The organism is Pedobacter psychrodurus, from assembly GCF_032678585.1.
Lineage (GTDB): Bacteria > Bacteroidota > Bacteroidia > Sphingobacteriales > Sphingobacteriaceae > Pedobacter > Pedobacter psychrodurus_A.
This window is the reverse complement of record NZ_JAVTSN010000032.1, coordinates 1-92,948: the sequence shown is the minus strand read 5'-3', so window position 1 is coordinate 92,948 and position 92,948 is coordinate 1. Positions and strand designations below refer to the sequence as shown.

The following is a 92,948-nucleotide window of genomic DNA, read 5'->3' as shown; positions in this document are numbered from 1 at the left end:
GATGAGCCACCAACCAAGGAATCAAAAAAACATAGCTTAATGCGTGGTGAGGCGCCAACTAAGTAACCAGATCGGGCATAGGAATGTTCTAATGCTTGGTGAGCCACCAACCATGGAATCGAGAAAAGCTGATACTTTTATTCAAATACGTTTATTTGTGGCAATTACAACATCGCTCCAGGTAATTTTCCTAGTTCATGAATACATCCGAAAGAATGAAATCTTCTTTTATGGATTTTATTAAAATGGTTTGAAGATTCGAATGAAAAAGGATTGAAAATAAATTTATAAATGTGTTTTCTCTCCTCATTTAATTTTTCTTCCAGTTTAGCGTTTTCCAGATTCTGAGTGTTGCGGTTCTTTTCCATGACGATATAGATTATTGAAAACTTGGCTAGTTTTCAGGGTTAACAATTTTAATAATAATAAAAAGCTATTTTAAAATTTGCTTAGCCTTATACCACGGGAATTTGATAAGGTTTCGTTTAGGAATTACATTAAAATGGCGCGGATTGCCTTTGTATTAACTAAATATAAGTTTAATTTCTGAACTTTGCAAGGATTTTCTTTTTTAATAGCTGATGGCAATCTACACATACTATAAAAGCCATTAATTATTTTGGAAATCAGGTTCAGTGACATTTAGGGAGATATCCTCCCGCTCTTCGTTACTTCCCGATGTAAAGTCGGGACCACTACGATCAGGTTTAGGTGGTACAGCCAGCATAACTATTCGGGGTTGCAGGGCGCAAAGCAAATTCTACGCATCTGATTTATCTGCTAATAGCAGCACCAGTTACTGTTTATAAACCTGATTGGAGTGTAAAGCCCACAGCGCAGCGAGGACTTGAAACGGAAAGCAGGACGAACCATAAAATGAAATGCGGCCCCTGCTTTCCAAAAAATCAGCTATTTTTTGTCCACAAAAAAGTCCCAATTTTCATTGAGACTCTCCTATTTGGTTAATGATATTTTATGCTAAAGCATTCTGCTTTACAACCATTTTAACTTTTTCGATTACATAATCCAGCTCTTCTTTAGTGGTATACTTACTAAATGAAAAACGTACCGATGGACGGTTTGGATCGGCATTAATACCAGTTAACACATGCGAACCAATGTTAGAACCCGAAGAACAAGCGCTACCACCAGAAGCACAGATACCGTTGATATCCAGATTGAACAGCAACATATCCGCCATCTCCATTTCCGGGAAAGACACGTTCAATACGGTATATAAACTTTTATCAGCATCGGTTTCGCCATTAAAGGCAATACCAGGAATTTCAGCAATCAGCTGTGCTTTTAAATAATCTTTTAAACCCTGGATATGTGCCTGGTGCTGATCCATCTCTGCATAAGCAATTTCTAAAGCCTTGGCCAATCCAACGATACCATATACATTTTCGGTACCGCCACGCATGTTGCGTTCTTGCGCGCCACCATAAATCATCGGTGGGATTTTAATATTGCTGTTTACATATAAAAAGCCAACACCTTTAGGTCCGTGAAGTTTGTGTGCTGCGCATACGATAAAATGTGCTTTAAGCTCACGCACATTATGCGGATAATGGCCCATGGTTTGAACTGTATCGGCATGGTAAATGGCATTGTATTTTTCGCAGATATCGCCAACTTTAACCATATCGGTTAAGGTACCCAATTCGTTATTGGCATGCATTAACGAAACAAAAGTACGTTCGTTATTTTGGAGCAGTACTTCCAAATGGTTGTAATCAACATTTCCTTTTCCGTCGATATTAACGAAACTTAATTTATCGATTTCACCATTTTTTAGCATGGTATTTAACGTATGCTCAACTGCATGATGTTCTATTTTTGAAGTAATGGCATGTTTGATGCCATAAGCTGCAATACCGCAACGGATAGCCGTGTTATCGGCTTCAGTACCGCCTGAGGTAAAAAACACTTCAGATGGTGATGCATTTAGTAAACCAGAAACGGTTTTACGGGCTTTCTCTACAAGCGTTCTTACCTCGCGACCAAGCGCATGAATGGCAGATGGGTTACCAAAATAGTTTTCCATCACGTTTGTCATTTCCGCGATTACTGCCGCATCCAAAGGTGTTGTGGCTGCATTATCTAAATAGACCCTTTTCATTTCTACGAATATTTATAAGTTAGTGTGTTGCAAATGTGCCTTGCTAAGGGTCATTTACTTTTAAAAGGTCGGGGCTTAATCGTTTTATTAAACCCTGACCGGTATGCTTAAGCCTAAAATCTTTTTGGACTAAAGGTGTAATATTTCTTTAATGTCAGAAATAATCTTGTTTGCTAAACTCTCAGCAATGGTTTCATTTTCTGCTTCACTGTAAATCCGGATGATGGGTTCAGTGTTGGAACGACGCAAATGTACCCAAGTTTTATCAAATTCTATCTTCAAACCATCAATTGTGCTATATGGCTGATTTTTATATTTCTCTTCTACCTGTTTCAACAGGTTATCAATATCCATTTCTGGCGTAAGGGTAATCTTGTTTTTAGAAATGTGGTATTGTGGATAACTGGCTCTTAGTACGGAGATCGATTTGCCAAATTTAGCCAAATGTGTTAAGAATAAAGCAATACCCACTAAAGCATCTCTACCATAGTGCGATTCAGGGTAAATAATTCCTCCGTTTCCTTCGCCACCAATAATGGCATTTGTAGCCTTCATTTTGTTTACCACATTCACCTCTCCTACTGCTGATGCATTGTATTCTGAACCAGCTTTTTCGGTCACATCGCGCAAAGCCCTTGTTGATGAAAGGTTTGAAACGGTATTTCCCGGAGTGTTTTTCAACACATAATCTGCAACAGCAACTAAAGTATATTCTTCTCCAAACATGCTGCCATCTTCATTTACGAAACATAAACGGTCAACATCCGGATCAACTACAATACCTAAATCGGCATTTTGTTTTTGCACTTCTTTAGATATTTCAGTTAAATTTTCTGGTAACGGTTCAGGGTTGTGCGGAAAATGACCATCCGGAGTACAATACAATTCTACCACCTTATTTACACCCAAAGCTTTTAACAAAGCAGGGATAAAAATACCACCTGTTGAATTTACACAGTCAATTACAACTTTAAAATCGGCTTTTTTAATCGCTTCAACATCCACCAAAGGCAATGCCAGAACTTTATCAATATGCTTTTGAAGATAAGTATCGTTTTTGATTACTTTACCTAGTTTATCTACGTCAGCGAAATCAAAATCAGCACTTTCTGCTAAATCTAAAACTTCTTTTCCCTCCGCATCGCTAATAAATTCGCCGTTTGCATTCAGTAATTTCAAGGCATTCCATTGTTTAGGGTTATGGCTTGCTGTTAAAATGATACCACCGCCTGCTTTTTCATCAGGTACCGCAACTTCTACAGTTGGCGTAGTAGATAAACCTAAATCGATTACCTCAATACCCAAACCCTGTAAAGTTCCAATAACCAAATTGTTTACCATTTCTCCCGAAATACGGGCATCACGACCTAAAACAATTCTTTTATTGCCTGTTTTCTGTATTACCCAGCTCCCATAAGCAGCTGTAAATTTCACAATATCAAATGGGGTCAAGCCGTCGCCAGCTCTTCCGCCAATGGTTCCTCGTATTCCTGAAATCGATTTTATTAAAGTCACTGTATCTAATTTATTTGAGTCTCAAAAATAAGAAAAAAAACAAGACAGCCGCTATTTTAGCGGGCTTATGCAAGTTAATTTACATTGTTTTTATATCTATCTGCAGGTTCAATTTTATAGAAATGGGCAAAGCATAAAAAACAAACGTGTGTTTAATTGGGATGGGTATTCATAATATTCCTGCAACTTTATTGCATAAAAGTATATTCTAACTTTACTAGCGATAGTAAAAGCTTATATTTGCATCTTTTTAAGATACAAACGGCTTTTATATGCAGCGCAAGTGGTTTCAATATTGGTTTAATTCGCCATATTATCATATTCTATATCAACAACGAAATGATGCTGAAGCCGAGTTTTTCATCGATAAACTTACGCATTTCCTTCACCCAAAGGCAGAGGCTAAAATGCTGGATATTGCCTGTGGAAAAGGCCGCCATTCCATTTATCTCAACAAAAAAGGTTTTGATGTTACCGGAATAGATTTATCTGAGCAAAGCATTAAATACGCCAAACAGTTCGAGAACAGCAAACTGCATTTCCTCGTGCACGATATGCGCAGGCTTTTTTACATCAACTACTTTGATGTTGCCTTAAACCTATTTACCAGCTTTGGCTATTTCGATACCGAGAAAGACCACGTAAACGCACTTAAAACTTTCAGAAAGTGTTTAACCGCGGAAGGCATTTTGGTGCTCGATTACTTTAACACCGAAAAGATTATCCGTAACTTAAATTCTTGCGAAACAAAATCGCTCGATGGCATTACTTTCAATATCACCAAAAATGTGATTGATGGAAAGATCATCAAAAAGATCAATTTCGAAGACCAGCAAAAGGTTTATAATTTCGAAGAACGCGTTCAGGCTTTCAGTTTTGAAGACTTTCAGCGCATGCTTACCAAAGCTGGAATGGTGATCGAAAAAACATTTGGCAGTTATGCTTTGGATGATTTTGATGAATGCAGTTCGGACCGCTTAATTCTAATCTGTAAAAAAGCATGATAGAAAGCATACAGCAATTTGATGTAGAATTGTTTTTGAAAATCCACCGCGGACTTTCAAATAGCTTTTTTGACTGGCTGATGCCATTAATGCGCAACCGTTTTTTTTGGTCGCCGCTTTATCTTTTTATTATCGTTTTCTGCATCAAGCAATATAAAAAACAGGGGTATTACATTATCGGCATGGTACTTTTCACTTTTGCCATGGGCGATTTAATCGCTTCGAGAGTGGTAAAACCCTGGGTATCGCGCGTAAGGCCCTGCAACGATCTAAACCTTTCCAACTACATTATCCACCGTGTACCTTGTGGAAGCGGTTTAAGTTTTCCTTCGGCCCACGCCACCAATCATTTTGCGATAGCCGTTTTTTTGATCTGTATTTTTTACAGCAGATGGAAACCTATTTTGCCTATCGGCATATTCTGGGCATTGATCATCAGTTTTGCACAGGTATATGTGGGTGTTCATTACCCTGTCGATGTAACTATGGGTGCTTTGTTGGGTATAACCATAGGCATGATCTGTTCGAGAATATTTAAAAAATTACAACCTGATTTTTAACTATGGAAATCTGGAAACTCTGCGTACTCTTTTTCTGTGCCTTCTTAGGCGGAACAGCCATTTTTTTGGTAAAAAGCGATAAGTCTAAACTACTGAAACTGATTTTGTCGTTCAGTGGCGCTTATCTATTTGCCATTACGGTTTTACATTTAATTCCCGATGCTTACAGCGGACCCGACAAATCAGAGATTGGTATTTTTATACTGATTGGTTTCCTGTTACAAATTTTTCTTGAACAATTCTCTGAGGGTGTGGAGCACGGTCATATCCATAAACATCACGATGGGCATGTTTTCCCAATTGGGATTATGATCAGTTTGTGTTTACATGCCTTTTTAGAAGGCATGCCCCTGGCAAAGGAACAGCACAACGAATTAATTTTCGGAATTTCTTTACACCATATCCCGGCAGCCTTTGCCCTGGCCAGCATATTATTGCAAAACCATTTCAAAAAAAGCAGTATTATATTCTATCTTCTTGTTTTTGCTATTATGGCGCCACTAGGCTTTTATGTAAGCGTTGGCTTAAGCAATGGAACTATTGGCGGTTTAGACGCGTATTTTAATAAGATTATGGGTATTGTAATCGGTATTTTCTTGCACATCTCTACCACCATCCTATTTGAATCGAGTGCCGACCATAAAATCAATACCCGAAAAATGATTGCCGTTTTATTGGGTATTGGTGTAGCATTGATTGGTTTCTTTGCCGGACACTAGTTCAGTTGGCAGTTTTCAGCTGGCAGTTCTCAATTACCAGTTTCCAATTTTTAGTCGGCAGTTTACGGTTAACCGATTTAAACAGTTAACCGATTAACCATTTCACAGTACTTAGTTGGCAATTTACAGTTAACCGATTTGAACAATTAACCGATTAACCATTTCCCAGTACTTAGTTTGCAGTTAACCGATTAACCAGTTTAAACAATTAACCAACCGATATCCGTTTTAAATACTTAATCGTTTATAATATTTATCCTTAGGTAAAACATTGGTAAATTCGTACATGGATGAGATTGTAAATGAACCAGCTGTAGCTTATCAAAAAAGACATTATACTATTGAGGAATACCTGGAGATGGAAAAGGTATCAACAGTGAAACATGAATATTCTCAAGGGGAAATATTTGCGATGTCGGGGGCAGCCTTTAACCATAATCTTATATTTTCAGATGTTTTCGGGCTTCTTTTTTCTAAACTAAAAGGTTCAAAATGCATTCCTTTCGGAAGTGACATGAGAATGAATATCCCCAAGAATACGTTATTTACTTATCCGGATATTTCTATCTATTGCAATGGATTAACGCATAGCGAATTTGATGAGGATACCGCGATTTTACCTACTGTGATTATTGAAATCCTGTCACCTTCAACCAAAAATTATGACAGGGGGAAAAAGTTCAACTTGTATAAAGATATTCCATCATTAAAGGAATACATCATGATCGATTCGGAATCTGTATCTGTAGAGGCTTATTATTTTAATGATGAACAAAATTGGATACTTCATCAACACCAGGGTATTTCTGATACATTAACTTTTATTTCGATGGGATTCGGTGTAACCTTAGCCGATATTTATAAGCATGTTTCCTTTAGCGCCACAATATGATGTTCGGAACTTCAATTATCCACTTAAACCATTAACCTTTAGGACAAATTCAATAAATTGAGAGATATGGATGAGATTGTAAATGAACCAGCCGTAGCATACCATAAAAGGCATTATACTGTTGAGGAGTATTTGGAGCTGGAAAAACCATCAACAATAAAGCACGAGTATTTCCAGGGGGAGATATTTGCCATGTCGGGTGCGGGTGATAATCATAACGAGATTTTCAGCAATGTTTTCGGAGAGATAGTTCACAAACTTAAGGGCAAGCCTTGCAGGGCTTATGGAAGCGATAAACGAATGAATATTCCTGAGAATACGTTATTTACCTATCCAGATATATCGATCTACTGTAATGAATTAATACACAGCGAGATTGACGGAGACACCTCAATTTTACCAACGGTGATTATTGAAATTCTGTCACCTTCTACCAAAAATTACGATAGAGGAAAAAAGTTTAACCTGTATAAAGATATTCCATCATTAAAAGAATACATCATGATCGATTCGGAATCTATGTCGGTAGAGGCTTATTATATTAATGATGAACAAAAGTGGGCACTTCATCAACACCAGGATATTTCTGATACATTAACTTTTGTTTCGATGGGATTCGATGTAACCTTAGCCGATATTTATAGCCATGTTTCCTTTAACGCCACAATATGATGTTCGGAACTTCAATTAACCACATAAACCATTAGCCTTTAAGACAAATTCAATAAATTGAGAGATATGGATGAGATTGTAAATGAACCAGCTGTAGCATACCATAAAAGGCATTATACTGTTGAGGAGTATCTGGAGCTGGAAAAGCCATCAACAATAAAACATGAGTATTTCCAGGGTGAGATATTCGCCATGTCAGGTGCTGGTAACAATCATAATGATATTTTCAGCAACGTTTTTATTGAAATTGGAAATAAGCTTAAGGGCAAGCCTTGCAGACCTTATGGAAGCGATAAACGAATGACAATTCCAGAGAATACGTTATTTACTTATCCAGATATATCGATCTACTGCAACGGATTAATACACAGCGACGTTGATGAAGAAACCTCAATTTTACCAACGGTGATTATTGAAATCCTGTCACCCTCTACCAAAAATTACGATAGAGGAAAAAAGTTTAACCTGTATAAAGATATTCCATCATTAAAAGAATACATCATGATCGATTCGGAATCAGTATCGGTAGAAGCTTATTATGTTAATAATGAACAAAATTGGGTACTTCATAAACACCAAGAGATTTCTGACGTGCTAAGTTTTGTTTCGATGGGATTTGATATCGCTTTAACCGATATTTATGAGCATGTCCGCTTCGGTACAAATTAATTACTGCTATAATTGAAAAAGAAGTCAAGTTTAAATAGGCAAACTGCCAAAAAAAACTTGACTTCTTTGGATTCGCAGTTAGAATATTAGCGTAATTACAAACTGAAAATTGCCAATTGTTAACTGCCAACCAAATCATTTTTTATCTTTCTTTTTTCCATACCCCCACGGACAGTGCTTGCACTTATTTTTACAGCAATAACCACGCTTGAGGTGATAGGCAGCTGTAAACACCATCAATCCATCTTCATTAAAATAAAAATCTTCACCTTCTTTTAACATAATTATTGAATGATTGAGTCTTGAATGATAGCATGTTCAATGGTAGAATTTGCATAATTGAATGTTCAAAGTTGTATTATCTTCATTCAATCATTCTCTAAATCTATCAGTCAATCATTTTATTACTCTCCGTCAATCCATTTAACCGTTCAGTATTTTAACCTCTAATTTACCTTTAAAATAATTTTTAAGCTGTTTTCCGTCACCATGCAAAGTCCATACCTGTGTTGGTTTAACTTTTTCAATGGTTTCTAAAATCGCATCCCAATCGGCATGATCCGAAATATAAAGTGAGATGCCATTCTGTTGCTGTAGGTTTTTCCATCCTGAAGCAAAGGCACGCACTACATTGATCGCCTTGTGGTAACTGTGAAAAACCATTGGTGGAACAATGTAAACCTGATGTTCCTGATTATTCTTCATCACCTTCCTATCGTACATTTTGTAATTGCCCACTTTCATGCCGTAATCTTCATAGATTTTAACAAAAGGCATAATGCTATGGTGAACCATGATGTTTTTTGTTGGACAATATTCAGTCAACAACTGGATAATCCGTTGGCTTTTACCCAATGCATAAGAGCCTAACATAATATTCGCATTGGTTCCGTTCAGCTTTTTGATCTCATCAATTGGCGAGGGGTGTTTCGTCTCCGGATTGGCAAAAGTACTCTCGGTAATCAATACATCCGCTTCTACAAATTCGAATGGCTCACAGGTATTGTCTGGCTCAATCTTATAATCTCCAGTATAAAGATATTTCACTCCTTTATATTCCATTAAAACCTGCGCAGAACCCAGAATATGTCCGGCAGAATAAAAAGTAATGCTTACATCCTTTATTTTGAAAGTTTCGTGATAAGTTTTCGTGAAAAAATCAACCGCTGCAAATTTGCGGTAACGGTGTTTCATAAAAGTTGCAGTAGCGGCAGTGCAATACACATTCTGGCTTCCCCCGATGGCATGGTCGCCATGCGCGTGCGAAACCACAGCCTCTTTAACAGGTTGCTGTGGATCGAGGTAGAAATCGCCGTAAACACTATATAAACCCGTTGGGGTAATCGTAATAAAATCTTCTAAAATCATGATCAGGATGAATGGATTTAAGGATGGCAGGATTAAAGTAAATTAAGCATTTTTTAATTCTTTTGCCAATTTCAGAAACCCCTGGTGTAAAGATAAAACCTGTTCGATGATGGATTGTTGCTCATCGTTAACTATAAAGTGATCGGCTAATTTTGCCTTTTCTTCGTCGCTAAGCTGTTTATCCATGCGTGCCTTCACTTGTTCTTCTGTAACACCATCGCGTTGCATTAAACGTTTTATTTTAATCTCATAAGGAGCTGTAACCAAAATAGTTGTATCACAAAGTTTATAAGATCCGCTTTCAAACAATATCGCGGCCTCTTTCAGGGTATAAGGAACAGTTGAGGGAATAGTAGCTTCCCATGCATCAAATGCCCTGAAAACTGCGGGATGAACCAATGCGTTGAGTTGGGCAAGCGCTTCTTCGTTATTAAAAACGATGCCTGCAATATGTTTGTTATTTAATTTTCCATCTTCAGAATAACTTGCTGCCCCAAAAGCAGATTTAACCCCATCTACCAACACGGCATCTTTACACATGATCTCCTTTGCAACGGTATCAGCATAAAACACAGGGATCCCCAATACTTCAAAAACCCTACAAGCAGTTGTTTTTCCGCTTCCTATACCACCTGTTATACCTACTTTATACATTATTTTTCTACAATGAAATCTATTTTAGAAGGAACTACATTCACCAGTTTACAATAATCAGGAAACTCGGTTATTTTCACCGTAAACTGACGATGTTTTAAATTTTGCCACTCATCTACATCAATGGTTGCCGTGATAAAACTTTCATCAACCTGATCGTAATTGCTTAGCGCCACCAGAAATGAAACCTTTACCTTTTTAGGATAAAGTTTAATGCTGTTATAGTTCCTGTTATTTACAACTTTTATAGGCACTTCAATGGTTTTCTCCGTAAACTCATCAACAGGAAGTTTAACTTCAACCGACGATGGATATATACTTACATTTTTATGGATACTGTGCTGTAGGCCAATCCTCGTGGTGCTGCTGCCCTGCAATTTATCCAGTTTCAACGTGTCTGTTGGCCAAAATTTTATTTTAGCCAACTCCTCTGTCGGACCAGCTACCTTAACATATTTTGGGTTAAGGATAATTTCGCTTGAAATGCCATATTGTTTTTCAAAGCTCAGCTTATCGATCAGTTTTACAGGAACTTTTTTAACTACCCGCTTCGTAAAATCGAAGTACAGGGTATCTGGCTTAACAGAAATTACTTTTTGGGTACTTTCCAATTGCCTGTTGATGTTGAATAACTGATCGGAAAAAACAATAAAATCTTTGGTATTGAGCTGGCTTAGATTAACCGAAACCGATGGTGGACTGATCCGTAAGCGGGCAAATAATAATTGCCAACCGGTCCCTTCAACCTGTAAATCAATGGTATCAGATTGTAACGGGTAAAATGCCCTTTTAGTTGGTGTATTTTTAAAAACTAAAACTGTTTTTGCGGTGTAAATGTACTTGTTGTTTAATGCCATAAAAAGCCATGCAGCTATAGCGAGCAGTAAGCAGGCCAGTAAGCTAAATACACGTCTTTTTTCAATCTTCGTTAATCTAATAAAGGGCATATCTAATTTTCTTCAATTACAACAATAGCGTCAAATGTAGCAAAACTAAATAGTCACTCAAAAACTTATGTGTTTAATGATAAATTAATGTAACGAATGAGCAAGATTATGTACAGATAACTATATTCGTAGTAGATAATAAAAATCAGGTATGAAAAAATTTATTTTAACCCTCATTACATTAACACTCTTAATTAATTGCTTTGCCCAAAAAAGAACAACTGTTTCTTATTTTAAAAAAGATATGTTAACTCAAAACAAAAACGATTACGATTATCGTCGGGTTATCCAGGAAACCGATACGCCATCTATATACAGGCTATTTGAATTCTACTCCAACAACCAGGAAAAAACAATTGCTACTGTTTCGAAATTCGAACCCAATATTGTTTATGAAGGGATTAGAGAAAGTTTTAATAAACAGGGATTGCTCACATCAAAAGTCAATTTCAAAAATGGAGATTTAATTGGAGAATGCACTTATTATTACGACAATGGTAAGCTTGAAAGCATATTCCAATATGATGAGCGGGATGAAAAGAATAAAAATTCAGGAAAACCATCAAGAAAGTGGGTAACTGGTATAGATTCTTTAGGCAATCAATTTATCAAAGATGGCAATGGACTATTTAAGAAAACCGACAAAAAAGATGAGATAGAAGAGGGAAATTATCGGAATGGTTACAAGGACGGTATTTGGAAAGGAACCAGCAACAAAGGAAATTATGAAGAAGTTTATGAAAACGGGATATTTAAATCTGGTACGGCTACATTGACGGATGGAAAACAGATTTCCTACGATAAAATGGAAGTACAGCCTGAGTTTAAAGGTGGAATGGGAGATTTTTATAAGTATTTGGGCAGGAGTTACAAATTCCCTGCAGAAGCATTAAAGAACCGCGTTAGCGGGAAATTATATGTTACGTTTGTTGTAGAAAGAGATGGGTCATTGACAGATTTTTCATTTAAAAACAACCTGGGTTATGGCACTCAGGAAGAAGCGATACGTGTTTTAAATGAATGCCCCAAATGGATCCCGGGTAAACAACATGGTATGCCTGTGCGGGTAAAATATAATATCAATATAAATCTTGCACAACGCTAAACAAAAATGCCACCTCTTGGTGGCATTTTTTTATATTTTCTTTTTAAGTACTAAGCTTTCGGCGCTACAACTGCTTTGGTTGCGTCTAAAGAAACTGCTGATTTATCGAAACGGATTTTAACACCACCTTCAACTTCAATTAAAAAAGTTGTGTCATTCATATCGGCAATACGGCCATGAATACCTGCAGTAGTTACAATTTTATCTCCTTTTTTCAATTCTTCAACCAATTTTTTATGGTCTTTAGCTTTTTTAACCTGCGGACGGATCATGAAAAAGTAGAAAACTACCATAATCAAAACCATTGGTACAATTGTGGTTAACATGTTGCTACCGCCTGCTGCTGCCTGTAAAATTACTGTTAATGTCATTTCTTATTTATTTGTTTTTTGTGAATAGTTGATGGTCTATGTACAATTGCCATAAACAATCAAACCAATTTATTTTTTAGCCAACACCTCTCCTACCAAATGTACAGTAGTTACTGTTGGATTTGCGTTTGAAGTAATGGTTACTACCTTATCCTGCATGCCCATTTTGCCTTCGCTGTTAAAAACTACGCTGATAATACCTTCTTTACCAGGTAAAATTGGTTCGCCTGGCACCTGAGGTACAGTACAACCACAAGTTGCTGTTGCGTTTGAAACAATTAGCGGACTCTTACCTGTATTTTTAAGTTTAAAGGCATGCTGAACTTTTTCGCCCTGTTCTATTTTACCGAAATCGAAAATGTCGCGTTCGAAAACAATAACCGGCGCATCTGCTGGTGCAACTTTAGCTATTTTTGAGGTATCGTTTCCTACAGAAACAGCTGATTGTGCTTCTGATGTTTGGTTATTTGCATTGCGGCATGCTGCGAATGAAAGCGCAACTAGAGCCAGGATAAATGTTCTCTTCATTTTTAATCTTCGATTAATCCGCGGCCAATCTTCTTGATGGTATTGTTTTTCTTAAGATCGCCCAAAATTTTGTCTAAAATACCGTTAATAAATGAATTACTCTTCGGAGTACTGTAATCTTTTGATAACTCTAAGTATTCGTTAATGGTTACTTTCACCGGAATGGAAGGAAAGTTTAACAACTCGCAGATGGCCATTTTCATCAAAATGGTATCCATAAGCGCAATACGCTCAGATTCCCAGTTTTTGGTTCTATCGGCAATCATTTCCTGATATTTGGCATCGTTTTGTAGAGTATGTACAAATAAATCCTGTACAAATTTGCTATCTTCTACCCAATCCGCACTGATTTCAGTCAACTTGTTTTTAAAAGGATCTTCAAAAGTAAAGTTTTTCAAAGTTTTGGCCACCATACCTTTCATTACTTCGTGATCGACCTGCCAGTTGATAAATTTTTCTTCAAAAACCTGCAAAATAGCCTGGTTTTTTAAGATAATTTTTCTGAAAATGTATTTGATGATATCTTTTGATGATTCTAAACTTTCGTTAGGATCGGCAAGATAATCGGCATATTCTTTTGATGCTTTTAATGAATTGTAAACTGTTTTACGGATTTCCGGATCAAAACCCCAGTCTACCTTGTATTTTTTAACTGCAGAAACATATTCCGGGTTCTGTTGCATCAAAACGCTAAACTTATTGTGTAGCAATTTCATGTTAGGATTGATGTCTTCTGCTGTTTTGATAAACTTATTTGCGCGCTCTGCGGCGTCGTTAGCAGTAAATTCGGTAACTTCTACCATTAAAGACAACATCCAGATGTACATTTCGTACACGCTATCGATGCTTTGCATTAAGGTTTTTAAATCCCCTTTAATGTCTTTTTTGTCTGCCATGTGCCAAGCAAAAATATTTTGCAAAGCTTTGATTCTTAAGTGCCTTCTGTTTAACATGAATGTAAGAACGAGTGCGGTTTTTTTAAAACCTGTTTTAATAATTATGATTTAATATGACGATTTAATTTTTTTAACATCTGCAATCCGTTTTTCGGCAATCCGGTTTGCAGCAATATTTGTTGAAATGTTTTCAGCTTTACTTAATTTAATTACACTACGGGTAGCATCATAAATATTCTCGGTAAGCTGCACTGTACGTTTTTTACCAAAACCTGTGAGTTCTGAATAGCAGGAAATCAACCCACCGGCATTGATTAAATAATCGGGTGCAAATAAAATTCCTTTTTTCAAAAGCAACTCACTATCTAAAACCTCATCTTTTAACTGATTGTTTGCTGAACCTGCAATAATAGCAAATTTCATTTTTTCGATGGTTTTGTTGTTCACCGTAGCACCCATTGCACATGGGGCATACACATCGGCATCAGTAGTAAAAATTTTATCGGCCTCAATCGGTTTCGCTTTATATTTCCGGGCCACATAAGTTAACTGTTCCTGGTTAATATCGCTGATCAGCACTTCGGCATTTTCTTTTCTCAATAAAGCAACCAAATGTTCGCCAACGTTTCCAATACCTTGTACAACTATAGTTCTACCCGCAAGCATATCCGTTCCGAAAACTTCTTTAACACTTGCTTTGATGCCTAAATAAACACCTTGAGCGGTAAAAGGGGCAGGATTACCAGCACCACCAATTGATTCGGGAACACCAGTCACAAAATTGGTTTCCATACGGATATATTCCATATCGCGTGTATTGGTACCCATTTCTTCTGCCGTAATGAATTCGCCATTCAGGTTTTTAATAAACCTGCCATAGCTGCGCATTAAAGTTTCGGTTTTGTCTTTTCTCGAATCGCCGATGATGACGCCTTTTCCACCACCAAGGTTTAATCCTGTAATGGCAGCCTTGTAGGTCATTCCGCGCGATAAACGCAGGGCATCTTCTAAGGCTTCGCCTTCGGTGGCGTAACTCCACATGCGTGTTCCACCTAAAGCAGGACCTAAAGTGGTATCGTGTATGGCAATAATTGCTTTTAAACCTGTATCCGGATCATTGCAAAAAACCAATTTTTTATGCCCATAGACACTTAATTGATCTAAAATTGATGAATCTGACGAAGAATTTGCTGGCATATTGAACGTTCGGCTAACCTGCTGCAAAATTAAAATAAAAAACCATTATTACACGTATTTAACTAAACTATAACAAAATTAATTCTGTTATGGCAGCAAATTCGCCCATATTGTCATCCTTAGGTACGAAGGATCTGCAACCGATGAGGAAGATCCTTCGTGCCTCAGGATGACAAACAGAATTGATTCGTTACATTTTTCATCCTCAAATGTCATTAGTTTTTAAAGCTTAAGTTCGAATAGATAATTATGCATCATCAAATAACAAAATTATCTAAGTTTGTACAACATGAAACATCTGAGCCGATTAAACAAATACTTTCTTAAATATAAATGGTGGATTATCCCTGGAAGTATTTTCGTGGTGATTTCTAATATTTTTGGCGTGGTACCTGCACAGGTGATTGGCTATGCGGTTGATTTGATTACCGAAAATATCCAGATTTTTAACCTATTTTATGGTTTCGACCGTCAGGCCATTATCTACGATATTTTTAGCAGCAACCTTTTATATTTTGGCTTGCTGGTTATCGCGCTTTATTTATTGAGGGGACTTTTTCTGTTCTTTATGCGCCAGACGATTATTTTAATGTCGCGGCACATTGAGTTCGACATGAAAAACGATATCTATCAACATTATCAGGAACTGAATCTTGGTTTTTACCGCAGGAACAATACCGGCGATTTAATGAACCGCGCCACAGAAGATGTTAACCGGGTAAGAATGTATGTTGGTCCGGCGATTATGTACACCATTAATACCTTTGTTTTATCGGTGCTAATTATCTGGTCGATGTTTGATGTAAATTCAAAACTGGCCATTTATTGTTTATTACCTCTTCCCTTCCTTGTTATTATTATCTATTATGTAAATACGCTCATCTTCAAAAAAAGCGGAAAGATACAGGAACGCTTATCGGATCTCTCGAGTTTTGTGCAAGAGCGTTTTTCGGGCATCAGGATCATTAAATCTTATGTACGCGAAGATTATACGCGCAACATGTTCGAAATCCAGAGCAACGATTACAAAAAAGACTCCATGAGTTTGGTTAAGGTATCGGCACTGTTTTATCCTACCATGCTTTTATTGATTGGGTTGAGCACCATTTTAACCATATACATAGGGGGCATACAGGTAATGAATGGTAGTATCACTGCAGGGAACATTGCCGAATTTATCATCTACATTAACCAGTTAACCTTTCCGGTGACGATGCTGGGCTGGGTTACTTCGTTAATCCAAAGGGCAGCGGCATCGCAAAAAAGGATTAATGAATTTTTGGATATTCCATCCGATATTCAATCGAAAGAACCTGAAGAACGCACTTTGAAAGGCAATATCAAGTTTGATCATGTAAGTTTCACCTATCCAGATACCGGTATTGAAGCTTTAAAAGATGTAAGTTTTGAAATTAATAGTGGCGAATTTGTAGCCATTATCGGAAAAACAGGATCCGGAAAATCGACATTGGCCAATTTGATTATGCGGATGTATGACGTAGAAAATGGTGCGATTGATATTGATGGAAAAAACATTAAGGCATTAAATCTTAAAGATTACCGTAGCCAGATCGGTTTTGTACCACAAGAGGTTTTCTTATTCTCTGATACGATAAAAAACAATATTGCTTTTGGTTTAGACAGCGTTACGGATGAAGAAGTATACGATGCAGCAAAAAATGCTTCGGTTTACACTAACATTATCGATTTTGAAGAAAAGTTCGAAACCATGCTTGGTGAACGCGGAATTACGCTTTCCGGCGGCCAAAAGCAACGGGTATCGATCGCCAGGGCACTGATCAAATCGCCCAAGATTTTAATATTTGATGATTGTCTTTCTGCTGTCGACACTAAAACGGAAGAGGAAATTTTACAGAATCTGGGTAAAATCATGGCCGGAAAAACAAGTATTTTAATTGCGCACCGAATTTCTACCATTAAAAATGCGGATAAGATTTTAGTGTTGGATAATGGCAAAATCATCGAACAAGGCACACACAATGAATTACTTAGTAAAAACGGGAGTTATACAGAGCTTTATAACAACCAACTTTTGGAGGAGGAAACCCGGACTATTTAAATTGTATTAAAATTGTATTTTGAACTTTAAATATTTGCTTTATATTTACCGAAACCAAAAACCAACATCAATACCAACCATGGGAGAATTCGACAACAAGGAAAGAGAAGAAGTTTTTTCAAAGAAAGTAAGAGCAGGTAAGAGAACTTATTTCTTCGACGTGAAGGCTACTAGATCGGGTGATTATTATTTAACAGTTACCGAGAGTAAGAAAAGATTAGAAGACGGTGTATTCGTAAAACATAAAATTTTCTTGTACAAAGAAGATTTCGAGAAATTTGCAGAAGGATTAAATGAAACTGTTGATTACATCAAAACTCACCAGGATGTGGTTGAAAAACGTTATGAATATTCTGAAAATGGAGAACATAGCGCTAAAGCAAGCGACGATTTTACTTTTTAAGTAGTATAATTTCAAATAAAAAAGCCTCCCGATTTTTAAAAATCAGGAGGCTTTTTCGTATACCAGACATTTTATTTTATACCTCCACTGGTGACTACTGCCAATAGCAAAAGAAAATAACCTGCTATCAGAACGATGGTAATTACACCCCAAAATTTAAAGAGCGATTTGATGTGGGAAATGGAATCGTTCAAACTCTCCTGATCGCCGAACAAAATTCCCTGTTTGCCTTTTGCAGAAAACCGGAAAAGCAATAAACTTGGATAAAAAAAGAACAAAGCCAGCAAAAGGTAAAAAATAGTGGCACCTGTTGCACCAATGGGTGCCAAAGGCCCAAGCTGATTGAGCATAGCTGGGTTAGCTCTTATTGCTGCCCCTATTCCAAATGAACCTAATATTAAAAAAGCCGAGATCACAAAACCCACAACCGATAAAAATCTGGCCCACTTACTCATATCGTAAAAGTAACTCCGCATTTCTTCGGTAACGACTAATTTTACTTCCTGAGGTACTTCCTGTTCTAAATCTTCCATTTATTTCTATCTATTTTGGGCTAAACTTAGATAAAATATAGATTTGATACAAGAGCAAGGGTTTAAATAAAGGTTTTAAAAGCTTATCTTTGCGCGGTTTTAGCGGATATGTAAGATGGAAAATGTAAGATGGATAATGGGAGACATAAGATAACTACCGACTAAAGACTGTGGACTAAAGACTTAAAGACTAATAAATAATGGCATTACAATGTGGTATAGTTGGTTTACCAAACGTTGGGAAATCGACTCTTTTTAACTGTTTATCAAATGCAAAAGCGCAAGCAGCAAACTTTCCCTTTTGTACTATTGAGCCCAATGTTGGCGTAATTACTGTACCCGATGACCGATTGACCAAACTGGCTGAGTTGGTTAAACCGAACAAGGTTCAGCCGAATACAATCGAGATCGTAGATATTGCCGGATTGGTAAAAGGTGCATCGAAAGGTGAAGGCCTGGGAAATCAGTTTTTAGGAAATATCCGTGCTACAAACGCGATTATTCACGTGTTACGTTGTTTTGATGACGGAAATGTGATCCACGTGGATGGTTCTGTTGATCCGATCCGTGATAGAGAGATTATCGATACCGAACTACAGCTTAAAGATTTGGATACGGTTGATAAACGTATTCAAAAAGTAGAGAAAATGGCTAAAACCGGTGGCGATAAGGATGCTAAACGTACTTATGAAATTTTAACGGTAGTTAAAGCGCATCTGGAAGCTGGCAAATCGATCCGTACGGCGGTCTTGCCTCAGGATGATTTTGATTTTATCGAAGATTTAGGCTTACTTACCCAAAAACCGGTAATGTATGTGTGTAATGTTGATGAGGCATCGGTAATAAACGGCAACAAATATGTTGATTTAGTGAAAGCAAATGTTGCTGATGAAAATGCTGAGGTTTTGGTGATCTCTGCTAAAATTGAATCGGAAATTGCTGAATTAGATAGTTATGAAGAGCGTCAGGAGTTTTTAGCTGATTTAGGTTTAACTGAATCTGGCGTAAACAAATTGATCCGTGCAGCTTATAAATTATTAAATCTTTATACATATTTCACTGCGGGTGTACAGGAAGTTCGCGCATGGACAATTACAAAAGGTTTTACTGCTCCGCAGGCAGCTGGTGTAATCCATACCGATTTCGAAAAAGGATTTATCCGTGCGGAGGTAATTAAATACAACGATTTCGTAACCTTAGGTTCGGAAAATGCTTGTAAAGATGCTGGAAAACTGGGTGTTGAAGGAAAAACCTATGTAGTGGAAGATGGAGACATCATGCACTTCAGATTTAATGTTTAAACCCCACCCCAAACCCCTAAGGGGAATTGAATAATATAAAGCCGCTTGAAAGAGTGGCTTTTTTGTTGGCTATTTTTGCCACGGAAACACGGAATCTAATTGATTAGAGTTGACAACTTTTATAACACAGTTGCACAGAAAGTTGTCAACTCTACAAGTAAAGCAAATAATTTTTGCCACGGAAACACGAAATGTTTATTCAGAGTTGACAACTTTTATAACACAGCTGCACAGAAAGCTGTCAACTCTACAAGTACAGCAAATAATTTTTGCCACAGATACAAAGAATATTTATTCAGAGTTGACAACTTTTTTAGCACAGTTGCACAGAAAGTTGGCAACTCTACAAGTACAGCAAATAATTTTTGCCACGGAAACACGGAATGTTTATTCGGAGTTGACAACTTTTATAACACAGCTGCACAGAAAGTTGGCAACTCTACAATTACAGCAAATATTTTTTGCCGCGGAAACACGGAATGTTTATTCAGAGTTGACAACTTTTATAACAAAGTTGCACAGAAAGTTGGCAACTCTACAAGTACAGCAAATAATTTTTGCCACAGATACAAGGAATGTTTATTCAGAGTTGACAACTTTTATAACAAAGTTGCACAGAAAGTTGTCAACTCTACAAGTAAAGCAAATAATTTTTGCCACAGATGACACAGATTAACACAGATAACTATTTATTTGAACACTTTTAAATTTTCTACCACACTGGCCTCGCTATTCAGTCAGGCCTGCCCAGCTGTTCAGGCGGGGAGACGGGAAAGCACTGGATTTTACCATTACGTCGCATCCAACCATTTAATAGTAGCAGCCACATTGCCACTTAAACCCGATTGAAATGGAAAGCCCGCATCCCGATTTTTCATCGGGGAGGACTTGTAATGAAAAGCGGGAGGAAATTTTAAAAAAATCTACTGCCATTGCTTTCCAAAAAAAAATATTTTTTTATCCAGAGTTGACAACTTACAAGCAAGACCGCCAATAAAGTTGTCAACTCAAAACACTGGCTAAACCTCCAATCCGTATGCGGCCAGCTGTACTTTGGTGTCTTCGTAATCGGTATGATGGATGCCTCTCAAACCCAAACCTTCGGCAACCTGTACAAAAAGCATCCTGTCGTCGATGTATAAACTTGTTTCTACATCACTTTGTGAAATATCGATCGCTACTTTAAAAATATCAGCATCTGGTTTACGGAAATGCACAAAACTCGAAGAGACAAAGAAATCGACAAACTCGTTCAGTTTGAAGGTATTGATGCGGTACTGGTTCAGTTCCCTGCCTTCGTTGCTGATTACGGCTACTTTGAGGTTATATTTCTTTTTTAAACTACAGATCAGTTCAATCATTTCCGGATAAGGAAGCGATTTCTTGAACATGAATTCTTTAAAATCATCATAGCTAAAGCTGCGCTCTTCGAAGAAAACAATCCTTTCCAGGTATTCGTCGAGGGTTAATTTGCCCACTTCGTAAGTATCGAAGGTAAGGTGGTGACGTTCTTCCAAATCAACCGAATCGAGATTAAAAAGTACCGAAGCTTCGCCCCTTGCATGCCTGTCCCAGCCATTGGTTAATAAAACGCCACCGATATCGGTAAAAAGTGTGGTAATTTTCTTTTGCATGGTTTAAGTTTAAAGTAAAACGCCTTTTAAAAAAAGAACGGCAAAGCTGAAATAAATAATTAGTCCGGTTACATCAACAAGGGTTGCTACAAATGGCGCAGATGAAGTTGCCGGATCGGCCCCCAGTTTTTTAAGTAAAATGGGCAGCATAGAACCGCTCAAAGAGCCCCAAAGCACCACAAAAACCAATGAAACGCTAATGGTCGCAGCAATTAAGATCCAGTGTTCGCCGTAAACATTTGGTACGGCCACGTGCCAGACAAAAATCCGCAAAAAACCAATCAGGCCTAAACACACCCCTAAAAGAAAGCCTGAAGTAATTTCTCTGTTCATTACACGCCACCAATCTTTAATGGTTACTTCACCCAGCGCCATGGCCTGTATGATTAATGTAGAGGCCTGAGAACCGCTATTACCGCCACAGGAGATAATCAGCGGAATAAATAAGGCTAGTACAGTAGCTTTATGGATCTGGCCTTCAAAAAAGCCCATTGCGGTGGCGGTAAGCATTTCGCCAACCATTAGAATAGCCAGCCAGCCTACGCGTTTTCTAACCAGATTGAAAATAGAAGTATCGAGATAAGGCTCATCTAAAGCCGCAGTACCCCCGATTTTATGCATATCTTCGGTATACTCTTCGTTCGCGATCCACAAAATATCATCAACGGTGACAATACCCAAAAGGATGTTATTTTCATCCACTACCGGTAAGGCCACACGGTTGTTCATCCTGAATATACTGATTGCATCTTCCTGAGGATCGTTCGCTTTCAGGGCAATGAAACGTTTATCGGTGAGTTCGCCGATAATGGCTTCGGGATCGGCCAATAAAACCTCACGTATCCTGATATCATCTAGCATTACGCCTTCTTTATCAATCACATACACCACATCAATGGTTTCGGAGTTTTTTCCGTAACGCCTGATGTGTGCCAAAACCCTGGTAATAGACCATTCGGGTTTAACCGCGATATAATCGGGCGTCATTAAACGGCCAATACTATCTTCTTTGTAACCTAAAAGGGCAAGCGATTCTTTACGTTCCTCGGGCGGTAAAAGGGTGATCATTTTTTTCACCACATCACCTTTTAATTCGCTAAAAAGTGCAGTACGATCATCAGGGGGCAAATCTTTGATAATCTGGTTTAACTTATTTCCCGAAAGTTTTTTAATGATACGTTCCTGCGTAGGGAAATCAAGGATACGAAAAACGTTTACTGCCCTATTGAGTGATAGGGTTTCGATAAATTTAGCCGCATATTGTGGAAGTTCATCAATCAGTTCTTCAACATCCGAAATATTCAGTTGATCGAGATATTGCTTTAAAGCCTTATCATTTTCTTTTTCAAGCAGTTCCTGAATCTCTTCCACAACCAATTCTTCCATAAACAACTAACTAATTTATTACATGCCTAAACCTCTATTAACGGTTCGCAAAGGTGCATTTTTATTTCCTAAAAAGCCAGAAGTGACCATTTTAAAATTCGCCAGAATGCCCTTTGTATTAAAAATAGACTATAGTAAATGCTGTCTGGCCTGGGTTTGTCTGATGATTTAATCGTTTTTTAATATAAAAGATACCTCAATAGTTGAAAGTTTATTTTAATATGGATTTATCGGCTAAAAATAGCATTGATTTTTTAATGAAATGATTTTGATTTTTCTATATTTGCAGCCTTGCTCCCGTAGTTCAATGGATAGAATTATGGTTTCCGGTACCATCGATATGAGTTCGAATCTCGTCGGGAGCACCTCACGAGACAAATCAGTTTTTACGCTGTTTGTCTCGTTTTTTATTTTAGCTTTCAACCACATTTTTCAAGTGACCTGAATCCTTGGTGTAATTATATCCCATAAAATCCTCATCAGCCATTCCAATCCGGTTATTCTGACAGGTCTGGGATGTACCACCCGAAGAAGGAAAATAATCCCAGTACTTTTCTTCTCTGCCAAACTCCCCTATCCAAATAAATATTTATCCATGTTTAAAAACTTAATTAACAAAGACTTTTCACCATCGAGATTAAAGGTTTTCATTGAGTTTCTTTAATCAAAATTCTTACCAAACCCAGTCTTACCTCTATTTTTTATACGTTACAACAGGAAAAACTTATTTATTATATAGATTTCTATGTCCTACTGCCTTTTGGCGATCTGATCCTGAACTTCCTTCAGCACAGCACCATTATAATATCCCGACCATTTGGATACAATTTTTCCCTTGGGATCAATCAGTACGAATGTTGGATAGCCCGTAATGCCATACTTGATGATCGTTTTCCCATAAAATCCATTTCCGTCCCAAAGACTTAACCATTGCGGCTGGTCTCTGTTTATCCCCTTTAACCATGTTTCTTTACCGGCGTCCCCTGAAAATGAGACTATAGCCAGCTCCTGCGGATACGCCTGTGAGATTTTCTTTAATTCGGAGACTGATTCCACACAAGGGCCGCAGAAAGTTGTTGAAAAATCCAATAATACATATTTGCCTTTTATCTCCGATAAAGAGTGGCTCTTTCCATCCCTGTCAAAGCCATCGAAATCAGAATAAACATCCCCTATCTTAATAATATCACCCACGGTCAAAAAAGTTTTGATTCGCTTTGCATAAGTGGTGTTTTTGAACTTTGAATTAAGGGAGCTGTAAAATTTACTGATAGTGTCTTTTGGAAAATCGCTTTTAAGATAAAACAGGGCATCGAGTGCTTCATAACTATTTAGGTTCTGCCTCACAAAATCCATTCTTGTAAGCAAATCCACACTGTCCAGCCTAGCAATCACCTTCCATATTGCCTTACCTTTTAATTTCGCACTATCACCCGTCAGGGCCTGATATTGTTCCACCAAAATGTTGCGCTTTTTATAACCTTCCTTAGTCAGGGCAATCATTTTGTTGTGCATGTCCTGAGTTTCTGAACCGATTATTTTCAGATCAAAAGGAAAATCCCTGACATCCCCTTTCACATTGATCTTTTCATTTCCCATCAATAATGTGAAGTAATAAAACTTCTGTCTAAAATTTGCGGTAACCCATAAAGATTGCGGTTCTGACCTGAGTTTGCCTTTAAAACTTAAAAAATTGTTCTCAATTACCGCGCTATCAATGTTAGTATCAAGGGTGATGTCGTTTAAATAAAATTTTGTACCATTCTCAAAACCGGTAATTTGAGCGGTGATCACATATTGTTGCGCAAGGGATCTGGCATTAATCAATATCCCGAGAAGCAAGAGTAGAAGAGCATTTTTCATATATCCCAAAGTAAGATTTTTTGACCAAATACAATTGGTAAATAGATAAATTTCTTCAACAGCATATTCCTTATTTAATTAGACTACAAGACAACTTTAAGCTACTTCCATTTTAATTTCTTGCTCGTTTAGAAATTTCCCGCCCTTTTGTGGTCTTTTGTTCCGGCATCTTTATTCAGGTCAAAAAGCAGTTCTGTAGCCCTAAACACTGCTACTTTAATTGCCTTCATTATGTTAATATTAACTTAATATAAGAAACATCTTTTCTCCATACCTTCGGGGCGCATTGAAAAATGATCTATGTTAACGCAAACAACTAGACATTAAAAACAAAGCATGAAATTAAAAACCATCCCTATCTATTCAGGATTCATCGGCATCCTGATCCTATCCGCCTGTTCAAAAAAAACAAACATCGGAGATGAAACGCCAACTATCCCACCAAAAGCACCAACGGCCTATGCCATAACTGAAACTTTCGAATCCGGAAGTAAAGGCGCTTATGCATTAGACAGTGTTCAGCTGTTAACCGGCAAATGGACACTGAGTGATGCCCTGCTAGGCAATCTTGCAGCTGATGCCAAGAACGGCGCAAAGTCTGTCCGGTTAAAAGCAGGTTATTTATCCATGAACTTTGATATCGCGGGGGCTAAAATGATTTATGTTTCCCATGCCAAGTATGGAACGGACGCCAATTCAACCTGGCAGCTTCTTGCTTCTACCGATGGCGGAAAGACCTTCACTCAGCTAGGAACGGATATATCGGAAACCGGCACTACACTGGTGACCGATTCCTTCAAGGTAGCTACAACAGGCAAAATACGTTTTCAGATCAAAAAAACCGGCACCACCAGGATCAACATCGATGATATTATCTTTAAAGGTACCGGCGATCCCGGCATTATCGTAGGTGCTCCGGATACGGATCCTGAGGATAATGGTGGCTCCACACCAACACCCGGAAGAGGGACCCCTGACGCAGGCCCGGATGCACCACCAGCAGGCGGCGACAATTCCAACTTACTTTTTGGCAACCCATCAGGCGCAACGGCCAACCTGGTTTCAGCAGAAAATTACCTGATCGATCAAAAATATTACACCGAAAGTTACAGCATGACCCGCGGTGTACCGAACTGGGTAAGCTGGCATTTGGATCCGAACAACTTTACTGGCGCGGCAAGTAGAAAAGACGATTTCGCTTCATTTACAGGACTTCCGGCGAATTGGTACCAGGTACAAAGCAACAGCTATTCAGGTTCCGGTTTTGACAGGGGCCATAACTGTCCAAGTGGTGACCGTACAAGCTCGAGCAATGCCAACTCAGCTACTTTCCTGATGACCAACATGATCCCACAGGCACCCAACAACAACCAGAAGACCTGGGAATCCTTTGAAAGTTATCTCCGCGCCCAGGCATTGAACGGGTATGAGGTTTATGTGATCATGGGCAGTTATGGTACAGGCGGCATCGGTTCGGCAAGCGCATCGGTAGTGAATACCATCAACAATGGAAAAGTGACCGTTCCGGCAAACGTTTGGAAAGTGGCAGTATTGTTAAAAACGGGAGATAACGATGTTAGCCGCGTGACGAGCTCAACAAGGGTTATTGCCATCAATACACCCAACATTAACAGCACAAATCCAAGCTGGAAAAACTACATTGTGTCAGTCCGCGATATAGAAAGTGCAACAGGTTATAATTTACTTTCAAATTTACCGCAGAACATACAGGACGTGGTGGAGAAAGTGAAAGACCCTGGCAACTAAAACCACCCCTTAACCTAAGGATCAGGCTCTTGATTCTGTATTGGCAAAGGGGTGTATCCAAAGAAACAGGCTGCATCAAAGAAAACTGATGCGGCTTGTTCTTTCTAAATTTGCATTTATTACTTCAAAACCAATCAATAAGGAGCATCAGATCATCGTTTTGCAAAATTTTACTCTTTAAGGGAATAGTCATCGTGATTAAAATATATTGTTGACGAAAGTCAAAGTTTCCCATTACCGTATTATTAAAGCTACGTTTTTAATTATATTTGCACATGAAAACGCTCTATTTGTCTAATGATGCCCAGCTTTTAAATAAAGCTATATTAAAACGGTTCAAAACTGCTTTGTCTGATCTTGAAATTGAAAATGATTTCATCGAAATTTCCACAAAATTTAAGGGGTTACAGATACAGGTCAGAATATTCGGTCAAGCCGATCTGACTGGAAACCTACACTGGCATGTGGTAAGAATTATTAATCAAAGTATTATACCCACGGATCCCTTTACGATAACCAGGATTAATTAATTTAATAACCAGGAGTTTTGGTCTGGCAGAACATCATCAAACTGTTTGAATCCGCCTACATGAATATCAGGGACATTGTAAAAATCACCCATAATACCGACTGGAAAACAGTGTATGGGCATGATGAGTTGTACGACTATCCGCATAAGTGTCAGTGATCAGGGAATAGGGATATCCCCAGCGGATCAGAAGTGTATGTTCCAAAATTCCATAGGGTTGAGAGCGAACACACCAGGCCGATCCCCGGTTTTGGGATAGGTTTATATCTGGTTTCACCGATCATTAAACTCCATGGTTCTCCCATTACCCTTTAGAGCGAACAGGGCATTGGATTCACTTTTGATCTAGAAAATGCCTGACCGAGTATCAGATCACATTATTTATGAACATCATCTGATTTTAAAACCGGTTCGGATTTTCCGTTGTGGCAGGTTGTGCATGATATTTCGGTCTGGCCTTTTCCATCTTTCATTTCGTGCTGAAAATATTTCTTATTAATTTTTGCAGTCATTCTCATCATATCCCTGGCAATATCCTTTTTTGCATTATCATCACTTGCAAAATCCATTTTTTTCGGATTATCCTTCATTGAGGCGTGACAGTAGTTACATCTTACCCCTAAGGATACCTTAAATCCATCCATTACCTTATCCAGATCTTCTTTGCTGATGTTTTTCGGTAAAACTTTTAGGTTCTTCGCCTTAAATGTGTCCTGTTGCTTTGGCATAAAAGCACTAAGCAGTACGACTATGCCGGCGAGCACGGCCATTGTTGCAGTTTTTTTATTGATCATATCTGTTTTTGTTGGTAACCGAATTTATAAAACAATTTACATATCCTATCATGAAGAATTTATGAATATTGCTTTCATTCATACACCCAGACTTATTGCGTTCGATCTTTTTTAGTAAGGCAAAATCAGAACAGCTTTTCATTAGCTGCTCCGCTTCGGGCTTATGATGTCGGCAAAACCCTTAATAAGGATTTCCCGGAGCGGGAACGTTATCCGGCGCATACTCCTTGTTCAGTGAACTGGTGGATTCTGTAAAAGGCTTTGCTATTTTCTTGTAAAAAGAGTTATCTACATTCTGAAATAAAAAAAATGCAGGATGTTTAAACAACCTGCATTGTAGTCCAAAATCTTGGAAAGAATTACACCAACTTAACGTTAACGGCGTTTGGTCCTTTTTTTCCATCCTGAACATCGAACGTCACTTCGTCATTTTCCCTCACATCATCTTTGAGACCGGAGACATGCACAAAAAACTCTTTGCCAGTACCCTCTTCCACAACAAATCCGAATCCTTTTGATTCATTAAAAAATTTTACTTTACCTGATGCCATAATAACTGTTTTTCTTTAAGATGTTTATTATGCAAGTTATTAAAATAAGTTGTAAAGTCCATATAGCTCTATTGACAGGGCGTGCACCTGACAGGGATTTACCTTGGTTCCAGCCAGCGTTCAGGTTATAAAGTTACTTTTCGGCACCTCCATTTCACAGGCGGCCTTTAATTTTTTATTATCTTTAACTAAACTTACCGTAATTAAAACCTATCAGACGAAATAAAAATGACAACACATCCATACTGGGGAAAGGTTGAGCAGGACTGGGCAGGTTTTTCTGCTGAAATTACCTTCTCTCACCCATTTTTTAATAATAGCGGCGTGGAAATTTTCCTTGGCGAGGAATACGATGAAGATGGTGAAGAAATAGACGAAGCACCAACCGAAAATATGTTATCAGCTTTTGCCGATACCTACAGGGACTTTTTGGATAATATAGAGAACGGGCTTAATGCCATCCAGCATGGTGCATTTGAGCGCTATCAAAAGTTATATGCCAAATATTATGAAGATCCACTTCAATCAGGACAGCCTGCCATGAACATAAACAATGTGGAACAGCATAACCCCCATATCAGAGAAATTATGTACATCCGCATTCTGGATGAAGATACGCTCAAAGTGTCTATACGTTATGCCCTCGACACCGAACATGGCCTTGAATTTAAGTTTACTGGCGGAAAGGTTGCTGCTCTGGGAGGCATTGCAGAAACTTAATCCCCGGGAATAAAATCCTGAGTATCGATACTGAAATATCTGAACTGGTGAAAAGTGAAGTAATGATTATTTAAGGTAAAGGCATGGGACTATTGAAGGCTACCCCCCTTATTTATCCTTGATTTTTACCAATCATATGACAAACTTAGTATCAGGTATAAACCTAAATTAAATGAGAACAAAAATAAAATCAGTGGCATTAACCACTATTGTAATAGCCATTCTGGTGGGCTGCAACCCAGATAGTAAAAGCAAACATACTATCCCGAAGAAGGATACTGTAGCCGCATCAACAAAAGCAACTCCATATTCGCCCCAAGACAGTATTGCCTTATTGCAACTTACCAAAAACCTGTACCAATGGACCCAGACAGATGATAACGACGATTATTTTAGTCCCTTACTAAAAGAAAAAACCGATACCATATATGTTGGGCTTGATATGAAGTTACACCAAAAAAAGCTGCAGAAAATAAGGGGCTCTGGATTATTCTCTGAAACCTTTATAAGCAGTTACAACAAAATTGCAATGACCATTGATGCGAAAATGAAGGATGGTACCCTACTATGGAAAGTTGGCGAGCTGCCGCCCTTTGGCAATGGTGCAAATCTTTGGTGCAATTGCCAGGATGTGCCGGATGATTTTTTAAGTAAACTATATATTATGCACATGCAGAGCGAAAAGGATGGTATATTTTATAACCGGGCCTGGGGAGACGGCATTGTGTACAATCTTAAAGCCGTAAAAGAAAACAACCAATGGATAATATCGGAAATGGAAGGTTTTGATTACAACAGTCTCCTGAGCACTTTTCAGAAGCAAAATGACTATACCGGTAAGTGGGCAAACGAAATGGTTACGCTGAATATCGGGGAAAGCTCGCTGGCTTTTGAATACCACGGCCAATGCGTGTATTTCTATCCCGTAAAAAAGATAAGCAGCACCGAATTCGAGATGATCTGGGCAAGGGATATGGACTGCAAATTCGACAACGGGACCAAAGAGACTTTTGGCTTAAAAGAGATACCCGAAGTGGGAAAGCCTTTTGCAAAATTCACCCTTAAAAATGGCACCTTGTATGCGGAATATTATTATGCCGAATGGGTAAAAAGATATACTGAGCAGGTACAGAACGATGTATTCACTCCAGAATATTCCAGAAAAAATAAAAATAATTAAACCCGTTCTCATCCGCTTTTTAATTATTGCAATGCCGTTATTAATTTTATATTTCTATGCACAAATGGCATTCAAAGCAAACAAGGGAACGAGAACATCAACAGATGCCTGATATACTTCAAGTCCTATGGATAAGAAATTCACAACTTTATCCTACAGATTGCATAGTTCAATGAAACTGGTACTCCCTCACTTTTGGTAGTGAAATTAATTTAAATATAATTCTCTCAAAAAAAAGTTACCTATAAAGCACTGTGAACATACCAAGGATTATTCATTTTTGGCACAGCGTCTGGCCTACCAACTCAAAGAAGCTCCGACATGTTCAACACAGATAATTAACTGCAGTCAGAATTTACCTCTGACCCGCCCCTCAATTTTGATCTCGACCGGATCCTGACTATCGCCGAATAGACCCTTGCCTGCTATTCTTACTAATATCCTGTAAGTTTTCTGATCTGGTAAAAAAAACGTTCGATCAACCTTAAATCCTGAGTCACGATTTCAGCATTCCCTTTAAGCTCTTTATCAAAAGGAAGTACTTTATGATAAGAAGTTTTTAGCCCTCTTGGAAGCATTACATCCACATAATAATTACCCTTTTCATCAGGTGTAAACGATATGTTCTGAACCCTGCCCTCTATAATACCGTATTCCTGATAGCGGTAATTGTCTAGTTTGATCAGAACTTTTTCTCCTTTCGCAATTTTCCCTGAATTAACCACCGCAACAGACAACCGCCCAATTAGTGCCTTTTTATGGGTTGGCAAAATAGACAAAATCGGGTCCCCACGTTTAACAAACTGGTTTTCGCCATAGAATTGCTGGAAACTGGCTACACCATCTGTAGAAGAAACAACCAAATAGTTTTGTTCCCAGCCCCTTAACGAGTGTCTAAGCTGCTCCAACAGCTGCAAAGTCTGTGAGGCAAAATTGATTTTGTCTTTCTCCGCATTTATTGTTGAGCCACTTTTTGTTTTATTGAGATTGAAAATCGCTTCTTCAGTCTGGGATAGTGAAATATCTATATTCTCCAGGCTTTGCTGTGCCTGCAAAAATTTAATTTTTTCATTTTCAAATTCAAAAGATGAGATTACCTTTTTATCAAGGAGCAGCTGTGCGCGCTGGTAATTTTTCTTTACCAGGTCATATTTGGAAAGTTCAAATGCCTTTTGGCGTTTGAGCGCAACTATCCTGTTTTTATTTGCCAATATATTCTGAACAGTGGCTACATTTTCTGGTGCATAAGGCTTAAGCCTGGCAAACAACCTTTCATCCTGAAACGCCTTTGCGAAATTATTGTAATCGCTCTGCAATTCTCCCAGCTTAAATCCCGACACCTTATCTACAGGAAATGAAACCAATTGATCAGCCGGAATAGAATCCAGAATATTCTTCAGCCTCAGAATGTCTTTATAATCTGCCGTAGACTGTAAAACCATTAATATCTCATCTTTTTTTACCTTTTGATAGTCGGCGATGAATATTTTTTCGATCCTGGAATCAGTCCTGACCTGTAGTTTTTCCGGCGGATTCTGCGAGGTGACGATGATGCTTGCGGGTACAAATTCCGGATATTTAATAAAATAACTCATTAACAGGATCATTAAAAGTATAGCGAGGATAACAGCGTTCCCCCAGCGGAACATCCAATGGGGCACTTCTGCCAAAACATCCTGTACCGCCTCCGAACGGAGCGTTACCTCATCCAATGTATCTTTTTTAGTTTCCAAGTTCGAGCTGATTTTTGATTAACCGGTAATATTCTCCTTTTTTTGCCACCAATTCGCCGTGGTTGCCTTCTTCAATAACCCTTCCTTTATCCAGCACAATAATTTTATCGGCATGTTTAACGGTCGACAGTCTATGGGCGATTACTATTGCGGTTTTGCCTTTAAAAAACTGCTCCAGGTTTTCGATAATTATCTTTTCATTATGGGCATCCAATGCACTTGTAGCCTCATCGAAAAAAATATATTCAGGCGATTTGTAAACTGCCCTGGCAATAAACAATCTTTGCTTCTGCCCTCCACTTACTCCTACGCCCTCATTCCCGATCTTAGTATTATAGTTTAGGGGTAAGCTTTCTATAAAATCCTGTATATTGGCAATCTCTACAGCTTTCCTCAGTTTCTGCTTATCGATAACATCTTCGCCAATAGCGATATTATTGGCAATGGTATCATTAAAGACATAACTCTCCTGCATCACCACTCCGCAGTGGTCGCGCCAAAACCGTGGAGAAATATTTTTCATATCGGTACCGCCGATTTTTATTTCACCTTTATCAGGCTCGTAAAATTTGGTCAACAACTTTAATAAAGTAGTTTTTCCACTACCGCTTGCCCCAACTATGGCCGTGGTTTTCTGAAAGGGTATAACAAGATTTAAATCCTGAAAAACAAATGAGTCAGTGCCAGTATATCTGAATGAAATATTGGTTAACCCGATATCTTTTTGCGCAATCTCAGTGGCGTATTGTTCCCCGCTACCTTCCTCGTCTTGTTTATCGTGTATTTCCCCCAACCTTTCCAGCGAAATTCTGGCATCCTGTGTTTGTTTAATAAAATCGATCAACTGCATCAAGGGGCTATTGAGCTGACCGATAATGTATTGTACTGAAAGCATCATTCCAAGGGTAAGGTTTCCACTCAAAACCAGTTTTGCGGCAAGGAAACTAACCAGGATATCTTTAATCTGATTAATGAAACCGCCCCCTACAGATTGCCATTGTTCTAAGGAAAGCGCCTTCATCTTGATCTTATATAACTTTACCTGTAAAAATTCCCAGCCCCAGCGCTTCTGTTTTTCAGCATTATGCATTTTTATTTCCTGCATGCCATTAATCAATTCTATCACCGTGCTCTGCTCTTGCGCAACCTGAGCAAACATTTTATAATCGAGCTCTTTTCTTCTTTTAAGGAAAAAAACAATCCACCCGACATACAAAAGCGCACCCACCAGATACACAATAAATAACCGGTAATCATAAATAAGGAGTATAATGCTAAAAATAAGCAGGTTTACCATCGAGAAGAGGGTATTGAGCGAGGAGCTGGTCAGCAGTTGTTCTATCCGGTGGTGATCGTTTATCCGTTGCATGATATCACCTGTCATCCGTGTATCAAAGAAACTGATCGGAAGTTTCATCAGCTTGATAAAAAAGTCGGATATGATTGAGATGTTGATCCGGGTAGATAGGTGTAGCAAGATCCAGCTCCTAATTATTTCGATGCCCATTTTACCCATAAAAAGCATCACCTGAGCAAGCAAAACCAGATAAATAAAGTTAATGTCCTGGTTTTGTATGCCTACATCAACAATACTTTGGGTAAGGAAGGGAAAAATAAGCGATAATAAACTTCCTGCCAGTAAGCCAATGGCCAGCTGCATAACGAGCGATTTATATTTTAGTAAATACCTGGAAAGGAAAGAGAAGCTTGTTTTCTTTTCTGTGTCTTCGAAATCACTGGTGTAAAATGCAGGGCTTGTTTCTAAAATAAGGGCAATACCTTCTTCTGTATTTTCGTGAGCATTTTCGCCAATCCAGTATTTTATGAATTCGGCTTTGCTATAGGTAATCAGGCCATAAGCTGGATCCGAAACATAGACCTTGCCGGCCTTGTCAATATTATAAACCACAACATAGTGGTTTTTATTCCAGTGTACAATGCAGGGCAATGGCGCTTCGGCAAGCAGGGTATTAAAATTTATTTTAACACCTAGTGTTCTAAAGCCTAAAGCCTCTGCTGCATTACTAAGGCCAAGCAAGCCACTCCCTTCTCTGGTGGTTTCGGCAAGGGTTCTGATCTGGGGTAAGGGGATGCTTTTGTTATAGTGCTTGGCTATAATGCGCAGGCAGGTAGGACCACAATCTTTACCATCGGGCTGTTTATAAAAAGGAAATTTTTTAAGCTTCATGTGCCTTTACCAGTTGTTGCATGCCGTAATGTTGTATTGCTTTTTGTTTAAGTGGGTTTGCGCTCCATTCTTCCCATTGATTTGTAGTGGGATTGTAGCCACATTTTAACGGTTTGGATATATCTAAACCTGCGTGGTTTGTATGTGTTCGTTCTGTAAATGCCCTGCAGTCTGTACATACATTTCTAAACTCACAATCCTTGCAAACCATAATATCATTTTTGGTGATGTTCCAGTAAGCCTTGAATTCTTTAACGTTTAGTGCATCTTCTAAAGAAATGTAGTTTATGTTCCCGAAAATCTGAGGCATTGCCGGACAGTTTTTGATATTGCCATTGATATCAATACCTATTTTTTTATTAAGACAAGAATTATGGTTAACGGCTTCTAAAACCTTCATTAGGTTTGTATCAAAATATTTTAGATCTACTTTCCCACAGGAATTGATTTTTAAATATTCACTGGTAAAAACCAGGTTAAATTGGAAAATATCCACGACCTCAAAAGGAGCTTTTTCGCATTTATGAAATATCAGACTGTAAATTCTTGTACATTTTTCATTTAGGGCTTTTATAAAATCCTCATCAACTCCCGAATGATAAAGAGAGAAAATTTCTATGCTTTCTAAACATGAGCCCTTCAATGTATCCTCTAAGGCCAAAAAAGATGTTAACGAAAGTTCACTTTCACAATAGACCACCAAATGTCTTATTCCTAAGTTTTTTATAGATTTCACCAGCTGTGGCAATAGCAATAAATCAGCAGTTTCAATAAATATATTAGAAATTGTGCTGGCGTCAGTAAATGCCAGGGATAGTGGTGGAAAATTTTCATCCCAATTATTTTCAGTAATAAAACCGTACTCTTTTTCCAATAAAAAGTTTAGATATTCCTGTACTATTTCTTTTGATTCTTCATCATAAAAAGCAAATACTTCCTCAATTGAATTCGATTTCAACTCTTCAACGATGCTATTCAGTTCTAAAGACTGTAACTCAGAACTGTTTCGCTGTAAATCAGAAATCAGGATTCTGTTAACACCTTTTGTGATCAAAATATCGCTAAATAAATTAAAGTACTTCATAACAATCTGCTAATTGGCTTATATGGTTTTACGAGCATAAGAAAGTTTGTTTTATAGTCCTCGCATGTGCCATAAAGCACATCATTGCTGTTTTGATTGATTTTTTTACCTCTGTATTCATCCACAAATTTGAATGTTAGTGGCAACTTATTTTTTTCTTCGATCTGGTATCTCATAAATATTCGGCTATAGCTTTCTGCGCAGCATAATTACACATGGATGTAACCCCTAAAAATTGGCCAACGGTATTTACCTCTAAAAAATAAAATTTATCCCCGCTCTTCATAAAATCTATTGAGCCACAGTTTACATCCAGCAACAGCATTAATTGATGTGTTTTCTCTTCAATTTCAACAGGGAGATTGTATCTCACATTCCGGTTTGGCTTTTCCAGATTATACTTTCTGAAATCGGTTTTGGTCCGCTCATCACTTTGAGACATTATTGCTGTAGAAAAGAACTTCCCGTTCAGATAAAAGCTCCTGATTTCGAAATCCTTCTCAATTTTTTCCTGAAAAAATGTGATAAAAAAACGATCTTCTTCTTTATGGTCTATTACGTTGGTGTACATAATACTTTCCGCATAATCTTTGTAAGTATTTATGGTTATGTTTCCGGTTAACGGCTTTATAATTGTTTTATCCAAAACCACCTCAGACGTATTTTCAGCCAAATAATACTCAGGAACATCCAGTCCTACTTTTTTTGCCTGCTCTAACACCAATAGCTTATTTACAGCACTATTGCTTTGCTTATTTATATGCTTTTTAGATTCAATTTTTTTGATTACATAATCCTGTAACCAATGTTGGTGCTCCCGCATATGGATATCTACAGAGGGATTTTCATATTGGAAACTTTTAAATTTTAATCCGCCTCTTCTGTACCAAACACTGTTTATTTCATCGATGTAAAAACAGTTTCTGTGACTTTCAATGTAGATACGTTTTTCTTTAGTTTTTATCTCAAACACTTCATCCTCATGTACCCGAATGAATTTCTTATCCATTGCCAAAAGCCATTTGATAACTTCATTAGTGGTAGTCTCTTGCTTCTTGGATATAATTAAAATCATCTTTATTTTCTTACGCGGTGAATGTTTTTGATATGGGTGCCCCTTATTAAAGAGGACAACCCATACTTTTTTTCAATGATCTTGATTAAATGGAATTTTACCGGAATTGATCGGCGAAATTACATTTACGCAGATTCTAGTAATTCATAATGGGTTCTCCAGGTGCAAGACGGCGGATCTCCCTGTAAAGATATCCACCCGTACCATTTTCGCCAGAATAATGGTCATATTCTATACAGCCCTCTCCTACGAAGACATTAGATTGAATTGAGGTATAGCCACCTAACATCCTACCTCCGTTAATCGACGATAAATCGGTAAGCTTTTGATTTTCAAGCGAAGAGAAATCCTTTTTTATTCCTTTTAAATTTTTCATTTTATTGGTTTTAATTGTAAGTAAAATCCCAAACCTTTTTGTTTGGGTTTGATGTATTTTTTTGGGATTGAAACCCTTAGGCTATGCTAATTGGTTCCGCTAGGCATTTCCTATATCAGATCCTGAGGCAGCCTGTTGGCATGTTCTTCCAATATATTTGCCTCCATTGCTTTCGTATGAGTCATATTCGACAGCTTCACTCGGGTACTGGCTTGGACAGGCAAAATTTGATCTGATAAGATATAAGCCGCCTTGTACAGCGCTTAAGTCCTGGAGTTTTTTGTTTTCTAATGAAGAAAGGCTCTTCTTCATTCCTTTTAAATTTTTCATTTTAAAGTTTTAATTGATTAGGTAAACTCGCCAACATACCCTGGCGTTTGGGCTTTGTTGATTTAAAATTCGGTACAAACCCAAGGGATTACAAGCGGCAGTTGATATGTGAGCGGTTTAAGCACCTTTTCGTTAATTCTGCATGCATATTCGTAAAACGGCTAGGCAACAACGGAGATTTACTTCTACCTTTTATAAAGAAAAAATCTTAAAAAACACAGCTGATAAGCCACATATCCGTATCCGGGCCATTGTTGGTATTATTGTTTTAATTTTCAGATAAACATTAAAGCGGTACAGATATAGAATGAAACCCGACAGATATTTGCTCACTGTTTTTTTTGGCCTTTACTATTTATACTTTTAGGGAATAATTAAAAGCAGTTCAGTTAATGAGGAATCCCAGTGCAAAAACCCTGTTTGCCCTTTACGTCATTTGGAGTTTTTTTACCGTTTCATCGTGTAAGAATAAAGAAAACAGCCATAAAAACCAGGAGCAACCTACCATAAAGCCATTTGTACAAAAAGACTATTTGTCGCTTATTATATCTTTCGATACTTTAACCTCTGCTATAGTAAGAAAAAAGGTCTCTTTAGAAGACAGCTTATTAAGTCTCACAGCTAATAAAGCCTCAAATCCTTATTATTATTACTTTAAGGCCAGGAACTTAGGTTTTAAAAAGAAAAGAGACAGTGCCCTAGCTACCTATCAAAAGATAAAAGGGCTTAGGCCGAATGATGAAATTGAACTTTTAAAAGCTGATGCGATCTTAACACAGAAAATGGCAAATGGACCGGTTGTTGAATCTGCGTTGATGAGCCAGATTTTCGCAGCTCTGGAAACAGCCGAGCAGGCACATAGCCGGTTGACCTATCGTTTTTATGATCTGCTGGCACAGGCTTATTTCCAAAACCATAACGAAAAAAAATCGATCGAATATGCTGCCATCTATTTTAAGCACCATCCCTTTAAAGATCATCCGGCAGTTAAACAGCGTTATTTCGATATTTCATTCCTCCTGGCATCCAGGCTAGAAGATTTCAAGAAGATGGCTCATTTTAATGCCCAGGCCCGGCGTCTGGCGATACAGATTGGTGATAGCCTGGCCATAGCCCGAACCTATGATAACGAAGCACAGATTTACAGTCAGCAGCAGCAGTCGGCCAAAGCATTGGCCAGTAGTAAAATCTATTTCAACTACCTTAAAAAGATCGATAACCTGAACGATATTGCATACAATAACCTGGCAACAGCATTTTTCCGGAACCATCAGCCCGATTCTGCCATTTTGTATTTTAAAGAAGGAATTGCCCTGGAAAAAAGTGCTACGCCGGGCAGGCAAAAACAGATGTACTATAATGGTTTAAGAAATGCCTATAAAATGAAAGGAGATTTTACACATGCCCTTGAAGCGGCAGATTCTGCTTATTCTATTGAACTGCGAAACTATCAGGGGATAGAAGCAGTTAAAGTGGCCGAAATACATGAGCAGTATCAAGCAGAAAAAAAGGATCAGAATATAGCGGAGCTAAATGGCCGCAACGCACTCAACGAAACCATTATTAAACAGCAACGCTGGACACTTTTTTTAGCCCTGATCATCTTTCTTAGTGTAGTTTCTTTCTTTTATATTTTCTACCGTCAGCAGCGTTTACGGGAAAAGAACAACTTATTAAAGTCAGAAAACCAGCGTTTTAGTATAGAACAAAGAATGTTACAGGCGCAATTAAACCCACATTTTATCTTCAATGCCATAGCCAATTTACAAAGTCTGGTAGCTTCCGGGAACGTAGAAAAATCTGTATGCTACCTCAGATCTTTTTCGGAGTTATTGCGCAGCACACTGGAGCAGAACAGAAAAGATTTTATCGAAATTGATGAAGAGATAGCTTCGCTAAACAATTATCTCCGATTACAGCAGATGCGTTATGCCGATGCCTTCGATTACAGAATTGCCATTGAAGATCAATTGGACAAGAACGAAACATTCATTCCTCCCATGCTGATCCAGCCCTTTGTTGAAAATGCCATTGAGCATGGTTTCAGAAATATCGCTTACAAAGGCAAACTGCTTATTTCTTTTAAGGTTAAAAACGATCTGCTTGCCATTGAGATCGACGATAACGGAAGCGGACTAAGCAAAAAGCCAGCTCGGAATCCAAAGAAACAATCGCTTGCCCAGGTGATCTTACAGGAAAGGATCGATCTCCTCTTTACCGCCAAGGGACAACAGGCCCGATTTACCGTAAAAGATAAAGGAGCGGGTGTGACTACAGGTGTAACTGTTGAAATACTGATCCCTATAATTAATGTTTAATTCCGATATTATGAAACTTTATATTTTAGAAGACGAAAACCTGATTTTACAGCATATCTTACAGATTGTTAAAAAGATAGATTATCTGGAGGTTGTGGGCACTGCCGGAGAAACTGCCACCGCAAAGAAAGAGATCCCGGTATTAAAGCCCGATATGATTCTCGCAGATATCCGACTAAAAGATGGCGATAGTTTCCAATTGTTTGATGAGATAGGCACTAGCGACTTTCAGGTTATTTTTTTAACGGCTTACGATCAATACGCTATTCAGGCACTTAACTTAGGTGCTTTTGGTTACCTGCTCAAACCCATTGATGCGATCTCCTTAACCACGCATCTAAATAAATGTTATCATCATCGCGAACAGGAGATTTTGGGGCAGCAACAGCTTGCCATTGCCAAAGAACATTACCTCGCCCAGGGCTTGACAGCCGCAAAACGCATTGCTTTAAAAAGCCTGGAATATATAGAAGTTGTTGCCATTGAGGATATCCTCTACTGTAAAAGTGATAAAGGTTACACAACCTTTTATTTAAATAATGGAAGCGAGATCCTGGTTTCGAAAGGATTAAAGGAATATGAAGCACTGCTTACACCATTTGGCTTCTTAAGGTGCCATCAGTCGTATCTGGTTAATTTCAAATACGTTAAAAAATACTACCGGGAAGGTTATTTACAGATGGAAAACAGAGAAAATATACTTGTTTCCAGCAGGAAAAAGGAAGAAGTGTTGAGATATCTGGAAAATATTGCCTAGCTGGAAAATCATCAGCAACAAACATAAATATAAACCCATCTTTTGAGATGTGGACCTAATATCTCAAAACATTAAAAACTGGACACCATTAATTGAGGTTTAATGCGCTGGCACATGAAATGCTGTCGCCAACAAATAATATCCCCCCCTCTCATCGATAGCCACGGCATCCTTCCAGAATAAAAGGTTTAGTCAGTGACCTACCTAAAGGAATCAGCCAGTTCACACAAAATAAACCTTACTGAACTTAAATGCTATCACCCCTCCACCGTATAATTCAACTCCGTTACCCCACTGGAAAACTGCCTGATGGATAATAGACTTAGGTCAATCTTCTCTTTTATATCCACAAACAATGGAATGCCCTGCCTAAGAATAACCGGATTTACAAACAGCCAATAACCATCAATCAAGCCTTGACGAATAAGAGAGTGCGTTGCCCCTGGACTGCCAAAAACTAATATCTCCGCACCATTCTCTTGTTTTATTTCATTTATCCTCACCGAAAAATCATCACCTATAACCACAGTATCAGGCAGATCCGTATCCTTCAAAGTTTTTGATAAAACAATCTTATGTGCCTTTTTATACCAGGCCGAATGTTCAAGGTCATGCTGACTTGCATCCGGCCCATCCCCCCGCAGTAGGCCAATAACCTTCCATCATTTCATATGTCACCTGCCCATAAATTGCCGTATCGGTACCACGGATGCGTCTGCCAATATGCTCAAAAAGTTCTTCGTCAACATTAATCCAGTTCATTTCTATGATGATTTTGGGATATTCGAATTCTTCTTCGGGTTTAATGCATTTCGGCCTATTGAAGGTATCCTAATTCGTGGAAGACAAAGACATATTAAGTTTATGATCAGGGGCTTTACCAAAGTGGCTGGTGTACCATTCAATCAGTTTAGGAGATTTAAACTGGTCATTTCCATTTACTCCTCTAATAAAACGTTTGGCAGATTTAGTTCCGTTTTCCCCTCCCATTGCCTGATAAAGAACATAATCTACAATAATTTTATCATCTGGCTTGGGTCCTTTGTAAGCCAGTATCGCTCCATCTTTCCCAATGATAAACGGTGCCGGATCGCCAATCTTCAAAATCTTACGGAATTTGGCCGACGAAGCATCGTCACCTAATTTATTGGTTGATGAGGTATCCGAACCTACATATAAATCCGCAAAAATCACATCAGGATATTTAGCAAAGCGTTCCTTTAGCAAGCGGTATGATTTTTCCTGCTGAGCTGAGCGTTTTTTATTTCCCCAAATATATAGATAGACCGTTTTCCCCTTGTACAAGCTGCCAAATGAATGATTATTCCCATTAGTATCTGCAATTTGTATATCGGAAATATAGGTATCGGTATAATCATTATAGTCTTTAACCAAAAGTTTGGCGATTCCTTTTACCATCATTGTGCAGGAACTACTGAAAACACAAAGGGCAAGAATAAACAGGTAAGTGGATTTCTTCATCTTTTTAAAGCTTTTTTGATACTGCTAATATGTATTTGAATTAGTTTATGCAGCAGAGACGACAGGAATTGACCGAAGGTTGCACCAACATTCTAAAATATTGTTATCAATGGAAATTGGAACCAGTAACCGATATCCATCAAACCTCTATATTAGTTTATAAATATTAAAATGGTGTTCATTCAGCAATTGCCGATTAATCCTTCAGTATCGGCTGTTTAAATACAAAATCTAATAATAGCAGAGTTAAAGAAATAGATAAATATCACAAACATGTGATATATTTGTATGCTACCTGGCTCTAAGAACATATTAATCCAGCTTCGATAGCCAGCATCATTCCAATAGATCGCAGCCCCATATTCAAAAAATTATGCTCTGGAGGAAGGCCTCTTCCTATCTATGCTAGAAACAGTAACCTCGCACACAACCATCCCAAACTGGGCATCCGAAAAGACAAAAGTTTTGAAACATTGTTCTTGCAGACAGCATTCCACAAAAAAAACATCGATTTTAACTTAAGTGAAAATTGCCTTAATGGAATACGCTGACCTTTGGAGAATAAGTTAAATTATCAATTTTCAAAAAATCGTTATGAAAGCAATCTTCAAAAAAGAACTATTGATCGGCCTGATCGCCGCAAGCTCTTGCGTTGGCCTAGGCAACACCGCAACGGCACAAGATACCCCAACAGAAATGACCACATTGAAACAGGGTGAAAAAGTACCTGACTTTAATCTGATGGACCAGAATGGAAAGCTTTTCAAACTAAGCAAATACAAAGGCAAAAAGAAGCTGGTTATCTTTTTCTACCCTAAAGATGAAAGCCCGGTATGTACAAAAGAAGCTTGTGCCTTCCGCGATGCTTATGCTAAATACAGTGATGCAAATGCATTGGTGATCGGGATCAATAACGGCACCGTGGCCAGCCATAAAGCCTTTGCCGATAAAGAACACCTTCCATTTACCCTGCTGAGCGATCCAGACAATAAAGTGCTGAACGCTTTCAAAATTAAAGACCAGGATTTCGGCAACAACATGAAAGTGAGCGGCCGAGAAACCTTTATCGTTGGCCTGAATGGAACTGTGGTTTACAGTTTCAGGGATTTCATGAAAGGTGATGAGCACTCTAAACAGGTGCTGGCCTATCTGAATAAATAGATCCAATTTCTTTAATAGCTAAAGTTGCTCACAGATATGTAGCAGCTATTTTATTGCCATTTTCTCACTGGATTTTAACTTAAGTTAAAATCCAGTGAGAAAATTAGGTTCACCTTTGAAAAAAACATTAAAAGATTAACTCATGACAACAACAAATCAATCCAATTTGAGCATTTCCAGCCAGGCTGTAGCAACTGCAATATCATTAAGAAAATTATACTTCACCCGTGCCGGCTTTTCCATTCTATGGGTGATCCTGGTATCGGTTTTAGCTAAAACAAATACTTCCATTGCGATGGTCCTGTTCATTATCTACCCGGCATGGGACATTATTGCAACTTATTTTGATATCCAGGCAAATCCTGCAAATTCAAATAAAATACCCCAATATGTGAATATAGGCATCAGTACCCTTACTACTATTGCTGTTGTGTTTGCACTTCAGCAGGGAATTCCACAGGCGCTTATCATATTTGGAGCCTGGGCGATACTAACCGGTCTGATCCAGCTGATCCTGGGGCTGAAAAGACGTAAGGCGCTCGGTGGACAATGGCCAATGATCATCAGTGGAGCGCAATCAATGCTTGCAGGCGGAGCCTTTATCGCGATGGCACACAAGCCCAACCAAGGCATCACAACATTGGCTGGTTACGCAGCTTTTGGCGCATTTTATTTCCTGCTTGCGGCATTTAGACTTTCGAAGACCGTTAAATCAGGAGCTGTTGTAGCATAAGGCCAGGTTAAAACCCTTTCACTTTTCATTATAAAATCATTCACCAAAATTTATGAGAATCAATAGCCTGCTGTTCGTTTTACTCATCTGGAGCGCGGGCCACTTATATGCCCAGAGCATGTCCGGTTTGCATCCTGCAGACATGCTCTCCAGCGAATCTCATGAACAGGCGATCCGCTATCCATCACTCCGCCAGGTTTTGGTAGCCCTAGCCCGTTCGGCACAGGTGGATTAAAGAGCAAAATGTATAATCTACTGCTTCACAAGATAACCCAGCGTAAGTGAATAAATAGGAAACCTGGAAATGAATTGTAGACCGTTTGGAAAAAGCATCAGGTAGCCGCAAGCAAAGAAAGATGTTGCTAAATGAAGAAAATTACCTTAGTTAAATGCCGTGATTGACTACTTCCTCACGTTAATAACCCAAGGAAAAATCAAATAAAACCAGGGAAAATAATGCTGGTAGCGATTACTGCTGGCTATCCTTTAATCTTTTCCTTATCCTACTCAACGATGGATTGGTAATACCTAAAAAGGAAGATATGTGATAGGCAGGAATCCGCTCTATAATATTGGGGTGTTCTTCCATTAATCTCTGAAATCTTTTCTCATGGGAGAAGAACATAAACTCTTCTGTGCGCGACTGCGCATAGGCGAAAAATGTTTCTGCCAGTAACCTGCCGAATTTTCCCCAGTTTGGATTGCTTTCATACAATCCGTTTAGATCCTGATAGGAAATAAAAATGACCTCCGAATCTTCCATTGCTTCGATGAAATACCAACATGGGTTTTGAGAGATAAAACTTCTAAAGGAAACAACGAACTGGTTTTCTGAAAAAAAGAAGAGGTTTTTTTCCTCATCGGAATTAGGGTCGCGGTAATAGATGCGAAAAATTCCTTTTACCACCAGGCCAAGGTCGTTACAAACCATGCTTTGCATATTAAAGAAATCCCCTTTAGAAATCTTGCGCGGCTTCCAGAGGGTCAGACTTTCAGCGATATCCTGGTCTGTTAATTCAGCGAAATTTCGTAAGTACTGGGTCAGGATTTCATTCTTTTCGATCATGGCGGATATTTTCATAGTCAATTGATGCATACCATTATAACCTTATAACAGTAAATCAAAACAAAGATCGTTATGGAGTGGCGGCAGAATTTTAACTTAAGTTAAAATTAGAAAAATATTTCTAAAATATCTTTGCACAACCAGCCTTATAGCCAATTCACGACAAAGAGGTTATTCAGCTGACAAGCATCTTTCTGACACGGGCAAATAAAAAAGTAGTGGGTTAACTTAAGTTAAAAATCTTGAAAATAGAAGATCCGAACTTTGCGACATCAATAAACCAACTATTAACCAAGCAGGCAGGCCAAGGCATTCCAGCTACAACAAAGATCATATGCCCTTATTTGAAAACCAACCTGCCCCCGACTTTCAGGCCACGGATATCTCGGGTAACACCGTCCGCATCAGTGCGCTAAAAGGGAAAAAGATCCTACTTACGTTTTACAGGCATGTAGGTTGCCCTTTCACCAACCTTCGTTTTCTTGAACTCCAGGAACTTGACAGTTACTTTAGCGAGATGGGCCTTGTGGTATTGGCCGTGTATGAAAGCAGCTTTGAGAATCTTCAGCGTTATGCCCGTAACGAATCATTTTATGGCCGGATGATCCCAAATCCTGAATATGACCTCTATACGCTTTACGATATTGAACTGAACAGTGTAAAAATACTCTTTTCAATGTACAAAGGAGCATTTTCCAGGGCAAAAGAAGGACAGCATAGATTTAAGGAAAAATTTTGTCCTGAAGGACGTGCCAATGTATTGGGCGGCGATTTCCTTATCGACGAAGATGGATGTATTAAATATGCTTATTATAATCAATATTTGGGCGACCGCCTGCCGGTAAAGGACATCATTTGCTTTTTAAACAACGAAAAAATGGAAATCAACAAAATCCGGTGTTAAGAGTTGCCCCAATATATTTTAAATCAAGAAGTGTTACGATAAGGTCTCAAGCAATCTTAAATAGTACTATATTGGATTATTTGCCGCTATACATCATCCGGGAGCTGAAAGTGCACATTTATCAAACCGGTCTGTTCCTTAATTTCACTTAAGTGAAAAAATGATGATTAAAAACGCACAAACTATTTTCCGGTTTAATCCACAGAACGCTTAAAAACACTTTAATTTATAAGAATATCATCAAATAAACGAGAATGAGTCCCTTAAAACGATTTCAAGAGCGCCCTAAGCTGATTTGATTATTCATGGCAATCATTTAATTTTTAACCCATTCCGACTTTTAAGCACATCATTCCGCCATTCGCGTACATATCGAAACTTTTGAATATCGAATTTTGCCTTATCAAACTAAAGATGATATGAACGCAACGTTAATTACAGGGGCCTCAGACGGAATTGGTAAGGCAATAGCCTTTCAGTTTGCTGCAAAAAAGCATAACCTATTGCTTGTGGCAAGAAACGAAGAAAAATTAGCTGCCCTTTGTGCAGCGCTTCAATTGAAATATAAAATTACAGCTCAATATATAGTGGCAGATCTGTATAAACCTGAAGCACCATTATTTATTTATGAGGAAACGATAAAGCGTGGGATATCCATAAATGTGCTCATCAATAATGCAGGAAAAGGATCAAGCGGAGAATTTTATCAAAACGACTTGGCTGGTGAGCTGGAAATTATCCAGTTAAATGATTCTTGCCTGGTTGCGCTTTCTCATTATTTTTTAAAGGATATGATTGCTAAAAAGTCTGGCACGATGATTAATATAGCGTCGATGATAGCCTTTATAGCAAGCCCTTATATGGCAGTATATGCGGGTTCCAAGCATTTTGTAAAAACATTTACTTATGCTTTGGCGGAAGAATGCCGTCCATATCATGTAAAAGTAATGTTATTCAGTCCCGGGCTCACCACCTCCAATTTCATGAATACAAAAGAAAATAATAATGAATGGGGTAAGGCCGTTACCAGCGATAGCAACACGCAAACACCGGAGCAAGTGGCTGTGGAATTAATGACCGCTTTTGAAAAAAAGAAAGCATTTTGGGTATCTGGAAGTAAAAATAGATTCTTTCAAAAAATATCTGCGTTATTGCCTCAAAGATTTATAGCTAAAACTATGGGCAAACAAAAACGTAAACAGATGGGATTAAATTAATTATCTTTAAAAATATTATTTAAGATGGAAACTGTTCACATTAAATCAATAACCCAATGCCATCAAAGTCTGCATATAGAAAAACCGAAACATCCATTATTCAGCATTTTCAAATTTGAAGATATACCTCAGGTACACATAGCAGAAAGGACAAAACTGATCTTTGATTATTACCAGATCGTATTTAAGAAAAACTGTCCCAATAAGATACAATATGGTCAAACAGCATATGATTTTGATGAAGGTGTAATGTCTTATTTTTCTCCCCGGCAGGTCAGCATTGCCGAGCCCGGTATTTTATTGCCTGTATCGGGATGGACAATAAACATTAGTCCAGATTTTTTGAGTGGATATGGACTTAATCAAAAAATTGACAGTTATGGTTTTTTTGAATATGAAGTGAGTGAGGCCTTAATCCTTTCAGAAGATGAAGAGAAGGTGATGGAGAATATTCTTCACCAGATATGGAGCGAATACCGTTTGCCCATCGATAAGTTCAGTCAGGATTTGGTTATAGCTAACCTGGAACTCTTGCTTACCTATAGCAACAGGTATTACAACCGCCAATTTGTGGTGAGAAAGCCCGCGAACGACACCGTACTTTCCAAATTTAAAAAACTCCTAAATGCTTATTTTGAGCATGAAATTGCAATAAACGGCTTACCATCTGTTCATTATTTTGCAAGTGCGCTAAACTTTTCCAATAAATATTTTTCAGATCTGTTAAAACAGCATTCAGGGCTAACCGCGCAGCAGCACATTCACGAAAAGCTTATTGAAAAAGCCAAAGAAAAACTTTCAGTTACCGCTTTATCCGTTAGTGAAATAGCTTATGCGCTAGGTTTTGAATACCCGCAATCATTCAGCAATTTATTCAAGTCCAAAACCAAGCAAACGCCATTGGAATTCAGGGCAGGTTTCAACTGATTAGACTGAAGATTTATTGCTATGCATATTAATCTTTCTCACAGTGCTGTCTCAATTGTTTAGGCCCTTGTGGCCAAATGAAGGCTGTGGTTTGTTTTTTCCACCCCATGCTCTTATAAAAATTATCCGCACCTGGGGCTGCGCTAAGATTAACAAAGTGGTAATCTATGAGCCCGTTATTTAGACTGCTCACAAGATATTTACCCAAACCCTGGCCCTGATATTCCGGATCGACAATGATATCGGCCAACATCGCATAATAACGTCCATCGCCAATTACCCTGCCAAAAGCAATGATCACATCAAAGTGATAGATAAATAGCGTTGTGGTACTCAACCTAAAAGCATTTTCGATCTCATCAGTAAGTCTGTGCTTCCAGTTAATCTTCTGGAATAGCTCATGAACCCGATGCCAGTTGATGTCGGATAAGTTGGGATCAGTAAAATATTGATAGGCAGGATTCTTTTCAATCGTGGTCATTTTTCAATTCAATAAAATAGTGCACAAAAATAATGGATATAATAAAATACTAAAACCTTTAACAACAGAAGTCAATAATTTTCAAATGCCTGAAGTAAACGGCAAACCATACATAGCGGTTATCTACTAACAGCACAAGGCCACAATGGGATACTTTACCTCCCTGGCATTGATGTCTTCGCTACGCTCCGGAGCAACAAAAAAGCCCGTGATGAAACTGGCCAGAATCAGGCAGATTAAAAGCCATTCAAAGGAATCAAATCTTCTCATATTGGCTATAACTGTATTAATGGCAGAATAGTTTTGAGATAGCGGAGAACTTTAATTTTGCATTGTGTTACGTAACAAACGAGGATACATACAACAGTACAGGATGGTTATTCATCTTAAAATAGATAACTTGATTTTTTTAACCAAATTTAACCTGATGGCAAATAACAGATACCCAAAATGTTTGTTTCTAGCAACCCTATTATTCGCTTTTTTTGCTTTGCCCGCAGCGGCTCAACTGGCAAAGGTACCCATTACACCTAGTCAACAGGAACTGCAACGCCCTTTTGATAAAACCGACGAAGTTTCTTTTCAAAACCCGTCTAAAATTTATCATCCCGAAACCTGGTTCCATTTTATTGGTGGCAATGTTTCAAAAGACGGGATTACGCGTGATTTGGAAGCCATTGCCAAAGCTGGTTTTTCAGGGATACAACTGTTTCATGGTCAGTTTGGTGGGCAATGGCCTGGAGTACAGCCGCAGATTACAAGTTTAAGTGCGAACTGGGATGATGCCGTTAAACATACTGCACTGGAGGCACGCCGCCTGGGCTTGAGATTTTCGATGAACAACTGTCCGGGTTGGGCAACCTCCGGTGGACCATGGATTACCCCTTCAAACGCCATGCGGAACCTGATCTGGAACCGGACCGATGTAAAAGGTGGAAAAGTCATCACACAGGTTTTGCCTGTACCCGATCCCAACACAGAAGAGTGGAGAGATTATAAAGATGTAACCGTACTTGCTTTCCCCACACCTCTTGGAGATACCGGAAAGCCCCTGGTGCCAAAATCCATAAAAAGCGATACCGATTTTAGCTGGGCGCCGTATTTTCAGGGACAGGGAAAAGATCCTATCCAGTTATCTCCTTCCAGAACCAGCGAGCCACATTGGCTTGAGGTTGAGTTCGACAATCCGACAGCTGTGCGCAGTATTGAATTTTCAAGTGTGCAACGCTTCAACCATGGCCAGTCTTACGAACCAGGTGTAAACATCCTCATCCAGGGCATCTTGCCAAATGGAACGGTTAAAGATATTCTCCGCGCAGATATGCCACAATCTAACTGGCAGGATGATCAGCCCATTACTTTGGCCTGTTCCGAGCTTGCAGGCGTAAAAAAGTACCGCATATCGATTGCTAACAAATACAACATGTCACTCAGCTCGATCCGTTTGTTTTCTGCAGCAAGAAAAAACAACTGGGAATCTGAGGCCGCATGGACTTTAAGAAGCATCCAGCGTAGCGGTGAACATCCTAAACAATCGCCCCGAACTTTCATCGAACCTGAACAGATTATCGATATTTCAGCAAAGATGGATAAGCATGGTAAACTGAACTGGCTCGCACCTAAAGGAAACTGGACAATTCTCCGTTTGGGGCATGTTAATGCCGGCAAACAGAATGGCCCTGCACCTGCTGAAGGAACCGGATGGGAAGCAGATAAACTTTCCAAATCAGGCGCAAATGCACATTTTGCCGGCTACATCGGTCGGCTGTCAGGAACAAACGGCCCCTTGGCACAAGGACTTTTAAATGGAATGCTCATCGACAGCTGGGAATGTCATACGCAAAGTTGGACGCCCGAAATGGAACGAGAGTTTAAACGGATTTCCAGTTATTCACTCCGTAAATGGCTTCCTGCCCTATTTGGTTACGTGATAAAAGACCATGAAACAACTTCCAGGTTTTTGACGGACTGGCGGAAAACACTAAATGACCTGATGACCAACAACTACTATGGCCAAATGGCGGCACTTGCAAAAGCCAACGGACTTTCGGTAGCTTACGAGACCGCTGCAGGAGATGTAGTTACGGGAGATATACTCGAATACTTTAAAAATGCAGATGTACCCATGTGCGAATTCTGGCAACCCTTAAGCGCTGGATTTGTAGGTTCTTTGAACTTCAAACCGATAAAACCCACAGCATCTGCCGCAAGGATGTATGGTAAACCGCGTGTTGCCGCAGAAGCATTTACCTCCATGTCGCTTACCTGGGATGAACATTTGGAAATACTTAAAGAAGTGGCCAATATCAATAGTGTACAGGGCGTAAGCCACTATGTATTTCATACCTATACCCACAATCCCCAGACTCCTTTTCTAGCCCCAGGAACCTCCTTTGGAGCCGGAATTGGTACTCCTTTTTTAAGGGGACAAACCTGGTGGACATATATGCCCGATTTTACAACCTATCTGGCGCGTTGCACCTATCTGCTCGAACGCGGGAAACCCGTTTCTGATGTGCTTTGGTATCTTGGTGATGAGATTGATCATAAACCAGATCAAAATGCGCCTTTCCCTTCGGGATATAAATACGACTACTGTAATCCAGATGCATTGCTCAACAGGATAAAAGTAGACCATGGAATGTTAGTTACCCCAGAAGGCATCCGATATCGCGTATTATGGTTGCCCGATGCACGGTATATGCGCCCCGAAACTTTAGAAAAAATACGGACACTCGTGCATAATGGCGCAACCATTATCGGTTCGGCGCCTGTTGGTTTAGCAACACTTTCTGGTGGTAATCTTGCAAAGCAACGCTTCAATACTGTAGTGAAAGACATCTGGGGCGGAGCACCAAAAGGCTTGAGGAAGACTGGCATGGGTTATGTAGTTTCAGGCTTAGCTATAAGTGAGGCACTTACTGCTTTAAAAATCAAACCTGATGTTATAGGCACGGAAGCATTATGGGCACACCGCCAGGTTGAAGGCGCCGATTGGTACTTCGTCACCGCGCCAGAAGGTAGCGGATATCAGGGCGAAATGAGTTTCCATGCCAGTGGTAAAGCAGAGATCTGGGATCCGGTTACCGGAACATCGCAGCCTGTTGAAAGCATGCAAAAAGCCGGATATTCGACTGTTAAACTCGATCTTGCAAAAGCAGGTTCCTGCTTTGTTGTATTCCGTAAGGAAGAAAGCAATCCCTTAACAGCCAAACAGCATATTCCTGATTCAAACATGATTGTCCCAATTGATGGAACCTGGAAGTTATCCTTCCCTGAAGGCTGGGGCGCACCTGCCTCGATACAATTAACCGAATTGAGGCCATGGAAAGACTTAGATATTTCACCTGAAGGAAAAGCATTTTCAGGCACGGCTACTTATACCAACACATTTAACATCGATAACCTTGCTCCAGAAATAGCTTATACAATCGACCTCGGTAAAGTAGACATGGCGGCCACCGTTATTTTAAATGGAAAAGAAATCGCCAGGTTATGGGCGCCTCCATATGCGGTTAATCTTAAAGATGGGCTAAAAAAAGGACAAAACGAACTGATCGTTAAAGTTACAAGCACCTGGCACAACCGCTTGGTTTTTGATGCGGGACAACCAAAAGAAAAGCGTAAAACCTGGACCATATCAGGCCCCGACAAGAATGCCCCTTTAAGGGAATCGGGATTATTGGGGCCGGTGAAGATTACTAAACATTAATCAAATTTGATATTCCAAAAAGATAGATAAATTTAACCCGCAAAAGCCTCGCTGATCAAATCCAGATAAGCCATTTTATTGGAGCGTTTAAAGACAATGTTGTGGCACTGGTTAAATGCTACAAAATCTTTTAAGGTTTGTATGAACTTTTTGATAACCGCTGGATTGATATCGATCTCTTCGAAATGGATGTTATGCACAACCATAAGCTTTTGCTTGCGGTCTGCCTTGGAATCCATTCTGGCAATAAAGATATCGCCAGCCAATACTGGCAAGGAGAAATAACCATACTGGCGTTTCGGAGCGGGCACAAAACACTCGATCTGGTAATCAAACCCGAAGAAATCTTTTAACCGGTGGCGGAAAACATTGAGGATATCAAAAGGTGAAAGAATAAAAACCTGATCTGATATTTCAACTTCAATAACCTGACTGGATAACATATGCAGCGGTCCTTTTATCCCATCTACGCCAATCAACCTCACCAAGCCTTCCTGTACCATTTTTTCGAGTTCGCTTTTAATCAGGTTACCTTTTACCCTTCTTCCACGCCATGCCATTTCCTTCACCGAGCAAATGCCCAGCGCACCAAGAGTCCTTTGGATGATAAATCGGGCAAATTCTTCGGCCGAGGGCATCGTCTGATCGGTTTCCTGCGGCACCAAATTCAATGGTATATCGTATGACTTATGAAATTTTTTATCGCGGCTGATCATTAACTTCCCTTCCAGATAAAGCCTTTCCAGCGCAACCTTTGCAGGCCGCCAATCCCACCAACCGTTACTGGCCTCTACCCTGTCGTTCTCGAAATCGCCCACCATTACAGCCCCCTCCCGTTCTACCTGGTCCATAATCTGTTGCATTAGATTTTGCTCTGGCCTGCTCATCTCTTTGCCTTGTAATCTGAAGGCCTCTTTTATGGGAAGCGAAAAACGAAAATCATGCATCGGAAGATAACCTGCATCAGAGGTAAAATATTCAAAGATCCGGCCATCCTCGCAAAGCTCAGCAAGCCAGGAAGTTTCGTAGTCGGGTACTCTGGCAAACATCACATGGTGATGCGCCCGCTCTACTACATAGTTGGTATCGAGCTGTACAAAGCCAAGGTGATTGATGAGCTGATAAACAGCTTCAATTCCTAAACCAAAGGGTGCGTAAGAGGCGAGTCCGGCAGCCTCAAGGATGATTTTTCTAGCCTGGGCCTTGGTAAGGAGAATAGGTTCCATTAAACGAATTTAAATAATAGTCACAGATAAACATAATTTAACCACAACCTGTCCCGATTTCGAGAGATAAAAAGGATAGGCACACCTCTTTGGTTAAAAACCATTAACTTAATGACATTGCCAAATGAGGCGCCATTAGTCCGCCACTCGATTTAAATAAAAAATGGAAAGGTTGATGTCTACAAGTTACAGACATCAACCTTTCCATTATAGGCGTTAATCATAGAAGATTTATTTGATCGATCAGCTACCTAGAAGCGCCGAAAGTTTTTCATCGATCAATTTTTCGTCGTCACTATACACCACGATTTTTCCTTCTTTATCTAAGAGTACATAAAATGGAATAAAATGTACCTGATACAAGCTTCCAACCCGTGCAGGCATCATCTTTTTAGGAAATTCGTCTATCACCTGAAACCAGGGCATTTGTTCTATATCCATAGCTTTAATCCAGTCGTTCCACTTGCTATCATCGGATACACTCAATATTTCAAAACCTTTATCATGGTATTTCTCATATACCTCTTTCCAATGTGGAATGGCTTCTCTGCAAGGCTTGCACCAACTCGCCCAAAAGTCGATCATCACATATTTTCCACGCAAATCCGAAAGTGATATTTTGGTACTATCTCGCTTCATCAAAGTGAAATCAGGGGCCATATTACCTGGTAAAAGTGCTTCCCTATCCTTCAGTTGTTTCGCAAGCGCTGTATAATAGTTACTGCTTTTGGCATCTCCCTTAAACTGGCTCAGAACCGCTTTTAAAGTAGCTACAGGCATGGTTGTATTAAACCTATAATAATTACCAAACGAATATACCGCTGATACAGCAGTTGGATGCTGATCAATAAATTGTTGGATTTGCTTCAACTGAGCAGCATTAATCTGTTCACTCAGTTTGCCAATATCAGCCTTGATCAATTCTTTTTTATCGGCGCTTTTTTCAGCGGTAAATTGTTTACCCAAGACCTCTCTTTTTGACTTGATTGCTGTAAGCGCAGGATTGTTCTCCAAGGCATCAAACTGGTCCTGGCTTTTAGATCCCTTCACAATTACCTTTCTTAAACGGGCACCTTTTCCCTGCCCGTATTTGGTATAATCATAATGGTCAGCTCCTGTGGTATCGATACTGATGTTAATGGCAGCATTTTCCAAAAAAAGATTAGCCGACCAGTTACCAGGTTTGATCAGCAGGCCCAACATTTCCGCACCCGCCAGTTTCCCTTTAAAAGCGAAAGTTCCATTCGCAACATCCGAACTATCGATATTGGTGGTGCTTCTATCTTCTTCGTTATATCTGGTAAGATAAATTTTTCCATTCTTAATGCCGTGGGCAGTTCCTTTTAAGGTATATTCACTTTGTGCCGATACCAATAGTGCGGAAGCACTACACAATAGTAATAAGCTTATTTTTTTTAACATGATATTCATTTTATATATGATTAATTAAAAATACTAGCCAACTTTTTATCCATTTCTTCATCACTATCCCCACCGCCGCCATAGCGTCCGATAATCATCCCATTTTTATCAATCAAAATTTTGGTTGGAAGCGAGTGGATGCCAAAACCCTCGCTGGTATCTTCAGACCGATCGTAGCCTGTTGAAGTACGTTTTAAACCGCGAAGTACATGTTTCCAAACACCGATTTTGTCTTGTTCAACGGCTCTCTTCCAGGCTTGTTGTGCACTGTCATCATCAGCAACACCGATAATTTCTAAACCTTTATCCTTGTATTTGCTGTATAAAGAAAGTAAATGCGGATTGCCTTTCCGGCAAGGCACACACCAGCTTGCCCAAAAATCGAGCAGCACATATTTCTTTCCTTTATAATCGGCCAGGCTTAAATCCTGTCCATTAATATCTTTTTTAGCAAAACCCACCGCTGTACTACCTGGCGAACCTGATTGCAGACTTTGCACCTCTTTTAACATCTTTTTACCATAACTACTCGCTTTAACTAAAGGCGTAAAGGCGTCGTAATATTTTTTGGCATCTGCCAGTTTTAAACCCGATATTTTAAAACTAAGCAGATAGGCAGCATAATAAGAATTAGGGTTATGGCTAATAAAATCAAGATCAATCTTATCGCGTTTTAAATTAGCCGGTTCGAGCTGGTCTCTGATTTCGGCTGCCTTTTCCCTTAAAACATCTTGTTGGGCATCAGGGCGGTTTTCTTTTTTGGCCTGTACATAGGCTTCACTTGCTTTTTGAAGCAGCGCCAAAATAGGTTTGGTTTCTTCTGCTATCGGTGCTTTCTTTTGCTCCAGCAGCACGTATTCATCGTGGGGTTTAGATCCGGTTAACTGAAGCGATTTAAATTGTCCTTCGGTAAGCACTAATTTTAATGCTCCAGGTGCTAAAAATAAGGTGCCAAAATTTGGTTCATCCATACTTAACCTCTTTACATCGCCCATAATATAAGCCATTACAGGTTCTGTTAGCGTACCTTTAAATTCAAACCTCCCTGCTGTTATGGCTGTGCTATCCTGCACCGGTTTACCATCTGGCTGGTTATATCTTAACTTTAATATTCCGGTTTCTTTGCCCTTTATCTCCCCCTTAAGGATAAATGTTTGTTGCGCTTTCAAGCTAAATACGGCAAACACTGCTGCCATAAATAAAATATATTTTTTCATGTTAATGCGTTTATTGTTGGTTTTGAATGATGTTTGGGTTTTCTGTTAACACAAGCTGAGAAATTCTCATGACGACTTTAGGATCAGTTGGATTAATGGTTAATGGCGCTGAATTAAATGAGCTATAATTCCTCACCATCGGGAGGCCATTTCTAAAGTAATCGTAGCTATTATGCCCTTCAAAGGCGAGTTCCAATCTTCGTTCCAACAAAATAGCATTAGATAAAGCCTGTCCTGACAAGCCAGCCAGCGCGGTTAAGCCTGCACGGGTATGGATCACATTTAAATCAGCAAGCGCAGCGCTGGCATCTCCTGCTTTTAACCGGGCTTCTGCCCTGTTGAGGTAAACTTCTGCCAACCTTAAATGGTTAAAGGCGGCATAAGAATAGTATACGCCGTTAACCCCATTAAAGAAACGATAACTGTATTTACTGGTGCTTAATACATCTGTGGTGTTGCCCGGATAAAGATCTGTGAAATAAAAGCTTTTCCGCAGGTCGTTGGGAGCCAGTTTGCTCAATAAATCTGGCGAAGGTTTAATCTGCCCGGTAGTATAGAGATTAACATAAGTTCCCTGTGGCTGCATCAATAAAATAGGTAGATTTGAGGTACTGGCTTCGTGATTAATGGCCCAAATGGTTTCTGTATTTAACTGATTGCTTGCCGCATAATAATTGGAATAAGCAACGCCCTGCAATAAACGGTAGCCCCCATTTACAATTACCGAGTCGGCAGCCTGCGCCGATAGCCTGGCATAATTGGCATTCGGCTGATCGAAAGTTCCGCTCATATAAAGGTATACTCTGGATAACAGTGCAAATGCTCCGTATTTAGAGGCAAAACTATTTACGCCTTTCGTTTTGAAAGTAGCGATAGACTGGTTTAAATCTGCAACCACCTGATCATAAGAAGCCTGTACTGTTGCACGTGCGGGTGGTGTTGCGGTCAGGTCGAGCGGTGAAGTAATGATCGGAATACCCAGATTGGTTGCCGGACTCTGATAATATGGCCTACCATACACCCTGAGCAGATTAAAATTGATAAAGGCCCTTAAAAAAAGGTTCTCTGCCTTTGCCTGTAAAATCACATTATTGGTTTCGGCAGCGGGTACATTTTTGAGCACCACATTTACACCCAATAACGCTTTATAGGAGGCAAACCAAAAGGCATCAGATAAGCCAAAATCTTTCGATTCGGAGTTATTGTATTTAAAGGCATCTGTGTTCTGCAGATCGATCGAACTGCTGGTAGATGTTACATCGATCACCTTTACATTGTTTCCGCGGTATTCGCTGATATTGAACCAAGGGGTTTCGTAAGTGCTGTATAAGGTGGTATAATTGCCGATGGTGGCTTTCGTATAGCCATTGGGTGAGGCAAACTGCTGGTCTTCAAAGTTTACATTATGCGGAGCGAGGCTATCCAACTGCTTTTTGCAGGCAGATGAAGCAATCATGATCAATAACGCGCCTATATATCCGATATTAAATATTGTTCTTTTCATTGTATTGTGTTTAAGTTAATATGGAATCAAGAATTAAAATCCGGCGTTTAAACCCACTACAAAACGCCTGGGCATCCCGCTGGCCACACCTGTACCGCTGTACGCATTGGATGTCCCGCCAATGGTTGCACCTTCAGGATCTGAAGCAAACAAATCTTTGGATTTGATGACGAATACATTGTCCATACTGGCGTAAATGTTTAGGGAGCCCAGATGAATTTTCTTTAAAACCGATGTCGGGATATCGTATCCCAAGCGAACGTTACGCAAACGGGCATAACTCGCATCAACATATAAGAGCGACGAATTGATATTGATGCCACCCCGCTGATCAAAAGCTAAATCATAGAAATTTGGATAATTGGCATCGGTATCGCCAGGGCCTTGCCAAAAGCGGATCGCACTATTCGGCTGTGGAATGTTAAAACCTGCCTGCCAGGCTGTTGGACTAACAAAACTCCGTACAGCATTGTTCATGATCTTATTTCCATAAGAAAAATTGAACAATAAGCTCAGATTGAAATTCTTATAACGGAAATTATTCGTCCAGCCCCCAAAAAACTTAGGCGTAGCCGAACCGATGTCCTGAAAACCACGTAAACGGTCGGCTTTTACAAGCGCAATACTGTCTACAATCTGAATCTGACCGTTAGGCATGATCCTTTCGAACTGAGGCCTGCCATTTGCCGGGTTTACACCAACGTATTTTATCGCTTTCAAAGTGTTGATATCATCACCAACGTAACGGTAATAAGATCCGCTATACCCGTCAATCAAAGAATCTCCTTTGATGGAAACCAGTTTATTTTTATTAAAACTGATATTGAAATTCATGGTCCAGCTGAAATCTTTTGAACGGATATTTTCAGTATTCAACTGTAAATCAATCCCCCTGTTTCTGATCTCGCCTACGTTGCGGTATTGCGAACTAAAGCCCACATAACTCGGTAGCGCAACATTCTGAAGCAGGTTTTTACTGTCTTTATCGTAAAGATCAATACTTAAGTTCACCCGTTTAAACAAACCGATATCCAATCCTAAATTGGTAGTATAGGTGGTTTCCCAGGTGATGTTATCATTGCCCAGGCGATTGATTGTTGAACCAGAAGTGGTTGTGGTATTATAGAATACAGCATCGCTATAGGTCGTGAAATTCAGGTAATCTGCCCCTGCTTCCCTTCCCGAGGTGCCATAAGAGGCCCTTAATTTCAGATTGCTGACCGCTTTCACATTTTGCATAAATTCTTCTCCAGTAATTAGCCAACCGCCACTTACCGCATAAAAAGTACCATTACGGTTATTCAGGCCGAAATTGGTAGATGCATCTCTACGGATGGACGCTGATGCAAAGTACTTCGATTTATAGTTATCATTCACCTCACTAAAAACAGAGAACGAAGCCTTATCAACAGGTGCGGTAGACGAAGGGATGGCCGGTGTACCCGTGAGTTTATTGATCCAGGTACCATAGGTTAAAAATGCACCTAAATTACGCTCTCCGGGATATGGCGTGTTGTAGGCCGAAACAGATACATTTTCTGAATGGGTACGGGAATATTCCTGACCAACAATGGCAGAAAGCTGGTGCTCGCCAAAGGTTTTATTGAAATTAACCAGGTTGGAGGTTAAAAAATAGGTGCTCTTGGTATCGTTAAGCGCTAATGCCCCGTTAACAAAAATCCGGTTGGAAGCCGCACCGTCATATCTTCCCCTATAGGTCCTCGGATCTTTATAACTGTTTACACTGTTGTTGTTATAATTAATCGTGTTTGATGATTGTAACGATAACCATGGCGTAACCGCATATTTTAAAATACCCGTTCCCATTAAATTTAAACGGTTCGTTTTTACCGTATTATATTCATGAGAGTATAAGGGATTATCGTAATATTGGGTTAAACGTGCACCTGTTGCCCTGTAGGTATAATTAGAAATAGAATCGGCCAGTGTGCCATTTGCATAATTGGGCGAAACCCAGGGTTGAAAAAGATAATACTGGTTTTCGCTATTGGTTGCGGTATAGTTATCCAATATCGCATTGGTATTTAAACTAAAGGTAAGTTTATCCGTAATCTTTTGGTCTACATTAACACGGATCGATTTACGGCTTACACCATCGTCCAGCAGCGTACCATCCTGTTTGTTCCAGTTTAAGGCCGTGTAAAACCTGGTTTTATCTGTTCCGCTGGAGATAGACAAATTGATGTCGCTCTGGTTACCATCGGTAAAAAAGGCATTGTTATCCCATTCAGTATTTACAGCCAAATCCGCATCTGAGAAAATTCTGGTGGCATTAAAATACTGGTCAAAAGTTGGATATGTGGTCCTTAACGACGCTGTACCAGTATACAAGGCCTGCATGTATTTGGTGATGTGTGCCGTGGCTTCTGATGTATTCATGAAGCGAATGGCGCGGTTGTTCTGTACTTTTCCGTAATTCGCGCCAAAATTTATTTTAGTTTTACCAACGCTACCCCGCTTGGTAACCACTACGATTACACCCTGAGCAGCCCTTGAGCCGTAAATTGCAGTAGAGGCAGCATCCCTTAAAATGTTTATGCTTTCAATATCCTGCGGATCAATTATGTCTTGAAGATTGGCGGCATTGGTAATTACGCCATCAATTACGATGAGAGGCCCGTAATTGGTATTCGAGGCATCGTTAAAACTGCTTTGTCCACGCAAAACCACCTGACCGCGATTGGCTACACTACCACCTTGTTCTACAATGTACAAACCTGCTGCTACTCCTTTCAACATGGCGAGCCCGTTTACGGTTGATACCCCGTTGCGCAGTGTTTCTCCGCTGATGCTTTGAACACTACCGGTCAATTCAGATGCCTTCTTTTGGGTATAACCCGTTACCACTACCTGCTCAAGATTAGAAACATCTGGCTGCATCGTAACAGACATATTATTCCGTGCGGGCAATTCCCTGCTAACATAACCTACATAAGAAAAAATAAGTATCGCGTCCGAATTTTCCACGTCAATGGCAAAAGCACCTTCACTGTTTGTATAAACAGCTCTGCCACCGCTTTTGGGCTTAATACTTACGCTACTCATCGGCGAGCCCTTTTCGTCTAATACCTTCCCTCTAATTTCGACGGCGTTGATCCTGTTGATCAGCCGATCCAAAAAACCAGGATCTTTCTTTTTGATTACAATGGTTTTATCGCCAATAGAATAAGTAAGGTCTTGCCCTTTAAAAATTTCTTCCAATGCGATATCCAACGTTACATTCGATAAACTTAAACTTACATTTTTAGCTTTAGGCAATATATCATCACCATAAAGCACATCGTAACCAGAGAGTTGTTTGATCTTGTTAAGCGTTTCAATTAAGGAAACATTTTTTTGAGAGAGTGTTATATTTTGACCAAATGTGCTGGCACTTACCTGCATACAGATGGCTAAAACCAGAAAAGTAGTTATTTTCATGGCCATGAAAATTTTAGCGCGCAGCCAGTTAAACGGCACACCTAGGTTAAAAGTAGATTTATTCATACTTTTGTAGGGTTTGGGTTTAGGTTCAAGATTGATATTCAGTCGGTCTTTTCGGGGTTTTTCCCGTTCAGAATGGTACCCAGACATTTGCGTAGGGGTGCTCTAACACCTCTGCGCTTTTTTGGTACCTGCTTAGCTGCTAAGTCAGCAGTTTTGTAGTAGATTTTTCTTCATTGTTTGGTTTGGATTAGTGATATATGGTTCTATTAATTGATAATCGTGTTAGGCTTTTGATACGATAATACTCTTGCCGTTTATTGTAAATTTCAACAGGCCAGTTTTCTCCAGTTTATCAAGCAACATGCTAATGTCTGCAAAGCGTGAAACTGAGCCACTCACTTTTACATGTTTAACATTATCCTGGAAAATAACATTTACGTTATACCATCTCGATACCTCACGCATAACCGTTTCTATGTCTTCACTGTCAAAACTAAATTTGTTGTCTTTCCAATAGACCGCCTCTTGCGGGTTTATCGTTTTCACTGTAATGATGCCTTTGCTTAAAACAGCCTGTTCGCCTGGCACAAGTATCTTGTACACATCAGCAGCAGAATGTTCAAGCGAAGAAACTTTTACACTGCCTTCCAGCAGGGTTGTTTTTGTGTTTGGTTCGTCGTGATAACTGTTAATATTGAAATGTGTACCCAATACTTCAACTTTTTGGTTCGCCGTAAGCACTTCAAAAGGATGTTTCTTGTTTTTTGCCACCTCAAAATAGGCTTCACCCTCCAGTTTAATTTTCCTTCTGGCAGTACGGTTTAAGCCTGTAGAATAGGTAATAGAAGAACTTGCATTCAGGTGTACCAAAGATCCGTCTGGTAATACAACACCATATTGCTGTCCCCTGGCGGTAGTTAAAGTATTGTAAACACCCGTATCAGCAGTATTTTCTACAATTGTGTAAATCAGTTTTCCATCAGCCGTTTTGCTTATGCTCAGCCCATGTTCGGTTATGGTTGTATTTAAGGTATTTGATAAGGTAATTTTCTTACCATTAGCTAAAGTAAGTGTTGCTTTTTGTTCGCCTGGTTTTATGTTATGACTGGCCAAAGAACCGATTCCGCCCTGCTGCGAGCGCATCCTGTAAAAGAACAGTCCCCCAAGTACCATAACAAATACAGCTGCAGCTACCCAGTATTTCAACATCGGACGATATAATTTAACGTCTTTTGTAATCTGCGTCTGGCCTGCGATCACATTCCACATTTCTACTTTAGCCTCTTCAAGTTCCTCCTCTCCCAACTTTACATCTTCGTCGCCATTTAACTGATGAAACCAGTTTTCTAATATTAATAGCTCTTCGCCTGAGCATTGCCCGGCTTTATATTTTGCTAATAGTTTTTCGGCGTTATTCATAGGTGTTATTTAGGCGCTAATTATAACCAAGACAGTTAACAGCGGGCCTACAGTGACAAGCTTTGCAGATTTATTTAAGAAAAAACAAAAAAAACATACAAACAACTGAAAATCAATAAATTAAAATAAAAAAATCAGTTATCAGATTTGATTTAGCATAAAAGTAAAAAATTAAGGGTTGAGACGCGGTTGGCTCGGACTTGGTTCGGGCCTCAGACGAAGTTGTGACACTTGCACCCGAACAAAACCCGCAATAATCGCGACACCACTACATCCTAACTGTTATCACAATCGGACCTTCATGCAGAGGTGTATATTTAAACAAAAAAATGAAGTGAGATTAATAAAAGAACCCAACTAAAATAAAAAGCGGGCCTAATTTATCTCTCATGATTTTTAGTGCCCGTTTCATCTGGGTATTCACCGTATCCTCAGAGATATTCATCGCAGATGCGATTTCTTTATAGGTTTTATTTTCTTTGCGACTTAATAGAAACACCTGTCGCATTTTAGGGGGGAGCGCGTTGATCTCTTTTTCAATCAATGCCGCAATTTCTTTCTCCCGAATGAGATAGTCGGTACCGGCGGTGTGATTGCCTAAGTAATCGTTTAAAGAATCGATATATTTTTGTTCGATCTGTTGGTGCGCAAAAATATTAAGCGCCCTGTTGCGAACAGATTGATAAAGGTAGCCAGCTAAAGAAGTATCTACCGATAGTTGCTGATGGCGGTTCCATAACTGTATAAAAACTTCTTGCACCACATCTTTAGCTTCTTCTCTGTTTCGAAGCTTTTTAAATGCATATATATACAATAAGCTATTGTAACGTGTATAAATTTCAATATAAGCCTGGCGATCTCCTTCTTTTAGAAGTAAACAAAGCGCCTGATCACTATATTCGCTATATACATCCATATTTCCCTTTCAAATTTATGTCTTAGAAACTACGAATACAATAAAAAATAGCTAAACCTTAAAAAAAAGACATCATAAGTTAAAAAAGGAATATTTTCATGGCATCATGAAACCTATTTAACTAGACGACAAGGGCTACTACAAGATATTTTATCTGTTATTTAGGAGTTTGACCAAATATTAAAACAATTATTCACGTTAATAAATTCTATTCATTCGGCAAAACAATTTATTTAAACCACAATAAATTTTGATTTCCACAATTATATTTTAAGCTTTACATATTGATATGATCGCTCGAACGAGTACCATGTTTCATCAATCTATATGGTGTGCCTGTTACAGAAATAGTATTCCCTAAAATCTATTTCTGTTTGAATAGAAAGCACATTATATAAATCATCCCATTTTTTTTGATCAGGTAAAATTTGCCGGTTTAGTACAACCACGAATATTCCTGCTATATATCTTTTTGTATTAACAATTAGGGAATAACAATATGAATAAAGATCATCAGCTTTTAGATTCAGAGTTGGTTGTGCGTTTGAAAAAGGGAAGTCATGATGCTTTTAATCAACTTTATAAAAGGTTTTTTAAGTCGCTGTACATCCATGCTTTTAAACGTCTCGGTAATGATGAAGATGCCATAGACATTGTCCAGGATTTATTCGAATTTCTTTGGACGAAAAGATATGCGCTCGAAATCGATAATTTTTCCGCTTACATGTACACGGCCGTCCGGAACCGGATATTTACTTTTCAGCTGCGTTCCGACCGCAAAAACCTTTATCTCAATTCTTTAAAAGCGTTTATCGATAACGGTGAATTTGTTACCGATGACCATGTTCGGGAGCGGGAATTAACAGCACTGATTGAAAAAGAAATTGCCGCACTTCCGCCCCAAATGAAAAAGGTTTTTATCATGAGCAGAACGGAGGGTTTGAGTCATAAAGATATTGCCACATGCCTGGGCACTTCCGAACATACGGTACGTACCCAGATCAAAAGAACCTTAAAAATCCTACGTGCCCGTATCGGGATCATCGCTTATCTGATTTTGATCATGTAAGATTAAACAAATTGTTTTTCACCTACAGTACCCTATTGAATGGATTGGATAGTCTTATCTGATATAAGGGATAAGATCTTTATTTATGGAAAAGCCGGAAACTGAAAAATTAATTGAAAAATACCTTGCTGGGAAAGCGGGTCCGGAAGAATGTACAATGGTAGAAAGCTGGTATTTAGATACCGCTGAGGAAGGGAAAGCACCTGAAATGTCGATGGTACTTGCCGCTGAAAATAAAGTATGGAAACAGCTTTCATTTAATCAGAAATATAAAAAGACCAGAAGGCTCTGGTTTGGAAGTGTTGCCGCAATATTGGTGACTACTTTTTTGGGTATTTATTTCTATTCCAATAGGTCAAAAGAAGTTATTGCTGCTGCAAAGATTGTAAATCTATCTCGCCAGATAAAACCAGGCACCAATAAAGCAGTACTCATTCTCTCAGATGGGAAGAAAGTGATTTTAACCGAGGCGATTAAAGGCAAAATTGCAAGCCAAACAGGCGTTCGTATCACTAAAAGTGCCACCGGACAATTGATTTATACTGCCATTCTTCCATCAGGACAACATACGGCAGAAAAAGCTGTTGAACTGAAATATAACACCATCCTAACGCCTGCCGGTGGCCAATACCAGGTTAATTTACCTGATGGCACCAGGGTTTGGATTAATGCGTCCTCATCCTTAAAATTCCCCATACAGTTTGCAGGTAAAGAACGGCGTGTAGAATTAAGCGGCGAAGCTTATTTTGAAGTAACAAAAGATGAATCTAAACCTTTTAAGGTCGCTACAGCCGAACAGGAAATTACGGTTTTCGGAACCCATTTTAATGTAAACGCTTATGTTGATGAGGACAAAACAAAGACAACGCTATTAACTGGAAGTGTAAAGGTTAGGGCTAACAACAATACCATTTTGTTCCTGAAACCAGGTGAACAATCCGTTCTGGCAGGAAATAATATAAAAGCCAGGTCAGTAGATGTATCAACAGCGGTTGGTTGGAAAAACGGACTTTTTGTTTTCGACAATGAAAAAATAGCCCCCATTATGCGAAGAATCAGCCGCTGGTATAATGTAGACATTGTATACAGGGGAAAGATATCTGATGAAAAAATCATGGGAAGCATTTCCAGGTATCAGGATATACATGATGTTTTAGAAATACTGGAATTAACTGATCTGGTACATTTCAAAATTGAAGAAAGGAGGATTATCGTTATGCCTTAGATCTACACGCCTGATCAATCAGAATACCATCGGGGATGTTTGCTTCACCCCGATCGATGTTGAGGTTGATCACTGAATTAAATTAATAAACAACCCATTACAAAAACCAAAACAACCAAATATGAAATTCAATAGGATCTTTTGGAGATCTGGTGTCTCCAAAAATAGAATAATGCTGGTGATGAAACTTACCGTTATTTTTCTAATTACAGCGTTTCTACCGGTTAAAGCGGCAGTAAATGCCCAGATGTTAACCATACAGGAAAACAATATCTCCCTGGGAAAGCTATTTACAGAAATCCATAAACAAACAGGTTATAGCTTTGTGTATACCGAAGAGATGTTAGCCGAATCAAAAAACATCAACGTTAAATTTAAAAATACGCCACTAAAAAAAGTATTGGCATTCGTATTTTCCAATCAGCCTTTAACCTATGTAATAAAGGATGAAGTGATTGTTGTAAAAAGGAAAAACGAGCCAATAAAAACTTTAGCTATCCCCCCTGCCGATGTAAAAGGTAAAATCCTCGATGAAAAGGGAATTGGTATGCCGGGTGTAACCATCAAAATCAAAAATACCAGTACCATAGCCACTTCAGGAAACAATGGAGAATTTGTGCTAAAGAATGTTCCAGAAAATGCGATTTTAATTATTTCTTATGTTGGCTACGCTACCCAGGAAATTAAAGCTGATGCACAAGCTGAGATGACCATTAAACTCGTGTTAAAACTAGATGAATTAAGCGAAATTCTTGTTGTAGGCTATGGCACCACTAAACGGGAGGATTTAACAGGTTCTGTTGCCACCATTGGAAAGAAGGAATTAAAAAATGTTCCGATTACCCGTGTAGATCAGATGTTGCAGGGCAAGGCAGCTGGTGTTCAGGTTACCTCTATTAGCGGAGCTCCAGGCTCTGGTTCCTCGATCAGAATAAGAGGGGGTAATTCCATCACGGCAGGTAACGAACCCTTATATGTAATTGATGGCCTTATTGGCGGTGGAGATATCAACCTGATCAATCCTGAAGACATTGAGTCGATGGTGATACTTAAAGATGCGTCATCAACGGCCATATATGGTGCAAGAGGGGCCAATGGGGTAATATTGATTACTACCAAAAAAGGTACCGTAGGCCAGGACAATATCAATTTCGATGCCTACACCGGTTGGCAAAAAATACCCAAACTGATTCCCATGCTCAATGCCAGCCAATTCGCACAATTGGCAAATGAAAGTGCGGTTGATGATGGCCAACCTGCCCCCTATTCGGATCCGCAATCGCTTGGCGAAGGCACCAACTGGCAAAAAGAAATCAGCCGGGTAGCACCGATGCAAAATATAACGTTAAGTGCTTCGGGAGGTAAAAGTGATTACAATTATTTTTTATCTGGAAACTATAACCGTCAGGATGGGGTAATCATTAATTCAGGTTTTAAACGTTATCAATTCAGGTCTAACCTGAATAAAAGCATCAAAGAAAATATAAAGATCGGCGCCATTTTGAATGTAGGAAGGGCGGAAACCAATAACAACACGGTTTCTTTAGGGGGATTGGATTATTACCAATCAGCTTTGGCTTTTGCTCCAACAGCTACAATCTATAATGCGGATGGTTCATTTAACAGTAAAAGGCCATACGACACAAATGTTTATGACAATCCTGTTGCACAGGGCACCTTGCCCACCAATAAAACCACCAGCACCAATGTAATCGGTAATTTATTTGCTGAATGGGAAATGATTAAAGATCTGAAGTTCAAATCAACCTTTGGCTCCGAGTTAAACTTTAACAAGAGAAATATTTATAACCCGGGCGCATTACCCTCCAGAGCGAATGCGAAAAGTGGCGGTGCTGCCGATGTGGCTACCGAAAATTCAGTGATGTGGCTGAGTGAAAATACCTTAAGTTATACTAAGGATATTACCAATGATCACCATATAGATGCCGTTATCGGAACTTCCTATCAAACAGGAAATACAGAAAGACTACGCGCCAATGCAGACCTATATGCTACTGATGCTTTTTTATACCACAACTTGGGCGCAACAGACCAAAAGAAGTTTAACATCAGATCTCAATATGAAAACACATTTGGAGATGATGAGTATACCATTATTTCTTATCTATCCCGATTAAACTACAGCTATAGAAGCAAATATTTATTAACCTTAACAGCCAGGATAGATGGTTCGTCGCGATTTGCAGAAAACCATAAAAATGCCTTCTTCCCTGCTGCGGCGGTGGCCTGGAAAGCATCTGACGAAGAGTTTGTGAAAAACCTGCATGTATTTGATAACCTCAAATTCAGGGCAAGTTTTGGCTATAATGGCAATCAGGCCATAGGGATTTATTCGTCCCTTCCCTCATTAAAGACGCAGTCGGGATTTCTAATCGGTGACGCCAAAATTTTGGGTTATACCTCTGAAAATTTACCTAATCCTGATCTAAAGTGGGAAACTACGCGCCAGTTTGATTTGGGCCTGGAATTTGGAATATTAAAAAACAGGATCACTGTAGAAATTGATTATTATTCTAAAAGAACAAAAGATTTGTTGTTAAGTGAACAATTGCCTACACATACAGGCTATAGTTCAAAAATCAGCAATATCGGTTCAGTGTCGAATAAGGGTTTAGAAGTGCTGATCAATACCCGTAATATCATCAGTAAAGATTTTACCTGGGAAACCAGCTTTAATATTTCGGGCAACAGGAACAAAGTGATAGATTTAGGCGGTGTAACGGGTTTTGATCTTGCCGGTACTGGTTTTGGGGGCTATTCTACCATTAGCAGGCTTGTGGTGGGCCAGCCGGTTGGTACGTTCTGGGGCGCAACTTACATGGGTACCCAGAAAACCACAGCAGTACCCGCAGGTTCGGTAAATCCACGGGCAACACCCCGTTTGGGTGATCCCTTATATAAGGATTTTGACGGCGACAATAAATTCACGCCAGCAGATTTTGGCATAATCGGCGATGCAAACCCAAAATTTTATGGCGGCCTGGGCAATACTTTTACCTATAAAAACCTGTCGTTAAATGTGTTCTTGCAGGGTTCTTTTGGTAACGACGTCATGAATATCTCTGATGCTTTTTACAATACAGGATCGCCTTTAACCAATCAGTTCGCCTCTAATGCCGACAGATGGACACCAAACAACCCGAATTCTGATATTCCAAGGGTAAACTCCAGGGATTATATAACGTCTACCAGATGGGTGTATGATGGCTCATTTTTGCGGTTAAAAACATTGTCATTAAGTTATGCGCTAAATGGAAAAGATATAGGGGTGAACTGGATAAAAAGACTGAATGTATTCGCTACAGGAACCAACCTGTTTCTGATGACCAAATATCCCTATTATGAACCCGAAACCAATTCGTACGGAACAGATACTGTATTAAGGGGTTTCGACTCGACCAATTACCCGCAGAACAGAACACTTGCATTAGGTTTTAATTTAACCCTTTAACTGTAATTACGATGAAAAAGCATTTATATATAATTGTATTGCTCAGCACAATTATTTTATTTGGCGCATGCCAGAAAGCATTAATAGAGGAACCCAAAAGTTTTTTAAGTCCCGATCAGTTTTTTAAAAGCGATGAGGATGCCAAGCAAGGCGTAAATGGCGCTTATTTTTGGCTGGTTGGTGCTCACCCGCAAAGATTATTTCAGCAGGAACTTTGGTCGTATCTGGATGAAGAATGCGACAATATTCTCTCCAAAACGGTTAGGGGTGCCCTAAATATCAGCCCGGTAAACCCTGGCGACTATACCCAAACCATGTGGAATGGCTGTTACAGAGGTGTTTATGCCGCTTCGCAAGTAATCGATAAAGTTGCAAAATCTGGCACGAGCCCCATTAAAGACCGATCGGTTGCAGAAGCCCGGTTTTTAAGGGCATTATACTATTATTATTTAACTGGTATCTTTAGGGACGTGCCTTTAGTTACAGATAAAAATTATTTAGCCATCGAAGAAACCAGAAAATTACCAAGAACGCCTGCTGCCGATGTACGTAAACTGATGATTGAAGATTTAAATGCTGCTATAGCCGTATTGCCTTTAAAGTATTCAGATGCTGGTGATAAAGGCAGAGCCACAAAAGGGGCTGCCCAAACCTTGCTCACCAAGGTATACCTATGGAACAAAGACTGGAAAAATGCAGCCACTACGGCAAAGACTGTACAGGGTTACCGACTGTTGGCCAATTATGCGGATGTATTTAAAAGTGACAATGAATTTAATGACGAATCTATTTTTGAGATAGATTTTAAAACAGATTTATTGAATAGTTATCAGCACGCATTCTATTCTCCCAACAGCACCGTAAATGTTGAGCCTTTTGCATCTAAACCATGGTATGGGGGTTATGTTCCATTTAAAGCTTATGCCAATAGCTTTGAGACCAACGATGCCAGAAAAGAGTCTATTATTGCCACGGGTTATAACGGGAAGGCATTTAAGCCTGAAACCGTTTATAATACCGACGTTTGGTTCGGGCCTAAATGGTGGCGGCTGGATGCTGGAGAACGCAATAGTGGTTTAGATATTTATGTTTTCAGATACGCTGATGTTTTATTAATGCTTGCAGAAGCGGCGAATGAAGATAACGACATCACCACAGCACTCAACGCCATCAATCAGGTAAGAGTGCGCGCAAAACTCGCACCTCTGGCCGGACTTACGCAGGAGGCACTGAGAACAGCAATCCGTAAAGAACGTTCAATTGAACTGGTAGGAGAAGGACACCGGAAGTTTGATCTGGTGAGATGGGGCATTTGGTTTGAAACCGCCAAGGCAGCAATGGCCACAGAGGCACCGTTAAGGGCAAATTCATTGCAAAAAAAGTACGAATATGCGCCAATCCCTGCAGGAGAAGTTCAAAAAGATCCTGCACTGAACCCTCAAAATGAAGGCTACTAATTATTTTAAGGTATCTTGCTTTGTGCAGGATACCTTAAAACCTTTTCTGTTTGCTATAATATACTACTTTGATGCCAAAAAGCTTTTCAATTCTTCGCCTTGCAAAACGATTTATTCCCTAACCAGGTTTAAACACCTGGAAAAAATGCACTGTAAACAGGTAGAATTAAACGTATCTTTACCGACGCCAAACGGAAAGGAACCTCTGGCGAACATTCTTATGGTTTGGGTCTGGCAATATCCAAGCAAATTGTAGAAGCACATGGTGGAAAGATATGGCTGGAAAGCGAAGTTGATCAGGGAAGCAATTTCTTTGTTTCATTACCCTTGAGCTGAGATCGTAAGATCAAAGAAGTACCCATTCATTAAAGACCAGCCATCTTCTAAATAGCCTTTATGCTACTTTAATGATGGGCAAACAAATGGTAGCCACTGTACCCCGATCATTTTCCCTCAATCGGATATCAAAAGTGGCCTTAAAACCATCATTTTGGCTGTTGATCATATCTACCCTTTCTAAAATAGATTTAAGCCCGATCGATTTCTCTTTTATCCCTTTCGGAAGCAATGGTTTAGTGTTTTTCTGATAACCAACTCCGTTATCTGTAACTGTGATAAAAACATGGTCTGTTTCAATATTTAAAGTTACATCCAAATGTGCACCGGGTTGTGGCGATTCGATTAACCCGTGTAAAATGGCATTTTCAATTAGGGGTTGAATCAGCATTGGCGGCAACAAAAAGTCTTTAAGGTCCAGTGCTTCATTTACCATAAAGGTGTAACTGAAAGCATTGTCGTAACGCATGGCCTCTAACTCGGTATAAAGTTTAATGGCTTTCCATTCCCGATCGGCAGTAACCAGACTTTTAGTTGAGTTTTCAAGGATCAAACGGCTCAAGGCCGCAAACTTCTGGATCAGCCGTGAAGCCATTTTTTTATCGTTATCCATAATGTATGATTCGATAGAATTTAACACATTAAAGATAAAATGTGGGTTCATTTGTGAGCGTATGGCTTTTAATTCGCTTTCAGAGAGCCTTTGCTTAAACAAAAACTGCCCGCGGATAAAAGCAATCCTCCTTCTCCATAAGAAAACAATAAACATCGCCACAAATAATACACAAATTACTGCAAACCAATTGGTCTCGTACCAAAACGGCAGAACGGTAATAAGTAAACGTTCTTCCAGGCTAAACACTTCGTCGTTGTTGCTGCCTTTAATGTAAAGCTCGTACTTTCCATTACGCGGGCTACCTAGTGCAATATCACCGTTTTTAACTTCCTGCCAATGGGCTTTTTTTCCTACTTTATAAAAATACCTGTTTTCTTGTGGCGCCGTGTAATTGGTGAGTGCAAAATGAATGTTGATAATTTTTGTTCCTGCTTTAACAACAATGCTTTGTTTTTCTGGAGTGATCGCTGTACCGTCGGCGCTTACATCCATAAAAATCACCTTTGGTACCGAGAGGTTTGTTTTGATGTGATAGGGATTAAATCTGGTCACATAGCCACTGTAGCTCAGCAGAAAATTATTGGATTGATCAATCTCAAAAAAACCATGCCCCTCATACTGAAAGGGAAGACCGTTGTTAATGTTAAAAAAAGTAAATTTCTTTTTTCTGTCGTACCTGATAATTCCCTGCTGCGAGGGTATCCATAAATTACCCAGGGTATCTATCAATATTCTTTTCAGGTAGTTTTCTGGCAATCCCGATTTATGGTCTATTAATAAACCTGTTCCCTTTTTCTTATCTATTTTAACCAGCCCCACATCAGAAACAGCCCATATGGTTTGTTCCTGATCTTCTGTAAGATCGGTTACCCAACTGATATCGCATACTTTTCCATCAACCCCTTTCACTACAATTTTACTAAAAGCATCTTTTGAAGGGATATAACGGCTAATACCCTTGGTGGCCCCTATCCAGAAATCGCCCTGTTTATCCATCAAGCCAGAATAAACTACACCATCTATATTTTTATGATCGGGTTTATATTGTTTAACGAATATTCCTTTAACGGGGTTAAAAAGATAAAGTCCATTTTGCCTGGCCCGGATCCAAAACAGGCCGTCTTTTCTTTTGTATACTTTTGATACGGCCAGGTTCTCCTTGATGTTTAAATCTACTGGCGGAAAATAAAGCTTGTTACGGCTTCCTGTCTGCTTTACCAAACCCGAATCAGTACTGAACCAAAGGTTGTTTTGTTCGTCTTTATAAATACTATTAATGGATTTACTCAACTTGCTCTTTGAATTTGCAGGCACTTGCAAAATATGCGACTGGAACTGCCAGTTCTTATTGAATACATAAACCCCTTTAGCATAATAACCGGTTACATAAAATTTATCGCTGGTTTCGAGCATATTATTGGGCAAACCAAAAAGCTTGGGATTATTGAGCTTCAGTTGCTGGTATAAAGGAATGTTCTCAAAATTCTGCAGGTTTGGATCGAGTATACTGATGCCGTTGTCTGTTGATAACCAAAGCCGGTTCTGCCGGTCTTTGTTAATGTGGTAAATATTAAATGCGTTCAAAGACGAAGGATTTAGCACATCCGAAACGTATTCCTTAATGCGATTGCTTTTACTGTCTTTAAGTATCAAACCACCTTCAGCGGCCATACAAAGCCAATTGCGCTGTTCATTATCTGTCCATTCTATAATATCATAAACATTTGCATCTACAAGCTTCGCAAAATCAGTTTGTATAGGCTGATAATCCCTGCGTTGCAGATCGAAGCTTCTCAGTCCATTCTTGGTTTGGCCAATGTAAACCGTGCCGCTAAGGGCCTGAAAAAAACAGAGATTATCATTGCCTTTCTGTGTTCCACCAGATATTAGTTTTTGTTGTTTTTCGTCTACCAGGTACAGTCCGGTACTGCCAACTGCCCAAAGCCTGTGCAAATTGTCTTCACGAATTTGCCTAAACGAATTTTGAATACCTTCAGTCTTTGGCAACACGTAGGTGGTAAATTTATTTTTCTGATAGTTAAACAACTGTATAGCACCTTCCATAGCCAACCACAGCCTGCCCTTGCTGTCAACAAAAGGCATACAGTTCCAGTTGCTGACCAAACTATTTCCGTTTTTCGCATCATGAAAAAAATTCACTGCTTTTCCGGTAGCAGGATTAAACCTCGACAGGCCATTTAAGGTACCCAGCCACAGCTGCTGCTCGCGGTCGGCCACAATAGACACCACAACATCGCTGCTAATGGAAGTGCTATCGGTATCATTGTGCTTAAATTCTTTAATGCCCGTACCATCATAACGGTTTAACCCTTTGCTGGTGGCAATCCAGATAATCCCGTTTTGGTCTTCGTAGGTACATTTTACCGCATTGGTACTTAAGCCGTCTTTAACGGTAAGCTGATTGAACCTGAGGTTGGGAAACGATTGCCCATTGGCCGAAAAACGACACAGCATAAAACAAAGCAGATATAGGCTAATTCGCAATTTCATTACACATTCATCAGGCCACCTTAAAATAGTTGGGCAGGCATAACATTGCGGTGGTTCCTCTTTCGCCCTGTCCAATTTTAATGTCGAAACGGGCTTTACTATCTTCATACTGCAAGTTAATCATTTCTATCCTTTCCCGAATAGACTGGATACCAATGGATTTCTCTTTAACTCCGATTTTAGGCTGTGTTTTATTTTGTGGATGGTAGCCCTTACCATTATCGCTCACCGTTATATACAGGCCGGTTTTGTTTTGCACCATTTTTACTGCCAAATGTGCGTCAGGTTGAGTATCGATAATAAGGCCATGCAAAATTGCATTTTCGATAAGCGGCTGAATGAGCATTGGGGGCAAAAGCAATTCTTCGAGCCTGATGTGCTCGTCGACCACAAAATCATAGCTAAAAGAATGGCTATAACGCATGGCTTCCAATTCGGTATACAGTTTAAGGGCCTTCCACTCCCGATCGGCCGTTACCAAACTTTTCGTAGAATTTTCTAAGATAAGCCTGCTTAATGAGGCAAATTTCTGGATCAGTCGCGAAGCCATTCTCTTATCGTTGTCCATAATATACGATTCGATGGAGTTGAGCACATTGAAAATAAAATGTGGGTTCATTTGCGAACGAATGGCTTTGAGTTCGCTTTCAGAAAGCTGACTCCGATAGCTCAGCTCTTTGTTACGCTGTTCGGCCTGTTGCTGCTGTAAGGTGTTTTTAAACCTCAGTTGCCGAATACGGTATTTATTGTATACAAACAGCAATACAGAGCAAAGTACAACCACAATTAAAATGGTATAAAGCCATAATTGTTTAAGTTCCAATCTATCCAATTTTTGTTCTTGTGAGAGCTGTTTTACCTTAACCGATTGGAGTTTTCCATTATTGATAGAAATCAGCAATAGTTTTTCCTTTTCTTTCTTTTGCAGCTTTTCGTTTTGCAATTGCACCTGCTGCAAGCTTCTTAAGCGAAGACTTGCATTAAGCTGCTCTGCATTTAGGGCCAGCTGTAACCTTTGCTGTTTCATCTGCTCATCGGCCAATTCCTGTTGCTGTTGATAAGTGGCCTCTTTTTTATCAAACTCGTATTGTATACCAAGCCTGGCTATTTCGTCTCTTTTTTTACTGTTATCGATGCTATCTTTAAACATGGCGTATTTTTTGAAATAAAAAAGTGCGCTATCGGTCAACTTCAATTTCTCATATAATTGACTTAATCCTTCACTGGCATTTTTCTGTATTTCAGGCATTTTTAAATCTTGCCCTATCCTTAATGAGCCTAATCCATAAAATTTTGCATGTTCCAGGTCACCTTTTTTGGCGTAGGCTTCGGCAACATTCTGCATATTAAAACCTATACTTTTGGTATTGCCCAATACTTTATTTAAGGCAATCGCTTTGAGGCCGTAGTTTAGGGCCAGGTCGTATTGCCCCATCTGGCTGTAATAAGAAGCCAGATTACCTGTTTCGCGGGCGTAACTTACTTTATCACCTAACGAATCGGCTAATTTTGCAGATTTTGACGCATAAAGAATAGCTTTACGAAAGTTTTTTTGCCGGCCGTATACATTTCCGATATTACCCAGAGAGGGTATAGTCGCTATTTTATTTTTCAATTTCTCTTGTAGAGAAATCGCTTTCTCAAAATGCTCAATTGCCTTGATGTAATCTGCAGTTTCGATATAAACCAAGCCGATGTTACTGTAAATAGCCGCCTCGTCACGCTTTCTATCTTTATAACTGTTTGGATCGCTTTCAGGAATCCTTTCCATGATTTTAGTAGCCTGCTGGTAATAGTTCAATGCCTGCGGAAAATTGGATTGATAGATATAGATGGTAGCCATATTGGAAAGATCACCAGCTACACCATACACATTTCCCGTGGCCCTATCATTAATTAATGCCGTATTTAATGCGGTTATCGCTTCAGGAAATCGGGCAAGGATATTCAAAATAGCGCCTTTTACCCTGTAGCAACTCGCTACAATACCTTTGTCTTTAATGTTATGCTCAAAAGAAAGCCCCTGATCAATATAATCTAAACTCTTCTTGGGATTTGAGTTGATAAAGCTAGCAGCCAGAAAAAACAGGTCGCGGGCCTTCCTATCGTCGTTAGCTAAATTGCCAGCTACAGCCCTTTCCAAAGAATCTATTTTGGTCGATTGTGCTGCAGTCTTCTCCTGCAATAACAAGAACAATAGGATAAAGATCAAGCAGCTGAGATTTTTCATGGGATATTTGTAACACTAGCTTTTCAAAAATAAATTATAGGCAGGTTGCTATTTCTATCCTTCGCTAATTCAAACTGGCACTTCACTCATTGAAACTGGCTGTTATTGCCTAAGCCGCCAAAAACTGCGCGTATTGTTTGGTTTTCTCCCAACACAAACCGCACATATCCCTTTAAATGAAGGTTTTGCAGCTTCACTCATTGTAAAAACAAGTTCGCTCATTGAGGCATGGCTTTCAATCATTGTCAAAAAATCTTGTTATGGCAGCAACTAAACTTGTATCAGCAAAAAGAAAACAAACATTTTATCACCCTAAAATATAACCATGAAAAAATTAACCATTGCGATTGCCTGTTGCATTATACTGGCCATCGCCTGCAAAAAAAACAATGACGAAGGCAAGGAAGTAATTAAGGGCGACCTAAAGGAAACTATTGAAACCGTAAACGGCATTACTTATAAAATTTTCACAGGCAAAGATGCCACAACCTTTAAAGGCATTTTGGTGATGGGCAGCGGTAACGATGAAAACAACCCTACCGAGGGCAGTTTAGATGGCGCCGCAGAAACGGCCATCTGTGAAAAAGCAGCCACTAACGGTTATGCCGCAGCCATTGTAAAATACCGCAAAACGCCCGGCAACTCCAATTCGGACGCCTGGAATACCAGCGCAAAAATGATCGGCGAAGATTATGATAAATGTATTGTGGCCATAGCTGGCAAATACAATATCAGCAAAACAAAGGCCGTGGTTGGTGGCTATTCTTTCGCCTCTTATATGCTCTTTAGTGACATCTCTGCAAACAATACGCTCAGTTATTGTAAAGGCGTATTGGCGGCATGCGGTGGAAGCGGTGCCTGGAACGCACAAAACTTCAAGATCCCAATTTTCGCCATCAACTGCAGTGGCAACAATGAAGGGGAATATTATGGAAAAAGCCTTTACGATCAGATCCCCGCAAACTCGCCCGTTAAAGCCAAAAGCGAAGGCATCACCGATAATGGCTGCAGTACGCATTGTGGTGGCGACTGGACCGACAAAATGTACAATAAACTGACTGTTTGGGTGAATTAAGACGAACCCATAATCGGTATCACATTAAATATAATATTAAAAGCGCCCCTCAATAATCACGATTTAATCAATCCATAATTTAAAAACCATGAAAACATTAAAACTTATGCTAAGCGTCTTGATGCTGCTGGCGACTTTCGCTGCCTGTAAAAAAGGCAACAATGATCCAAACGATCCCAACGATCCTGAAAACGTGCAGAAGGTAAGTAAAGCAGATTTACTGCCTTATTACATTGTTGCAGAACGTAAAACCGGAGACCAGAAGCTGGCCGTAATGACCTTCACCCAGGATGGTGATGGGGTAAAAGTAAACCTTCACCGCCAGGGCTACTTAAGAAGTATTGCAACAGATGTGACCGACAATACCTTAACCTTCGATTTAGACGGAACGGGCACCTATACCTACCGTTTTGCGCTCGAAAAAAATGCATCGGGGCAGATCACGCTAAAATCTTTCCTGTATACTGATAAAAGTAATGCAGCACAGGGTCTAGATTTTGCGGTTTTAGCCAATACCACTTCTGCTCAAACTTATGAAAATGCGGACTTTAAGACTGGAAATCTACTTTTTAGATTTACCGGATCGAAAAACATTGATTGGGATATTAAAGAAAGACAGATCGGTACAAAATATTATCCACCTCCAATTAACCAGACCCTACCGATCATGGCCGTTGCTCCAGAGGTATCTATACCTTATTATGCCTTAGCCACTGGCAGTTTTAAAGCCAATAGCGATTTCATCGGTGCAGTGGTGCCCAGCTGGAAAAATGTTAACAGTCCCATTCTGGTTGTAGAGCGTAACAACATCATCTACCAGGCCAATAAACAATAATTCATCCCACCTAAAATTAAAAAAATGAAAAACTTTAAACACATGTTGAAAATACTTATCGTATTGAGCGTTTTCTTCACCCTGGCTTCGTGCAAAAAAGATAAAAATGATGATGGAGGAACAGGTGCAGTAGCTGGTAAATTTGATTACCAGAACAACAGCAATAATATTAACTCGGGGGATTATAGAGGGGGAAATGGCGATGGCGCATGGCTTTATTTCCTTACACCTGAATTTAACTCGGTACAGATCCGCTTCAAAAACCTGGGCGATTATGTTATTCCGGTCGGCTCATTTACCTATAAAAACGGTGCGCCATACAATGCCACCACCAATTTTGCCGGCGGCGCAGTAACCATAAACAATGTAACCGATGAGATTAATGGCGGCACGGTTGTAATTGCCAAGGATGGCGATAAGTACACCATTACCATTAACGCCAGCACCACAAAAGGCCCGTTAAAAGGCAGTTATACAGGTGTTTTGAAAAAAATCTAATCAGACCGATCATGAAAAACCTTAAAACATTCGCTCTCTTATTGTTCCTGTTGACAACAACAGGAGCAATTATTTCTTGCAAAAAGAAAGACAAGAGTGAGCCTGCCGATAGCTGTGGCATACCTGAACTGAAGTTAATAGCTTCAGTTGATGTAGCAAATCCCTGTGGCCTGGCGGTATCTGCCAGTGGAAAAGTAGCCACTACAGAGTATAAACAACCTTATGGCTCTACCGGAATTACAAAAATCTGGAACAGTTATAGCGATTTATTGACAAAAAAAGCACCTGCGCAGACTTTTCAAAGTGTGGGTGCCGAAGCCATCGCTTTCGATAATAATGAAAACCTATACATCACCGAAACCGAACAAAATGCGAGAGTCGTGATTTATAAAAAGATTACGGTTAACGGCGTGAGTACTTATCAGTATTTAAGGGTAATTCAGGAAGGCTTTATTAATCCCCGGGGAATTGCTTTCGACAGCAAAAACCGCCTATATCTTGCCGATGATGGCAAAGATAGATTACTCCGTTTTAATGACCCTTTAAACAACAGTACATTCAGTGTTGTGGCAGCTGTATTTGGTAGTCCGAAGGGTTTGGCCATTGCCAACGATACGCTTTACCTCACCGGTTACAGCACCGATCGCCTTTATAAATGTGAATTAACGGCGGCGGGTGGCCTGGGTAAAACTGTGATTGTAAGTTTGCCAAAACTGGTTGATGTTGCAGCCTATGGGAATATTGTTGCAGCGGCTTCACCAGGCAATAAACGGATCACCTTATTAAACAGCAACCAGATCCAGGCCACTGAAGTTAATTATACCGGCTGTACCAAAACGCTAACAGGCACTGGCGATATCTATGGTTTGGCCTTTGTAAAAACGCCAACTGGCTATGGACTCTTAGCCTCGCATTATAACCAGAACAAAATATTATTCTACCAACCCTAACCCTACATCAACCATGAAAAAGATCTTCACCATCATTTTATGTGCCGTTGCTTTAAATGTAAGCGCACAGACCAAAAAAACACCAGCAAAAAAACCGGCTACGAAAACGGTTGCCAAACCGACCGTAAAACCAACACCTGCAGCCAAGACCAGCACCAAACCGGCTAGTTATAGCACTTCCGAAAACTATAATACCGCAATTGGGGTAAAATTTCTATATGGCATATCGCTCACAGCAAAACATTTCTTAAAGGAAAAACATGCTTTAGAAGGCATATTTACCTACAGGGGTTTTAATGGTTTGGGCACCCAGATTGGCGTGAGCGTGGCTTACGAATATCATTTACCTATTGGGGGCGTGCAAAATCTAAAATGGTATGTTGGCGGCGGTGGTCATTTCGAATATTTTTCTTTTGATGATGATGTAGTTGATCCGACCACCACTATCGGAGCCTTAGGTGTTTTAGGACTGGAATATAAATTTAAAGGTCTGCCCATCGCCATTAGTGCCGATTGGCAACCTGTATTCACTTTTAACAGTGGCGGAGGTTTTAGTGCCGAAAACGGTGGTATTGGCGTCAAATATACATTCTAAAAAAACAGGTCATGAAAAAGATTATCATTATTTCCTTTCTAGCCCTGGCCTATCTGGGCAGCAAAGCTCAAATCCAATCGCAGGTACCATTAAAAATACAGATCGTGACCAGTCAGAGCGATACCGAAAAAATTAAGATCTCCTTTCCCCAGCCACCTACCCTACATGATGACGGTGGTTGGGAAAAAGGACCCAGTAATTGGCTTGCGGCGGTAAAACATCCGGTTACTTACCGGAGCGGATTATTATTTTTAGACCGCAAAACCAATGGTTTGATCAAATATTTTATGGTAGAGCTCCGTTTTGCAAAAGCGGGGACAATAGATTTAACAGCAAATAGTATGACTGGTAGTAAAGCTGGAAAAAACACCTGGAAAACTATATTTGGTAAAGAAAATGAGGTGGTAAAACAAACCATTATGTGTACCGAAAGCGATTTTGGCACAGAAATGTATCTTTATCTTAAAAATTTCAGGCCATACAGGCGAAGTCAGGTTAACTGAGCGGTGGATAACATCACTCGCTCCATATAATACTGAAGAAAATCTCCCAATAAGTTTTGGCCATGCGGATTTAAAACCCGAATTTTATCATTAACACATTCCCCTATGTTAAAGGCAGTTATTTTAGACGATGAAACCCGAGGAAGTAAATTGCTTTCGCAAAAACTTCAATCTTTTGAAGACGAACTTCAGGTGGTGGGCATCTTTAACGAGCCTGCCAAGGCCTTAAGTGCCATTATTGCGCTCGATCCCGACGTACTGTTTCTTGACGTAGAAATGCCGGGCATAAATGGCTTTCAGTTTCTGGAACGCCTGGGAAGTTTTAGCTTCGAAGTGATCTTTACCACCGCTTACGATAGTTATACCCTGGAAGCATTGCGTTTAAGTGCCGTAGATTATCTGATGAAACCTGTAGATGAGGACGATCTAAAAACCGCCATCACCCGTTTACGTAAACGGGTAGCCGGAAAAGTGAAACAGCGGAGCCAGAAGTCAGCGGTTTTAAATGCCCGGTTAGCGTTACCTACCGCCGAAGGTGTTTATATTATCGATAAAACAACCATTATCAGGGTAGAGGCCATGAGCAACTATAGCGTTTTCCTGCTCACCGATAATAAAAAAATCATCGTTTCTAAAACTTTAAAAGAGTATGAAGCGCAATTGAGCGATGATTTTTTTATGCGTATTAACCGCTCGGTAATTGTAAACCTGAGTTATGTGGTGAAATACCGCAAGGGTGATGGCGGCACTTTAGAGCTTAGTGATGGTGCAGAGGTGGAGGTTTCGCCACAACGTAAAGACACGTTATTACAGAAATTATTCTAATGGTTTAAGCTAAACAGTTACTTAATAACATAAAGTTAACACCTTTTATTATCGGATATGCTAACTGCCACTTAAATTTGAAGGCTGATACCAAACCGCTTAAATGAAAAAAATAATTTTATTCCTCCTTTTCCTTACTGCATTCATCCAGAGATCACAATCTCAAACCACAAACTTACCTGATTCGATATACTCAGGAAAACAAGGCGGCTTGCATGTGCAGGGCGTGGTGGTGGATCAGGCAAAGGGATATGTGTATTTTTCTTTTACCGACAAACTGATCAAGACCGATCTCTCGGGCAAATTGATCGGTAGCGTAACCGGTTTTGTTGGTCATCTGGGCGATCTCGATTTTGCGGATGACGGAAAAATATACGGTTCATTGGAATATAAAAATGATGCCATTGGTAAGGGCATAAAAAAAGAGTTGAGGCTGCAAACGGTTAACGAGGATGGCTTTTATATTGCCATATTTGACGCGTCGCGTATTGTGCGACCAAATATGAATGCAGAAAAAGAAGATCTGCTGCGCACCGTGTATATCAAAGAAGCGGTGAATGATTATACCGCAAAGGTTAAAGTAGGTGATCAAGAAATACCACATCGCTTTGCCTGCTCAGGTATAGACGGCCTTGCCTTTGCACCTGCAATAGGAAGTACAAAGTCAGCTAAAAAGTTTCTATATGTGGCCTATGGCATTTATGGAGATCCAGTTAGAACGGATAACGACCACCAGGTGATTTTGCAATATGATGTAAGCGATTGGGATAAATATGCCCAGCCATTATCACAGGAAAAACTGCATCACTCCGGACCAGAAAAACCACTGGAGAAATATTTTGTAAAAACAGGTAATACCCGTTATGGTATTCAAAACCTGGCTTATGATCCCTCTACCGGGAATTTATTTGCAGCGGTATACCATGGCGCCAAAACGCAATTCCCGAATTATGATTTATTTGTGATCAATGGCAAAAAGAAACCTAAAGAAGATCATATATCGTCGGATGGCCAAGACATAAAAATTAAAACACTTTCTTTATTGGAGGCTGGGGTTAAAGATGCCAGATCGGGTATTCGCGGATGGTTTTTTCCATGGGGCGCCACCGGCTTATGTCCTCTGGGCGATGGCTTGTTTTATATCTCACATCAGGAAAAAGCAAAGGATGGGCAACAACAAAGCACTCTCCACAAATATAAATGGACGGGCGACAGTCTAAATCCATTTGTGCTTGTGAAATAGAACACTCTACTGTTTCAGCTCATCTTCCCTGCTCAGATATTCGCTTGGCATACAGCCATAATACTGTTTAAATGCCGTAGAAAAATAAGAAGGTGAATTAAATCCGCACATATAGGTAATCTGTGCAATGGTGTAACGCTTGCTCTGCATCAGTTCTACTGCTTTGGTAAACCGGATCCTTTTAATAAAATCTGTGGCCGATTCGCCGGTTATGGCCTTAAATTTCAGGTAAAGATTCGACCGGCTCATGCCAATCTCCCTACTAAATTTATCTACGGAGAATTCTGAATCAGCCAGATATTCTTCCACTATAGCAATGGCATGTTTTAAAAACTCTTCATCGAGCGTATTAAAAGCAATATTCTCCGGTACCATTTCTTTCCCGGTAGAATAATATTCTTTTAAACGTTTACGTGAACGTAGCAAGTTGGCTACTTTGGCCGCCAATAAACTGGTAGAAAAAGGTTTGGTTACATAATCATCGGCACCCATTTCCAGACCTTTTATTTGCTGACTGGTTTCATTTCGGGCCGTTAACAACATCACCGGAATATGGGAGGTATTGATATTCTGTTTTACCCTTTTGCAAAAATGGAGCCCATCAAGTTCAGGCATCATCACATCACTGATAATGAGATCATATTGTTGTACTTCAAGCATATCTAAAGCCATTTGTCCGTTGATAGCTACCGCAACCTGGTACGTTTTGCTAAAATATTCCTGAAGGTAAGACAGGATTTCTTCGTTATCATCTACGATCAAAAGTCTGGTAGCCAATGCATTCCCATCCAGTTCATCCAATAATGGCTCTGGCTCTTCCCAGGTAACTGTATTTTCTGTTTGCGTAACACTATCTGGTACAATAGATAATTCGTACATTTTATGCGCATTGCTTAAATGATTGCCGTAAACCACATCGGAGGTGGGTATAGTAACGGTAAACACACTGCCCTGTCCTTTTGCACTTTGCGCGGTAATGTGGCCATGGTGCAACTCCACCAATCTTTTGGTAAAGGCCAAACCAACACCCGAGCCCAGGTTCATTTCGCGGTTATTTACCTGGTAAAAACGATCGAATACTTTAGATAAATCCTGCTCTCCGATACCTACTCCAGTATCGGCTACTTTGATTAGCATAGTATCATGTTCCTTAATCAGCTCAATACTTACCTTATGGCTTGCTTCAGTATATTTAAATGCGTTAGACAATAGGTTGAACAAAATCTTTTCCATAGCATCCTTATCGAAATAAAAGGAGCATTTGGCTTCGCTAGAATGGAATGTATAACTGATATTGTTTTTGTCTGAAAGGGGCCTGAACGACTCGTAAACCTCGTGTACAAAACTTACAATATCGCTCTTATCTACTTTAAGCTGCCGGGTTCCCATTTCCGTTTTCCTGAACTCAAAAAGCTGATCTACAAGATTGTACAGCCTTTTGGCGTTGATCAGCATCAGGTCGTATTTCTTTTTCACGATTTTATCAACCTGGGGTAATCTTAAAAGCTCTTCCAGAGGTGCCAGAATCAGTGTTAAAGGTGTTCTAAGTTCGTGCGATACATTGGTAAAAAAATCCATTTTTACCTGATTGATATCTCTTACCCGTTCTTTTTCAATACGCTCAATTTTAAGCTGTTGTAAAGCCTTAATGCGTTCTGCTATAATTTTATAACCAAGATATGAGGCCACAGCCAGCACAACAAAAAGCAACAGATAAAACCATAATGTTCGGTACCAGGGTGGCAGCATGGAAATTTTCAATTCCCTAACCGGACTTACCTCGCCATTAGGTCCTACCGCTTTAATGAGGAAAGTGTAATTACCGGGAGGCAGGTTATTGTAACTCACTTTAATATCGTTGGCTTTCTGCCAGATGTTATCAATCCCTTCCAGCTTGTAGTAATACTGGGTGCGGTTTGCTGATATGTAATTAAAAGTATTAAAAAGGATGCTGAACTGTTTAAACTCGGGGCCAAGTTCCAGTTTCGCGGCCTGATCGATATGCCCTTGCAGAATATCTGTTCCATCGCCCGAGGCAACCGTTTTATTAAATACCTCCAGCCCCGTAAAAGTTAAGTTTAAGCGTAGCGGCTGCTGGTTCACCATTGATGGATAGAAATAAGAAATTCCTTTTATCCCCCCAAAAAGAAGCATACCATCTTTGGCTTTATAAAAAGAATATTCATTAAACTGGTTGTTCTGCAAGCCATCACTTTCATCAAAGGTTTGTACCAGGCTTTTGTCTGCATTAAATTTTGTCAGTCCGCTATTGGTCGATATCCATAAATTTCCATCGTCATCAGGCTGGATACCATATATGGTTCCCTTAACAAAATCTTTCCGGGCTTTAAAGCTGATAAAAGATTGCTGCGCTTCGTTGTACAAACTCAGGCCTTCGCGGGTACCCATCCATATCCGGTGTTTTTTGTCTTCAGTAATGCAGGTTACAATATCTTCGCTTTCTTTGCCGTTTACAGTTGTGCCGAAAAGCATGTTATCAGGGTAAAAAAGCGTTACACCGTTTGTGGTACCAATCCATATGCGGTGCTGACTATCTTCAAAAAGGAAAGTAATATCATCAGAAGTAAGGCGTTTACCTGCCTTATCCAGGTGAATATGGGTAAAAGACTGTGTTTCGGGATGAAACTGATCTAAACCCGAACGTGTGCCTATCCAGATGCGGCCTTTATAATCTTTTAATATGCTATACACCAGGTCTCCGGCAATGCTATTCGGGTTATTTTCATCATGGCGGTACCGCTTAACGGCACCTGTGCCAGGGTTAAGCGCATTGAGTCCGCCGTTGTGGGTACCAATTAGTACATTACCAACACCGTCAAATGCGATAGCTTTTACATTATTTGAGCTTAAGCTGTTTGCATTATTTTCCTGGTTAGAAAAATAACTGATGGTATTGGTGTTCCTGTTCCAATAGTTTAGCCCTTTATCGTTTGTGCCAATCCAGAAATTTCCTTTTTCATCCTGTTTAATTACCCCGATTACCTCGTCGTTTAAAGAGGTTTTACCTGTATTCTGACTGAGCAGGTTAAATTTAATATCGTTTTTATGGTAATAATTTACACCTCCATAGTATGTGCCCAGCCACATCGCCTTTTGCTTATCCTGATAAATGCAACGAACAGAATTCTGACTGATGGTATAGGGCTGGGAGATCTGATGAAAATAATTATCAAAACTGAGGTTAGCCAAATTGAATACCGAAAGTCCTTTAAATGTACCCAACCACATATTGCCTTCCACATCTTTACCGATACACCTTACATTGTTATCGGCAATGCTGTTTTTGCCCGCCTGATGATTAAAAAAAGTAACTTTCGCACTCAGCGTTTCGTATTTAATCAACCCATAACCTTCTGTGGCCACCCAAAGATTTTCGCCATCGATGTATACATCATTTACAGCTGGCTTATCTACCCCCAGGTTTAGCTTGGTTAAATGGTGGCCTTGGCCGGTAAACTTAAAAAGACCTACTTCGGTACCAATCAGGAGGTCCTGATTAGCGGAGCTGATGTACGAAATCTTTTTTATACCGTGTTCGAGGGCATTAAAATTAACCTCTTTAAACTGGCTTGTACCTGCAGCCAACTTAAATATACCGCCCGAAATGGTAGTTGCCCAAATGTTGTGCTGTGCATCTTCCGCTATCGACGATACATACCATTCGCCCAAACTGCGCGGTAGTTTATAGTTGACAAAGTTATCGGAAGCATAATTATAGCGGCTAATACCCTGATTTCCACCCACCCACATACTTCCTTTATGATCGATAAACAGGCTCCGGATATAATGCGATTGCAGCCCGTTATTATCGCCCTCAACCGGGCGGTATACCCGAAATCCCTTACTATCGTAACGGTTTAGCCCATCCTGTGTGGCCATCCAGATAAAACCAAGGCTATCTTGTTTGATGGAAAAAACCGTACTCTGCGATAATCCCTTATCAACCGAAATATTTCGGAAATAACGGTCCTGAAATTGTGCATTTGCGTTGCTAAAAGTAAAAAGCAAGCCTATACCGATTACCAGGACAGTTAGCCAGCGTTGAACCGTGGCGAAATCCGTTATTTTAAAGGTTGTGCTTTGAAACATGTTTTCAAATTTAATAATTCTAATCCAATGATCGTCCTCGTTGTCACATAGTGATTCCTATGGAACAACGAGGATGCACGAGCATGGCGATTTTATCGCCAATAAAAAACAATGTTTAGGTAAAAAAACCACATTGCAAATTTGGCTCTCGATAAATCCTCGTTACAAACGAGGACTATGACTATTCCTTATCATAAATCGCAACATCTGGCAGTTTATCTACAACTTCTTGTTTATCCAGTTTTGCACCGTTCAATTCTAGTAATATAGAACTTCCTGATAAAGCCGGCTTAAATACTTTACCATTAAAACTGATCGGTAAATCGCCATAATTAAATAAAGACCCGGCCTGTTTACCCGATACCTGTAATGATGCTTTTTTATTGCCATCCAACTGTGCCTGTATATCCCAATCGCCAACCTGTAAATGGTAAAGTCCGTTTGCGGCCGATACCGTTTTAATCACCTCAGTTTTTCCATCCTTAACCTGTAGAAGGGTTAAAAACCTGAATTTTTGTGCAGCTGGCGAAGTAATACCTGCGTGCCATTGATTAGAATAGATACGTAATTTATCTCCGTCTGTCAATTTCATCCAATTTACAGCTGGTTCAGCAAATTGATCTGTAATGGTCATCTGCAAAGGCAGCGTTGCAAAAACAGAAGCATTTACTTTTCCCAGATCCGTTTTCACCTCAAAATCCTGTCTTGTGCTTTTATCATTTTTACCAGCCTCGATCTTATCATATGGTGTATGAAACTGGGTAGTCCACTTTACAGGTTTTTTGGCTTCCAATTCATCATATAAAACAATATAACCACCATCTAACTGCAACATATGCCTGCGGTAAAGTGTTACGCCCGGATCGCCGAAACCGTTTGCTTCATTGGGTTTAAGATTAAGCTGGTCGAAGCGGTTTAGCCAAAACGAACTTTGTATATTTCCGTAAGCATTACTGGCATCGCCAAGGGCATATTGTATGTGTGTACCGTGCATTGAACGCGGTATCCAGCCATAACCTTCTTCGCCAATTTTTTGGCTAAGGCTATCGGCCAAAATGGTGCAGTAAGCCCTAGTATTCCGATAGTATAATAAATTATGCTGATCACTAAAATTACTATAATATCCGCTGGCACCAAAAACAGTTTTACCTTTATAATTTAGGGTAAAAGCATTTTGGCCGGCATGCCCGTGGCCCGACGAGCCAAAGGGGTTACTAATGAGATAACTACAGATATTGTTCCCAGCGTTGGTTATATCATCGGTCATGGCCGCCAGACCAATATCTGCAAAAGTGCGTGAACGGGGCAAACTTTTAGGTGAGGCTGTTTCTAATTTTCGGTTAGGATTGTAATTGAGTAAACGGAAAAACAGGTAATCATCAGTACCCTTAAAAAAATCCGGATGCGCAGTCTTTATTTCCTTAACATACCAATTAAGATAGGGATTGCTGATTTTATAAGTAAGCGCATCAGCAAACAAGGCATATCCGGCATTTATACCATCACGCAAATTTTCCCATTGATCGCCATAAGCGGTTGATGTACCCGTGGGCGGATAAGAATACAACAGATAATTAGGCAGATTTTGCATCCATGGCAACTGAAAATAATCAACGCCCGAAAAATCGCCGAATAGTTGCGACAGGTATATGGTGGATCTGAAATTTACGATAAAATAGCCGTTACCCTCGTGCCAGCCACCATCAGTGGTCCCTAAAACCGGGAACCTGGCACTCCAAACTTCGTACAAGTACGTTAACCATTCGTTCGCTTCAGGGGTTTCGCCCATTAAAGCTACAGTGGCTATGGCCAGTTCGCGAAGTGTGATTTGCCATACGTGATTATCACTCACATGCAATTCAAAGCGATTGGGCAGATGATCATAAATTACATGTGCCCTTTTTATCATTACCTTTTTAAAAAGGGCTTTCTCTTCGGGATTTATATCATTATATCCTAAATCGTAAAACCAGCCCAGCGCTTCCAGTACGGCACCATTGTTAAAATCACTTCTTGTGGCCCAGTTTTTTTCCGGATCCATCCTGGCCAGATTTAATGCCCTCCGCTTCGCATCTGCTATAAACCGTTTATCTTTAGTTAAGTAATATGCGATACAGAGGTTGCGGACTGGATTGCCAATATTATCGCCAAAACCGTGGTACATTCTATCCATTAAACCTTCCAATACCTTACCCGTTTTTCCGGTGGTATCTATCTGGCGTATCGGGCTTTCATCCGGTAAAGGGGCTTTCATTAACTTTTCTGCATACACAATAAATTTTTGGGCTTCCGGGTTATTTAAATTGTTTTGGTAGAAAGATTCGTTTACCTGGTGCAGGTTCCACAAATGGGGGTGTAAACCTTCGTTCCTTTGAATCACTTTGGCAACGGGTGGAGAAACTTTTTCGTTCGCATATTTGGCATCCACGATAAAATTGTAAACTGGCGACCAGCTCCATTGGCTAGTTCCTTTTAAGGCGTAACCATATTTCCAATACCAGCGCCCTGGTTTTAATGCCTGATGTAATGGATATACCGCCCAACTTTGCAAACCACTGGCAATTAAATTACTTTTAAAATCCTGATCAGTTGCCAACATTACCTTGTAGCGTACATTTCCAATATTAGGATCCTCGGGCACATCGCTACCGGTTTCCATCGATTGTACCGTGTGCGTACCATTAGTGGCTGGCCATAGTAAAGCTGGCGCATTGGTAGGTACAGTGATACCGTTGGCCGGATAAGGCCATTCGCGCACCCGTGAGTGCAGTTTTTCTGCCGTTAATTTAATCACGCCAGGCTGTTGCTGGGCAAGAACGTCTAGTGAGAGTAGTGATAAAATTAGGATGATTATGTTTTTCATCAGTTATGGTGCTGAATTTAATATTTTGTCTCTTTATTGGTTAGTTCTCACGTAGTAATTGTGGTATCGGTTTAACGCATTATTCTTCTTTATCTGGGCGTGCCCCTGCGGGTCGGGCTATTCGCTACAAGTCCGCTCCCGGATGAAGGATCGGGATCAGGGCTTTCCGCTACTATCCCTGCCCGACTACGTCCTTCCCATCCAATCCGCTACGGGCGGGCAGGCGGTCCTCACGCAGTTTAATCTCCCACTGCACGGTTCAGTTTTAAATATTTGCACGCTTTGATAACTCTGTAGATAAACCTAAGCATAACGAATTTACCAGCTTACACTATAAAACACTAACACTAATGTTTAAAAAACTTTCAATTTTGATGAATTTGCAATTAATTACGGAACTCATGCACTATTTTTTTACTGTAATCCTCCTTTATATTGTGACCTGGGCAATTTACAAAACTGGTAAGGGCCTATGTTTTAGCTAAAGGGTCAAATGCTGAAACAATACAACGATATGTTTTGCCTTCAACATCAAATGTTTCCTACTAAATAACGATTGTTAGGCATAAACAAGGCTTTGTTTGGCTTCCAGCTTCTTATGTTTTACTTCCAGTGTGCTTTGCTAAGTGTAAAGACGGCTATGTTTGCCTAACAGTGACAATTGGTCAGTATACAGAGCCCTATGTTTCTATGCAACTGTCGATTGGTCAGTGTACAATCCCTTATGCTTCGACGCCACTGGTCTTTGCTTTGCTTGCAGATATCCCGGATCTTTTCAATTCAACCGATAGCAGGATGATGAAGTGAAAAATTACGTCCTAAATTGTTCTGACAAAAACCTTTCACGAATTGTATAGCGATCATTTTCTTTTTCTTTTCAGTCTGATCCGATAGCTACCGGATGTAGTTGAAGACTCTTTTCCTGCAGTTAAATCAAAAAAATTGTCCTTCTGCTATGCTCAGGATAACATCTTTTTTAAACCGCTACTTGTTTTACGAAATCTGCCCCTACAAATTCGCCGTAAATTTGTCTCCATTTATTTTACACCACCGTTTTAAATAATCCCGCAAGGCAATCAGTTTCTTTTTATAAGCGGTGTTTACGGCGAGGTTATTCATTTCACCAGGGTCTTTATTTAAATCGAACAATTGCTCTTTAATATCGCCCTTACTGTAAACAATGTATTTAAAATCCCTGGTCATTACCGCACGGCCGCTAATGCCTAAAAGTTCTTCATTGTCGGCAAAATCGGTTTCGATTACTAGAGTATCGCGCAAGCTTTTGCCAGGATCGGTTAATCTTTTACTGATATCAATTCCTTTTAAATAACCCGGTTTCTGTACGCCAGTTAATCCACAAATGGTTGGAATGATGTCTGTTCCGTTGCACACCAACATATCATCGGTACGGCCCTTCCATTCGCCGATTTTCGAAATAATAAAAGGCACTTTAGCGGCTTCTTCATATAAAATCTGTTTCTGGTTCCAGCTATGGCCGGCATAACCATCGCCATGGTCGGCAGTAAAAATGATGATCGTATTTTTTTCTACACCATATTTTTTTAGTGAAGCCAGCACCATTCCGATGTAATGATCTACTTTTTCTACCAAACGGTTGTAGGCCCAGCGGTACTGGCGCCATTGACCGGCATTCCAGTTTACACTTGGGTAGGTACGGGCACTCACCTTTTGCTGCTCACGCACAATTTTTGGTTCGTTTGCCGGAATTTTCCAATTGGCAGGTAATGGCGGACATTGATCTGCCGGTGGTGCATCAGCCAAAATATCCATTTTTAAGGTCTCGCCCCTCGCCCACTCGCAAATATCGTGTGGATTTAAAAACGAGGCCACCAATAAAAAAGGTTTGTCTTGATTCTCTTTTATAAAACGGGCACAATAGGCCGGTGTACCTGCATCGTTATAATCTAAAAAATTGGTATTCTGGATATATTCAAAACCATGCTGACTCACTTTGGCGGTGGGTACAGGTAAGTGCCATTTACCCACATAACCAGTTTGATAACCTCCATTCTGAAAAATCTTGCCCATCATGAGCAAACTATCAGGCCATTGTCCGTCTTTTTCGGTTGCATTGCCTACAAAACCCGTTTCGAAAGGCATTTTTCCACTAAAAATAGCAGTGCGAGAGGGGGTGCATAAAGGTTGTGCACAATAGGCTTTGGTAAAACGGATTCCGTTTTTGGCTAGCTTATCCATTGCCGGGGTATGCAAATCTTTATTGCCTGCAATGCTCATTGCCTCTGCCGTTTGCTGATCGGTCATGATGATCAATATATTGGGCTTAGCTTTGGTTTGGGCAAATATTGAGAAAGCTATTGTTGTCAACAGTAAAAAGCCAGTCAGTTTTTTTATCATCTTATTTTAAATCAACAGGTGAATTCAATTTTGCGCTTTAAATGTTCTGATTAATTTTATTTAGCATAAAATGCAAAGGCCAACGCCGCAGTCTTTTTTCCGATCAGCTCTGCAGGTACAGTGACCACAACTTCATCTCCCGCTTGTTTCCAATTTACATTTTTACCGGTAGCGAGCAGCTTAATTTTTGTTCCTTTGCCCGGGATATTTCCTTTCCATTGAATTGTTGTTGGCACTGTGCTATCTTCTTTAATACAGGCAATAGCATATTTAGTTTTTCCATCTTTGGCTTGTGTAAACCAGGTTAAACCATCGTTATAGTTTTCGGTAATGCGGGTACCATAAATGGCTTCACCATTTACTTTTAGCCAGGCACCAATGCTGGTTAACGGGTTTATGCTGGCCACTGGAAATTCGCCCATACCATCTGGTCCGATACCCAATAACAGGCTCCCCCCTTTGGCTACTACCTCAGCAAGTGTATGAATAATTTTTTCGGCCGATTTCATTTTGTCGCCTTCACGGTAACCCCATGCTTTCCCTAAGGTCATACAAGTTTCCCAAGGCTCTTTAATCTGTTCTTTCGGCACCGCCTGCTCCGGGGTGCGGTAATTTTCGTAAGGCCCATGCACGGTTCGGTCTACCACTAATATACCAGGTTGTGCTATTCGGGACATTGCCGCAATTTTCGGCATATTTACATCCTGACTAAAGTCTGGATAAAGCGTAAATCCTTCAGCTCGTTTTTTATTGGGTTCCAGCGGACGTACCCATCCTCCATCTAACCAAAGGATATCAATCTTACCATAATTATGCATCAGTTCGCCAATCTGATTGTAGGTAAAATCTTTAAATTTTTGCCAACGCCATGGATTCTTGATCCCATCGTAGTTTACGTTCCGATCGGGAGTAGCATAACGCGGCCACCAAAAGTATTCAGAGTGCCAATCTGGTTTAGAAAAATATGCCCCGATCATCATTCCTTTTTTACGGTAGGCATCAAAGACCGCTTTGGTAATATCCGACTTTGGATTTTTACCAAATGGCGTGTTGGTAATTTTGAAATCGCTCTGTTTGGTATCGAACATACTAAAGCCTTCGTGGTGTTTGGTGGTAAATATCACATATTTCATTCCTGCTTTTTGCGAAATTTCAGCCCACTTATCGGGATCAAATTTTACAGGGTTAAATTTTTGCGATTGCCCCCAGTACCATTTTTTATAATCATCATAAGCAATGGTGCTATCTCGTACAAAACGTGGCTCGTTACATAACAACCAGGACTCTCTTATGCCCCCCACACTGTATAATCCAAAGTGAATAATCACTCCAAACTTTAAATCCTGCCAGGCATCGAGCTTTTTACGCACCAATGGGTCTGTTGGGTATTCGTAGCTAGTTGAGGCATCGTAAATATCGGCGGCACGTTTTTCCTGGGCATTTCCAAATAGCGGCGCTGCCAATAGCACAAGTAAAATTATTTTTTTAACCATCAGCTAAATTT

Annotated in this window: 77 protein-coding genes and 1 tRNA gene; 36 read left to right on the top strand and 42 right to left on the bottom strand. The window is 39.7% G+C overall.

What is annotated here, in order from left to right:
• Positions 1 to 164 precede the first annotated feature (164 nt).
• The 3 genes from R2S57_RS19920 to glmM form a co-directional block, all read right to left on the bottom strand.
• Positions 165 to 368, bottom strand: a complete 204-nt coding sequence (locus R2S57_RS19920; protein ID WP_316846695.1) for a hypothetical protein — start codon at positions 366 to 368, stop codon at positions 165 to 167.
• A gap of 605 nt (positions 369 to 973) precedes the next feature.
• A complete protein-coding gene (locus R2S57_RS19915; RefSeq protein WP_316846694.1) occupies positions 974 to 2,122 on the bottom strand; it encodes a cysteine desulfurase family protein in 1,149 nt (382 codons plus the stop codon).
• Positions 2,123 to 2,251: 129 nt separating this feature from the next.
• Positions 2,252 to 3,637: a phosphoglucosamine mutase gene (gene glmM, locus R2S57_RS19910; protein WP_316846693.1), complete on the bottom strand. Its 1,386-nt coding sequence runs from the start codon at positions 3,635 to 3,637 to the stop codon at positions 2,252 to 2,254.
• A 272-nt stretch (positions 3,638 to 3,909) separates the two neighbouring features.
• On the opposite strand from glmM, the gene R2S57_RS19905 reads away from it, so the two are divergent.
• From R2S57_RS19905 to R2S57_RS19880, 6 genes are all read left to right on the top strand, one after another.
• On the top strand, positions 3,910 to 4,641 hold the full coding sequence (locus R2S57_RS19905) for a class I SAM-dependent methyltransferase (RefSeq protein WP_316846692.1): 732 nt from the start codon (positions 3,910 to 3,912) through the stop codon (positions 4,639 to 4,641).
• A complete protein-coding gene (locus tag R2S57_RS19900; RefSeq protein WP_316846691.1) occupies positions 4,638 to 5,201 on the top strand; it encodes a phosphatase PAP2 family protein in 564 nt (187 codons plus the stop codon). Before R2S57_RS19905 ends, R2S57_RS19900 begins: the two co-directional genes overlap by 4 nt.
• Before the next feature lie 2 nt (positions 5,202 to 5,203).
• Positions 5,204 to 5,920 (top strand): ZIP family metal transporter, encoded by a 717-nt coding sequence (locus R2S57_RS19895; RefSeq protein WP_316846690.1) that lies wholly within the window; start codon positions 5,204 to 5,206, stop codon positions 5,918 to 5,920.
• 271 nt (positions 5,921 to 6,191) lie between these two features.
• Positions 6,192 to 6,812 carry a Uma2 family endonuclease gene (locus tag R2S57_RS19890; RefSeq protein ID WP_316846689.1) on the top strand — a complete coding sequence of 207 codons (621 nt, stop codon included), beginning with the start codon at positions 6,192 to 6,194 and terminating at the stop codon, positions 6,810 to 6,812.
• Positions 6,813 to 6,878: 66 nt separating this feature from the next.
• A complete protein-coding gene (locus R2S57_RS19885) occupies positions 6,879 to 7,484 on the top strand; it encodes a Uma2 family endonuclease (RefSeq protein WP_316846688.1) in 606 nt (201 codons plus the stop codon).
• 66 nt (positions 7,485 to 7,550) lie between these two features.
• Positions 7,551 to 8,153 carry a Uma2 family endonuclease gene (locus R2S57_RS19880; protein WP_316846687.1) on the top strand — a complete coding sequence of 201 codons (603 nt, stop codon included), beginning with the start codon at positions 7,551 to 7,553 and terminating at the stop codon, positions 8,151 to 8,153.
• Positions 8,154 to 8,288: 135 nt separating this feature from the next.
• On the opposite strand, the gene R2S57_RS19875 is transcribed toward R2S57_RS19880, so the two are convergent.
• From R2S57_RS19875 to R2S57_RS19860, 4 genes are all read right to left on the bottom strand, one after another.
• Positions 8,289 to 8,435 (bottom strand): DUF5522 domain-containing protein, encoded by a 147-nt coding sequence (locus R2S57_RS19875; protein WP_316846686.1) that lies wholly within the window; start codon positions 8,433 to 8,435, stop codon positions 8,289 to 8,291.
• A gap of 141 nt (positions 8,436 to 8,576) precedes the next feature.
• Complete coding sequence (locus R2S57_RS19870; protein ID WP_316846685.1) at positions 8,577 to 9,521, bottom strand: exonuclease; 945 nt, start codon at positions 9,519 to 9,521, stop codon at positions 8,577 to 8,579.
• A 42-nt stretch (positions 9,522 to 9,563) separates the two neighbouring features.
• Positions 9,564 to 10,175, bottom strand: coding sequence for a dephospho-CoA kinase (gene coaE, locus R2S57_RS19865; protein ID WP_316846684.1), 612 nt, complete (start codon positions 10,173 to 10,175; stop codon positions 9,564 to 9,566).
• Entirely contained in the window at positions 10,175 to 11,122 is a 948-nt protein-coding gene (locus tag R2S57_RS19860) for a CdaR family protein (RefSeq protein ID WP_316846683.1), read from the bottom strand. Before R2S57_RS19860 ends, coaE begins: the two co-directional genes overlap by 1 nt.
• 151 nt (positions 11,123 to 11,273) lie before the next feature.
• On the opposite strand from R2S57_RS19860, the gene R2S57_RS19855 reads away from it, so the two are divergent.
• Positions 11,274 to 12,227 carry an energy transducer TonB gene (locus tag R2S57_RS19855; RefSeq protein ID WP_316846682.1) on the top strand — a complete coding sequence of 318 codons (954 nt, stop codon included), beginning with the start codon at positions 11,274 to 11,276 and terminating at the stop codon, positions 12,225 to 12,227.
• A 50-nt stretch (positions 12,228 to 12,277) separates the two neighbouring features.
• Here R2S57_RS19855 and yajC read toward each other — a convergent pair whose 3' ends face one another.
• From yajC to R2S57_RS19835, 4 genes are all read right to left on the bottom strand, one after another.
• A complete protein-coding gene (gene yajC / locus R2S57_RS19850) occupies positions 12,278 to 12,598 on the bottom strand; it encodes a preprotein translocase subunit YajC (RefSeq protein WP_316846681.1) in 321 nt (106 codons plus the stop codon).
• Between the two features lie 69 nt (positions 12,599 to 12,667).
• Positions 12,668 to 13,126: a DUF1573 domain-containing protein gene (locus R2S57_RS19845; protein WP_316846680.1), complete on the bottom strand. Its 459-nt coding sequence runs from the start codon at positions 13,124 to 13,126 to the stop codon at positions 12,668 to 12,670.
• Between the two features lie 2 nt (positions 13,127 to 13,128).
• The gene (gene nusB / locus R2S57_RS19840; protein WP_215132507.1) at positions 13,129 to 14,079 is read right to left on the bottom strand and encodes a transcription antitermination factor NusB; all 951 of its coding nucleotides are present in this window, start codon (positions 14,077 to 14,079) and stop codon (positions 13,129 to 13,131) included.
• Between the two features lie 51 nt (positions 14,080 to 14,130).
• A complete protein-coding gene (locus tag R2S57_RS19835) occupies positions 14,131 to 15,219 on the bottom strand; it encodes a Glu/Leu/Phe/Val family dehydrogenase (protein WP_316846679.1) in 1,089 nt (362 codons plus the stop codon).
• A gap of 289 nt (positions 15,220 to 15,508) precedes the next feature.
• On the opposite strand from R2S57_RS19835, the gene R2S57_RS19830 reads away from it, so the two are divergent.
• Both R2S57_RS19830 and R2S57_RS19825 read left to right on the top strand, forming a co-directional pair.
• Entirely contained in the window at positions 15,509 to 17,299 is a 1,791-nt protein-coding gene (locus tag R2S57_RS19830; protein ID WP_316846678.1) for an ABC transporter ATP-binding protein, read from the top strand.
• Positions 17,300 to 17,378: 79 nt separating this feature from the next.
• Positions 17,379 to 17,702 (top strand): DUF3276 family protein, encoded by a 324-nt coding sequence (locus tag R2S57_RS19825; RefSeq protein WP_167295577.1) that lies wholly within the window; start codon positions 17,379 to 17,381, stop codon positions 17,700 to 17,702.
• 71 nt (positions 17,703 to 17,773) lie between these two features.
• Here R2S57_RS19825 and R2S57_RS19820 read toward each other — a convergent pair whose 3' ends face one another.
• Positions 17,774 to 18,235 (bottom strand): hypothetical protein, encoded by a 462-nt coding sequence (locus R2S57_RS19820; protein ID WP_316846677.1) that lies wholly within the window; start codon positions 18,233 to 18,235, stop codon positions 17,774 to 17,776.
• A 200-nt stretch (positions 18,236 to 18,435) separates the two neighbouring features.
• Between R2S57_RS19820 and ychF the strand changes: the two genes are divergently transcribed.
• Positions 18,436 to 19,536 (top strand): redox-regulated ATPase YchF, encoded by a 1,101-nt coding sequence (gene ychF, locus R2S57_RS19815; protein ID WP_316846676.1) that lies wholly within the window; start codon positions 18,436 to 18,438, stop codon positions 19,534 to 19,536.
• 850 nt (positions 19,537 to 20,386) lie between these two features.
• On the top strand, positions 20,387 to 20,533 hold the full coding sequence (locus tag R2S57_RS19810; protein ID WP_316846675.1) for a hypothetical protein: 147 nt from the start codon (positions 20,387 to 20,389) through the stop codon (positions 20,531 to 20,533).
• A 22-nt stretch (positions 20,534 to 20,555) separates the two neighbouring features.
• On the opposite strand, the gene R2S57_RS19805 is transcribed toward R2S57_RS19810, so the two are convergent.
• A complete protein-coding gene (locus R2S57_RS19805) occupies positions 20,556 to 21,170 on the bottom strand; it encodes an HAD hydrolase-like protein (protein ID WP_316846674.1) in 615 nt (204 codons plus the stop codon).
• A 9-nt stretch (positions 21,171 to 21,179) separates the two neighbouring features.
• Positions 21,180 to 22,556 carry a magnesium transporter gene (mgtE, locus tag R2S57_RS19800; RefSeq protein WP_316846673.1) on the bottom strand — a complete coding sequence of 459 codons (1,377 nt, stop codon included), beginning with the start codon at positions 22,554 to 22,556 and terminating at the stop codon, positions 21,180 to 21,182.
• A gap of 293 nt (positions 22,557 to 22,849) precedes the next feature.
• Here mgtE and R2S57_RS19795 point away from each other — a divergent pair.
• A tRNA-Arg gene (locus tag R2S57_RS19795) sits at positions 22,850 to 22,921 on the top strand.
• Positions 22,922 to 23,306: 385 nt separating this feature from the next.
• On the opposite strand, the gene R2S57_RS19790 is transcribed toward R2S57_RS19795, so the two are convergent.
• Positions 23,307 to 24,419 carry a TlpA disulfide reductase family protein gene (locus R2S57_RS19790; protein WP_316846672.1) on the bottom strand — a complete coding sequence of 371 codons (1,113 nt, stop codon included), beginning with the start codon at positions 24,417 to 24,419 and terminating at the stop codon, positions 23,307 to 23,309.
• Positions 24,420 to 24,755: 336 nt separating this feature from the next.
• On the opposite strand from R2S57_RS19790, the gene R2S57_RS19785 reads away from it, so the two are divergent.
• Positions 24,756 to 26,186 carry a DNA/RNA non-specific endonuclease gene (locus R2S57_RS19785; RefSeq protein ID WP_316846671.1) on the top strand — a complete coding sequence of 477 codons (1,431 nt, stop codon included), beginning with the start codon at positions 24,756 to 24,758 and terminating at the stop codon, positions 26,184 to 26,186.
• Positions 26,187 to 27,092: 906 nt separating this feature from the next.
• On the opposite strand, the gene R2S57_RS19780 is transcribed toward R2S57_RS19785, so the two are convergent.
• Together R2S57_RS19780 and R2S57_RS19775 are read right to left on the bottom strand one after the other, a co-directional pair.
• Positions 27,093 to 27,509 carry a c-type cytochrome gene (locus tag R2S57_RS19780; RefSeq protein WP_316846670.1) on the bottom strand — a complete coding sequence of 139 codons (417 nt, stop codon included), beginning with the start codon at positions 27,507 to 27,509 and terminating at the stop codon, positions 27,093 to 27,095.
• Positions 27,510 to 27,868: 359 nt separating this feature from the next.
• Positions 27,869 to 28,060 (bottom strand): cold shock domain-containing protein, encoded by a 192-nt coding sequence (locus R2S57_RS19775; RefSeq protein WP_316846669.1) that lies wholly within the window; start codon positions 28,058 to 28,060, stop codon positions 27,869 to 27,871.
• 228 nt (positions 28,061 to 28,288) lie between these two features.
• Here R2S57_RS19775 and R2S57_RS19770 point away from each other — a divergent pair, with 228 nt between their 5' ends.
• Positions 28,289 to 28,780: a DUF6985 domain-containing protein gene (locus R2S57_RS19770; protein WP_316846668.1), complete on the top strand. Its 492-nt coding sequence runs from the start codon at positions 28,289 to 28,291 to the stop codon at positions 28,778 to 28,780.
• A gap of 172 nt (positions 28,781 to 28,952) precedes the next feature.
• Positions 28,953 to 29,960, top strand: coding sequence for a hypothetical protein (locus R2S57_RS19765; protein ID WP_316846667.1), 1,008 nt, complete (start codon positions 28,953 to 28,955; stop codon positions 29,958 to 29,960).
• A 434-nt stretch (positions 29,961 to 30,394) separates the two neighbouring features.
• Here the strand turns inward: R2S57_RS19765 and R2S57_RS19760 are convergent, their stop codons facing one another.
• From R2S57_RS19760 to R2S57_RS19735, 6 genes are all read right to left on the bottom strand, one after another.
• A complete protein-coding gene (locus R2S57_RS19760) occupies positions 30,395 to 31,693 on the bottom strand; it encodes an HlyD family secretion protein (RefSeq protein WP_316846666.1) in 1,299 nt (432 codons plus the stop codon).
• Complete coding sequence (locus R2S57_RS19755; RefSeq protein WP_316846665.1) at positions 31,683 to 33,881, bottom strand: peptidase domain-containing ABC transporter; 2,199 nt, start codon at positions 33,879 to 33,881, stop codon at positions 31,683 to 31,685. Before R2S57_RS19755 ends, R2S57_RS19760 begins: the two co-directional genes overlap by 11 nt.
• Positions 33,871 to 34,971: a grasp-with-spasm system SPASM domain peptide maturase gene (gwsS, locus tag R2S57_RS19750; protein WP_410479089.1), complete on the bottom strand. Its 1,101-nt coding sequence runs from the start codon at positions 34,969 to 34,971 to the stop codon at positions 33,871 to 33,873. Before gwsS ends, R2S57_RS19755 begins: the two co-directional genes overlap by 11 nt.
• A gap of 166 nt (positions 34,972 to 35,137) precedes the next feature.
• Positions 35,138 to 36,040, bottom strand: coding sequence for a grasp-with-spasm system ATP-grasp peptide maturase (gwsG, locus tag R2S57_RS19745; protein WP_316846663.1), 903 nt, complete (start codon positions 36,038 to 36,040; stop codon positions 35,138 to 35,140).
• A 136-nt stretch (positions 36,041 to 36,176) separates the two neighbouring features.
• Positions 36,177 to 36,416 (bottom strand): TIGR04139 family peptide modification target, encoded by a 240-nt coding sequence (locus R2S57_RS19740; RefSeq protein WP_316846662.1) that lies wholly within the window; start codon positions 36,414 to 36,416, stop codon positions 36,177 to 36,179.
• A 99-nt stretch (positions 36,417 to 36,515) separates the two neighbouring features.
• On the bottom strand, positions 36,516 to 36,746 hold the full coding sequence (locus R2S57_RS19735) for a TIGR04139 family peptide modification target (RefSeq protein WP_316846661.1): 231 nt from the start codon (positions 36,744 to 36,746) through the stop codon (positions 36,516 to 36,518).
• A 392-nt stretch (positions 36,747 to 37,138) separates the two neighbouring features.
• On the opposite strand from R2S57_RS19735, the gene R2S57_RS19730 reads away from it, so the two are divergent.
• Positions 37,139 to 39,064 (top strand): histidine kinase, encoded by a 1,926-nt coding sequence (locus R2S57_RS19730; protein WP_316846660.1) that lies wholly within the window; start codon positions 37,139 to 37,141, stop codon positions 39,062 to 39,064.
• Between the two features lie 10 nt (positions 39,065 to 39,074).
• Entirely contained in the window at positions 39,075 to 39,821 is a 747-nt protein-coding gene (locus R2S57_RS19725; protein ID WP_316846659.1) for a LytTR family DNA-binding domain-containing protein, read from the top strand.
• Between the two features lie 257 nt (positions 39,822 to 40,078).
• Here R2S57_RS19725 and R2S57_RS19720 read toward each other — a convergent pair whose 3' ends face one another.
• The 3 genes from R2S57_RS19720 to R2S57_RS19710 form a co-directional block, all read right to left on the bottom strand.
• Positions 40,079 to 40,465: a dihydrofolate reductase family protein gene (locus R2S57_RS19720; RefSeq protein ID WP_410479088.1), complete on the bottom strand. Its 387-nt coding sequence runs from the start codon at positions 40,463 to 40,465 to the stop codon at positions 40,079 to 40,081.
• Entirely contained in the window at positions 40,431 to 40,583 is a 153-nt protein-coding gene (locus R2S57_RS19715; RefSeq protein ID WP_316846658.1) for a hypothetical protein, read from the bottom strand. The genes R2S57_RS19720 and R2S57_RS19715 overlap by 35 nt, the downstream gene beginning before the upstream one ends.
• Positions 40,584 to 40,652: 69 nt before the next feature.
• Entirely contained in the window at positions 40,653 to 41,303 is a 651-nt protein-coding gene (locus R2S57_RS19710; RefSeq protein WP_316846657.1) for a hypothetical protein, read from the bottom strand.
• A gap of 594 nt (positions 41,304 to 41,897) precedes the next feature.
• On the opposite strand from R2S57_RS19710, the gene R2S57_RS19705 reads away from it, so the two are divergent.
• The gene (locus R2S57_RS19705) at positions 41,898 to 42,464 is read left to right on the top strand and encodes a peroxiredoxin (RefSeq protein ID WP_316846656.1); all 567 of its coding nucleotides are present in this window, start codon (positions 41,898 to 41,900) and stop codon (positions 42,462 to 42,464) included.
• A gap of 142 nt (positions 42,465 to 42,606) precedes the next feature.
• Positions 42,607 to 43,197 (top strand): hypothetical protein, encoded by a 591-nt coding sequence (locus tag R2S57_RS19700; protein WP_316846655.1) that lies wholly within the window; start codon positions 42,607 to 42,609, stop codon positions 43,195 to 43,197.
• Between the two features lie 469 nt (positions 43,198 to 43,666).
• Here R2S57_RS19700 and R2S57_RS19695 read toward each other — a convergent pair whose 3' ends face one another.
• On the bottom strand, positions 43,667 to 44,278 hold the full coding sequence (locus tag R2S57_RS19695; RefSeq protein ID WP_316846654.1) for a Crp/Fnr family transcriptional regulator: 612 nt from the start codon (positions 44,276 to 44,278) through the stop codon (positions 43,667 to 43,669).
• 319 nt (positions 44,279 to 44,597) lie between these two features.
• On the opposite strand from R2S57_RS19695, the gene R2S57_RS19690 reads away from it, so the two are divergent.
• From R2S57_RS19690 to R2S57_RS19680, 3 genes are all read left to right on the top strand, one after another.
• The gene (locus R2S57_RS19690) at positions 44,598 to 45,167 is read left to right on the top strand and encodes a redoxin domain-containing protein (protein WP_316846653.1); all 570 of its coding nucleotides are present in this window, start codon (positions 44,598 to 44,600) and stop codon (positions 45,165 to 45,167) included.
• 419 nt (positions 45,168 to 45,586) lie between these two features.
• Positions 45,587 to 46,384, top strand: coding sequence for an SDR family NAD(P)-dependent oxidoreductase (locus tag R2S57_RS19685; RefSeq protein ID WP_316846652.1), 798 nt, complete (start codon positions 45,587 to 45,589; stop codon positions 46,382 to 46,384).
• A gap of 24 nt (positions 46,385 to 46,408) precedes the next feature.
• Positions 46,409 to 47,311: a helix-turn-helix domain-containing protein gene (locus tag R2S57_RS19680; RefSeq protein ID WP_316846651.1), complete on the top strand. Its 903-nt coding sequence runs from the start codon at positions 46,409 to 46,411 to the stop codon at positions 47,309 to 47,311.
• A 28-nt stretch (positions 47,312 to 47,339) separates the two neighbouring features.
• On the opposite strand, the gene R2S57_RS19675 is transcribed toward R2S57_RS19680, so the two are convergent.
• Positions 47,340 to 47,792, bottom strand: coding sequence for a GNAT family N-acetyltransferase (locus R2S57_RS19675; protein WP_316846650.1), 453 nt, complete (start codon positions 47,790 to 47,792; stop codon positions 47,340 to 47,342).
• 126 nt (positions 47,793 to 47,918) lie between these two features.
• Positions 47,919 to 48,062, bottom strand: coding sequence for a hypothetical protein (locus tag R2S57_RS19670; RefSeq protein ID WP_316846649.1), 144 nt, complete (start codon positions 48,060 to 48,062; stop codon positions 47,919 to 47,921).
• 157 nt (positions 48,063 to 48,219) lie between these two features.
• Between R2S57_RS19670 and R2S57_RS19665 the strand changes: the two genes are divergently transcribed.
• A complete protein-coding gene (locus tag R2S57_RS19665) occupies positions 48,220 to 51,504 on the top strand; it encodes a glycosyl hydrolase (protein WP_316846648.1) in 3,285 nt (1,094 codons plus the stop codon).
• A gap of 32 nt (positions 51,505 to 51,536) precedes the next feature.
• Here the strand turns inward: R2S57_RS19665 and R2S57_RS19660 are convergent, their stop codons facing one another.
• From R2S57_RS19660 to R2S57_RS19630, 7 genes are all read right to left on the bottom strand, one after another.
• Positions 51,537 to 52,730 carry a winged helix-turn-helix domain-containing protein gene (locus R2S57_RS19660; RefSeq protein ID WP_316846647.1) on the bottom strand — a complete coding sequence of 398 codons (1,194 nt, stop codon included), beginning with the start codon at positions 52,728 to 52,730 and terminating at the stop codon, positions 51,537 to 51,539.
• Positions 52,731 to 52,973: 243 nt separating this feature from the next.
• Positions 52,974 to 54,152 (bottom strand): TlpA disulfide reductase family protein, encoded by a 1,179-nt coding sequence (locus R2S57_RS19655; RefSeq protein WP_316846646.1) that lies wholly within the window; start codon positions 54,150 to 54,152, stop codon positions 52,974 to 52,976.
• A gap of 20 nt (positions 54,153 to 54,172) precedes the next feature.
• Positions 54,173 to 55,369: a TlpA disulfide reductase family protein gene (locus R2S57_RS19650; protein ID WP_316846645.1), complete on the bottom strand. Its 1,197-nt coding sequence runs from the start codon at positions 55,367 to 55,369 to the stop codon at positions 54,173 to 54,175.
• Positions 55,370 to 55,379: 10 nt separating this feature from the next.
• A complete protein-coding gene (locus R2S57_RS19645) occupies positions 55,380 to 56,873 on the bottom strand; it encodes a RagB/SusD family nutrient uptake outer membrane protein (protein ID WP_316846644.1) in 1,494 nt (497 codons plus the stop codon).
• A gap of 33 nt (positions 56,874 to 56,906) precedes the next feature.
• Complete coding sequence (locus tag R2S57_RS19640) at positions 56,907 to 60,380, bottom strand: SusC/RagA family TonB-linked outer membrane protein (RefSeq protein WP_316846643.1); 3,474 nt, start codon at positions 60,378 to 60,380, stop codon at positions 56,907 to 56,909.
• Positions 60,381 to 60,602: 222 nt separating this feature from the next.
• Positions 60,603 to 61,739, bottom strand: coding sequence for a FecR family protein (locus R2S57_RS19635; protein WP_316846642.1), 1,137 nt, complete (start codon positions 61,737 to 61,739; stop codon positions 60,603 to 60,605).
• 340 nt (positions 61,740 to 62,079) lie between these two features.
• A complete protein-coding gene (locus tag R2S57_RS19630; RefSeq protein ID WP_316846641.1) occupies positions 62,080 to 62,655 on the bottom strand; it encodes an RNA polymerase sigma-70 factor in 576 nt (191 codons plus the stop codon).
• Positions 62,656 to 63,154: 499 nt separating this feature from the next.
• On the opposite strand from R2S57_RS19630, the gene R2S57_RS19625 reads away from it, so the two are divergent.
• From R2S57_RS19625 to R2S57_RS19605, 5 genes are all read left to right on the top strand, one after another.
• Positions 63,155 to 63,724, top strand: coding sequence for an RNA polymerase sigma-70 factor (locus tag R2S57_RS19625; RefSeq protein WP_316846640.1), 570 nt, complete (start codon positions 63,155 to 63,157; stop codon positions 63,722 to 63,724).
• Between the two features lie 85 nt (positions 63,725 to 63,809).
• Positions 63,810 to 64,949, top strand: a complete 1,140-nt coding sequence (locus tag R2S57_RS19620) for a FecR family protein (RefSeq protein WP_316846639.1) — start codon at positions 63,810 to 63,812, stop codon at positions 64,947 to 64,949.
• Between the two features lie 121 nt (positions 64,950 to 65,070).
• Positions 65,071 to 68,421: a TonB-dependent receptor gene (locus R2S57_RS19615; protein WP_316846638.1), complete on the top strand. Its 3,351-nt coding sequence runs from the start codon at positions 65,071 to 65,073 to the stop codon at positions 68,419 to 68,421.
• An 11-nt stretch (positions 68,422 to 68,432) separates the two neighbouring features.
• On the top strand, positions 68,433 to 69,878 hold the full coding sequence (locus R2S57_RS19610; protein ID WP_316846637.1) for a RagB/SusD family nutrient uptake outer membrane protein: 1,446 nt from the start codon (positions 68,433 to 68,435) through the stop codon (positions 69,876 to 69,878).
• Positions 69,879 to 70,043: 165 nt separating this feature from the next.
• Positions 70,044 to 70,214, top strand: coding sequence for a HAMP domain-containing sensor histidine kinase (locus tag R2S57_RS19605; RefSeq protein ID WP_316846696.1), 171 nt, complete (start codon positions 70,044 to 70,046; stop codon positions 70,212 to 70,214).
• 58 nt (positions 70,215 to 70,272) lie between these two features.
• Here R2S57_RS19605 and R2S57_RS19600 read toward each other — a convergent pair whose 3' ends face one another.
• Both R2S57_RS19600 and R2S57_RS19595 read right to left on the bottom strand, forming a co-directional pair.
• Complete coding sequence (locus R2S57_RS19600; RefSeq protein ID WP_316846636.1) at positions 70,273 to 73,449, bottom strand: two-component regulator propeller domain-containing protein; 3,177 nt, start codon at positions 73,447 to 73,449, stop codon at positions 70,273 to 70,275.
• Positions 73,352 to 75,571: a tetratricopeptide repeat protein gene (locus R2S57_RS19595; RefSeq protein WP_316846635.1), complete on the bottom strand. Its 2,220-nt coding sequence runs from the start codon at positions 75,569 to 75,571 to the stop codon at positions 73,352 to 73,354. Before R2S57_RS19595 ends, R2S57_RS19600 begins: the two co-directional genes overlap by 98 nt.
• A gap of 325 nt (positions 75,572 to 75,896) precedes the next feature.
• On the opposite strand from R2S57_RS19595, the gene R2S57_RS19590 reads away from it, so the two are divergent.
• From R2S57_RS19590 to R2S57_RS19555, 8 genes are all read left to right on the top strand, one after another.
• A complete protein-coding gene (locus R2S57_RS19590) occupies positions 75,897 to 76,646 on the top strand; it encodes a hypothetical protein (RefSeq protein WP_316846634.1) in 750 nt (249 codons plus the stop codon).
• Positions 76,647 to 76,734: 88 nt separating this feature from the next.
• Entirely contained in the window at positions 76,735 to 77,481 is a 747-nt protein-coding gene (locus R2S57_RS19585) for a hypothetical protein (protein ID WP_316846633.1), read from the top strand.
• A 24-nt stretch (positions 77,482 to 77,505) separates the two neighbouring features.
• Positions 77,506 to 77,979, top strand: coding sequence for a hypothetical protein (locus R2S57_RS19580; protein WP_316846632.1), 474 nt, complete (start codon positions 77,506 to 77,508; stop codon positions 77,977 to 77,979).
• A gap of 11 nt (positions 77,980 to 77,990) precedes the next feature.
• On the top strand, positions 77,991 to 78,929 hold the full coding sequence (locus R2S57_RS19575) for a hypothetical protein (RefSeq protein WP_316846631.1): 939 nt from the start codon (positions 77,991 to 77,993) through the stop codon (positions 78,927 to 78,929).
• 13 nt (positions 78,930 to 78,942) lie between these two features.
• Entirely contained in the window at positions 78,943 to 79,524 is a 582-nt protein-coding gene (locus R2S57_RS19570) for a hypothetical protein (RefSeq protein WP_316846630.1), read from the top strand.
• A gap of 11 nt (positions 79,525 to 79,535) precedes the next feature.
• Complete coding sequence (locus R2S57_RS19565) at positions 79,536 to 80,027, top strand: hypothetical protein (protein WP_316846629.1); 492 nt, start codon at positions 79,536 to 79,538, stop codon at positions 80,025 to 80,027.
• 105 nt (positions 80,028 to 80,132) lie between these two features.
• Complete coding sequence (locus R2S57_RS19560; RefSeq protein ID WP_316846628.1) at positions 80,133 to 80,852, top strand: LytTR family DNA-binding domain-containing protein; 720 nt, start codon at positions 80,133 to 80,135, stop codon at positions 80,850 to 80,852.
• Between the two features lie 103 nt (positions 80,853 to 80,955).
• Positions 80,956 to 82,095 carry a hypothetical protein gene (locus R2S57_RS19555; RefSeq protein ID WP_316846627.1) on the top strand — a complete coding sequence of 380 codons (1,140 nt, stop codon included), beginning with the start codon at positions 80,956 to 80,958 and terminating at the stop codon, positions 82,093 to 82,095.
• 6 nt (positions 82,096 to 82,101) lie between these two features.
• Here R2S57_RS19555 and R2S57_RS19550 read toward each other — a convergent pair whose 3' ends face one another.
• From R2S57_RS19550 to R2S57_RS19535, 4 genes are all read right to left on the bottom strand, one after another.
• Positions 82,102 to 86,205, bottom strand: coding sequence for a two-component regulator propeller domain-containing protein (locus R2S57_RS19550; RefSeq protein ID WP_316846626.1), 4,104 nt, complete (start codon positions 86,203 to 86,205; stop codon positions 82,102 to 82,104).
• Between the two features lie 181 nt (positions 86,206 to 86,386).
• A complete protein-coding gene (locus R2S57_RS19545; protein ID WP_316846625.1) occupies positions 86,387 to 89,068 on the bottom strand; it encodes a DUF4962 domain-containing protein in 2,682 nt (893 codons plus the stop codon).
• Positions 89,069 to 90,076: 1,008 nt separating this feature from the next.
• A complete protein-coding gene (locus R2S57_RS19540) occupies positions 90,077 to 91,444 on the bottom strand; it encodes a sulfatase (RefSeq protein WP_316846624.1) in 1,368 nt (455 codons plus the stop codon).
• Positions 91,445 to 91,500: 56 nt separating this feature from the next.
• On the bottom strand, positions 91,501 to 92,937 hold the full coding sequence (locus R2S57_RS19535; protein ID WP_316846623.1) for an alpha-L-fucosidase: 1,437 nt from the start codon (positions 92,935 to 92,937) through the stop codon (positions 91,501 to 91,503).
• Positions 92,938 to 92,948: the final 11 nt, after the last annotated feature.

Bases quoted from the DNA above. Each gene is read 5' to 3' on its own strand.
- R2S57_RS19920 (WP_316846695.1), bottom strand. From the start codon at position 368: ATGGAAAAGAACCGCAACACTCAGAATCTGGAAAACGCTAAACTGGAA.
- R2S57_RS19915 (WP_316846694.1), bottom strand. From the start codon at position 2,122: ATGAAAAGGGTCTATTTAGATAATGCAGCCACAACACCTTTGGATGCG.
- R2S57_RS19905 (WP_316846692.1), top strand. From the start codon at position 3,910: ATGCAGCGCAAGTGGTTTCAATATTGGTTTAATTCGCCATATTATCAT.
- R2S57_RS19900 (WP_316846691.1), top strand. From the start codon at position 4,638: ATGATAGAAAGCATACAGCAATTTGATGTAGAATTGTTTTTGAAAATC.
- R2S57_RS19895 (WP_316846690.1), top strand. From the start codon at position 5,204: ATGGAAATCTGGAAACTCTGCGTACTCTTTTTCTGTGCCTTCTTAGGC.
- R2S57_RS19885 (WP_316846688.1), top strand. From the start codon at position 6,879: ATGGATGAGATTGTAAATGAACCAGCCGTAGCATACCATAAAAGGCAT.
- R2S57_RS19880 (WP_316846687.1), top strand. From the start codon at position 7,551: ATGGATGAGATTGTAAATGAACCAGCTGTAGCATACCATAAAAGGCAT.
- R2S57_RS19875 (WP_316846686.1), bottom strand. From the start codon at position 8,435: ATGTTAAAAGAAGGTGAAGATTTTTATTTTAATGAAGATGGATTGATG.
- R2S57_RS19870 (WP_316846685.1), bottom strand. From the start codon at position 9,521: ATGATTTTAGAAGATTTTATTACGATTACCCCAACGGGTTTATATAGT.
- coaE (WP_316846684.1), bottom strand. From the start codon at position 10,175: ATGTATAAAGTAGGTATAACAGGTGGTATAGGAAGCGGAAAAACAACT.
- R2S57_RS19860 (WP_316846683.1), bottom strand. From the start codon at position 11,122: ATGCCCTTTATTAGATTAACGAAGATTGAAAAAAGACGTGTATTTAGC.
- R2S57_RS19855 (WP_316846682.1), top strand. From the start codon at position 11,274: ATGAAAAAATTTATTTTAACCCTCATTACATTAACACTCTTAATTAAT.
- yajC (WP_316846681.1), bottom strand. From the start codon at position 12,598: ATGACATTAACAGTAATTTTACAGGCAGCAGCAGGCGGTAGCAACATG.
- R2S57_RS19845 (WP_316846680.1), bottom strand. From the start codon at position 13,126: ATGAAGAGAACATTTATCCTGGCTCTAGTTGCGCTTTCATTCGCAGCA.
- nusB (WP_215132507.1), bottom strand. From the start codon at position 14,079: ATGTTAAACAGAAGGCACTTAAGAATCAAAGCTTTGCAAAATATTTTT.
- R2S57_RS19835 (WP_316846679.1), bottom strand. From the start codon at position 15,219: ATGCCAGCAAATTCTTCGTCAGATTCATCAATTTTAGATCAATTAAGT.
- R2S57_RS19830 (WP_316846678.1), top strand. From the start codon at position 15,509: ATGAAACATCTGAGCCGATTAAACAAATACTTTCTTAAATATAAATGG.
- R2S57_RS19825 (WP_167295577.1), top strand. From the start codon at position 17,379: ATGGGAGAATTCGACAACAAGGAAAGAGAAGAAGTTTTTTCAAAGAAA.
- R2S57_RS19820 (WP_316846677.1), bottom strand. From the start codon at position 18,235: ATGGAAGATTTAGAACAGGAAGTACCTCAGGAAGTAAAATTAGTCGTT.
- ychF (WP_316846676.1), top strand. From the start codon at position 18,436: ATGGCATTACAATGTGGTATAGTTGGTTTACCAAACGTTGGGAAATCG.
- R2S57_RS19810 (WP_316846675.1), top strand. From the start codon at position 20,387: ATGGAAAGCCCGCATCCCGATTTTTCATCGGGGAGGACTTGTAATGAA.
- R2S57_RS19805 (WP_316846674.1), bottom strand. From the start codon at position 21,170: ATGCAAAAGAAAATTACCACACTTTTTACCGATATCGGTGGCGTTTTA.
- mgtE (WP_316846673.1), bottom strand. From the start codon at position 22,556: ATGGAAGAATTGGTTGTGGAAGAGATTCAGGAACTGCTTGAAAAAGAA.
- R2S57_RS19790 (WP_316846672.1), bottom strand. From the start codon at position 24,419: ATGAAAAATGCTCTTCTACTCTTGCTTCTCGGGATATTGATTAATGCC.
- R2S57_RS19785 (WP_316846671.1), top strand. From the start codon at position 24,756: ATGAAATTAAAAACCATCCCTATCTATTCAGGATTCATCGGCATCCTG.
- R2S57_RS19780 (WP_316846670.1), bottom strand. From the start codon at position 27,509: ATGATCAATAAAAAAACTGCAACAATGGCCGTGCTCGCCGGCATAGTC.
- R2S57_RS19775 (WP_316846669.1), bottom strand. From the start codon at position 28,060: ATGGCATCAGGTAAAGTAAAATTTTTTAATGAATCAAAAGGATTCGGA.
- R2S57_RS19770 (WP_316846668.1), top strand. From the start codon at position 28,289: ATGACAACACATCCATACTGGGGAAAGGTTGAGCAGGACTGGGCAGGT.
- R2S57_RS19765 (WP_316846667.1), top strand. From the start codon at position 28,953: ATGAGAACAAAAATAAAATCAGTGGCATTAACCACTATTGTAATAGCC.
- R2S57_RS19755 (WP_316846665.1), bottom strand. From the start codon at position 33,881: ATGAAGCTTAAAAAATTTCCTTTTTATAAACAGCCCGATGGTAAAGAT.
- gwsG (WP_316846663.1), bottom strand. From the start codon at position 36,040: ATGATTTTAATTATATCCAAGAAGCAAGAGACTACCACTAATGAAGTT.
- R2S57_RS19740 (WP_316846662.1), bottom strand. From the start codon at position 36,416: ATGAAAAATTTAAAAGGAATAAAAAAGGATTTCTCTTCGCTTGAAAAT.
- R2S57_RS19735 (WP_316846661.1), bottom strand. From the start codon at position 36,746: ATGAAAAATTTAAAAGGAATGAAGAAGAGCCTTTCTTCATTAGAAAAC.
- R2S57_RS19730 (WP_316846660.1), top strand. From the start codon at position 37,139: ATGAGGAATCCCAGTGCAAAAACCCTGTTTGCCCTTTACGTCATTTGG.
- R2S57_RS19725 (WP_316846659.1), top strand. From the start codon at position 39,075: ATGAAACTTTATATTTTAGAAGACGAAAACCTGATTTTACAGCATATC.
- R2S57_RS19715 (WP_316846658.1), bottom strand. From the start codon at position 40,583: ATGAACTGGATTAATGTTGACGAAGAACTTTTTGAGCATATTGGCAGA.
- R2S57_RS19710 (WP_316846657.1), bottom strand. From the start codon at position 41,303: ATGAAGAAATCCACTTACCTGTTTATTCTTGCCCTTTGTGTTTTCAGT.
- R2S57_RS19705 (WP_316846656.1), top strand. From the start codon at position 41,898: ATGAAAGCAATCTTCAAAAAAGAACTATTGATCGGCCTGATCGCCGCA.
- R2S57_RS19700 (WP_316846655.1), top strand. From the start codon at position 42,607: ATGACAACAACAAATCAATCCAATTTGAGCATTTCCAGCCAGGCTGTA.
- R2S57_RS19695 (WP_316846654.1), bottom strand. From the start codon at position 44,278: ATGAAAATATCCGCCATGATCGAAAAGAATGAAATCCTGACCCAGTAC.
- R2S57_RS19690 (WP_316846653.1), top strand. From the start codon at position 44,598: ATGCCCTTATTTGAAAACCAACCTGCCCCCGACTTTCAGGCCACGGAT.
- R2S57_RS19685 (WP_316846652.1), top strand. From the start codon at position 45,587: ATGAACGCAACGTTAATTACAGGGGCCTCAGACGGAATTGGTAAGGCA.
- R2S57_RS19680 (WP_316846651.1), top strand. From the start codon at position 46,409: ATGGAAACTGTTCACATTAAATCAATAACCCAATGCCATCAAAGTCTG.
- R2S57_RS19675 (WP_316846650.1), bottom strand. From the start codon at position 47,792: ATGACCACGATTGAAAAGAATCCTGCCTATCAATATTTTACTGATCCC.
- R2S57_RS19670 (WP_316846649.1), bottom strand. From the start codon at position 48,062: ATGAGAAGATTTGATTCCTTTGAATGGCTTTTAATCTGCCTGATTCTG.
- R2S57_RS19665 (WP_316846648.1), top strand. From the start codon at position 48,220: ATGGCAAATAACAGATACCCAAAATGTTTGTTTCTAGCAACCCTATTA.
- R2S57_RS19660 (WP_316846647.1), bottom strand. From the start codon at position 52,730: ATGGAACCTATTCTCCTTACCAAGGCCCAGGCTAGAAAAATCATCCTT.
- R2S57_RS19655 (WP_316846646.1), bottom strand. From the start codon at position 54,152: ATGTTAAAAAAAATAAGCTTATTACTATTGTGTAGTGCTTCCGCACTA.
- R2S57_RS19650 (WP_316846645.1), bottom strand. From the start codon at position 55,369: ATGAAAAAATATATTTTATTTATGGCAGCAGTGTTTGCCGTATTTAGC.
- R2S57_RS19645 (WP_316846644.1), bottom strand. From the start codon at position 56,873: ATGAAAAGAACAATATTTAATATCGGATATATAGGCGCGTTATTGATC.
- R2S57_RS19640 (WP_316846643.1), bottom strand. From the start codon at position 60,380: ATGAATAAATCTACTTTTAACCTAGGTGTGCCGTTTAACTGGCTGCGC.
- R2S57_RS19635 (WP_316846642.1), bottom strand. From the start codon at position 61,739: ATGAATAACGCCGAAAAACTATTAGCAAAATATAAAGCCGGGCAATGC.
- R2S57_RS19630 (WP_316846641.1), bottom strand. From the start codon at position 62,655: ATGGATGTATATAGCGAATATAGTGATCAGGCGCTTTGTTTACTTCTA.
- R2S57_RS19625 (WP_316846640.1), top strand. From the start codon at position 63,155: ATGAATAAAGATCATCAGCTTTTAGATTCAGAGTTGGTTGTGCGTTTG.
- R2S57_RS19620 (WP_316846639.1), top strand. From the start codon at position 63,810: ATGGAAAAGCCGGAAACTGAAAAATTAATTGAAAAATACCTTGCTGGG.
- R2S57_RS19615 (WP_316846638.1), top strand. From the start codon at position 65,071: ATGAAATTCAATAGGATCTTTTGGAGATCTGGTGTCTCCAAAAATAGA.
- R2S57_RS19610 (WP_316846637.1), top strand. From the start codon at position 68,433: ATGAAAAAGCATTTATATATAATTGTATTGCTCAGCACAATTATTTTA.
- R2S57_RS19600 (WP_316846636.1), bottom strand. From the start codon at position 73,449: ATGAAGATAGTAAAGCCCGTTTCGACATTAAAATTGGACAGGGCGAAA.
- R2S57_RS19595 (WP_316846635.1), bottom strand. From the start codon at position 75,571: ATGAAAAATCTCAGCTGCTTGATCTTTATCCTATTGTTCTTGTTATTG.
- R2S57_RS19590 (WP_316846634.1), top strand. From the start codon at position 75,897: ATGAAAAAATTAACCATTGCGATTGCCTGTTGCATTATACTGGCCATC.
- R2S57_RS19585 (WP_316846633.1), top strand. From the start codon at position 76,735: ATGAAAACATTAAAACTTATGCTAAGCGTCTTGATGCTGCTGGCGACT.
- R2S57_RS19580 (WP_316846632.1), top strand. From the start codon at position 77,506: ATGAAAAACTTTAAACACATGTTGAAAATACTTATCGTATTGAGCGTT.
- R2S57_RS19575 (WP_316846631.1), top strand. From the start codon at position 77,991: ATGAAAAACCTTAAAACATTCGCTCTCTTATTGTTCCTGTTGACAACA.
- R2S57_RS19570 (WP_316846630.1), top strand. From the start codon at position 78,943: ATGAAAAAGATCTTCACCATCATTTTATGTGCCGTTGCTTTAAATGTA.
- R2S57_RS19565 (WP_316846629.1), top strand. From the start codon at position 79,536: ATGAAAAAGATTATCATTATTTCCTTTCTAGCCCTGGCCTATCTGGGC.
- R2S57_RS19560 (WP_316846628.1), top strand. From the start codon at position 80,133: ATGTTAAAGGCAGTTATTTTAGACGATGAAACCCGAGGAAGTAAATTG.
- R2S57_RS19555 (WP_316846627.1), top strand. From the start codon at position 80,956: ATGAAAAAAATAATTTTATTCCTCCTTTTCCTTACTGCATTCATCCAG.
- R2S57_RS19550 (WP_316846626.1), bottom strand. From the start codon at position 86,205: ATGTTTCAAAGCACAACCTTTAAAATAACGGATTTCGCCACGGTTCAA.
- R2S57_RS19545 (WP_316846625.1), bottom strand. From the start codon at position 89,068: ATGAAAAACATAATCATCCTAATTTTATCACTACTCTCACTAGACGTT.
- R2S57_RS19540 (WP_316846624.1), bottom strand. From the start codon at position 91,444: ATGATAAAAAAACTGACTGGCTTTTTACTGTTGACAACAATAGCTTTC.
- R2S57_RS19535 (WP_316846623.1), bottom strand. From the start codon at position 92,937: ATGGTTAAAAAAATAATTTTACTTGTGCTATTGGCAGCGCCGCTATTT.